At 48.2% G+C, this 87,337-nt stretch carries 66 protein-coding genes and 11 pseudogenes; 56 read left to right on the forward strand and 21 right to left on the reverse strand.

Annotated elements, in window-relative coordinates; genetic code table 11:
* Nucleotides 1–20: 20 nt before the first annotated feature.
* The gene (locus ACO0LE_RS16025) at nucleotides 21–1,814 is read left to right on the forward strand and encodes an Ig-like domain-containing protein (protein WP_422961412.1); all 1,794 of its coding nucleotides are present in this window, start codon (nucleotides 21–23) and stop codon (nucleotides 1,812–1,814) included.
* Nucleotides 1,815–1,868: 54 nt separating this feature from the next.
* Nucleotides 1,869–2,276 (forward strand): DUF4279 domain-containing protein, encoded by a 408-nt coding sequence (locus ACO0LE_RS16030; RefSeq protein WP_422961355.1) that lies wholly within the window; start codon nucleotides 1,869–1,871, stop codon nucleotides 2,274–2,276.
* 221 nt (nucleotides 2,277–2,497) lie between these two features.
* Here ACO0LE_RS16030 and ACO0LE_RS16035 read toward each other — a convergent pair whose 3' ends face one another.
* From ACO0LE_RS16035 to ACO0LE_RS16045, 3 genes are all read right to left on the reverse strand, one after another.
* Nucleotides 2,498–2,755 (reverse strand): hypothetical protein, encoded by a 258-nt coding sequence (locus ACO0LE_RS16035; protein WP_422961356.1) that lies wholly within the window; start codon nucleotides 2,753–2,755, stop codon nucleotides 2,498–2,500.
* Between the two features lie 93 nt (nucleotides 2,756–2,848).
* Nucleotides 2,849–3,475 (reverse strand): ORF6N domain-containing protein, encoded by a 627-nt coding sequence (locus ACO0LE_RS16040; protein WP_422961357.1) that lies wholly within the window; start codon nucleotides 3,473–3,475, stop codon nucleotides 2,849–2,851.
* The gene (locus tag ACO0LE_RS16045; protein WP_422961358.1) at nucleotides 3,472–3,903 is read right to left on the reverse strand and encodes a helix-turn-helix domain-containing protein; all 432 of its coding nucleotides are present in this window, start codon (nucleotides 3,901–3,903) and stop codon (nucleotides 3,472–3,474) included. The genes ACO0LE_RS16040 and ACO0LE_RS16045 overlap by 4 nt, the downstream gene beginning before the upstream one ends.
* 104 nt (nucleotides 3,904–4,007) lie before the next feature.
* On the opposite strand from ACO0LE_RS16045, the gene ACO0LE_RS16050 reads away from it, so the two are divergent.
* The 5 genes and pseudogenes from ACO0LE_RS16050 (at nucleotide 4,008) to ACO0LE_RS16070 (ending at nucleotide 10,363) form a co-directional block, all read left to right on the forward strand.
* Entirely contained in the window at nucleotides 4,008–7,091 is a 3,084-nt protein-coding gene (locus ACO0LE_RS16050) for a CHC2 zinc finger domain-containing protein (protein WP_422961359.1), read from the forward strand.
* Between the two features lie 4 nt (nucleotides 7,092–7,095).
* Nucleotides 7,096–8,238 carry a site-specific tyrosine recombinase XerC gene (xerC, locus tag ACO0LE_RS16055; RefSeq protein WP_422961360.1) on the forward strand — a complete coding sequence of 381 codons (1,143 nt, stop codon included), beginning with the start codon at nucleotides 7,096–7,098 and terminating at the stop codon, nucleotides 8,236–8,238.
* Entirely contained in the window at nucleotides 8,238–8,420 is a 183-nt protein-coding gene (locus tag ACO0LE_RS16060) for a DUF7706 family protein (protein ID WP_422961361.1), read from the forward strand. Before xerC (ACO0LE_RS16055) ends, ACO0LE_RS16060 begins: the two co-directional genes overlap by 1 nt.
* Before the next feature lie 921 nt (nucleotides 8,421–9,341).
* Nucleotides 9,342–9,872 (forward strand): annotated as a pseudogene (locus tag ACO0LE_RS16065) (RHS repeat-associated core domain-containing protein); the annotation flags it as partial.
* Between the two features lie 2 nt (nucleotides 9,873–9,874).
* Nucleotides 9,875–10,363: a hypothetical protein gene (locus ACO0LE_RS16070; protein ID WP_422961362.1), complete on the forward strand. Its 489-nt coding sequence runs from the start codon at nucleotides 9,875–9,877 to the stop codon at nucleotides 10,361–10,363.
* Nucleotides 10,364–10,586: 223 nt separating this feature from the next.
* Here the strand turns inward: ACO0LE_RS16070 and ACO0LE_RS16075 are convergent, their stop codons facing one another.
* The 3 genes from ACO0LE_RS16075 to ACO0LE_RS16085 form a co-directional block, all read right to left on the reverse strand.
* Entirely contained in the window at nucleotides 10,587–10,844 is a 258-nt protein-coding gene (locus tag ACO0LE_RS16075) for a hypothetical protein (protein WP_422961356.1), read from the reverse strand.
* A 93-nt stretch (nucleotides 10,845–10,937) separates the two neighbouring features.
* Nucleotides 10,938–11,564: an ORF6N domain-containing protein gene (locus ACO0LE_RS16080; protein ID WP_422961357.1), complete on the reverse strand. Its 627-nt coding sequence runs from the start codon at nucleotides 11,562–11,564 to the stop codon at nucleotides 10,938–10,940.
* Nucleotides 11,561–11,992 (reverse strand): helix-turn-helix domain-containing protein, encoded by a 432-nt coding sequence (locus ACO0LE_RS16085; protein WP_422961358.1) that lies wholly within the window; start codon nucleotides 11,990–11,992, stop codon nucleotides 11,561–11,563. The genes ACO0LE_RS16080 and ACO0LE_RS16085 overlap by 4 nt, the downstream gene beginning before the upstream one ends.
* A 104-nt stretch (nucleotides 11,993–12,096) precedes the next feature.
* On the opposite strand from ACO0LE_RS16085, the gene ACO0LE_RS16090 reads away from it, so the two are divergent.
* The 5 genes and pseudogenes from ACO0LE_RS16090 (at nucleotide 12,097) to ACO0LE_RS16110 (ending at nucleotide 18,414) form a co-directional block, all read left to right on the forward strand.
* Nucleotides 12,097–15,180, forward strand: a complete 3,084-nt coding sequence (locus tag ACO0LE_RS16090; RefSeq protein ID WP_422961359.1) for a CHC2 zinc finger domain-containing protein — start codon at nucleotides 12,097–12,099, stop codon at nucleotides 15,178–15,180.
* Nucleotides 15,181–15,184: 4 nt separating this feature from the next.
* Nucleotides 15,185–16,327: a site-specific tyrosine recombinase XerC gene (xerC, locus tag ACO0LE_RS16095; protein WP_422961360.1), complete on the forward strand. Its 1,143-nt coding sequence runs from the start codon at nucleotides 15,185–15,187 to the stop codon at nucleotides 16,325–16,327.
* The gene (locus ACO0LE_RS16100; RefSeq protein WP_422961361.1) at nucleotides 16,327–16,509 is read left to right on the forward strand and encodes a DUF7706 family protein; all 183 of its coding nucleotides are present in this window, start codon (nucleotides 16,327–16,329) and stop codon (nucleotides 16,507–16,509) included. Before xerC (ACO0LE_RS16095) ends, ACO0LE_RS16100 begins: the two co-directional genes overlap by 1 nt.
* 921 nt (nucleotides 16,510–17,430) lie before the next feature.
* Nucleotides 17,431–18,033, forward strand: a pseudogene (locus tag ACO0LE_RS16105) (RHS repeat-associated core domain-containing protein); the annotation flags it as partial.
* A 42-nt stretch (nucleotides 18,034–18,075) separates the two neighbouring features.
* Nucleotides 18,076–18,414: a hypothetical protein gene (locus ACO0LE_RS16110; protein WP_422961363.1), complete on the forward strand. Its 339-nt coding sequence runs from the start codon at nucleotides 18,076–18,078 to the stop codon at nucleotides 18,412–18,414.
* 288 nt (nucleotides 18,415–18,702) lie between these two features.
* Here ACO0LE_RS16110 and ACO0LE_RS16115 read toward each other — a convergent pair whose 3' ends face one another.
* Both ACO0LE_RS16115 and ACO0LE_RS16120 read right to left on the reverse strand, forming a co-directional pair.
* A complete protein-coding gene (locus tag ACO0LE_RS16115) occupies nucleotides 18,703–18,855 on the reverse strand; it encodes a hypothetical protein (protein ID WP_422961364.1) in 153 nt (50 codons plus the stop codon).
* Nucleotides 18,856–19,040: 185 nt separating this feature from the next.
* Nucleotides 19,041–19,199, reverse strand: coding sequence for a hypothetical protein (locus ACO0LE_RS16120; RefSeq protein ID WP_422961413.1), 159 nt, complete (start codon nucleotides 19,197–19,199; stop codon nucleotides 19,041–19,043).
* Nucleotides 19,200–19,448: 249 nt separating this feature from the next.
* On the opposite strand from ACO0LE_RS16120, the pseudogene ACO0LE_RS16125 reads away from it, so the two are divergent.
* The 7 genes and pseudogenes from ACO0LE_RS16125 to ACO0LE_RS16155 all read left to right on the forward strand — a co-directional run.
* A pseudogene (locus ACO0LE_RS16125) lies at nucleotides 19,449–19,517 on the forward strand (hypothetical protein); the annotation flags it as partial.
* A 237-nt stretch (nucleotides 19,518–19,754) separates the two neighbouring features.
* Nucleotides 19,755–20,528, forward strand: coding sequence for an RHS repeat-associated core domain-containing protein (locus tag ACO0LE_RS16130; RefSeq protein WP_422961365.1), 774 nt, complete (start codon nucleotides 19,755–19,757; stop codon nucleotides 20,526–20,528).
* Nucleotides 20,529–20,552: 24 nt separating this feature from the next.
* Nucleotides 20,553–21,092 carry a hypothetical protein gene (locus tag ACO0LE_RS16135; protein WP_422961366.1) on the forward strand — a complete coding sequence of 180 codons (540 nt, stop codon included), beginning with the start codon at nucleotides 20,553–20,555 and terminating at the stop codon, nucleotides 21,090–21,092.
* Between the two features lie 260 nt (nucleotides 21,093–21,352).
* Nucleotides 21,353–21,421, forward strand: a pseudogene (locus ACO0LE_RS16140) (hypothetical protein); the annotation flags it as partial.
* A 108-nt stretch (nucleotides 21,422–21,529) separates the two neighbouring features.
* A complete protein-coding gene (locus ACO0LE_RS16145) occupies nucleotides 21,530–22,255 on the forward strand; it encodes an RHS repeat domain-containing protein (protein WP_422961367.1) in 726 nt (241 codons plus the stop codon).
* 42 nt (nucleotides 22,256–22,297) lie between these two features.
* Nucleotides 22,298–22,831 (forward strand): hypothetical protein, encoded by a 534-nt coding sequence (locus tag ACO0LE_RS16150; protein WP_422961368.1) that lies wholly within the window; start codon nucleotides 22,298–22,300, stop codon nucleotides 22,829–22,831.
* A 13-nt stretch (nucleotides 22,832–22,844) separates the two neighbouring features.
* Nucleotides 22,845–22,952, forward strand: a pseudogene (locus tag ACO0LE_RS16155) (Ig-like domain-containing protein); the annotation flags it as partial.
* Nucleotides 22,953–22,954: 2 nt separating this feature from the next.
* Here the strand turns inward: ACO0LE_RS16155 and ACO0LE_RS16160 are convergent.
* Both ACO0LE_RS16160 and ACO0LE_RS16165 read right to left on the reverse strand, forming a co-directional pair.
* A complete protein-coding gene (locus tag ACO0LE_RS16160; protein ID WP_422961415.1) occupies nucleotides 22,955–23,257 on the reverse strand; it encodes a hypothetical protein in 303 nt (100 codons plus the stop codon).
* A gap of 660 nt (nucleotides 23,258–23,917) precedes the next feature.
* A pseudogene (locus tag ACO0LE_RS16165) lies at nucleotides 23,918–26,501 on the reverse strand (TrlF family AAA-like ATPase).
* Between the two features lie 66 nt (nucleotides 26,502–26,567).
* Between ACO0LE_RS16165 and ACO0LE_RS16170 the strand changes: the two are divergent.
* From ACO0LE_RS16170 to avs1c, 4 genes are all read left to right on the forward strand, one after another.
* Nucleotides 26,568–27,110 carry a hypothetical protein gene (locus tag ACO0LE_RS16170; RefSeq protein ID WP_422961369.1) on the forward strand — a complete coding sequence of 181 codons (543 nt, stop codon included), beginning with the start codon at nucleotides 26,568–26,570 and terminating at the stop codon, nucleotides 27,108–27,110.
* Between the two features lie 573 nt (nucleotides 27,111–27,683).
* Entirely contained in the window at nucleotides 27,684–28,859 is a 1,176-nt protein-coding gene (gene avs1a, locus ACO0LE_RS16175; RefSeq protein ID WP_422961414.1) for an AVAST type 1 anti-phage system MBL fold metallo-hydrolase Avs1a, read from the forward strand.
* 6 nt (nucleotides 28,860–28,865) lie between these two features.
* Nucleotides 28,866–34,706, forward strand: coding sequence for an AVAST type 1 anti-phage system protease Avs1b (avs1b, locus tag ACO0LE_RS16180; protein ID WP_422961370.1), 5,841 nt, complete (start codon nucleotides 28,866–28,868; stop codon nucleotides 34,704–34,706).
* 1 nt (nucleotide 34,707) lies between these two features.
* The gene (avs1c, locus tag ACO0LE_RS16185) at nucleotides 34,708–34,980 is read left to right on the forward strand and encodes an AVAST type 1 anti-phage system protein Avs1c (protein ID WP_422961371.1); all 273 of its coding nucleotides are present in this window, start codon (nucleotides 34,708–34,710) and stop codon (nucleotides 34,978–34,980) included.
* A 438-nt stretch (nucleotides 34,981–35,418) separates the two neighbouring features.
* Here the strand turns inward: avs1c and ACO0LE_RS16190 are convergent, their stop codons facing one another.
* Entirely contained in the window at nucleotides 35,419–36,615 is a 1,197-nt protein-coding gene (locus ACO0LE_RS16190; protein WP_422961372.1) for a tyrosine-type recombinase/integrase, read from the reverse strand.
* A gap of 140 nt (nucleotides 36,616–36,755) precedes the next feature.
* Between ACO0LE_RS16190 and ACO0LE_RS16195 the strand changes: the two genes are divergently transcribed.
* A complete protein-coding gene (locus ACO0LE_RS16195) occupies nucleotides 36,756–37,802 on the forward strand; it encodes a DNA-binding protein (RefSeq protein WP_422961373.1) in 1,047 nt (348 codons plus the stop codon).
* 650 nt (nucleotides 37,803–38,452) lie between these two features.
* Here the strand turns inward: ACO0LE_RS16195 and ACO0LE_RS16200 are convergent.
* The 3 genes and pseudogenes from ACO0LE_RS16200 to ACO0LE_RS16210 all read right to left on the reverse strand — a co-directional run.
* Nucleotides 38,453–38,884 (reverse strand): hypothetical protein, encoded by a 432-nt coding sequence (locus ACO0LE_RS16200; protein WP_422961374.1) that lies wholly within the window; start codon nucleotides 38,882–38,884, stop codon nucleotides 38,453–38,455.
* Between the two features lie 38 nt (nucleotides 38,885–38,922).
* Complete coding sequence (locus tag ACO0LE_RS16205) at nucleotides 38,923–39,771, reverse strand: methyltransferase family protein (RefSeq protein WP_422961375.1); 849 nt, start codon at nucleotides 39,769–39,771, stop codon at nucleotides 38,923–38,925.
* Nucleotides 39,772–39,787: 16 nt separating this feature from the next.
* Nucleotides 39,788–40,228, reverse strand: a pseudogene (locus tag ACO0LE_RS16210) (Tn3 family transposase); the annotation flags it as partial.
* A gap of 529 nt (nucleotides 40,229–40,757) precedes the next feature.
* Between ACO0LE_RS16210 and aspT the strand changes: the two are divergent.
* The 3 genes and pseudogenes from aspT to ACO0LE_RS16225 all read left to right on the forward strand — a co-directional run.
* Nucleotides 40,758–42,467 carry an aspartate-alanine antiporter gene (gene aspT, locus ACO0LE_RS16215; protein ID WP_422961376.1) on the forward strand — a complete coding sequence of 570 codons (1,710 nt, stop codon included), beginning with the start codon at nucleotides 40,758–40,760 and terminating at the stop codon, nucleotides 42,465–42,467.
* 19 nt (nucleotides 42,468–42,486) lie between these two features.
* On the forward strand, nucleotides 42,487–44,133 hold the full coding sequence (locus tag ACO0LE_RS16220; RefSeq protein ID WP_422961377.1) for a bifunctional aspartate transaminase/aspartate 4-decarboxylase: 1,647 nt from the start codon (nucleotides 42,487–42,489) through the stop codon (nucleotides 44,131–44,133).
* 226 nt (nucleotides 44,134–44,359) lie between these two features.
* Nucleotides 44,360–44,611 (forward strand): annotated as a pseudogene (locus ACO0LE_RS16225) (transposase); the annotation flags it as partial.
* A gap of 20 nt (nucleotides 44,612–44,631) precedes the next feature.
* Here the strand turns inward: ACO0LE_RS16225 and ACO0LE_RS16230 are convergent.
* A pseudogene (locus ACO0LE_RS16230) lies at nucleotides 44,632–45,045 on the reverse strand (IS30 family transposase); the annotation flags it as partial.
* Nucleotides 45,045–46,420, reverse strand: a pseudogene (locus ACO0LE_RS16235) (IS30 family transposase). The pseudogenes ACO0LE_RS16230 and ACO0LE_RS16235, both read right to left, overlap by 1 nt.
* 58 nt (nucleotides 46,421–46,478) lie before the next feature.
* Between ACO0LE_RS16235 and ACO0LE_RS16240 the strand changes: the two are divergent.
* Nucleotides 46,479–46,763: pseudogene (locus tag ACO0LE_RS16240) on the forward strand (IS3 family transposase); the annotation flags it as partial.
* A gap of 203 nt (nucleotides 46,764–46,966) precedes the next feature.
* On the opposite strand, the gene ACO0LE_RS16245 reads toward ACO0LE_RS16240, so the two are convergent.
* Nucleotides 46,967–49,654, reverse strand: coding sequence for a bifunctional diguanylate cyclase/phosphodiesterase (locus ACO0LE_RS16245; protein WP_422961378.1), 2,688 nt, complete (start codon nucleotides 49,652–49,654; stop codon nucleotides 46,967–46,969).
* A 35-nt stretch (nucleotides 49,655–49,689) separates the two neighbouring features.
* Between ACO0LE_RS16245 and ACO0LE_RS16250 the strand changes: the two genes are divergently transcribed.
* Nucleotides 49,690–49,986 (forward strand): hypothetical protein, encoded by a 297-nt coding sequence (locus tag ACO0LE_RS16250; RefSeq protein WP_422961379.1) that lies wholly within the window; start codon nucleotides 49,690–49,692, stop codon nucleotides 49,984–49,986.
* A 73-nt stretch (nucleotides 49,987–50,059) separates the two neighbouring features.
* Here ACO0LE_RS16250 and ACO0LE_RS16255 read toward each other — a convergent pair whose 3' ends face one another.
* On the reverse strand, nucleotides 50,060–50,485 hold the full coding sequence (locus tag ACO0LE_RS16255) for a PilZ domain-containing protein (protein ID WP_422961380.1): 426 nt from the start codon (nucleotides 50,483–50,485) through the stop codon (nucleotides 50,060–50,062).
* A 483-nt stretch (nucleotides 50,486–50,968) separates the two neighbouring features.
* Here ACO0LE_RS16255 and ACO0LE_RS16260 point away from each other — a divergent pair, with 483 nt between their 5' ends.
* The 24 genes from ACO0LE_RS16260 (at nucleotide 50,969) to ACO0LE_RS16375 (ending at nucleotide 83,565) form a co-directional block, all read left to right on the forward strand.
* Nucleotides 50,969–51,448 carry a hypothetical protein gene (locus ACO0LE_RS16260; RefSeq protein WP_422961381.1) on the forward strand — a complete coding sequence of 160 codons (480 nt, stop codon included), beginning with the start codon at nucleotides 50,969–50,971 and terminating at the stop codon, nucleotides 51,446–51,448.
* Between the two features lie 157 nt (nucleotides 51,449–51,605).
* Nucleotides 51,606–52,505, forward strand: a complete 900-nt coding sequence (locus tag ACO0LE_RS16265) for a hypothetical protein (RefSeq protein ID WP_422961382.1) — start codon at nucleotides 51,606–51,608, stop codon at nucleotides 52,503–52,505.
* Between the two features lie 605 nt (nucleotides 52,506–53,110).
* Complete coding sequence (locus ACO0LE_RS16270; RefSeq protein ID WP_422961383.1) at nucleotides 53,111–54,103, forward strand: sigma-54 interaction domain-containing protein; 993 nt, start codon at nucleotides 53,111–53,113, stop codon at nucleotides 54,101–54,103.
* A 51-nt stretch (nucleotides 54,104–54,154) separates the two neighbouring features.
* The gene (locus tag ACO0LE_RS16275) at nucleotides 54,155–54,403 is read left to right on the forward strand and encodes a hypothetical protein (protein ID WP_422961384.1); all 249 of its coding nucleotides are present in this window, start codon (nucleotides 54,155–54,157) and stop codon (nucleotides 54,401–54,403) included.
* A 784-nt stretch (nucleotides 54,404–55,187) separates the two neighbouring features.
* Nucleotides 55,188–57,935 (forward strand): type VI secretion system contractile sheath large subunit, encoded by a 2,748-nt coding sequence (gene tssC / locus ACO0LE_RS16280; RefSeq protein WP_422961385.1) that lies wholly within the window; start codon nucleotides 55,188–55,190, stop codon nucleotides 57,933–57,935.
* A 55-nt stretch (nucleotides 57,936–57,990) separates the two neighbouring features.
* A complete protein-coding gene (locus ACO0LE_RS16285; protein WP_422961386.1) occupies nucleotides 57,991–58,554 on the forward strand; it encodes an Hcp family type VI secretion system effector in 564 nt (187 codons plus the stop codon).
* Nucleotides 58,555–58,629: 75 nt separating this feature from the next.
* Nucleotides 58,630–59,013 (forward strand): type VI secretion system baseplate subunit TssE, encoded by a 384-nt coding sequence (locus ACO0LE_RS16290; protein ID WP_422961387.1) that lies wholly within the window; start codon nucleotides 58,630–58,632, stop codon nucleotides 59,011–59,013.
* Between the two features lie 12 nt (nucleotides 59,014–59,025).
* Nucleotides 59,026–60,882, forward strand: coding sequence for a type VI secretion system baseplate subunit TssF (gene tssF / locus ACO0LE_RS16295; RefSeq protein WP_422961388.1), 1,857 nt, complete (start codon nucleotides 59,026–59,028; stop codon nucleotides 60,880–60,882).
* On the forward strand, nucleotides 60,879–61,958 hold the full coding sequence (tssG, locus tag ACO0LE_RS16300; RefSeq protein WP_422961389.1) for a type VI secretion system baseplate subunit TssG: 1,080 nt from the start codon (nucleotides 60,879–60,881) through the stop codon (nucleotides 61,956–61,958). The genes tssF and tssG overlap by 4 nt, the downstream gene beginning before the upstream one ends.
* The gene (locus ACO0LE_RS16305; protein WP_422961390.1) at nucleotides 61,955–64,513 is read left to right on the forward strand and encodes a contractile injection system protein, VgrG/Pvc8 family; all 2,559 of its coding nucleotides are present in this window, start codon (nucleotides 61,955–61,957) and stop codon (nucleotides 64,511–64,513) included. The genes tssG and ACO0LE_RS16305 overlap by 4 nt, the downstream gene beginning before the upstream one ends.
* A 6-nt stretch (nucleotides 64,514–64,519) precedes the next feature.
* Nucleotides 64,520–67,186: a DUF2169 domain-containing protein gene (locus tag ACO0LE_RS16310; protein WP_422961391.1), complete on the forward strand. Its 2,667-nt coding sequence runs from the start codon at nucleotides 64,520–64,522 to the stop codon at nucleotides 67,184–67,186.
* Nucleotides 67,183–68,250, forward strand: a complete 1,068-nt coding sequence (locus ACO0LE_RS16315; protein WP_422961392.1) for a pentapeptide repeat-containing protein — start codon at nucleotides 67,183–67,185, stop codon at nucleotides 68,248–68,250. The genes ACO0LE_RS16310 and ACO0LE_RS16315 overlap by 4 nt, the downstream gene beginning before the upstream one ends.
* The gene (locus ACO0LE_RS16320; RefSeq protein ID WP_422961393.1) at nucleotides 68,247–68,810 is read left to right on the forward strand and encodes a DUF3540 domain-containing protein; all 564 of its coding nucleotides are present in this window, start codon (nucleotides 68,247–68,249) and stop codon (nucleotides 68,808–68,810) included. The genes ACO0LE_RS16315 and ACO0LE_RS16320 overlap by 4 nt, the downstream gene beginning before the upstream one ends.
* 49 nt (nucleotides 68,811–68,859) lie before the next feature.
* On the forward strand, nucleotides 68,860–69,258 hold the full coding sequence (locus ACO0LE_RS16325) for a DUF4150 domain-containing protein (protein ID WP_422961394.1): 399 nt from the start codon (nucleotides 68,860–68,862) through the stop codon (nucleotides 69,256–69,258).
* A gap of 2 nt (nucleotides 69,259–69,260) precedes the next feature.
* Nucleotides 69,261–69,725 (forward strand): hypothetical protein, encoded by a 465-nt coding sequence (locus ACO0LE_RS16330; RefSeq protein ID WP_422961395.1) that lies wholly within the window; start codon nucleotides 69,261–69,263, stop codon nucleotides 69,723–69,725.
* A gap of 54 nt (nucleotides 69,726–69,779) precedes the next feature.
* Nucleotides 69,780–71,246 carry a type VI secretion system baseplate subunit TssK gene (tssK, locus tag ACO0LE_RS16335; protein ID WP_422961396.1) on the forward strand — a complete coding sequence of 489 codons (1,467 nt, stop codon included), beginning with the start codon at nucleotides 69,780–69,782 and terminating at the stop codon, nucleotides 71,244–71,246.
* Complete coding sequence (locus ACO0LE_RS16340) at nucleotides 71,239–72,069, forward strand: DotU family type IV/VI secretion system protein (RefSeq protein ID WP_422961397.1); 831 nt, start codon at nucleotides 71,239–71,241, stop codon at nucleotides 72,067–72,069. The genes tssK and ACO0LE_RS16340 overlap by 8 nt, the downstream gene beginning before the upstream one ends.
* 209 nt (nucleotides 72,070–72,278) lie before the next feature.
* Complete coding sequence (locus ACO0LE_RS16345) at nucleotides 72,279–76,361, forward strand: type VI secretion protein IcmF/TssM N-terminal domain-containing protein (RefSeq protein WP_422961398.1); 4,083 nt, start codon at nucleotides 72,279–72,281, stop codon at nucleotides 76,359–76,361.
* A gap of 11 nt (nucleotides 76,362–76,372) precedes the next feature.
* Nucleotides 76,373–77,521, forward strand: a complete 1,149-nt coding sequence (gene tssA, locus ACO0LE_RS16350) for a type VI secretion system protein TssA (protein ID WP_422961399.1) — start codon at nucleotides 76,373–76,375, stop codon at nucleotides 77,519–77,521.
* 60 nt (nucleotides 77,522–77,581) lie between these two features.
* The gene (locus tag ACO0LE_RS16355) at nucleotides 77,582–78,604 is read left to right on the forward strand and encodes a hypothetical protein (protein ID WP_422961401.1); all 1,023 of its coding nucleotides are present in this window, start codon (nucleotides 77,582–77,584) and stop codon (nucleotides 78,602–78,604) included.
* 57 nt (nucleotides 78,605–78,661) lie between these two features.
* Nucleotides 78,662–80,770, forward strand: a complete 2,109-nt coding sequence (locus ACO0LE_RS16360; protein ID WP_422961402.1) for a GNAT family N-acetyltransferase — start codon at nucleotides 78,662–78,664, stop codon at nucleotides 80,768–80,770.
* Nucleotides 80,771–80,781: 11 nt separating this feature from the next.
* Nucleotides 80,782–81,846: a hypothetical protein gene (locus ACO0LE_RS16365; protein ID WP_422961403.1), complete on the forward strand. Its 1,065-nt coding sequence runs from the start codon at nucleotides 80,782–80,784 to the stop codon at nucleotides 81,844–81,846.
* Nucleotides 81,847–81,984: 138 nt separating this feature from the next.
* Nucleotides 81,985–82,536, forward strand: a complete 552-nt coding sequence (locus ACO0LE_RS16370) for a hypothetical protein (protein WP_422961404.1) — start codon at nucleotides 81,985–81,987, stop codon at nucleotides 82,534–82,536.
* Nucleotides 82,537–82,653: 117 nt separating this feature from the next.
* Nucleotides 82,654–83,565: a hypothetical protein gene (locus ACO0LE_RS16375; protein ID WP_422961405.1), complete on the forward strand. Its 912-nt coding sequence runs from the start codon at nucleotides 82,654–82,656 to the stop codon at nucleotides 83,563–83,565.
* Nucleotides 83,566–83,693: 128 nt separating this feature from the next.
* Here ACO0LE_RS16375 and ACO0LE_RS16380 read toward each other — a convergent pair whose 3' ends face one another.
* Nucleotides 83,694–84,113, reverse strand: a complete 420-nt coding sequence (locus tag ACO0LE_RS16380; RefSeq protein ID WP_422961406.1) for a hypothetical protein — start codon at nucleotides 84,111–84,113, stop codon at nucleotides 83,694–83,696.
* Between the two features lie 205 nt (nucleotides 84,114–84,318).
* Here ACO0LE_RS16380 and ACO0LE_RS16385 point away from each other — a divergent pair, with 205 nt between their 5' ends.
* Both ACO0LE_RS16385 and ACO0LE_RS16390 read left to right on the forward strand, forming a co-directional pair.
* On the forward strand, nucleotides 84,319–84,987 hold the full coding sequence (locus tag ACO0LE_RS16385; RefSeq protein ID WP_422961407.1) for a hypothetical protein: 669 nt from the start codon (nucleotides 84,319–84,321) through the stop codon (nucleotides 84,985–84,987).
* Between the two features lie 213 nt (nucleotides 84,988–85,200).
* Entirely contained in the window at nucleotides 85,201–86,034 is an 834-nt protein-coding gene (locus ACO0LE_RS16390; RefSeq protein ID WP_422961408.1) for a hypothetical protein, read from the forward strand.
* Nucleotides 86,035–86,213: 179 nt separating this feature from the next.
* Here the strand turns inward: ACO0LE_RS16390 and ACO0LE_RS16395 are convergent, their stop codons facing one another.
* Nucleotides 86,214–86,570, reverse strand: a complete 357-nt coding sequence (locus ACO0LE_RS16395) for a hypothetical protein (RefSeq protein WP_422961409.1) — start codon at nucleotides 86,568–86,570, stop codon at nucleotides 86,214–86,216.
* A gap of 85 nt (nucleotides 86,571–86,655) precedes the next feature.
* Here ACO0LE_RS16395 and ACO0LE_RS16400 point away from each other — a divergent pair, with 85 nt between their 5' ends.
* Nucleotides 86,656–86,934, forward strand: coding sequence for a DUF6150 family protein (locus ACO0LE_RS16400; protein WP_422961410.1), 279 nt, complete (start codon nucleotides 86,656–86,658; stop codon nucleotides 86,932–86,934).
* A gap of 222 nt (nucleotides 86,935–87,156) precedes the next feature.
* Here the strand turns inward: ACO0LE_RS16400 and ACO0LE_RS16405 are convergent.
* A partial coding sequence (locus ACO0LE_RS16405; RefSeq protein ID WP_422961411.1) for a hypothetical protein occupies nucleotides 87,157–87,337 on the reverse strand: 181 nt, incomplete at its 5' end.

Genomic DNA, 87,337 nt, shown 5'->3' on the forward strand with positions numbered 1-87,337 from the left:
TCATCGTCAACAACCCGCCCGTGGTCAGCCTCACCGCGCCGGCCGCCAACAGCAGTGTCGCCGGCAAAGCCACCGTCACCCTGAGCGCCAGCGCCAGTGACACCGGCGGCAGTATTAGCAAAGTCGAGTTCTACAACGGCACAACGCTCCTCAACAGCGACACCACCGCCCCCTACAGTTACAGCTGGGCCAATGTCGTACCAGGGACATACACGCTGACCGCCAAAGCCACCGACAATCTGGGCGGCGTCACCACCAGCAGTCCCGTCACACTCACCGTCAGCAACCCGCTCACCACCAGTCTGACCGCCCCGGCCAACAACAGTAGCATCACCGTGGGCAACCCGGTCACTCTCAGTGCCACCGCCAGCACCAGCAAATCCGGCACCACCCTGAGCAAAGTCGAGTTCTACAACGGCACCACCTTACTAGGCAGTGCCACCACCGCCCCCTATAGTTACAACTGGACCAATGCCGCCACTGGCGCCTACAGCCTGACCGCCAAAGTCACCGACAGCCAGGGACTCACCCAAACCAGCAGCCCCGTCAGTTTCCAGGTCAAAGCGAGTACCACACCCCCGACGGCCAGTCTCAGCACACCGCAAAACAACGCCAGCCTGATCGCCCCAGCCACCGTCAGCTTCACTGCCAATGCCGCTGCCGTGGGAACAGGTAACACCATCAGCAAAGTCCAGTACTACCAAGGCACCACCTTAGTCGCCACCGCCGCCGTCAACACCGCCCCTTACAGCGCCACCTGGAGCAATGTCACCGCCGGCATCTACAGCCTCACCGCCAAAGTTACTGACGCTCAAGGCAACATCACCACCAGCAGTCCCGTCAGCCTCAGCGTCATCAACAACAGCGCCCCCAGCATCAGCCTGACCGCCAATCCGGCCAATGCCGCCGCCCCCGCAACAATCCTGCTCGCCGCCACTGCCAGCGACAGTGATGGTAGCATTGCCAAAGTCGACTTCTACAGCAAAGACAACAGCAGCGGCACGACCCTCACCATCGCCACACTCACGCAAGCACCGTACAACACCAGCTGGAGCAATGTCGCCGCAGGCAGCTACAGCCTTAGTGCCAAAGCCACCGACAATCTGGGCGCCAGTACCACCTCCACCAGTGTGCCGGTGACGGTCACTGCGCATGTCCCGAAAGTGTATGATATCCAGAGTGACCATCTGAACACGCCCAGAGTGATTACAGACAGTACCGGCGCACAAGTATGGCGCTGGGACAGTGCGCCGTTTGGGGAGACGGTAGCCAATGAGAATCCGCAGAACACGGGGGTGGCGAATAACTTTAGTTTTAATCTGCGCTTCCCGGGGCAGTACTTTGATAAAGAGACTGGGCTGCACTATAACTACTTTAGGGATTATGATCCGGCGGCTGGTAGGTATGTGGAATCTGATCCTGTTGGATTAGAAGGCGGTATCAATACTTATGCCTATGTTGAGGGGAATCCAGTTTCTTTCTTTGATCCACGCGGTTTGCACAAAGGTGATAAGTGGTACGGTCGAAACAACCGTGAATTTCAGCGGTGGTTTCATAATCCTCAGTGCTGGAAACAACCGGGTAACGCAGATGCGGGCCAGGAAGAAATCGAGGAAGCCTATGCTGAATGGGTAAGCCGTGGCAGTCCGAAGGGAGGTAAATGCGATAACATGCCTCCGCCTCCGCCCGCTCCTGCTGCACCGATCTGCGGTGAAGATTGCAAACAAAAAGTTCTAAAGCCTGTCAAAAATCCTATGACTGGTTTAATGATTTTAACGTTAGTGTGTTTGTATTTTTTCACTCCTCAATGGTAGCTATGAACATAAAAAATAGTTAACTTTAGCGGCAAGAAAATCAGGATATGAAAAATGCATAAGTACACGATAGAGCTGAGCTTCTATGGGGACCAGTTGGATCCGTCTGAGATTTCAGCTTGCTTGAATTTGCAGCCAAGCGGTAGCCTGAGTCAATCGCAAATCCAGGCAATCAAAAGGAAGCGACGCCCGTATTGGGGATTCAACGGACAAGGGGAGGTTGGATTCCAGCCTGAGTGGACATGTCTGGAGGATGGCTTTGAATTTCTTCTAAAAATTCTGAATCCCAGAAAGTCTGAAATCGTTGCGCTTGCCCATCAGTTTGATGGCCTTTGGTGGTGCGGTCATTTCCAAGCCAGCTTTGATGGTGGCCCTACACTGTCTCCGGATTTACTGGTTGAGATAGGTAGCTACGGAATTCCCCTTACCATCGACAATTATTTTTCCGACGAACAGGCATAGCAAGCGTAACCCGGTAAGGCGCAATCTTCGCGTAAGGCGACAATGCGAAGCAATTGCGCCGTATGGAATGTTTCATATTTCAGCGATGCCAAATGACAGGCGTAAAGGATTACCTCGAACTCAGGTTTTAAAATACTTCTTCTTTTATAAAATAAAAAAGCCACTCCCTCCGATAACCCGGATGCGGGTGGCTTCTTTATTTAGCGGCTAAAAAAGGAGGTTTATTTTTTTGCTTTAGCCGCTCTCGGTTTGCCCGGTTGCTCGTCCTGCTCCACAAAACCAATCGAGCGTTTCTTCACCGGTGCTGGTTCCGGCGGTGTCATCAATTCACGGATCGCCTCGAACACCTGCTTCAACTGCACGCGGGTATTGTGCTCAAAGGTATCGTGTTTCAACTCCATCAAATCGGCCTTATTCTCCAGCTCATCGAGACGCTGCGCCAGGTCTTTGTTCGACAAAACTAGGGTCAGTTCTAACATTCCAACATTTCTTTATATTTAAAAACAAAAAAGCCACTCCCTCCGGTAACCCGGATGCGAGTGGCTTCTTTTTTTAGCAGCTAAAAAAGAGGTTTATTTTTTTGCTTTAGCCGCTTTAGGTTTGCCCCGCGTCTCGTCCTGCTCCACAAAACCAATCGAGCGTTTCTTCAGCGGTGCTGATTCCGGCGGCGTCATCAATTCGCGGATCGCCTCGAACACCTGCTTTAACTGCACACGGGTATTGTGCTCAAAGGTATCGTGTTTCAACTCCATCAAATCGGCCTTATTCTCCAGCTCATCGAGACGCTGCGCCAATTCCTTGTTCGAGACGATCACTTCCCGCAAGCGCACAAAGGCGCGCATGATCTCGATATTGACGGCAATCGCTTGCGGGCTATTCAATACAGAGGACAGCATCGCCACGCCTTGTTCGGTAAACGCATACGGCGCATAACGCCGACCACCACGCCCGGTGTTTGAGATCACAATTTGTGATCTCAAAGATTCCCATTCGGCAGCATCTAGCTGAAACATAAAATCTTCGGGAAACCGATCCAGATTACGTTTAACGGCTTGCCCCAGGCTACTGGTTGTTACGCCATACAGTGCTGCCAAATCGGTATCGAGTAACACCTTCTGATCGCGCAACACCACAATATGCTTGGCAATCGTTCCGGTCGACAAATTCTTTGTTTGCGTGACGCTGGTCTTACTGCTCATGCCTTCACCTGTTCGCGTGGTGGTTTCTTTGTTGAGCTTGCTATCTTAGTCGCTGGTTTCGCCATACGCGCCAGCGTCCCGGAAACTTGACTCTTGACGATCATGGCATCAAGTACCGCCATCGCCACATCCTGATCTTCGGCAGGCATGGCGGCAATCGCCTCAAAGCGCAACTTCAAATCGTCTTCAGGTTCGCGCTCGCCTTCCTCAAACAATAAAAAATCTGTGGTTACGTGCAGTGCCAACGCCAGCTTCTTAAGTGCATCGGCAGTAGGTTGCGATGTACCGGCCTCGTAGCGTTTGATTTGTTGCACATGCGTTCCCGTCGCATCCGACAAGCCTTGCTGCGTTAAGCTCTGTTGCTTGCGTAGGGAAACAATTCGTTCAGAGAAACTCATGGCAGATAACCAGTAATTTAAATAGGCCACGATGTTACCCCCTTGATTTCTTGCGTTTCGATATTGGTATAGTATAGTATACTAACAAAGTACACAATATTGATCTTGACAGGTTTTTAGCAAAAGGCGGATTTATGGCACGGATACCAGAAACAGAAATCGAGCGGCTAAAAAATGAAGTTTCGGTAGAACGCCTGGTCGAGTCCGCCGGCATCGCCCTCAAGAAGTCCGGCAAAGACAAGGTCGGCCTGTGCCCGTTCCATGACGATGCCACGGCCTCGCTGGTGGTCACGCCCGCCAAGAACCTGTGGCACTGCTTTGGCTGCGGTGCCGCTGGCGACCCGATTGCCTGGGTCATGCAACTGCGCGGCATCAGTTTTAGGCATGCGGTGGAACTGCTGCTTACCGATCCTGCTTTAGCTGCTGAATCCAAAGAGCCGGTCAAACGCACGACAGTGCGCAGCTTGCCCGCACCGGTCGCCTTTGATGCTGACGACTGCGCCTTACTCAATCAAACTGTGGGCTACTACCACCAGACCTTGCTGGCCTCACCCGAAGCGCTGACCTACCTGCAGGCACGTGGCTTACACCATCCCGAATTAATCGCGCATTTCCAGCTCGGCTACGCCAACCGCAGCCTGGGCTTACGCCTGCCCGCCAAAACCCGCATTGCCGGTGCCGAGATCCGCAGCCGATTAGAAAAGCTGGGCATCTATCGTGAAAGCGGCCACGAGCATTTCAACGGCTCGCTAGTGGTGCCGATCATCGATGCAACCGGCAAGGTCACAGAAATCTACGGACGCAAGATCCGCGACGACCTGCGCAAAGGCACGCCTGCACATTTGTATTTACCCGGTGCGCATCGCGGCGTATTCAATGTTCAGGCACTGGCGGCAAGTAAAGAAATCATCCTGTGCGAAGCCCTGATTGACGCCATGACGTTCTGGTGTGCCGGTTACCGCAACGTCACCGCCAGCTATGGCACCGAAGGTTTTACTGAAGATCACTTGGCCGCGTTTAAAGAAAATAATATCGAACGCATCTTGATTGCCTATGACCGCGACGAAGCGGGCGAGCGTGCGGCCACTAAATTGGCGGAACGCCTGCTGGCCGAGGGAATCGCCTGCTACCGCATCCACTTCCCCAAAGGCATGGACGCCAATGACTACGCCTTAAAGGTGCAGCCAGCGGCTAAGAGTTTAGGGAATTTAATTCGTCAGGCGGCGTGGCTCGGGAATGGTGTTGCGCCCGAACGTCTGGCTTCGTCGGTAGCAATAGAACCAACGGCCAGCGCAGCAGTCGCACCGCTTATTTCTTTAGCCGCTGAGCTAGTGCTTACGCCACCAGCCACAGCCTTACCCGCAGCGGCCTTGCCGCCAGCCCCCAGCGCCAATCTGGAGGCCGAAGTACGCGACAATGAAATCATCCTCGCCTTTGCGGAACGGCGTTACCGCGTGCGCGGCCTGGCTAAAAATCTCGCGCATGAGCTGCTTAAAATCAATCTGCTGACCTCCATCGGCGATGCCTTCCACGTCGATACGCTAGACCTGTACAACGCCCGCGCCAGACACAGCTACATCACGCAAGCGGCAATAGAATTGCGCGTACCAGAGAATACGATCAAGACCGATCTGGGGCGCGTACTGCTGACACTGGAAGCCCTGCAAGACCAGCAGATACAAGCAGCACTAAAACCCAAAGAGCCGGAAGCGGTGACGATGGACGCCGCAGAACGCGCCGCCGCACTGGCCTTACTCCGCGCCCCCGATCTGGTCACCCGCCTGCTAGCGGACTACGCCACCTGCGGTTTAATCGGCGAAGAAACCAACAAGCTAGTCGGCTATCTGGCCTGCATCTCGCGCAAGCTGGAGCGTCCTCTCGGTGTCGTGATTCAATCGTCGAGTGCGGCAGGGAAAACCAGCCTGATGGATACGGTCTTAGCCTTCGTGCCCAAGGAAGATAAAATCAAATACAGCGCCATGACCGGGCAGAGCCTGTTCTACATGGGCGAAACCAATCTCAAGCACAAGGTCTTAGCGATCGTCGAAGAGGAAGGCGCCAGCCGCGCCAGCTACGCCTTAAAGCTCTTGCAATCCGAAGGTGAGCTCACCATGGCCAGCACCGGCAAAGACCCGGTGACAGGCAACCTGGTGACGCAACCGTATCGCGTAGAAGGCCCGGTCGCCTTGCTGCTCACCACCACCGCACGCGACCTCGATGAAGAACTGCTCAATCGCTGTTTAGTCTTGGCCGTCGATGAAAGCCGCGACCAGACCCGCGCCATCCACCAGTTGCAACGACAAAAGCGCACGCTGGATGGCATGCTGGCCAAACGAGAAAAGGAAGCGCTGATCACCCTGCATCAGAACGCCCAGCGCCTATTGATACCGCTAGAAGTCCTCAATCCTTACGCCCAATTCCTCAGCTTCCCAGACCAGACCACACGCCTGCGGCGCGATCATGAAAAGTACCTGACCCTAATCGACACCATCAGCTTCCTGCACCAACACCAGCGCGAAGTGAAGACATCGACACGCAACGGCCAGGAGGTGGCCTACGTCGAAGTGAATTTAAGTGACATAGCCCTGGCCAACCAGATTGCGCATGAAGTGCTGGGCAGAAGCCTGGATGAATTACCGCCGCAGACCAGGCGTTTACTCAAACTGATCCACCAGTACGTCAGTGCCGAATGTGCAAGCAAGAGTCTGGCGCGTGCCGATCTGCGTTTCTCGCGCAAGGCAGCAAGGGACGCTACCGGCCTGTCGGATACGCAACTGCGCCTGCACTTAGAGCGCCTGGTGCAGATGGAATATCTACTGGTGCATCGCGGCCAGCGTGGACAAAGCTTTGAGTATGAACTGCTGTATGACGGCGCGGGCAGTGATGCGCAAGCCTTTGTGCCAGGCTTGATTGATATCGCCAGTCTGGAATTGGCGATCAGTGCAAGCACAAACACAAACGCAAGCACTGCATCTACGATGAACAGTTCGCGGGGTAAAACAAGGGAGTTCGCGCCCCCATCGCGGGGTCAACGCGCCCCTGATGCGGGGTGTTCGCGCAGTGACGAATCGGCGCAAGCGCTAGCAAGCATGCGGGCAAGCGAAGAAATGAAGGGTTCCAAGACAGAAATGCAGCTCCTATCAGCAAACGAACAAATCCCGTCGTACCAGCAGTCCGCAACGTTTCCCTTAGCTGCCAGTGCAGCACTAGCAGGCTAAGGTCATGGCACAGAAAGGCGAGCGCGGCATCCGCCAGAAACAGCGCGCATTGCGTAAAAAACCGCAATCGCCAGCACGTCCCCAGGCACCCGATCCAGCAAGCGCCAACCACTTGCGCGCCTACCAAAACGTCTTCCTCGAATGGACGCTGGTCACCGGCCTGTCAGAGCAAACCGCCAAGATCCGCAAGCAAGCCTTGGATGGTTTCATCCTCTGGTGTGATGAGCGCAGCCTGCAGCAACCGCAAGACATCACCCGGCCTATCCTGCAACGCTACCAAAGCCATCTGTATCACTACCGCAAGAGCAACGGCCAGCCGCTCTCATTCAATACCCAGGCCACCCGTTTGCATCCACTGGTCGCCTTCTTCAAATGGCTAGCCCGCGACAACCACATCCTGCACAATCCCGCGTCTGATCTGGTCTTGCCGAAACCACCACGCCAATTGCCCAAGCATTTAATGAGCGTGGCCGAGATCGACAGCATCCTCAATCAAGCCGACATCGAAACGCCTTCCGGCATCCGCAACCGGGCGATACTCGAAACCCTCTACAGCAGCGGCATCCGCCGTGCTGAACTGATCCATTTAAGTCTGTACGACATCGACACCGAACGCGGCACCCTGATGGTGCGGCAGGGTAAAGGGCGTAAAGACCGCCTCATCCCCATAGGTGCACGCGCCTGCGCCTGGGTCACACGCTATGTGCAGGAAGTGCGGCCGCAATTTGTACCAGCCCAAGAGCAGCAGCATCTGTTCATCACCGACTACGGTGAAGCCTTTGAAAAGAACCGCCTCTCCGACATGGTCAAGCTGCACATGAAATACGCCGGATTGAACAGCGGCGGCTGTCACGCCTTCCGGCATGCGTGCGCCACCCACATGCTGGAAAACGGAGCCGACATCCGCTACATCCAGGCCATCCTCGGACATGCCGAACTCTCGACGACGCAGATTTATACCCATGTCGCGATTGGCAAATTGAAAGCCGTGCATGCCTTAACCCATCCGGCGCGATTGCAGCGTCTTGGCGGCGATCAAAGTGGTGAGGTGGCGGGTAGTGAGGTGCACGATGAGAAAACGCTGCTAAGCGCACTAGAAGCGGAAGCAAATGAAGAAACAAGCGCAGAAACCAAAGGAGAAGCATGATGTTGCACATCGACGTAGACTTACCCAATGATTTGGCGTGGGCATTCGCGGAATTTTTAAAACGCGCCGGTTACGACGATTACCGGCAACGTGCCGCCAGTGAGCAAGAAGCGTATGACATGCAAAACGCCGCTGAAAAAATACGCGTCGCATTAGCAGAACAGGGCTATGCGCCGCGTTAAATAGCGATCGTTCATGCTCATGAATGCGCAATATTTAAAAACGGCCACGCAATGTCGATGCGCCTTCACAAGCATAAATGGCTTGTAGGGTGCATGGATAGTGCGTGTTCTCATTTGAATTTATGAAATCGGATACGCAAAACACCGCACGTAAACCGCTTGTCACACTCCTTGCAAGCCGTGCAGACGAGCTGAGCAGGTACACGGGGCAAGCACTGCGCCAAGCTAGCGCCAACCGTGATCGACGGTGACGGCTCCGGCGCACAAACAAGCTGGTCAGAATGAAGAAGCGCGCTCCTGCGTCGCTTGCGCCCGCGCTGCGCCGGCAGTCAGAAGACAGCTACGCAAAGGCACAGCCATTCCGGGGTAAATTGCTGCGCAATTCAACATAACGCGGCATTACGCAAAATCATCCCAGTCGTTACGCGTTGCTTCACTTGGTGTGACGACTTCGCGTAATGAGGCGTTATGTCTTACGCCCCTGCATGTCTGCCAGGCTATAGGTGTGCGCTTCGATGCGCAAGGAATTAGTCAGGGTTATTGGCGCGTGCTCGTGCCTCGCTTGCTGCTGTGCTTCGCCAGTAGTCAGGTGGCACGCAAGAACAAAACGCACGGCCACAACAGCCCGTCGCCGTGCTCACAACTCAGTCACTGTGCTCGCGTTCCGCCAGCACAGATCAACGGCAAACAAAAAACAGATCAGGGTTACGGTGCGTGCTCGTGCCTCGCATGCCGCCGCGCTTCGCCGGTAGTCAGGTGGGTAAAACTGCACGCTAAAAACCAACCCCAGCCAGCAGCGAAAGAAAAAACCCTTGCCATCACGCGTGCGCGCAAGCCAAAATACGTGTCTAGAAAAAATTTGCTTCAAAAGGGGAAACGGTCTTCTTACACGTCGCGCAAAGCCTTGATAGGTATAGAGAAAATGGTTGCACCTACGATAAAACTGTGTCGGGGCAAACACACTACAACTACTTTAGGGATTATGAGCCGACAACAGGGAGGTACATCGAGAGCGATCCGATTGGGTTGCGCGGGGGCTTGAACACATATGCCTATGTGGGTGGGAATCCAATTTTCAATATTGACCCGAACGGGTTGCAGGTCATTATTATTCCTGGCCCAAGAACACCTGGTCCTAGTATTGATCCATTTTGGCCGGCACCTCCATCACCTAGCCCATCATTACCGACCTGGACATTGCCGGACTGGATGTGGGATTTGATTAACCCTCCAAAAGACGCTCGATCACAAGGAACCGGTGCTGAAGGACGCCCAGCCGATCACAATCCTGGAAAGGACTGCGATGGAAAGTGCAATCCTTGTCCACCAAATCCTCCCCCTTTTATCCATCAGGGTGATGCACATGGTTCAACGGGCGGCTTTCACACGCATCAATGGCAATACCATCAGGCACCAGATTGCACTTGTAGAGCACGCAAAGAAAGCTGGTAAATATGAGAAATATCAAAACTGAAGTAGCCTCATATCGGGAGGCAGTTAGGCACCTTTGGAACTCGGCGTTCTCCTCACTTGATGAACCATTGCGCTTCGGCGTATGCCTGGAGTTGTTTGAGGAGATCGACGATTTAATTTTTAGGGCATTGGTGTGCGAACCGCTCGGAATTGAATTTGAGAAAAAGGCAACGAATGAGCCTTTTACTGATTTCAAAGTAGTTCCCATCAGCCTTCTTACAGAAGTGCCCGTCATGATTAATAGGTCAGTACCAGCCTGTGGATATTGGGATGATCCTATAAAAACTATACGCTTGTCCGATGTGGATTTTGCATTGATTGGGTTCTTTGATTGGGATGGCTACAATGTAAAAGATTGTGCTTATTACAGAGTGAGAATAATTGATTGTAAATCTCAGCCCAATTTAGCGGGTAGAGATGCACTTATCGAAACACTCAATGCAAACGTCTTTTTAATCGAACAAGACTAAGAAGAAGGCCAGGATCAGGTCTTTCAGCAAGCGTAGCCCGGACTAAAGTAGGTTGGCGCAGAGCGAAGCGAAGCCCAACATTTCAGGCCGTAAAATGACCGGCCTCAAGCTTCGCCGTGAACTCAGGTTTTAAAATACTTCTTCTTTTATAAAATAAAAAAGCCACTCCCTCCGATAACCCGGATGCGGGTGGCTTCTTTATTTAGCGGCTAAAAAAGGAGGTTTATTTTTTTGCTTTAGCCGCTCTCGGTTTGCCCGGTTGCTCGTCCTGCTCCACAAAACCAATCGAGCGTTTCTTCACCGGTGCTGGTTCCGGCGGTGTCATCAATTCACGGATCGCCTCGAACACCTGCTTCAACTGCACGCGGGTATTGTGCTCAAAGGTATCGTGTTTCAACTCCATCAAATCGGCCTTATTCTCCAGCTCATCGAGACGCTGCGCCAGGTCTTTGTTCGACAAAACTAGGGTCAGTTCTAACATTCCAACATTTCTTTATATTTAAAAACAAAAAAGCCACTCCCTCCGGTAACCCGGATGCGAGTGGCTTCTTTTTTTAGCAGCTAAAAAAGAGGTTTATTTTTTTGCTTTAGCCGCTTTAGGTTTGCCCCGCGTCTCGTCCTGCTCCACAAAACCAATCGAGCGTTTCTTCAGCGGTGCTGATTCCGGCGGCGTCATCAATTCGCGGATCGCCTCGAACACCTGCTTTAACTGCACACGGGTATTGTGCTCAAAGGTATCGTGTTTCAACTCCATCAAATCGGCCTTATTCTCCAGCTCATCGAGACGCTGCGCCAATTCCTTGTTCGAGACGATCACTTCCCGCAAGCGCACAAAGGCGCGCATGATCTCGATATTGACGGCAATCGCTTGCGGGCTATTCAATACAGAGGACAGCATCGCCACGCCTTGTTCGGTAAACGCATACGGCGCATAACGCCGACCACCACGCCCGGTGTTTGAGATCACAATTTGTGATCTCAAAGATTCCCATTCGGCAGCATCTAGCTGAAACATAAAATCTTCGGGAAACCGATCCAGATTACGTTTAACGGCTTGCCCCAGGCTACTGGTTGTTACGCCATACAGTGCTGCCAAATCGGTATCGAGTAACACCTTCTGATCGCGCAACACCACAATATGCTTGGCAATCGTTCCGGTCGACAAATTCTTTGTTTGCGTGACGCTGGTCTTACTGCTCATGCCTTCACCTGTTCGCGTGGTGGTTTCTTTGTTGAGCTTGCTATCTTAGTCGCTGGTTTCGCCATACGCGCCAGCGTCCCGGAAACTTGACTCTTGACGATCATGGCATCAAGTACCGCCATCGCCACATCCTGATCTTCGGCAGGCATGGCGGCAATCGCCTCAAAGCGCAACTTCAAATCGTCTTCAGGTTCGCGCTCGCCTTCCTCAAACAATAAAAAATCTGTGGTTACGTGCAGTGCCAACGCCAGCTTCTTAAGTGCATCGGCAGTAGGTTGCGATGTACCGGCCTCGTAGCGTTTGATTTGTTGCACATGCGTTCCCGTCGCATCCGACAAGCCTTGCTGCGTTAAGCTCTGTTGCTTGCGTAGGGAAACAATTCGTTCAGAGAAACTCATGGCAGATAACCAGTAATTTAAATAGGCCACGATGTTACCCCCTTGATTTCTTGCGTTTCGATATTGGTATAGTATAGTATACTAACAAAGTACACAATATTGATCTTGACAGGTTTTTAGCAAAAGGCGGATTTATGGCACGGATACCAGAAACAGAAATCGAGCGGCTAAAAAATGAAGTTTCGGTAGAACGCCTGGTCGAGTCCGCCGGCATCGCCCTCAAGAAGTCCGGCAAAGACAAGGTCGGCCTGTGCCCGTTCCATGACGATGCCACGGCCTCGCTGGTGGTCACGCCCGCCAAGAACCTGTGGCACTGCTTTGGCTGCGGTGCCGCTGGCGACCCGATTGCCTGGGTCATGCAACTGCGCGGCATCAGTTTTAGGCATGCGGTGGAACTGCTGCTTACCGATCCTGCTTTAGCTGCTGAATCCAAAGAGCCGGTCAAACGCACGACAGTGCGCAGCTTGCCCGCACCGGTCGCCTTTGATGCTGACGACTGCGCCTTACTCAATCAAACTGTGGGCTACTACCACCAGACCTTGCTGGCCTCACCCGAAGCGCTGACCTACCTGCAGGCACGTGGCTTACACCATCCCGAATTAATCGCGCATTTCCAGCTCGGCTACGCCAACCGCAGCCTGGGCTTACGCCTGCCCGCCAAAACCCGCATTGCCGGTGCCGAGATCCGCAGCCGATTAGAAAAGCTGGGCATCTATCGTGAAAGCGGCCACGAGCATTTCAACGGCTCGCTAGTGGTGCCGATCATCGATGCAACCGGCAAGGTCACAGAAATCTACGGACGCAAGATCCGCGACGACCTGCGCAAAGGCACGCCTGCACATTTGTATTTACCCGGTGCGCATCGCGGCGTATTCAATGTTCAGGCACTGGCGGCAAGTAAAGAAATCATCCTGTGCGAAGCCCTGATTGACGCCATGACGTTCTGGTGTGCCGGTTACCGCAACGTCACCGCCAGCTATGGCACCGAAGGTTTTACTGAAGATCACTTGGCCGCGTTTAAAGAAAATAATATCGAACGCATCTTGATTGCCTATGACCGCGACGAAGCGGGCGAGCGTGCGGCCACTAAATTGGCGGAACGCCTGCTGGCCGAGGGAATCGCCTGCTACCGCATCCACTTCCCCAAAGGCATGGACGCCAATGACTACGCCTTAAAGGTGCAGCCAGCGGCTAAGAGTTTAGGGAATTTAATTCGTCAGGCGGCGTGGCTCGGGAATGGTGTTGCGCCCGAACGTCTGGCTTCGTCGGTAGCAATAGAACCAACGGCCAGCGCAGCAGTCGCACCGCTTATTTCTTTAGCCGCTGAGCTAGTGCTTACGCCACCAGCCACAGCCTTACCCGCAGCGGCCTTGCCGCCAGCCCCCAGCGCCAATCTGGAGGCCGAAGTACGCGACAATGAAATCATCCTCGCCTTTGCGGAACGGCGTTACCGCGTGCGCGGCCTGGCTAAAAATCTCGCGCATGAGCTGCTTAAAATCAATCTGCTGACCTCCATCGGCGATGCCTTCCACGTCGATACGCTAGACCTGTACAACGCCCGCGCCAGACACAGCTACATCACGCAAGCGGCAATAGAATTGCGCGTACCAGAGAATACGATCAAGACCGATCTGGGGCGCGTACTGCTGACACTGGAAGCCCTGCAAGACCAGCAGATACAAGCAGCACTAAAACCCAAAGAGCCGGAAGCGGTGACGATGGACGCCGCAGAACGCGCCGCCGCACTGGCCTTACTCCGCGCCCCCGATCTGGTCACCCGCCTGCTAGCGGACTACGCCACCTGCGGTTTAATCGGCGAAGAAACCAACAAGCTAGTCGGCTATCTGGCCTGCATCTCGCGCAAGCTGGAGCGTCCTCTCGGTGTCGTGATTCAATCGTCGAGTGCGGCAGGGAAAACCAGCCTGATGGATACGGTCTTAGCCTTCGTGCCCAAGGAAGATAAAATCAAATACAGCGCCATGACCGGGCAGAGCCTGTTCTACATGGGCGAAACCAATCTCAAGCACAAGGTCTTAGCGATCGTCGAAGAGGAAGGCGCCAGCCGCGCCAGCTACGCCTTAAAGCTCTTGCAATCCGAAGGTGAGCTCACCATGGCCAGCACCGGCAAAGACCCGGTGACAGGCAACCTGGTGACGCAACCGTATCGCGTAGAAGGCCCGGTCGCCTTGCTGCTCACCACCACCGCACGCGACCTCGATGAAGAACTGCTCAATCGCTGTTTAGTCTTGGCCGTCGATGAAAGCCGCGACCAGACCCGCGCCATCCACCAGTTGCAACGACAAAAGCGCACGCTGGATGGCATGCTGGCCAAACGAGAAAAGGAAGCGCTGATCACCCTGCATCAGAACGCCCAGCGCCTATTGATACCGCTAGAAGTCCTCAATCCTTACGCCCAATTCCTCAGCTTCCCAGACCAGACCACACGCCTGCGGCGCGATCATGAAAAGTACCTGACCCTAATCGACACCATCAGCTTCCTGCACCAACACCAGCGCGAAGTGAAGACATCGACACGCAACGGCCAGGAGGTGGCCTACGTCGAAGTGAATTTAAGTGACATAGCCCTGGCCAACCAGATTGCGCATGAAGTGCTGGGCAGAAGCCTGGATGAATTACCGCCGCAGACCAGGCGTTTACTCAAACTGATCCACCAGTACGTCAGTGCCGAATGTGCAAGCAAGAGTCTGGCGCGTGCCGATCTGCGTTTCTCGCGCAAGGCAGCAAGGGACGCTACCGGCCTGTCGGATACGCAACTGCGCCTGCACTTAGAGCGCCTGGTGCAGATGGAATATCTACTGGTGCATCGCGGCCAGCGTGGACAAAGCTTTGAGTATGAACTGCTGTATGACGGCGCGGGCAGTGATGCGCAAGCCTTTGTGCCAGGCTTGATTGATATCGCCAGTCTGGAATTGGCGATCAGTGCAAGCACAAACACAAACGCAAGCACTGCATCTACGATGAACAGTTCGCGGGGTAAAACAAGGGAGTTCGCGCCCCCATCGCGGGGTCAACGCGCCCCTGATGCGGGGTGTTCGCGCAGTGACGAATCGGCGCAAGCGCTAGCAAGCATGCGGGCAAGCGAAGAAATGAAGGGTTCCAAGACAGAAATGCAGCTCCTATCAGCAAACGAACAAATCCCGTCGTACCAGCAGTCCGCAACGTTTCCCTTAGCTGCCAGTGCAGCACTAGCAGGCTAAGGTCATGGCACAGAAAGGCGAGCGCGGCATCCGCCAGAAACAGCGCGCATTGCGTAAAAAACCGCAATCGCCAGCACGTCCCCAGGCACCCGATCCAGCAAGCGCCAACCACTTGCGCGCCTACCAAAACGTCTTCCTCGAATGGACGCTGGTCACCGGCCTGTCAGAGCAAACCGCCAAGATCCGCAAGCAAGCCTTGGATGGTTTCATCCTCTGGTGTGATGAGCGCAGCCTGCAGCAACCGCAAGACATCACCCGGCCTATCCTGCAACGCTACCAAAGCCATCTGTATCACTACCGCAAGAGCAACGGCCAGCCGCTCTCATTCAATACCCAGGCCACCCGTTTGCATCCACTGGTCGCCTTCTTCAAATGGCTAGCCCGCGACAACCACATCCTGCACAATCCCGCGTCTGATCTGGTCTTGCCGAAACCACCACGCCAATTGCCCAAGCATTTAATGAGCGTGGCCGAGATCGACAGCATCCTCAATCAAGCCGACATCGAAACGCCTTCCGGCATCCGCAACCGGGCGATACTCGAAACCCTCTACAGCAGCGGCATCCGCCGTGCTGAACTGATCCATTTAAGTCTGTACGACATCGACACCGAACGCGGCACCCTGATGGTGCGGCAGGGTAAAGGGCGTAAAGACCGCCTCATCCCCATAGGTGCACGCGCCTGCGCCTGGGTCACACGCTATGTGCAGGAAGTGCGGCCGCAATTTGTACCAGCCCAAGAGCAGCAGCATCTGTTCATCACCGACTACGGTGAAGCCTTTGAAAAGAACCGCCTCTCCGACATGGTCAAGCTGCACATGAAATACGCCGGATTGAACAGCGGCGGCTGTCACGCCTTCCGGCATGCGTGCGCCACCCACATGCTGGAAAACGGAGCCGACATCCGCTACATCCAGGCCATCCTCGGACATGCCGAACTCTCGACGACGCAGATTTATACCCATGTCGCGATTGGCAAATTGAAAGCCGTGCATGCCTTAACCCATCCGGCGCGATTGCAGCGTCTTGGCGGCGATCAAAGTGGTGAGGTGGCGGGTAGTGAGGTGCACGATGAGAAAACGCTGCTAAGCGCACTAGAAGCGGAAGCAAATGAAGAAACAAGCGCAGAAACCAAAGGAGAAGCATGATGTTGCACATCGACGTAGACTTACCCAATGATTTGGCGTGGGCATTCGCGGAATTTTTAAAACGCGCCGGTTACGACGATTACCGGCAACGTGCCGCCAGTGAGCAAGAAGCGTATGACATGCAAAACGCCGCTGAAAAAATACGCGTCGCATTAGCAGAACAGGGCTATGCGCCGCGTTAAATAGCGATCGTTCATGCTCATGAATGCGCAATATTTAAAAACGGCCACGCAATGTCGATGCGCCTTCACAAGCATAAATGGCTTGTAGGGTGCATGGATAGTGCGTGTTCTCATTTGAATTTATGAAATCGGATACGCAAAACACCGCACGTAAACCGCTTGTCACACTCCTTGCAAGCCGTGCAGACGAGCTGAGCAGGTACACGGGGCAAGCACTGCGCCAAGCTAGCGCCAACCGTGATCGACGGTGACGGCTCCGGCGCACAAACAAGCTGGTCAGAATGAAGAAGCGCGCTCCTGCGTCGCTTGCGCCCGCGCTGCGCCGGCAGTCAGAAGACAGCTACGCAAAGGCACAGCCATTCCGGGGTAAATTGCTGCGCAATTCAACATAACGCGGCATTACGCAAAATCATCCCAGTCGTTACGCGTTGCTTCACTTGGTGTGACGACTTCGCGTAATGAGGCGTTATGTCTTACGCCCCTGCATGTCTGCCAGGCTATAGGTGTGCGCTTCGATGCGCAAGGAATTAGTCAGGGTTATTGGCGCGTGCTCGTGCCTCGCTTGCTGCTGTGCTTCGCCAGTAGTCAGGTGGCACGCAAGAACAAAACGCACGGCCACAACAGCCCGTCGCCGTGCTCACAACTCAGTCACTGTGCTCGCGTTCCGCCAGCACAGATCAACGGCAAACAAAAAACAGATCAGGGTTACGGTGCGTGCTCGTGCCTCGCATGCCGCCGCGCTTCGCCGGTAGTCAGGTGGGTAAAACTGCACGCTAAAAACCAACCCCAGCCAGCAGCGAAAGAAAAAACCCTTGCCATCACGCGTGCGCGCAAGCCAAAATACGTGTCTAGAAAAAATTTGCTTCAAAAGGGGAAACGGTCTTCTTACACGTCGCGCAAAGCCTTGATAGGTATAGAGAAAATGGTTGCACCTACGATAAAACTGTGTCGGGGCAAACACACTACAACTACTTTAGGGATTATGAGCCGACAACAGGGAGGTACGTACAAAGTGATCCGATTGGTTTGGGTGGCGGGATTAATACTTATGGGTATGTCGGGGGGAATCCAATCAGTAGCATTGATTCGTTTGGTTTAGCTAATGTTAATTTTGGAGGTGGATATACTGGTCGAGTTGATGCGGTTCCTAACACAGACATTTGGGAAATTCACGTGTTTGATCCAAAAGGAAATGAAGTTGGCATGTACAATCAAAATGAATGGTTTAATAAGCATGGACATGTCGGAGAGCCGGCTGGAATCCCAGATGAAGTAAGGAATCGTATTCGTGGTGAAGCATTAGATCAAATGAGGCGACGTGGCGCTGCACCTCCGAAAGGAAAAGCGAATATTAAAGGCATCTCATTATGTAAAATTCCCGGACTCAAAGTACTTGGCGTACTTGGGTGGGCTGGAACTTTTATGGATATTCATGAGATGGTTAAACAATATAATGAGCAAAATAAGCATGAAGATGAAATGGCTAAACAATGTGGAGCAAAGCCTGGATATGAATGTATTTAAAGTTTAAAAGTTGAATTTGAAAGCTATACGGAACGAAAAAATATGGAAATGAATTGGCATTGGTTTATGACTGTCGATTGCAACGGACGTTGGATTACAACAAATGGAAAAGCGCATCTTGAAACAACTAATGCAAATCTATTAGGATGCATGTGTTATCTAGATGAGTCCGACGGTACCGTTGAAATTTATGCGAAATTTACTGCTTATGTAAAAAATGATGGATCTATCGTTATGACCATTGAATCTGAAAAAGAGGACGTCCCATCATTTAACGTTTCTGGGGATTTTTTTAGTTCCGAAACAGATAATGGTCTTGCTTCTACCATTATTCTCACTGATGGAACAACGGTAATCGGATTTGCAAAACGTGAGAAATAAAGCAAGGTAACGTGGGCACAGCCTTTGTGCCCACGAGGATGATTAACGCGGTAGGCCGCAATCTTTGCGTAAGGCGTCAACGCGTAGCGATTGCACCATAAGAAATCTGTCTAGGCACCCCGCCAACACGCATATTCCATGCGCTTTTTGAAGCACACTGGCTCACGAGTCACATGGGATATGCGCCTTGGAAAGAGGTGTTTTGGATTTTTTATAACTGGGATCTGCAAGCAGCTCAGCAACAGCCCGCTACCGGCAAAAACCATGAGTTACAACCTGTCTAGTCTGCTAGCCGATGGCAAACTCAGCGCCACCTATACCGACTGTGGTCGTCTTAAAACCATCACCAACCCTGTCGGTAGCACCGATACTAACTCCGTAAGGTGCAATCTCTGCGTAGGGCGACAATGCGAAGCAATTGCGCCGTATGGAATGTGTCATATTCCAGCGATGCCAAATGACAAGCGTAAAGGTTTACCTCGAACTCAGCGTTTAAGATTACTCTCTCTTTTATAAAACAAAAAAGCCACTCCCTCCGGTAACCCGGATTCGGTTGGCATCGTGTTTCAGAATCAGGGATTCCAGCAGCACGCGCACAATGGCTTTCTCCTCTGGCGTGAACTGACTTAGCGCCTCAAACTGCAAGCGCAGCTCATCATCCGGGTCACGTTCGTGCTCCTCAAAGACAAGCGCATCTGCCTCACGCCTAACGCAACAGCGAGTTTGCGAATCACTTCCAAAGTGGGTTGTGTTTGGTCTGCCGCATAGCGACGAATCATCGTCACATGACAGCCGACCTGCTCAGGCAAAGCTGCCTGCGTCAATATGCGTTCCTTGCATAGCGCTGCCGCCGGTACCTACAGCCTCACCGCCAAAGTTACTGACGCTCAAGGCAACATCACCACCAGCAGTCCCGTCAGCCTCAGCGTCATCAACAACAGCGCCCCCAGCATCAGCCTGACCGCCAATCCGGCCAATGCCGCCGCCCCCGCACGATTCTGCTCGCCGCCACTGCCAGCGATAGTGACGGCAGCATTGCCAAAGTCGACTTCTACAGCAAAGACAACAGCAGCGGCACGACCCTCACCATCGCCACACTCACGCAAGCACCGTACAACACCAGCTGGAGCAATGTCGCCGCAGGCAGCTACAGCCTTAGTGCCAAAGCCACCGACAATCTGGGCGCCAGTACCACCTCCACCAGTGTGCCGGTGACGGTCACTGCGCATGTCCCGAAAGTGTATGATATCCAGAGTGACCATCTGAACACCCCTAGAGTGATTACAGACAGTACCGGCACGGAAGTATGGCGCTGGGATAGTGCGCCGTTTGGGGAGACGGTGGCCAATGAGAATCCGCAGAACACGGGGGTGGCGAATAACTTTAGTTTTAATCTGCGCTTCCCGGGGCAGTACTTTGATAAAGAGACTGGGCTGCACTATAACTACTTTAGGGATTATGAGCCGAGCACGGGGAGATACGTTGAAAGCGATCCTATTGGATTGGATGGGGGCATCAATACCTTTGGGTATGTGTTTGGAAATCCTGTAGCGCTGACAGATTCAATGGGGCTGCAATCTTACATGTGTAGCTCCGCAGGGCTATCTGCTTGGTGTGAACCTCCAAAGCCAAAATGTATTTCAAAAAAATGGGCGGATGGTATTTCTGGAGCTGCTGGCGGGGCTGTCGGTGGAGCCGTTGGTGGAGGCGGCTGGCCTGGATTTTTTGCTGGAGGAGTTATCGGCGGTATTGGATCATATTATGCATCAGGTAATGGAACTCCCTCTATATCTGCGGCTGGCGCTGGCGCTGGGGCAGGAGGTGCCATAGGATCAGGTTTGCCCGGAATCATTGGTGGAGTTATTAGTGGCGGGATGGGGAATTGGATGGGGGATGTTTCAAGTAGCAGCAATCCAAATACTGCTGGTGGAGCTGTTGGTGGAACTGTAGGCGGGATAGTCACCGGAATATTAACTAAAAAGGGTGGATTTAATTTTATCTTGAATGTCTATTCTGGGATTAAAGGTGGTGTTGTTGGTGGAATTACTCAAGATTTAGTAAATTTAATTTTATCAGGATATATATGTCCTCCTGAACCGGAGTGTAAAAAGTGAAACCATGAAAAAAACCGTATTTTTTTGTTTTTTGCCATATTGTATGGGAGTGTATTTGAAAATTATGTCAGAGATCCCATACAACGATTAGCTATTACTTATTCAGATTTTTTTTGGCAGTTGTGCTTTTACATTGGTTTCTCACCACTACTTATTTTATTGGCTTTAGCTGCAAACGCTTTTTTTGAAACAGTTGTCGATGAACCATTTAAATTTGGAGAAGGAAACACAAAAGCGCAAAATCTAATTGCGTTGTGGCGCGGAGAAAAAACTTTGCTAGAAGCATTCTGGAAATATCATGTTCCATATTTGTTTTTTAGTCTGTTCCTTGGGAGTTTTGCTTTTACAAGATGGCTAACAATGTCATTGTTAGAAAAAGCAATTCTGGGGTGTATTTTATTTATTGAGTCGCTAGTTTTTTTAACATTGTCTAGTGTAGGATCTTGGCGCAGTGCGGCCAATTATCGAGGGTCGAATAAATTTCAATCATTGGGGCGCTTTGGTATTGTATCAAGCGATATGTTGTTATGGTATTTGATTGCCAAATTGGCAATCATTATGTGATTAGCATAAATGGATCAAGTGAATTTTGCATTAGCAAGCGTAGGGTGCGTTCCATGCACCGATACAACTACGCAGAAATGATCCAACCCAGTAAGGTGTAATACTGATTGAAGTCAAGCGGATGCGGATTCTTTCATCGCCGGTTTCTGTTCCTGGGTAGCCATGAAGGGCGCGGGTAACCCGCGCTGCTAGTTCGTAATCGGGCCGCCGCCCCCGCAACAATCCTGCTCGCCGCCACTGCCAGCGATAGTGACGGCAGCATTGCCAAAGTCGACTTCTACAGCAAAGACAACAGCAGCGGCACAACCCTCCCCATCGCCACACTGACGCAAGCACCGTACAACACCAGCTGGAGCAATGTCGCCGCAGGCAGCTACAGCCTTAGTGCCAAAGCCACCGACAATCTGGGCGCCAGTACCACCTCCACCAGTGTGCCGGTGACGGTCACTGCGCATGTCCCGAAAGTGTATGATATCCAGAGTGACCATCTGAACACCCCTAGAGTGATTACAGACAGTACCGGCACGGAAGTATGGCGCTGGGATAGTGCGCCGTTTGGGGAGACGGTGGCCAATGAGAATCCGGCAGGCAAAGGAATATTCGCCTGTAATTTAAGATTTCCGGGGCAGTACTATGATAAAGAGACTGGGCTGCACTACAACTACTTCAGGGATTATGATCCGAGTACGGGTAGATACGTTGAATCTGATCCGATTAGATTAGAAGGCGGTATCAATACTTATGGCTATGTTGAGGGGAATCCTGTTTCGAATATTGATCCTCTTGGTCTTGCTACATATCTTTGCTTAGGTAAACCTGATAATTACGAACATGCGTGGGTGTGTGGGGATGACTATTGTAGTGGTTTCAATCCAGCACCTGAACCGTCCTCCTCAAATCTGGCGACAGCGATAGCTGCCGCTAGGGCAGTAACTACTGGAATACCTGGAAAATGGACTCCCGAAGAGCCTAGAAGTAAATATAAGACAGATCAATACTGTCAGGAAACGAAGCCACCAAAAACGTGTGATCAGAAAAAATTTGATCAATGCGTTAAGGATAAATCTAAGCCCGGTATTAAAGGACGTTATCACGTGGTAACGAATCAATGCATTGCTCAGGCAATGACGATTATTGGACAATGCATCTTAGAGTGCAAATAAGTATGTAATTTAAAAATAAATATTTGAATGATAAAGAGTGAAATGATTCGTCCAATAATTTACCTTACCCTTGCAATATTTATGATGGGCGATTTTCTCCGCGCGTCAGTTGGGGCATCAAGTTTCATTGCATTCACACATTTTGAATTGACCGCCGCTTGTGAGGTCTTAATGGTAGTCATTCTTCTGGTGATGACATATCAAAAGCTGCGTGCTGTGAAAGCGAAGAGTGTGCATTTCATCGTATTTTTTACAATTTGGGTTTTCATACTCGGGTTACTCATCAATTTTACGATGAGCTTAGAAAAGGAAATCGCACAGCATTGGGATAACCAAATTTTGCACCTTGTAAATGGCACTCGAGCAGACGATATCAATCAAGTAGATTGGAGTTCAAATACTCCTGCTTCTAGAAAGCTATGCGCAATAATTGGAAGGGAACAAATTAGACTATTTCCCGACATGCTCAGATACAATGTCAAATGTACACAACCAGACATATTATTAATTGTCACTCTATCTATAAGTACAGTTGAAGGCAAAGCTAACGCTTACGTTAAATTGCAAGATCAGTAAGACATACCCGCCCGTGGTCAGCCTCACCGCGCCGACCGCCAACAGCAGTGTCGCCGGCAAAGCCACCGTCACCCTGAGCGCCAGCGCCAGTGACACCGGCGGCAGTATTAGCAAAGTCGAGTTCTACAACGGCACAACACTCCTCAACAGCGACACCACCGCCCCCCCTACAGCTACAGCTGGGCCAATGCCGCCACTGGCACCTACAGCCTCACCGCCAAAGTCACCGACAGCCAGGGTCTCACCCAAACCAGCAGCCCGGTCAGTTTCCAGGTCAAAGCGATTACCACACCCCCGACGGCCAGTCTCAGCACACCGCAAAACAACGCTAGTCTGATCGCCCCAGCCACCGTCACCTTCAGCGCCAATGCCGCTGCCGTGGGAACAGGTATTCTCGGACGGCATAACGATTTGCCTTGGCATCATACAGCGCATGGTGATTTATCAAGTCCCCGAACAATGCGCGGCCTCTAAGTCATCGCTATAACGTTCTTGCTCCAAAGCTCAAGCGTGATCTAACGTTGTTCGAGCGGACATCGATAGAAGTCTAGACGATGCTAGAAGCAGACCTCGATGTCGATTTTTAATGCGAACGTCCGTTGGCACTTCTCGATACAAAACCTAAGAGAGTGATGATAACTACCGTAAAGAGGCTGAACGCCTTTTGTTATGTTCAACGATCCACTTGGAAGTATTAAGAAATATGGGTGACTAGGACTATAGTCGGCGATTATTCTAATCTACATTATGGCGATAATGTCACTTTTACGTAGCGGTAAATGCAGCAGAAACAGCTTCCCTGTTGCTGTCCTCGCCAGGTGCGTTGACTTCTATGAGGCCGCTGGCATGGCCGGCACTATGGCTATTCTAATTTGAGGAGTGGCTGCTGTCAGATCAATGGAAAGGGCATGAACCTTAAACAATCCTGCATCGGTAACATATACGACGCTCCGAGATGGTAGTTCAGGTGAAACGAAGTCTTCAGCTTCTGAGCGTTTGAGTACGCTTGGTGTTAAAGTATTAAGCCGACCTTGGCAAACCAAAATGGCATGCTAGGTTGAAGCGTAGGGGACTCTTTGCGGCTTGTCAGAGGACGCCATAAATGCGTGCACGCCGTGCGAAAGCTTCTTTTGCGCCTTCGAGAATTTTACAAGCTGCGTCTCGCGCAGTCGGGTCGTCAATGGAACCACGGGCGACGCTCTTTTGCTCTGCGCAGAACGGGGACGAAGGTATGGAAGATAAATTCGCTGTCGAGGTTATCCTCTGGTTGGTCAATGATCAACGGCCGCTTGCTGTCCGACGAAAGAATGAGCGCGAGCAGAACTGACTGTTGCTGACCTAGCGATAACTGCGAGAAGTCGCGCTTCACAACCGCGGTTCCGTCTGCCCCGCCTCCTTGGCGGGAAACCGTTAACCTTGGATAGTCGTCCACGTGACATTGCTCAAGTGAAGCTCGGACGGTAGCTTCACCTAGCTTGGCAATGATCTCTTCCGCCTCGGCTTTACCAAACTGTGGTGTGTCGTCGTCGGTGAGAATAGCAGTGACGTGCGCAACGCGCTTTTTCGCTACTGTTTCGAGTAAGCCTGGTACCGTCAAGCTTGAGATGAGCAGTTTCGCCTTTGCATGGCTTACAGTTCGCCAACCCAGTGCCGAAGCCACAATGCTAACCGCTTGTTCCGCGAAGCCGCTGTCAATATACTGCAGTTTCACGCGCAGGTCAGTCAATACTTCCCCCAATGCCTTCGTAGCCTTAGCGGCGTAACGTTGCCGAAGCTGTGCTACTTTTGCGCGTGCTGTCCAGCGCTGCGATAGCATAGTCGTGTATTCAGACTGCAAATGTTGCAGGTATGGTTCCCAGCTCTTTAATGTTGCCAAGGTTTGTTTTAGGGCGGCTTCGTCTGCTGTCAATTTGTTGATATGGGCCATATCTAACTTGACCCCTTGCTGCTCAAGCGCGCTGCGTTTCGCCTCGATCTCATCGCGAATCGGGCGTTCTTTCAATGCCCATGCCTCCATTTCGTGGACCGTCCTAATTTTAAAGGACTTGAACGATTCTTCCAGTTGATATTCAAGTTCCTCCGCTCGCGCCTTAAACGCGTCGACCAACTTCACGATGGTTTGCGTCTCAGTTATTCCTGTGTTGATATCATCCGCTGCTACGAAATCGCGTGCATCATCAATCAGTCCTACCACGGACTGGTTCATAATCATCTGACCAATTGCGGTGATACTCTTCACAAGTGAATCGCGCCGGCCCTTTTCATTCGCGAGGCTACGCTGTAACTGCATGATTTCGGCCCCTTTAGCAGCTTGGAAAGCCGTGAGTTGCTGCTGCACTGTAGCCAATGAGCGCTGTATTTGCGGGATCTGCGCAATCTGTTTTTCTGCCTTGAGAATTTCGTCGTACTTTTCGCTCAGGGATTGCACGGCCTCCGCTTCCTCAATCAAGGCATCATGCACACCCGTGAAGGTGTCAAGATATTTCATCAATGCGAGCGGATCTGTCTTCGCCTGCTCGCGGACGCGCGCTGCTTCGCCTTGGCTGAAACAATCAATGCCGAATACAACAGGACCGTCGAGGGCATCGTCGAGGTTTTCGATTTGGCCACCAATTGATCGGGATAGGCTATGCTCTTGACCAGCTTCGTCTTTCCAAAACAGATGCAGTTGGTTGGGCCATACCTCAGAGTCCACCATTTCGGCATTAGTCGGTGAGCCAACGAGACATCGTATAGCTTCGAAGGTTGTCGATTTTCCTGTTCCCCTACCGCCGATGATACAGTTTAGATTGCGGCTGAAATGAATTGCTTGTCGGTCCAAGAACCCGCCGCCGAATGCCGCGCCGAGCACAAACGGAGTCGTTTCGGGCACATCATCCTCCAACCGCACCCGCGAATCGTTTTCCTCCAAGGCATGTCGTAGACCGAGAAATGACGGTACAGTCATCTTGTAACGTGTGAGCTTTTGGTCGTTGCGCGCGTTCCGTCCCAATGCATTTGCGGTGTGAGAGTCGGAATTCAGGATACGAGCTAAATACTGACGCTCACCCAGTCCCAGCCTAGTGATGCGCTGCTTTCCGATTCCTACCCGCTTGGGCTCCACGTCGTCCTTTGTGTAGGAAACGGGGGATAGAGCAGAGTTCAATTCGATGCCAAGCAGCGCACGGTGACAAAGGATGTCGAGTTTGTGGGGCGACGCACCTGGATCGTTTGTTTCTAAGCCGTTTCCGCCGTCGATATGAGCCAAAACCCCAAACCCGTTTTGTTCCTCAATCAAATCCAGGCAACGGGTCATATTGGTTCTACAACGGCTATTCTGAGTACCTCGTTCAGATAAATCTAGTCGGCCATGGAACTGCTCAAGTGCCTCTATGGAAGGGAAGTAGCACAGTAAATGCCCTTCAGGTGTAGACAACTCGACTGCAGGAATTACAGACAAGCCGACAGTCGATCCTGCGGCCAAGGCGGCGCGCACGTTCGAGATTTCGTTATGGTCAGCTATCGCGATGATATCTAGCCTTTCCGCAGCAGCAGTGTCGATGATTGCTTGCACTGTCATTCCAGGATCCTTGACATCGTGAGACCCACCATAGGAATGAATATGCAAATCACCACGATAAAAGAGTGCTCCACAGGTGAGGGCGGAGCATTCAGTCAGTTTTTCCGTCATAACGCAGTCCAATGGGCGCCTATGGCGCAGGAAGATGAATGTTTCATAACAATACCATTGTTATGAATGATTATCGGATGGAATAGTTGGACATCAACAACAAATGTTGAGCGGACAAATTCGATTTTTTTGTTAGAAGGAAAAGGGACTGGCGTGCCGCGTAAATCAGGGAAAGAAAACTGGGTTCAGGCAGCAATAACAGGAGCATTGGAGGTTTACTGTAGTACAGGCGGACGGCCACAATTTCGCCAATTTCCGCCGTTTGCCAATCAACAAGGCGATCGCATGCGCCAGTATTGCGGTGATTTGATCGGCATCCTAGACAATGCTCGTACTATTTTGCTGGAGATTAAAGAGCGCGAGTGCCGATACAACATGCTCAATGAATTTAATCAGGAGCAACATGAGTACAATCTGCGGTTCGAAGACTTAGGCGTTCCGTTCGGGTACGCTTACAACCAAACACTAGAGTCTGACTTGGAGTACAACAAATTTCCGCGTGAGGTCAATTGGCCAGAGATCACGCTTAGTCAAATCAAGCGCGCCACGCCGCATGAGCTTCCTGGTAAATGCCCAAATGTTCATGAGCATAAAACACTCCTGGACTGACTGCAGAATGGTAGTGGCAGCGACATTACTGATCTCATTGGAAGAATGCAAGGCGCGATAAAGTGCCCAGGAGATCTCCGGAACGGCGTCTTAATCCTTTTGTACGGTGTTTCGGAAAATGTCGTCACGACTCTTAGTTCCTCGCAATTGCTGGAGGTTGTGAGCTGCGTCAGCAATAACAGCACGTTGAAACAGAAACATATAGTTAAGCTCCAACGCATTCTGGGCGCTCAGTCCATGCTATTCAACGGATTTCTTGCTTAACCGGCGAATCCGATTGTTTCGTCAACACCTGATCGCAATGACTACGACGATTTCTCCCCCTAGGAGAAACATGCCGTTAGTGCTGTTTATGTAGGAAGTGGGCCGGCTACCATCGACACAGTCTATTGGAAGCCAAGATGAGATGTTTCAAGCTGCTTGACTAACGGGTGATGGCGGGGCATTTTGCCTATCAGGTAGCTGAGTTGCAAGTGCGTAAAGCCATTACAGTACATAAAAGATGATTCAGTGAACGACTCGGGGAATCGCCGATGACGGAGGAAGGTTTGGTTTACGTTGGTCCAAATTAAAATGTATCCGGCTAGTAACGGTGACGCATTCCTTTTGCGTAGCACCGGCGCCGAAAAAACTGCGATTTTGATAGATGGCGGATTCGGTAAGACCTTCCATGAGTTCATCAAGCCAGACCTTTCGGATCTTGTGCGATCCGGCTATAGCCTCGACTTGGTCATTGCCTCGCACATTGACGAAGACCATGTGGTTGGTCTACTCGAATTCTTTAAGTTCAACGGTAATTCGGCCACGCCAGCATTGATACCTGTCGGCACGGTTTGGCATAACAGTGTCAGAGGACTTTCCGCGCCGGCCACCGTCACTGACAAAGGTGATCTCTCAATATTAACGACGGCGGCAGGTAGCGGCTATCCGGCGACTTCAGGAGCATCAGGCATCAAGGAAGTAAGCGCGGCACAAGGCAGCTCGCTTGCCGCGCTCCTACTGGCAGGGCAATACCATTGGAATGATGGAGATGGCTGTTCCTGTATTGTGACAGATGTCGCTGCAGCTAGTAGGAACTTTGGGGCGGCTAGGGTCGACTTACTGGGGCCGCAGAGAGTCCGATTGACTGAGTTAGAAAGTTGGTGGAAGTCGCAGCTCAGAAAGAAAGGCTTTTCTGGAAAGATTGGTGCGGGAAAGTTCTTTGATGATGCGTTCGAGTTCCTGTCCGCGCGAGCCGATCTGCTTACTCGAATGGCACCCAGAATTAAGGAAATTAGCTCCTCGACTGCACCAGTGGAACTTGCTGATTCCTACTCACCGGACAAATCGATTACGAATGCGAGTTCGATTTCAGTTTCCATAACAATGGATGAGAAGTCGATTTTGTTTTTGGGCGACTCGCTAGCCGAAGACCTAGTCGACGTTCTCAAGAGGCGAGCTGTGCCTGGAGAGAAACTCTGGTTCGACGCTGTTAAGATTTCTCATCATGGCAGCGTTCACAACACTAGCCCAGAGTTGCTAGCTCTAATCGATTCGGATACCTACTTCATTTCCGGCAATGGCGATAAGCACCATCATCCTGATTTCCCAGTACTTAAGGCTATCGTCGACCGTGCGGCGTCGTTTGAGCGCTCTCTCTACTTTAATTATTCCACTCCCGCTTCAAGACAACTACAAAATTACCGGTCTGAGGCCGGCGCAGGGTTCAAGGTTCACGAAGGTTCGACGGATTGGCTTACTCTTCTTTAAAATTTTATGCTCGAAAATTTGATCAAACTCGCAACTTGCAAAGTCAGGTGTGGTATTCAAGAAGGGACCGGCCAACTGGTCACTCCGACGTCTGTCTTAACAGCGCGTCATTGTGCACAGTCAGCCTTCGACACAGGCGAGTCGGTTACGCTCTCGTTTTTCATCGATGGTGAGCAGCGGGATGTCTTGGCGACCGTTATCGCTGACGCCCCCGAGTTCGACGCCTGTTTGTTGCAGCTAAGCGAGTCGATCGATATTCGTCCCATACCTTTGAGCGCAGACTTGCCAGATGAGGGTATCGCTTGGATGTCGTTTGGGTTTCCGAAACTAAAGAACAACATCGGCCATCGTGCAAATGGCACAGTGTCCCAAATGCTGCTCGCGCTAAACGAGAAAATGGATATCGACCTTTCGGTTGAATCCAGCGTCACTCTGTCCAACTATGAAGGCATGTCTGGTGCGGGAGTGTTCATCAATGGCGTGTGCAAAGGACTAGTTAGGCTCGAAGTTGACCTGGGCCTAGGGGCAATCTCTGTGTCCCAAATGCGGGATTTTTTAGTTGAGCACGATGTTCCCGTTCTCATTAGCGACAATCACGATGCCGGAGATGAACCTAGGTTGAAACTGGCCCCACGTACAGTATTCGCAACTGAGTTTGAGAGCGCATTGATAGCTGCAGCTGGTGGCTATATTTTCCTTGAGGGGGCACACGGGATTGGCAAAACAACGTTTTGCAGCACCTTCAAGCCGCAGTCTGAAAATCTAACCGTGCTAGGTGCATACAGCCTAACGGCTGAAGCAGAAAGTCTTGGAGCGGCGCAGAAAGCTCAGCCGGAGGTGTTCGTGCGCTGGCTTGAAACCGTAATCGCTGAACTTCTAACTAGCAAGCCTGAACGTAATAGTGAAAGGACCTACGCACAATTAATTGAGTTATGCTCTTCGATGCTTCGAGAGTTTGGTTCGTTCTGTGGGCAACAGGGGAAGCAAGGCATCTTGTTTATAGACGGTGTGAACGAGGCCCAAGCCGCAGGTGCGGATGCACTTGCACGGCTGATAGGTTTGCTTCCGACTAGCCTGCCAAGCACAGTGACGATTGTACTGACTGCTCCCAATTTCAGTGTCGTCGCGCCGGTACTTACTGGCCGGGTTCGAAGCGAAGCTGTAGTCGCCTTGCCGTTACTTACGGATGAAGTGGCGAGGGAATACTGTGTATCACATCCCGCTCTGAAAGGCGCGTCTTCAGCATTGGTGGCCGGTATTTGCGCCAAGGCCAAGGGGCATCCGCTGTACCTCCGTTATGTCATCGAATACGTTGCCGTCTCAGGTGAACACGAAACCCTAGACGATTTTCCAGATTTTTCGGGAATCATTGAGGACTATTACGAGGTACTGTGGTCGCGCCTGCAGTCAGATGCCGATGCAGTCGCTCTTCTCGCCACTATGGCTCGACTTCGCACCGGGATACCGCTCGAAGAATTCACGTTAATTTTGAGCCAGCCAGAAAAGAGCGCGTTCGTTAGTGTCATCTCTCGTATTTGGCATTTATTGTTGCGACCATCTGACTCGACGATCTACCACCCGTCTTTCGGAAATTTCCTGATATCGAAGACTATTTTTATTGAGGCGGCGACCCATGAAAGGGTAGGGGACTTCTGTAGCCGGCACCCTGAAAAAAAGTACTGCATCATCAATTTGGTCTTCCACCTTCTGCGCTCAAACGATGCTCATCGCGCATTAGCCATTTCAAGATGTACGCAGGAATGGGTGGACAGCTGCGTCACCTTTGGCGCTGAAGCCGACACTCTGCTTTACGATGTCGATGAGGTCATCGCAGTCGCGGCGGAAAGCGCACGTGCAGTTGATGTGGTTCGAGTATTGCTGCTTTCGCAGCGGATGAGATTTAGATACAACGTACTATTCGCCCAATCTGCTGCACAGGTAGCGGAAGCGCTGATTGCTCTTAACCGTCCAGACGATGCATACAGTCACGTGGTGCGTTTTGGGGTCCTGGCCTGTCCAGTCGACGTCGCCCTCCGCCTCGCCTATGATTTGATTCAGAGCGACTCCAAACAAGTTGCCCTTCGACTGTTGACGCTTACGTACGACAAGATCTCAGAATCGTATGAAGCTTCCGAGATCTCAATCATCGATTACTTCACTTTGGTGGAGCTTGATCTGCGTTGCTTATACCTCATGCATCGCGCGGATGGGATGCTGAGGGAGCAGCAATTGCATGTAACACTTCGTAATGCTATGCAGACCATAAAAGCAACATTTTCTGATAGCGAAAGTGCTGCGCAATCTGCGATGCGCGGTGTTCTTGCTTCACTGTTTAGTACGATCATTACACTTGGAGCGCAATACAGCAGCCTGCTCCGATTTTACCGGTCTCTAGGTGAAGCACCAGAAAAACTCCTAGACATATTTGCGGTTACAGTTCTTAAAACTGCAGACCTGAGCAAAGAATATCGCATACCCATTGCGAATTGCTGTCCACCCACGATTTTCAAAGAGATGGAGGTGTTGTCGACGGCAGGCATGGAGGTCCACAGTGAATACATTTTGAATCTTCTGGATGTGCTCATTCGATGCGGCGCGCCGGTTGATCTCATTGAAAAACTTGCAACAGGGCAATCAGCTATCGCGTCAGGGCATCTTGCGCTGAAAGATAAGGATGGAGTTAACTTTGACTTTGACGAATGGTTCCAAGCCACGCGTGAATGGAGAGTCTCGTCATTTCTGACGATTGACGATGAGTGCCCACAAGTAAAGGCTTTCACCAATAACGAGTGGGCTAGCACTTTCGACGGTTTAGTACGTGTACTGTCCTGGTGTGAGGGGAAAGCGATTCGCGCGATAGCGGACAAGGACGAGGTGCAGGCCCAATCTATCTTGGAATTAATTCGGGAGCGGGTGTTGAATCCCCTGGAATTTACGCTCGCACAGAGGGTTGAGTGGGAGCGTAGCTATTTTATTCCTGAAGACCTCGTCCCACTCATATATGAAAGGATAGTTGAAATCTATTTGGTCTGCTTCCCGGGCGAGCTCGGGAAGCTACTTCAGATACTCCGTGCGCGGATGCCGAGCCAATGCGGTGTCTACTCCGAAGGTTTTATAAGAATACTGGATTTGATTGTCGAATCGATCGCCGTGCATGGGGCGTCGGATGAGGTAGCCGACGGCGCATTTGAAATACTGAAATATCGGAAGGACTATGTCCTTCGGAATGTAAAGAACCGACATGAATTAGTTCCAGAACTCTTGCGAATCATTCCTGCGCTTGTCCACTGCGACGCCAATGAATTAGCAAGTTCAGTCTATCAACAAATGCTAAATGTCTCGATGGGGCCCTCTTGGTATAAGGAGGATCAATTTGGACTGCTGAATTCGGCTGTACGTAGCGCCCCGCCATCATCGGACCTCGTCAAGCTTCTGCCACAAGTGGCCGGATATCTTGAGGCGGCAAGTGGCGAGATGACGTTTCAGCGATTCGTACGTTATGACAAGTCCGCATTTTTGAAAGGGTTGTTCGAGCACGGATATTCAGTCAATGGCGCCAATTACTTCAAGCGGCAAACTTGCGGAGAAATAAAGGATCTGTTTGCTGAGGCCAGTCAAGGAGATATGGACAGAGCCGGCCCGTTCGCTGGCGGGCGATATCCGGGCATGGCTCTCGATGAGCAAGCCTCGATTCTCGATATGGTGAGCGGTGCTAGCTCTGCGGACTGGCGTATTCGTTGGGCGCTTTTAGAGGTCTATCAATATGGCGATGAGCGCCATGTTCCTACCTATGCGAATGAGTACGCGAAATTACTCAATACTCATGAGGCTAATACAGTTGATTTTGCAGACGCGCTGGAACGACTTAGCTTACTGATTACTGAGGAACTACCGCAGAAGGAGCAGTCGAATTTTGTGGCTGAGTTCATGGTAGCGCTGGCGCCTAAACATGCGCAAACGGTAGCTGCAGCGCTCGCAAAATTGGAAATTCCTACGGACCCCGCTGCGAAAAAAACTCAAACTCGCTCTGAGCACAAAGAACCAGTCACTAATGAAGGCATCACCGTAGGAAAGCCTGATCGTGACTTTGTTATTCCTGGTCGCGTCGGCACTAGCTCCTCGTATCGCGCCGCTGCTGCTCTATTGGCGCAAGCGCAATCCCAGCTGGGTCGTGGAAACGCGAGGAAGGCACAAGACCTGGCGGTTCAGGTATTGCGCCAAATCCAAATGGGGAGCGGTTCAATTTGGGCCGGAGAGTTCAACGATGGAGAGGTGAGGCGGGCACAAGAAATCCTGCTTTCAAACTCAAAGACCGCTGACGAGCTGGTTTCCCACTACGGCTCATTGATTCTAAGCGAAGATCACGTTGCTCGATGGCGTGTTGCAGAGCATCTGATAGAGGCAATTGCACCAATTGCTACTGCGGCTGAATCGATGAATGTGGTCCGGTGCGCGATTGAGCATGTGGCACTAATTGTCGGCGATGCCGCACCGCAAATCTCTGAATACGGATTCTTGTCGACCGAGACTAGAAGCGACGTATCCGATGTCTTGTTTGATTTGCTGCTTTGGCTCACTGACCATCCTACTTGGCTCCGTAGAGAGAAAGCTGGCGAGATGCTGTTCTGGATTCTTAATAGGTCCGATCAATATTTGAAGAAAGCCGTTGAGGCTGCATTTTCAATGACACCCGGATTCGCCGGCGATGTAGTTGGTGGAGTTCTGGACTGTATTTCTCGTAGGAAGCCAGTTCAATTCTGGGATGCTCTAACTTCGACTATAACAGTATCTGATGTGGTTACTAAGTTGAGGCACGTAGGTCGGATTTCAACGCTACTTAACTTTGCTGAGCATAGCGCGGAACGAGGTTCGACCAGCGCGATGGAAGCTTGCAAAGAAATCCATTCAATCTTAAATGCAGCGGAAAATTCGGAGGTGAAGAGCGTCGGCGGAGCGTTGAACTTACCGGAGTGGGCAGATAGTATTCGCGAGCCCTGGCAGAAATTGCAGAAAATGGGTGTTGTGGACGGGCTAACTCTATCCAGGTTAGTTGAAAGCATGGGGAGCATGTGCCTACCTCTTGATGTGCAAATCGCGTGGCTGCTCGAACGCCAAGTTTCTAAGAGCTTCGGCGTGCTCGACGAGGTGCCAATGAGTCGTTGGGGAGGGAAGGCTCGCTTCGCATTAGGCTTGGCCGTCTTGCCAAACGTGACTTCCAAAAACATCAATTCTGTCGCAGCTGTACTGAGGGTCTGCAACCCTTCATCAATGGCCGACACGCGTCAGGCGAGCAACACATTAAGATCATTGGCCATCCGCGTGGGGCTCGATGAGCGTACAACGGCAGCGATTACCGGTTTCGGCAGCGAATATTTTTTGCATTACCGTGAGATATTCCAGCACCAAGGCAGAATGCAAACCATCGAGATTACAGCCGTGATGACGTCAGATTACGACGGACACAATGTGAAACTACCAACCGATGCAGCGTTGTTTGACTCCTTCGAATTGGCTGCTGCCCACGTTGACTTGGGCACCCACGACACTTGCTATCGCGTTAGACCAAAGGCTGGCTTTTTAGGCACCTTCACCCCGGCATACCCCCAGCCCGGGTTCGTGAAGTTACTAGGCGCGGCGGAGGCGGATTTTTCAAGAGTGAACTGGAAACACGGTAGATCGGCCGAACGGGACACGCAGGGGCTGCCTATTTACGAGGGTAGTATGCTTACAATAAAACGCAGTGCTGTGCGGCGAATTCGACCTGGTTGGGGGCTCGCATGGATAATATCTTTGAACGGAAGGCACTTGGCGTCAATTAGAGATAATTTTAACGAGGGAAAAAGATAAGATGAACATTCGCCCTATAGACACCCCTGAGACTAGGGAAGAATTCGAGCGCCGTTTTCATTTAACCGCTGAGCGTTTGCTTACTGGTAAGTTGAAGGTGATGCGAGGCGTCGGAACCGGCCTAGAGCGAGTTCGATTTCTCCCGAATGGCCGCATTGATCTTCTAAGCATAGATGAGAGCGCTCGGGTAACAGCAAATACAATGGCAAATTTTACAGACGAATTTAAGGATATCATTCAGAAGGGCATGTTAGGTGATGATTCGGTTGAGTGATTGGAGTGCACCTGTGGCTATCCTTTGCTGCGACCGGAGGGAGGGCGGTAGTTGAGTGGGAGGTCCATATTGAATTGGCTTTAGAGCCGTGAAAGCTCATCTTTGAGTCTTCGACGATCCGAAAAACAGCTGGTCCTGCTTTGACAATGGATCTCGCAAATAAACGTTCCTTCAAAACGCGCTCATCGACAGAAAGTTGCCACTTTGCGGTCCTGAACAGGCGATTAGAGCCGACGTAGAGGTGCAGCACGAAGAACTCAGTTTCCAGGGCTCGCTGAGGCGCTGCGCTGACGGCAGTGCACTGCTCATTTGCAGCCGTACTATTCCCAAAGCTAGAGATTCTTTGCCGGCCAAGCACCAAGAGCAGTAATCTTCGGGAAAAGATTTGGCGCGAAATTGGATAGCGAGGATCGACGCCAAAAATCGGTGTCCGCGATTTCACCAATTTACCTTGTGGTTCTTCTCCGTCGCTGCGTGTCGCTCATCATCAACTGCATGCAAATAAATATCAGTGGTGCTAATCGATGAATGGCCTAAATTATCGCGAACGAATAATAAGTCAACATTGCCATTCGCCATATCTGTGGCCGCGGTATGTCGCAACCAGTGGGCGGAAGCCGCCATAATCCGGTCGGCATCAGCCTGAAAATCTTCACCCTTCATCCTTACCCGCGCCGCGGTTTGTTCGAACACCTTCTTGATAATCGCATGCAGGCCGCCGCGGGTAAGTTGACGCCGCCGGTCGCCAATTGGAAGCAGAAGAGGGGTTTCTTCGCCGGGAATCGGCGCCGCACTCAAGCCCTTTTCGCGGCGGTAGCGCGCAAGTTCCACCATCAATTCGCTGGTCGCTGGCACAATCCTCAGCACACCGCCTTTGCCCAGGATCTCCAGCCACCACTGATTGTCGCCGTCTTTATCTTGGCGACGCAAAAAGCTGCCCATCGAGTTTTCGACGATCTCACTGATACGCAAACCGCAGATATACATCAGTGAAAACAGCCAGCGCATTCGAAAATAGTGCTCCCGATGTCTGTCGGTCTCCTTGGGCATTTGCTCAATAGTCTGTTTCACTTCGCTCCACAATCTGTCTTCGAGAAACCTGGTTACACGACGATTACTCTTTTTGCTTCTCTGCCGCGAGAGCGATAGTGGGTTACCTGCCAAATAGCCGGCATTGACCAGCCAAGAGAATAAAGTATTCAAGATGATGAACGCCTGACGCCGGCTGGAGGAGGAGAGCGGTCCTGCAAATGGTCGCCATTCAGGATGGGCGCGCGCAAATTTTCGGCCGTCGCGCATGACCCAGCGAACTGCCGGCTGCGGGTTTTCCAGGAAAACTTGATACATCAACAAATCTTCGTGAGTCAGAGACGATAGTGCTTTGCCTAATTGGAGCGTCGACCATAACAGCAGACGCTCGGCTTCCTTGCGATAGTTATCAAAGGTCGTTTTCGTATCATGAAAGCGCGCGAGCCAAGCCTTGATCGCGTCGATGTCGTTGGTGGCGGCGATTTGGGGGCGATTGCCAGAGGCACGGTTGGACCCGTAGCTGCCGTCCAGTTCGACGGATAAGGCCACATATTCCAGTGGAGCGGGGCCGACGGCAGCCGGCAAGACGGCGTTTTGATCGTTCATTTTGGTAGCGACGCGCAAAGCATAGGATACCTTATTTTAATCGACATTATATAAATAATGTCATAATTTATAGAATAAAAACACGATACGCAACGTAATATGTTATATTACTGATTAACATTATTGCTTTAGGAGGTTTCATGGAAGATTTTATAAACGAAAACAAACTCATCGCTGAAATTGATCAATTGCGCACTCAGTTCCCTGATACGCAGGATTTATATCGTGAAGTCTGTACGCTATTATTTTTCCGCTACGGCATTACACCGACAGCCAATAAGCTGTATCAGCTAGTTCGTAAGGGAAGTATGTCGGCGCCAGCCGATGCACTTTCTAAGTTCTGGAGTAATCTAAGAGATAAAAGTCGAGTGCGCATTGAGCATCCTGATCTTCCTGAGACCTTAAAAATTGCAACGGCAGACTTGGTAGCAACAATATGGAACACGGCCCAAGAAGAAGCGCACGGCTCACTAGCGTCCTACCGAATTGTGTCCGACGAAGCCGTTTTAGCCGCACAAACAGCCCAAGATGGTGTGGTTAAATCGTTAGAAATTGCTGAGTTAGATAAGCAACATTTATCTGAAGAGTTAAGCCGTGCGCTGGAACTCAATCTCAACCTGCAACAACAATTGACAGCTGTAAATACTATAAAGGCCGGCTTAGAGTTGCAAATTCTCGATGTAAAGGCTGACGCCAGTTCACAACAAGTGCGACTCAAAGAGCTAACACAAGACTTTACCCAGGAATTGGAAAAACAGCGTCATGCATTGCAATTGGCTGAGGAACGGTTCCGGACATCAGAAACGCGTGCCTTATTGGAAATTGACCGGGAGCGTGTCCAGTCGTCCAAATTACAAAAAGAAATCGAACAAGCAAGGCTGTCAGCATTAGAGTTAAATAACCGACATCAGGACGAATTGCGTCGCTTGCAGTTAAGTATGGGCGAATATCGGCAACAGATTGGAAGCCTGCAAGGAAGTCTTGAGGTAATCACGCAAAGTAGAGATTCTAGTCACAAGGAACTAGTGGCCTTGCGCATAAGAATGGAGGAGCTCCAGGCATCCTTGGCTTTTGTTAAATCGGAATCCGACGGGCGGCTTCAGCAATTATCTGAAATACGTAACAGTGAAAAGAAGGTCGCTACAAAGCCAACTCGGAAAAATAGAAAATCTGACCTAGCTAGTTAGACACAGTTGAATAAAAGGCATATTTATTCAAAAAATGTTTGTAGTACTAAAAATTCCAATAAAATGCAGACTATATGATTTGGAACTTTTAGTACCAAAAAATTGGAATTTTTAGTTCCGAGTGCTGATATTTCGATCTTATACGCTTTAAAACTGACATCATTAATTTCGCATAATTTATATTATGTCAAATCGTCGAAGCGGTAAGAAGACTAAAAAAAGCGATCAGGAGCGCAATAAACGCAACCTTTTTTGCGGCAATTCCGCGATCGTACGCACGCTAAATAATCTAAAATCTCGCGCTTCTCGATGCCTCCAATTTGGAGGCATTTTTTTATCTTGGCAACTTCGCGATACGCTTTTCGGCGGCGTGCGCCACCGAATTTATCGCTTCGAGTATTCCGGACGATCCAGTAATAAGCGCGGATTTGATCGAGAAGAATTTTCTTTTCGGCATCAGAAATACGAATTTTGGGAAATAACTCTAACTGCGTAAAAAACAACAGAAACCTCGTTTTGCATGTGAGCGGCTATTGTAGTTTAAGCATTGCAGTAAAACAACATTGCCGGATGCCCGCTAAAAATCCTCTGATCGCGTTGAGACGCGTCAACCGCACATATTCTGCACAAAGTTCCCTGAACACTCAGTTTTAGCCATCGGATATTTTGTCTGCGACACGCTTGTACGCTTGGAGTCGCGACCTGGCGTAAACAAGCAAATATCCAAGTAAAAATAAGCCAGAAACAGCCAACACACCAAAACCGATATAGGAATATGGCGAAGAAATATGAACGTCAACACCCCAAATATTTAACGGCTGATCAACAACAGATGAACGCCTAGTCATGATAACTTTAGGATTCCAAGACAAAGGTTTGCCCTGATACACACTGGTTGATGAATTTGAAGTCGGAGTATTAGCTGGAATTGGATTTGAAGGATTGAGATACTTTAAGCCAATGGACTCGCAAGGCGCGTCAGACCATGTTTTTTTACCTTCAGAGTCGATGCAAACATTAACAGCGGCAAACGATTGAATCGATACAAAAAACAATAAGGATATGCAAGACTTAATTAACATAAGGGCAACCTTTGAAAGATTGCCCTAGGATAACAAAGTTATATGATTTTTGGAATAAATCGGTAAGTCACCATGCTGCAATAGCTTTGATACTCAGGATCAGATTCGCTCATGTGTCGTTCCTCTGTAATCGCCCTCGTGTAGTAAATCCACGACCAAACGGTAAAACAAAGTAAGTTAAACAAATAAGGCTGGTGAGCCTCATGCTGCTGATAAGCCCAAGATAAAGAGAAGACCCACCACGCAGCATTTTTACAGATGTAAGCAGGGTGACGAATCACCCCATATAAGCCGCTCGATACAACACCCCTACTCGTTAAATTAGACCCTTTGAATCCTAGTGATACTGAAGCAGATGCGTATAGAGCCAAGAGGACTGCGGCAACACCAGTCAGAACATAATGCAAGTTAGGAAGCTCTTTGAAAGGCTGGATCGTTTCAGGTATGACGCTGGGTAAAAACGACCCAAACGCAGTATTAAAAGGTGGATAGCAAATCAGGCAAAAGAACCATCCGGCGACCGTATATTCCACACTTTTTATCTTGTTATCGACTTTATCTGAATCGATCAAATGGCCGAATAAAAATGGCAAAACATCGATAGTAAAAATAACCGCGAAAATCAATTTGAATGCCAAGTCAAACACGTCTTTATAAAAAAATGGTCGCTCGTAAATATCCATTCCATAGTAAATAAAAGCGTCGACGATTTTGTAATTGACTTGGCTTAGATGCGCAATGCTGGCATTGACAATAAAAGGGACAAAAAAGAATTTAAGAGCAACTGATAAATAGACCTGATTTTGTTGGCTTGTCATTGACTGGCCAGATATCAGGGATGCAAATCCATCGATAAACAAACGCCCTTTTCTTTCTCCTTCTGCCATTTTTGATACCTTCATGATATGGAGCCAAGCCAGCAAGAACTTCCTCATTAATTGGCAATCCCTCCTCCTGCATCTCTTTCAAAACGCCTGTCATCGCTTCCACATTATGCAGAATTGTTAAATTGGCGACCAACTGGTTGTATTTGAGGACTTTGCGTTGCTCATGCCGTACATTTTCAGCAATGACACCTTGGTTGCCAAAAAATAGCAACTTCACAAACTGATTGAATTCTTCACTCTTATTTGTCGCTGCGTTAATGGTCTGACGGAGTTCTAAGTCACCAATATACTTAAGAAGAAATTCAGTGCGGACCACTCGGCGAAGTTCACGGAACGCAAAATACAGTTTATTTTTACGGCTAGCGGTGCCCAGGCGTCGCAATATCGTTGATGGCGTTATCTTGCCTGCTTTGATCGACAAGGCGATCCTCAACATATAAGGCAAGTGAGTTTCGATGGCGGAGCATGTATATGAAGGTCGATTAATCAGCGTCATGAGCGACTGGTGTGGAACGTTTCCTGGTCTTCATGCGTACTACCCCAGCCGTCGCCACGACTCAAGGGCGCTTCGGATCGTTATCGAGGCTATTCGTCACCATGATTAAGTGATAGCGCTGACGGCCAGATCAGGGATTGCCTAAATTGATGTAAGGCTTCAAGAGGGGTCGTCAAGGGTTGGGTAGTTTGATTACTTTAACACTTGAATTTATTAGCAGGGTACCGACTAGCCCGAAGGTCGTTATTTAATAAAGGGTCAATGTCGCACCTTGCGGACAGCCCAATAGCGCTTACCGGCATCCTATTATGAGCGATACCGAACACAGAAAAATCAGGTGGGCCAACTATACTCAACGCGCACTGGTCGCCGTCCCCCTTTCCGCGGTCTGACTAATCAAGCGTTCTACAATTCCGTTCCGCAGTATCGACTTGGATGCCCGAGCGCTCGTGCAAATTTTACTCTGGCGGAAATTCATCATGGAACTGCAATGGAATTGATCAAGCATCTGCTTACACGCGAGCCGTTACTGGCTCTGTTTGCGACGATTGCACTCGGCTATCTGGTCGGCAAAATCAAGGTTGGGCGTTTTGTTTTGGGAGGTATTGCCGGAACTCTGCTGGTGGGGGTTGTCATAGGCCAGCTCGGAATTGAGATCAATGGCGGCATAAAGGCGATTTTCTTCGCTCTATTTATTTACGCGGTCGGGTTCCAAGGTGGTCCGCAGTTTTTCCATGCGCTGAACCGACGCTCACTTAATCAACTGGTGTCAGCATTCGTGATGTGCGTCACGGGATTGTTATGCGTACTGCTCAGTGCCTGGATGTTCGACCTTGATCGCGGCATGGCTGCTGGCCTAGCCGCTGGCGGGCTGACACAGTCGGCCATCATTGGCACCGCCGGTGATGCCATCGCCAAGCTTGGTTTGGCCCCGGCCTTGATCAAGACGATGCAAACCAACGTCGCGGTTGGCTATGCGGTTTGTTATATTTTTGGGTCGCTCGGACCGATCATAATGGTCACGTGGTTCCTGCCGATGGTGATGCGCTGGGATATTCGTCAGGAAGCTATCAAGCTTTCTACTTCAATCTCCGGCGGCCACGCCGAACTCGACCCGGGACAGTTCAATGCAATGCGAACCGTTGCCACCCGTATGTATTTGGTTGCAGCCGATAGCGCGGCAGTCAACCAGACTGCCTTGGCGATCGACATCGCGCTATCGGATGCCTCGGTAGAGGCGATTTATCGGTCTGGACAACCGTTGGCGATCGCGGACACCACCGTCGTGCTGGCCGGAGATATGGTGGCGATTACTGGGTTGATTGCCGTCATGGAAGCTGTAGCCGATTACTTCGGTAAGGAAATCAGCGCACCGGCGGACATGTTGCTGGTGCAGGAGAGTCGTGAAATCATTTTGACCAATCGCGCGCTGAGCGGGCGTGAAATCGGCGAAATTCACGACCACGTAACGGCGGATACGCGTCACGGCGTATTTTTGACCCGGGTCTTGCGCATGGGCCGAACGCTTCCGCTGCTCAACAAGATCATCCTGAAAAGCGGTGATGAATTACACTTCACCGGCAGCCCCGTGGATCTCGACCGAGTGCAAACAAAAATTGGCTACAAGATCAATCCGGCAGCGGTCACTGATTTCATCTTCATGGGATTAGGCATGTTGATCGGCATTCTGATTGGCATGGTGCAGTTCCACATTATGGGTATCCCGATCTCGATCGGGAGTGGCGGTGGATGTTTACTCTCCGGCCTGATGTTCGGCTGGCTTCGCAGTGTCCATCCGGCTGTGTCGGCACTGCCCGTAGGCGCGTCCAACTTCTTGCGCGATTTTGGTCTGGCGGTCTTTGTTGGCATCGTCGGGATCTCGGCAGGGCCGCAGGCATTGGTCGCAATCCGGCAGCACGGCTTCACACTACTGTTGCTCGGCGTAGGTGTGACGCTGATACCCCAAGTCGTTACTTTCTTTTTTTCGTGGTACGTCCTGCGCATTCGCAATCCGATCGAAGCGCTCGCCTGTGTCGCCGGAGGACGCAGCGCCAACCCTGCGTTTGCAGCGTTGCTCGAGAAAGCAGGCAATGCAACCCCTGTAGTGTCCTTTACCGTTACTTACGCCGTTGCCAATGTGTTTTTAACCCTTTGGGGTCCAGTCATCATTGGAATCATCACCACAAATGCCGCCCCCTAAACTGCGATCGAGTCCTATCATGCCGCAACAAGATTTTCAACAATTTGCCAACCTCAGCCCGTTTGAACTCAAGGATCAGCTCATCGCCATTGCTTCCTCGGATGCGCAACGCATGATGCTCAATGCAGGTCGCGGCAATCCGAATTTTCTAGCGACATTGCCGCGCTGGGCGTTTCTGAGCCTGGGCGATTTTTCTATGCGCGAGGCCGAGCGGTCATATTCATATCTCGACAGCGGCTTTGGTGGACTGCCGGAGCGCAGCGGCATCGTGAACCGGTTCGATATCTATGCCACGGCTCATCGCAGCACGGATGGTGTACGCTTTCTGCGTGCAGCGATTTCCTATGTGAAGGATCAGCTCGGACTTGACCAAGAGACGTTTCTGTTCGAGATGGTGGCAGCATTTCTTGGATGTAATTACCCTACCCCGCCGCGTATGCTGGCGCACACTGAAGAAATCGTCAAAGCGTATCTGGCGCAGGAAATGTTCGGCCCGCTCGCCCATCAGGGATCGTTCTCGGTGTTTGCCACCGAGGGTGGCACGGCCGCGATGACGTATATTTTCCAAACATTGCGGGCCAACGGCTTGATCAAGCCGGGTGACAAGATCGCCATCAGCACGCCGATCTTTTCACCTTATTTAGAAATCCCGCTACTAGCCGAATACGGCCTCGAGGTGGTCGATATTCGCATGGACTGGCACGCTGACTGGCAGTTGCCGGCCAGTGAAATCGACAAGCTGCACGATCCGGCAGTAAAGCTGTTTTGTCTCGTCAATCCGAGTAATCCACCCTCGACCAAGTTATCAGATCAAGTTCTCGATCAACTGGCCGCGCTGGTAGCGCAACAACGCTCGGATCTGTTCATTGTCACCGATGATGTATACGGCACCTTTGCGGATAATTTTGTGTCGCTATTTGCAAAGTGCCCACGAAATACACTTTGCGTGTACTCATTCTCAAAGTTCTTTGGCGCAACGGGATGGCGCCTAGGTACCATTGCGCTACATGACGAAAATGTTTTTGACGCGGCGCTGGCAGCATTACCAGAGGCGGAAAAAGTGCTTCTCGACGCACGATACGCTTCACTCACCACCACGCCGCGCACGATTCGTTTCATCGATCGACTGGTCGCTGACAGCCGCGCCGTCGCGCTAAACCATACCGCCGGTTTGTCACTACCGCAGCAACTGCAAATGGCACTGTTCTCGCTCAATGGACTCATGGACCGAGAACACCGCTACAAGGAGTCGGCCAAACAGTTGCTGCGCAAGCGCTATGAGACCTTGTATCGCAATATGGGTGTCGAGGCGTTGCGCACGCCCAATGACGTGAACTATTACTCGTTGATCAATCTGCAAGAAATTGGCGGAGCGTTGTATGGGCCCGAATTTGAAGCATGGTTCGTCCGCAGCGATCTTGGTATCAGCTTTCTTTTCCGGCTTGCGCAAGAAACCGGTGTGGTTCTGCTGCCGGGTAACGGTTTTGATGTGATCGACACGTCGGCGCGGGTCTCGTTGGCCAACCTAACTGAGATCGAGTACGCGGCAATCGGCAAATTTACGCGCCATGTGCTCGATGAGTGTTATCAGGATTTTAGGGATAGCTTGCCAGCACCTGTAACCGACATTCAGCCCCCGCACGCAGTTTCACTGCATCCTGGCTGATCACAGAGTGATAAACCAAACGCTCGTGCGGCCTTGCCCACCTGGAGCAACCTCTAGCGAATCAAGCAGCTCGAAATTTATGGATGTTAAGTAATCATCTTTGATTGCAATTACAGGTCGACAACCGGAAATCACTGAACGCATCTTCCGCCCAATTTCGAGTGGGTGGACTTCCCCTAATTCAGTAGACATTTAATAATGTCAAAAACTGAGAAGGAAGTACATCATGAGAAAGAGTCGATTCACTGAAGAATTCAAAGCAGAAGCGATTAAACAAGTCACTGAACGTGGCCATAAGGTAGTCGATGTTTCGCAAAGACTAGGTGTATCAGACAAGAGTCTGTATCTGTGGATTCGGCAGAGCAGCGGCAAACAGTCTTCCGTGGCCAATGATAACGTTGCTGAGTTGAAGGCCGAAATGGCACGGCTAAAAGCAGAGCTGAAAAGAACAACTGAAGAACGAGATATCCTAAAAAAGGCCGCGGCAGGTTCAACCGGTCACTGCAACACTTGCGCCAGTTTAGCACCTGGCGTCATGTAAGCAAGGGTCTTGCGAGTACGCGAATTCAGCTTACGTGCAATTGCATTTAGATCTCCCTGTGAGTAGGCAGTTAGATTCGTACCATCTGGCAAATACTGACGAAGCAGCCTATTGGTGTTTTCATTGGTGCCGCGCTGCCATGGGCTTTGCGGATCGCAGAAGTACATCGCCACATCCGTGTGAACGATGAAGCGCTTGGGTTGCGCCATCTCACCTCCACGATCCCAGGTCAGCGACTCCATCAAACCATCAGGTAGTTTCTTGACTTCCCTGACAAGGCCATTGATGACGCTGTGTGTATCCTTCCCCGCGAGCTTAACCAACACGACGTAGCACGACTGCCTTTCGACCAAAGTAGCGATGGGCAGATTCAACCGGTCCTCGCAACACCAGATTGTTGAACAGATTTTAGATACTTGTCCAGCGCTTCAGCCGGAGTTTTCCAAACAAGTGTTTTTCGCGGCCTGGAATTCAGTACATTAGCAACGGCGTGGATTTCATGAGCGCTCCAACGAGATAGGTCTGTGCCCTTTGGGAAGTATTGCCGCAGGAGGCCATTCGTGTTTTCGTTTGTACCGCGTTGCCATGGACTATGCGGATCGGCGAAGAATACTTTCACCCCTGATTCGACTGTAAAGCGGGCATGGTCAGACAGTTCTTTACCGCGATCCCAAGTCAACGACTGCCACAAAAGGGCTGGCATGTCGATCACGGTATTTTTGAGCGCATTAGCCATCGTGACAGCTCCGTAGCCAGCTAGGGCGGGGCCATTCTTCGTCCTCGGTATCAATCCATAACCATCCTCACGAGGTAGGTGGACAAGCATCGTAAATCGGCTGGATCGCTCTACCAAGGTGCCGATCGCGGATCGGTTTAGTCCAATGATTAGGTCACCTTCCCAATGCCCCGGCACTGCACGACCTTCCGCTTCCGCAGGCCGGTTAGAGATCATCACATCCTCGCTGACGTGTGCCCAAGCCTTTGCTTGAGCCCTTGCCCTCGGCACGCGCAACGCTCTCCCAGTGCGCAGGCAACTAACCAACTCGCGCTTGAGGGATCCTCACCCATGGATATAGAGTGCTTGATAAATGGCTTCGTGAGAAATTCGCATGGATTCATCGTTAGGGAAATCGGTCTTCAGCCGGTGAGAAATCTGTTCGGGCGACCAACCATTGACCCATTTACGGTCACTGCGATGTGGCTTGTTTCTCCCAATGAATGGCACTTGCTGCGGCCCAGCAACTTGACGCCCATCGGCGTCTCGAACTCCACCTTCAAGACGGTCTTGAACATAGTCGTGCAAGCGTTTATTGGTCGCCAGTTTCGAAGGCTTAGGCCTCTTGGCAACTAGCTCCGCCTTCCACTGCGCAACCGAAGCTCTATACTCAAGTCTGCCACAGCGAGTTGCAGCATTACGCGTCAGCTCACGGGAAATAGTTGACGCGCTACGCCCGATACGACGCGCAATCTCTCGTACCCCAACGCCCTGGCACGAAAGATTCCTATCTCCTCTCGCTCAGCAAACGATCAGTACCTCCCAGATACGGGCTTCAATATAGAAAGTGGCATACCTCCATTATGACGAAACCAACGAGTCCCGACTGCCGGGGCCACACCAACTGCTTCAGCAGCTTTTTCACTTGTGATCCCCGTCGCTATTTGTTCCCAAAATCGCCGTTCGGTTTCCCGACGATGCGACGGCGCACCTGGTGAGCGCATCGGCCCTCGTCCCGTCAACTTGTTCATCCAGCCCGCTGGTCGCCCCATAAACAACTCCTCAATTAAAGGTGTTCGAGGACCGGTTGAATCCGCCCAGTTTGGCAGTGATGATTTCGCACGTTGGTGCAAAGAACATCAACTTGTGCCAAGCATGAGTAGACGTGGGAATTGTTACGATAATGCGGTAGCTGAATCATTCTTTAGCAATTTGAAGAAAGAGCGAGTCAGGCAGAAAATTTATGCGACAAGGGAAGAGGCGCGATCTGACATTTTTGATTACATCGAAGTGTTCTACGATCGCAAACGGCGACATAGTCATTTGAATCAGATGAGTCCCCTAGCTTTCGAGCAACAACAATTTGGAAGTTAAGAGTTGTCTACGAAATTAGGGGAAGTCCACAGTGCATTTTCAAAAGCCAACAGATTCTTGCAATAAAATACCTTGGTCAACAGCCTGTACAGTTTGTCGATCACAACGTGGCTGTGAATCTTGAAACACTCTTCGCGCAGTTTTTGGCAAGACTTCTAATTGACTTACTTACATGGCAACTCCTGGTTAATATAAAGTTGAACCTAAATTAAAAACTCCTGAGTCATCAACCCAGACAGTTCTTCAGCTGGAACAGGACGTGAAATAAGGTAACCTTGCACCTCATCACAAGATAAATCTCGAAGGAGATTAAGTTGCTCCGTTGTCTCTACCCCCTCGGCAACGACGGTCATATTTAAAGCGTGCGCCATAGAAACTATCGCTTTGAAAAAAATTCCGCCTTCTTTGGATCGTGTTAATTCATTAGTGAATACCCGATCAATTTTCAGAACGTCCATATCTAACCGCTGTAACTGGGACAATGAAGAATATCCGGTACCGAAATCATCAACGAGTAGTTGAATACCCAAGGAGCGAATCGCTGACAATTCCGCCATGATATTGCTGTCTTCGCCCATCATCGCTGATTCAGTAATTTCTACTTCAATTAGATGTGCCGGTAGATTATGTTTTTCTAAAAAATATACGAGCTTCTTTTGCAACCCGCCCGCATGGAATTGTTTTGCGGATACATTGATCGATACAGGAATAGACGGAAGGCCTATCAGTTTCCAATCACTAATTTGCTGACAGGCTTTATCCATTACCATTTCTCCAAGCTTTAGAATAAGGCCTGTTTCTTCGGCAATAGGGATGAATTCAACTGGAGGAATCATGCCTCTTTTGGGATGAATCCAACGAATCAACGCTTCCATACTGGTGAGTTTGCCTGAGATGACATTGACTCTTGGTTGATAGTGCAAAACAAATTGATCTAACTCAATTGCCTGAACGAGTGACTGCTCCATTTCAAATCTTGTCTTGATCTTTGCGTACAGTTCAGGCTTGTAGAAGTTGTAATGCCCCTTCCCAGAAGCTTTTACCGAATACATCGCAATATCTGCATTCTTCAATAACGTCTCTGTGTCCTCGCCATCATCAGGATATAAGCTAATACCAATCGATGCTCCTATGAGATGTTTTTGCCCTCCCCACCACAATGGCTGCTGAAATGCCTCGGTAATTCTTTCTGCCACTTTTGCGGGTTTATTTTCTCCGACAACTGGTTCTAATGCGACGACAAATTCATCACCACCTAATCTCACAACATTATCGGTAGGCCTCAAAACAGACTGCAATCTCGATGCGACTGATTTTAAAAGGTGATCTCCAGCGGCGTGTCCTTGTGTATCATTTACGTTCTTAAAGCCGTCTAAATCTATAAACAAAAGTGCAAGCCTTGTTTGATCATTTTTTGCCCTCTGTATTGCGTTGGGCAAATAAGAAAGAAACCAATTTCGGTTAAATAAACCAGTTAGACTATCTTGATTAGCCAAGGCCGATAATTGTTCCTCGGCTTCTTTTTTAGCACTAATGTCTTGAATGGTTACCGCTAGACCAGAACCTGATCGAGCTAGCCTGCGGCGTGCCCATAACATGTTAAGCGGGCTCTCGTCTGGAAGCTTATATTCATCTTCATAAAATCCTGTTTCCATCGCTTTAGAATAAATTTCCAACAAGGTATTGAAGTAGTTTTCACCTTGTAAGGAGGACATATTCACACCGATGAGCTCCTCTCGATTCAGCCCGAAAAAATTTGCACCGCGAGCGTTACAATCGGCAAACTGAAAATCGACAATTTTTCCTTTGATATCTCTTGTGGCGTTTAATATATAAAAACCCTCATCAGTCCCTTCTGTAGCTAAGCGGTATGTATCGCTCACTCCTCGAGCCTCGTGCTTTCGCCATGCAAGCCGCGTTGCCATCGTCGTAGAAATGATGCCAAACAACAGGATAAAAATAGTTCCTTGAATCGCCGATACTCGATGCCGTTTTAACAGATCGAGATGCGAGCTCATCAGCTCGCTTTCAGACAATCCGACAACTGCATAGAAAGGATACGACTCTAATTTCTGCCAACCTAAAAAACGAGGCTCATGATCAATAAATAGTTCTTCATTACTAATCAATTTCGTACCTTCAAACGTTCTTAAAGGAAGATCCTGACTAACGGCTTGAGTTAGCCCAAAAGGAATTTTGTTCCCGATACGAGAGGCCCCAATCCTCCCATCAGTGCTGAGCACCGCCAGCAGTCCGTTTAATCCTAAACTTTGAAAATCATAAAAGGAGGAGAGGTAATCTGGAGAAATAGATATAACAACCATTCCCGCAAATGAATCGTCAAGGTTGTCCAGGCGGCGAGTGAAGTGAATTACCGGTTTGCCCGAACTGTTGACGACAACGGGAAGGCTAATTTGCATTTCGCTAGAAATGTTATTTTTATGAAAATAAAATTGACCTCGAAGTGTTGTATCTTGCCATTTTTCAATGAGGGTTGTTGACGTTACCGGCTCTCCCAAATCATTTAAGATCGCAAGAACAGCAAATTGGGATGCTGTAAATAAGCCCTGTTTCTTTAACTTTTCGAGACTAAAATTCTTATTTGAGTTTTCCCAGTCATATTTAACATGCATACTAATCTGATCAATTTGCTCAAATGATCGATTAAGGTACTGGGCATAAGAGCGAGATAGCGATGCGACATCTTTTAACGCATCCGATTGGACTTGTTTTTTATCTTGAACAATTTGGGCGTTAGTCAGCGTCCATATGACAATAATGATGGCGATGGAAATGCATGGCCAGATAAAAATGGACGGGTAACTTTTCTTCAAAAGTAAAAATTCAGTTACCCACTTAGACCATACTGACGTGAATTTTGTTTGCTTCACAATGACATTTACAATTCTTTGAAAGAGATGTCTTAATGGAAGAAGATCGTTTTGGTGTACCTAGCTCTAATATACACGCTGCGGAAAAATGGATAAAACGGACAAAAAATGCTGAATTTACATGCTATGTCCCCACAAAAAGTGAAGTCCTTCACCTTAACTCAGACAAGCTCGTCAAAATTTTAATCGACTGGATGTGTAAAAGCCCAACCGAAATTATTCCTAGTAAAAGCCAAATTAGTGAAGTCAAAAATTTACTACTTCAGCGAGAAGATGTTCATCAGCTAAGTGGCATCATTACCATGTGCAACCACTATATTTCGGGTGACTAACTTACTGTCTGTTGTTTAACATCTACCGCACTTGCGCGGATATATCGATGAAAAAATTAAATTCATTAGCTAATTACATCAACTTATTTTGATTAGTTTCTCTCAAAATGCAGCGCATAAATTTGTTTTCTCCGTCAAATGTCTGGGCTATCAACATACTAATTTCATCACTCGAATATGAATTAAAAGTAAATCCACATTTGGTGTAGGTGCTACCAACTTCACTACTCCATACCAATTCAATAATACCTGGGGGTAATCGAATCTCATCGCCACCTATCTGATTAATCAATGACATTTCAAATTGTTGTCCTTCGACTAGCGAATTTTTTTGCATGAGGATTTGAAGCCCACCTTGACTAACATCGACTAAAACACCAAGCATGCCACTTGGATTATCTTCAGGCTTAAAGACCCAGATTGGCAAAAAGTCCTTGTCTTTTTGTACCAAAAAAAATTGGGAACGTTCGAATTTCCGATTCTCGACGTCATTGTTCATCATTTTCCTCAATCCAGTTTTACCGCGTCTGCAATTGGTTTAAATACTGATAATTTGTATGACTAACCGCTAACTATATTAGAAATTTGTGACATGCCAATTACGTTCATAAAAACTAGCAAGACATTCATAAACCAGCATAAAGAGATTGACTATTTATTTGAATGTTCAAAGCGAGGTTAGGGAACAGCGTTTTCTGAAAGATTAGTTATGTCAAAAGTGCAAATTCACCAATTTGTAATAAATAAATGCTACCGTAACATCTTGCCAAAAAGAATATCTTTGGTTTGCTCAATAAATTTACGAATATTTAGGTTCTCATCCCTAATTTCCCCTGCCAAAAAATAGCCTGTTTATGTTTGGCAACTTAGAGCAATGTATGTGTTGGTCTTCCATTTGTTCCCAAATCTCAGTCGTCTTTTTTGCAGATAAATCTTATTGATTTCATTTTCAGTAAGATATTTAACCTTAGGGAGAATTTAATTGAAAAATTTGTTGATTTCCTTCTTGTTGTTGAGTCATGCCGCTTTTGCTTTTGCCGATGGAAAGGCGGATTGCAAAGCAGCTGTCGGAAGTTTTCGTACTGGAACAGTTGTGAGCGCGCCTAAATTTGCGAGTGCGACTCAAACGCTCAAAGGCGTAGGCCTCTCACATACACACATACGTGTTCAAACTGATCAGGACGGTCAGGTCTACGACGTTGCCATGGATAACGTGTATGCGAATGATTACGTCAAAAACTCTAAGTCCATTCCTAAATCACTTGCTGCCATCAAACTGGGCGACAAAGTAGAGATGTGTGGTCAATTGTATTCAAGTGGGTATGGAATTCATTGGGTCCATGACAATTGCAATGTCACCCCTGACAGCGCTCATCCTGATGGCTTTATCAAAAAGCTTGCCGGTAATGTTGAGGGCAGTAATTTGGAGTCAAGCCAAGCATATTGCTACTTATGGAATTAACGTCTCTTTAACGTTTGCCAGCTGACTCTATGGTGTTGATATGCAAAAATATCAACACCAATTGCACCCAGCTATGTGAAGTTTGTAAAACGAGAACCTACCCGCAATTTTCAATATAACAAAGATTCAACCATTTCTTCTAAATCGAATATTCATTGTGAAACCATCATTTCGTTTTGTAGCGCTGCTTATTACGACTGGCATTTGTGCTGGCGTGTTTGTTTCGCTGCGAAATGGAGAAGAATGGTCTATCAAATCCACTGACAATAACGCTCCATTTGACTCAAAAGAAAAAACCTCACTTGGTGGGAATGGATCAAGTTCGTCGTTCGGTTTTGGCCGTGCACTCATTGTCCCTAGAGATGGTAACGAAGCGGAAACGAATCCGCTTCCTATCATCTATGGGCGAAATGGCCGTGCGGTCGATTTTGGTGGATTACGTGCAACTGACTACATTTCTAAATGGGCGGGATTAGCCAGAGCGGGAAATATTGACGCAGCTTATAAAGTCTATCAAGCGGAATCCGTTTGTGCCAATAGCGGTGCTCCTTTAGCCGACTACAATAGCGAAGCCGACCGCGAGCAATCAATCGCTGAACAAACGAGGCTCATGTCCCTATGTGCAGGTGTAACCCCTGCCCAAGTTCAAGAACGTCTAAATTTTTTAGGCTTAGCTGCACGTGCTGGCAAAGTTGATGCTCAAATTGATTATTTCATGGAAGGCCCTTATGGCCGCCCTATCGATTTGAAAGAAAGTCAGGACGATCCCATCGTAAAGAAATGGAAGGACGACGCTATCACGGGGTTAAAAGCTGCCGCTAGCCTCGGAGAACCATTTGCGTTAGCCTTACTTGCTCAAAGTTACGATGTTGGTGAAATTGTGCCACGCGATGCAAAACTTTCGATCGCCTATAAAGCAGCGGAAGCTGAAGTCAGAAACACACCGTTATCAGAAGTCCAGTTACGTCGGAAATTTGGTTCGCAAATGTCCGACGAAGATTTTGACGCAGCTCTACAATTAGGTAAAAAATTGGTGCAAGATTGCTGTAAAAAATAGCTTAAAACACTTTTTTATTCCCTCGGGTTTCTACTAAAAAGGTGTTGGTGGGCATATAAAAGTATTTAACAAAATCTATGCTTGCAGCGACCGTTTTGTTACATATATAAAGGTTTTACTTCACCATTGCGATCAAGCAAACATCAATGCTGCGGCACTGGCGATGGTAACTATAAGAGATGAACGTTGGTCAGTCACCTATGTCTATTCAATTTGTGTGACTGCAAGTGTTAGTCTAGCTCTCAACCTAGGATCAACACTTGGTTAATAAGCATATTTGAAATGAAAATACATACTATTGTTATATTAAAGACAATTAAATGTGTCCAGATAATGACTAATAATTTAATAAAATAGCACTGCATAAAATTCGCAAAATATCAAATAAATATTCCCAAAAAGAAATATTTATTTTCAAACAATTTCCAAATAAATGCTGTTATGATAATAAAATTAACTGGCAAAATTTATCAAATTCAATAGCTATAACCGCCTCAACACCTCGTTCCGCAAATAATTTCTGTTCTATTCAAAGTTTAATTTTTTTGAGTGGCCTATGCTACTCAGGACTATTGTTCACTACTCCGCATGTGAGGAAAGAATAAATGGACGACCTGCCGCGCTATAACCTTATAGGTTCATCAGCAACCTTTCAACAAACGTGCCGCCAAATTGAAAAAATTGCCAGCGTGGATGCGACTATCCTTATTGCTGGTGAAACTGGTACGGGAAAAGAGTTGGCTGCCCGTGCCATTCACTACCAAAGTGGTCGTAGCTGTAAACCTTTCATACCTATTAATTGTGGCGCACTTCCCGAAGCACTTATAGAAAGTGAATTGTTTGGACATGATCGTGGTGCCTTTACCGATGCTAAACTAGCGTCACCCGGGTTGGTAAGCGAGGCGGATGGCGGTAGTATGTTTTTAGATGAAGTTGATGCATTGAGTCTTAAAGCCCAAGCAGCTATTCTTCGGTTCTTGCAAGATAAAACGTATCGACGAGTTGGTAGCGGTATTCAACGCTATGCTGATGTCCGGTTTATCGTTGCAAGCAACGCAAATTTAGAGCAACTGGTAGAGACACGTCAATTTCGTCGCGATTTACTTTACCGTATTAATGTGTTGATGTTGCGTATGCCACCATTGCGCGACCGCGAAGGTGATGCACTTGAACTAGCAAATAATTTTTTAATTCGTTTCAGTCATCAATATCGTTTGCCCGCGAAAACATTGCATAGAAGTGCCCGGGAATTTCTTGACAACTATTCTTGGCCTGGAAATATCCGAGAATTAGAAAACGTAATACACAGAGAATTCCTGATGTCTGAAGGGACTGAAATACATTTAGATCAATCCATTAAGCAAACTGGTAACGAGGTAGTTGACGTGTCGTTCAAGACTGCTAAAGCAAGTGCTATTAGTACTTTCGAGAAAAACTATGTTCATGACTTACTCGATCAGACTGACGGTAATTTGTCTAGGGCTGCACGCATAGCCGGGCAGGACCGAAGTGCTTTTGGAAAGCTAGCTCGCAAATATGGTATTCATAGTACAGGCGTAGAACATATCCGTGGCCCAGAAGAAATTAACACCAAATAACGAATACAACTTGGCGGCGATATTCCAACGCCCCTTATGCGGTGCAAGGCAATGGAAGAGAAACTGAAACAGTTCGCATCTGATGCGATTACTTCTTATCTCATCTTGCATCCTGACGCTGCTGATACGATAGAAGGCATTCATCTATGGTGGATACGCTGGCCTACCATACCAGAATCAATTCTAGTTACTGCTTCTGCACTAGCAAAATTGGAAAAAGCGGGTCTAATTGAAAATCAAAGCGTTGGCAACCGCTATATCTGGCGCCGGCCACGCACAAACGAAAATTTGAACACATAAATAGACGTGATCAAAAAAACTTCAATCTGAAACGTCCATAAAATTAGTCCTGCACTGATTTCAGACAATGAAATGATTGCCGCAATCAACAACAGTAATTATATTTCGTCTGACTTCTAAGTCTGAGTTATTACAATGAATCGTCAATTCATTAAAAAATCTGATCAACATCATGATCGACTGGATCCCAAAAAGAATGATTTCGTTTCTATCTAAAATAGCGATGGCGATCGGTTCAACTACGTGTTCAGTTATTGTTTAAACCGAACATATCTTCTCGTGTAGATCATCTATTGTCGATTCGTGGATTGCAGCAAAATCAATTTTTTGATGGCACTTATTACGACTGTCGTCGGCATTCCATTCTGTCGCCTCTTTCAGTTTCCGTACTTAAGAGCGACCTAAAATAAACACCCTCCCCTGAGTTATTTTCTACCCAGTCAATTTTTCCTCCATATGGCAAGTCTGACGCAAGGTCAGATCTCACACCCCTTTGAGGAAAAAAATATCCTCACATATTTTTTATGAATTAAAAAATAACCAATTAAATCAATTGCTTATATATTTTTAATTTTTGGCACGTTAGTTGCTATTTCTATCTACATGTAAATCGTACTCAAATATATTTTGGTTCATATGAAGATGCGACCACTTTTCGGTTCCTCTGCACGAAGACAGTTGCCTTAGTGTTGGACTAGCGAAGGTGGTAATGGTAGAGATGGGAATGTACTGTGTTTAAAAATGGATGATTCACTTTTTTGAGACTTTTGATCGAGGCGATGAAATGACGGAAAGCATACAAAAAAAACTCTTACGGGTTAGAGCACCTAGGGTCAGGATTACCTATGACGTCGAAACGGGCGGCGCCATCGAGAAAAAAGAATTACCGTTTATCGTCGGTATTCTTGCCGACCTTAAAGGAGACAGAGATGCAGAACCACCATATGACCCACTGAAATTACGTAAGATGATCGATATCGACAGAGATAACTTCAATGACGTCATGCGTACAATCCAACCGCAGGTGAATCTCAAACCGGATGCAAAAAACTTGCTACCAATCACCCTTGGTATGAACGCAATACGTTTTTCAACGATTGAAGATTTTGAACCACTTAAAGTCGTCAAAGCGTTGCCAGGTCTAAAATGCTTATATATATCTCGTTGCCAGATCCGTAGCTTGCAAGCAAAAGCAGAAGGTGCCGATGATTTTGCTAAACTTTTGGCGGTACTGCTCCAAGCTGATAACGATAGTCCACCTAATATCGATCTCGTAGCACAAAAACAAAATTTGCTAAATTACGCAGTTGCATTTTCTGCGCTTGAAGGTACTGACAATCCGAAGAAGCGAGTCAGAGCAAAAATGTTGGTCGTTGATTTAAAAAAAGCGATCGTTTCACAAGTGGATGTCGATCACAATCTTAAAACATTAGGCGTCGCTGATGATCCATCAGCAAAATCAGAATTGTCTAAAATTTTAGACGCAATTGATGTCAGCAAATTAGAGCAATCCGTCGATACGCCAGCCGGCGATTTGGTGATTGACCAATTATGGTCTATGCCACTATTACTTTCGGCCTTGCTAAAGGATCCCAATCCGTCAGTAACGCCAACACCTAAGGAATTGCTTCAATTTGCGAAGGACAACCCTACACCAAGTCCAGTTAACACAGCAAAAGCCATACTTGCGCTTAAATGCTATATCGCTCAAATAACCGAAGTATTGCAGGCGCCAACGGTGCCCGAACTAGTGAAACCAGCTATACCCGCCTCCCCTACCGAACCTGTAAAACCAGTCGAACCAATTGCCCCGACACAGCCCGTAGCACCGGTTGAGCCAGTTGCCCCAGCGGCAGACGCTGCTACGGAGGTAAAAGAAAAATACACAAAAGATAAAGCTGACTACGATACCGCTAAAGCAACATACGATATAAGTGCAGCTGACTATCTTAAGCTCAAGACTACCTACGATACTGATAGTGCCACATACACTCAGAGCATCTCTGCCTATGCTCAGCTCAAAGCTGACTACGATATCAAGTTGAAAGCTTATACGGATCTAAAAGCGACATATGACATCAGTAAAAGTGACTACGACGCCAGCCAGAATAAATATGACATAAGTAAGAACACCTTTGACGCAAACGTCAAGAGAATCCGTCGAGCCAGTACCAAGGGAACTATTTCCGTAATGGACGAATTAGTCACGCTAATTGACGTCCATCTAAGTAAAACATTATCGACAATTATGCATTTGGACAGCTTCAAAAAAATGGAAGCGACTTGGCGTGGACTGCAACATTTTGTTTTCAACACAGAAACGAACAATATGCTCAAACTGCGTGTGTTCAACGCCCAGAAGGAGGAGCTGCTTGAAAACATGCAAAAGGCAGTTGAATTTGATCAAAGCGTACTATTCAAAATGGTATATGAAGCCGAGTACGGCACCTATGGTGGCTTCCCATACAGCCTGCTAGTTGGCGACTATGCAATTGGTTGCTCTGGTGACGATATAGATTTTTTAGGAAAAATGGCTGAAGTGGCTGCGGCCGCCCATGCACCCTTTTTGGCACAAGCGTCCGAAAAACTTTTTCGCTTGACTGGACTGGACAAACTAGACAAACCGCGTGATCTGGCGAAAATTTTTGAAAGCCAAGATTTGATTGGCTGGCGTGCGTTCCGTGAGTTGGAAGATGCTCGTTATGTGACGTTAGCTCTACCGCGTGCGTTATTACGACTACCGTATGGCATGCCAGAAAAACGCAATACCAAACTGTCCGAGGGACTTAATTTTAACGAACAAATTAGTGACGTCCCAGGTGAACATGAAAACGAGGAAGGAGATAAGAAGCGCTACGCCCCTCCCAACACAAATCACTTTTTGTGGGGGAATCCAGCTTATTTACTCGCTGAACGCATCACTAACGCATTTTCTCTTTACAACTGGACTGCTGCGATCCGGGGTGTAGAAGGCGGCGGTCTGGTCGAAGGCTTGCCGACTTACACGTACACCAGCGAGAAGGGGCACACTGAATTATTTTGCCCGATCGAAGTAGCGATTACCGATCGGCGAGAAAAGGAACTAAACGATCTCGGCTTCATTTCCTTATGCCATTGCAAGGGCACAGGAAAAGCGGCGTTCTTCGGTGGTCAAACTACAAACCTCCCGAAGAAATATTTTTCTGATGACGCCAACGCGAACGCAAAAATTTCAGCGATGCTGCCATACATGCTAGCGGCCTCCCGCTTCGCTCATTACATCAAAGTTATTATGCGCGAAAAAATTGGCAGCTTCTTAACTCGAGCCAATGTCGAATCCTACCTCAACACCTGGATCTCCAATTATGTGCTGCTGGATGATAACGCCACCCAAGAAGTTAAGTCCGCTTACCCATTACGGTCAGCCAGAGTCGTTGTAACCGACGTGCCGGGCGAGCCTGGTGCCTACCGAGCCACCGTCTTTTTGAAACCACACTTCCAACTAGAAGAGCTGACGACATCCATCCGGCTTGTGGCTAATTTACCTAAATAGTTTTGTGTCGATAACGGCGAGTTTGTATAAGTAAATTTTTATTTAAGGACACATTATGGATCTGATCTTGCTACAACCCGGTAATTCTGAAGTGTTTGGTGGTGCCAATAGCTGGGACAACGGCGGTAGTTTGATTGATAACGAGTGGCGCGATAAAGTTCTCGATCTTGGCCAATGTTTAGAATTGGTCTCGATGCACCAGGGAATGAAACAGCAAATCACTACCGATGTCAGTAATTCGGCACGTACATCTGGTCGACCTGTGATTACTGAATTCACTTTAGTCAAATATGTTGATAAAACTTCCGTTAAATTTTACGAGTATTGTCTGCGAGCAGAACCTCTTGGCAAAGGTAAGGATCAGCCTACCAAACTATATATTGCTCGCAATTCGGGGGACAAAACAGCAAACATCATTACGATTTCACTACGTGACGCCATCATAAGTGAAATCCAGTTGCAGTCTCATCCAGATGATATGCCGACCGAACAATTTAAACTCAACTTTACTGAAATTCTCTGGACTTACACGGTACAGAAAGCGGATACCGGCACAGCGGGTAATTTGTCGACTGGTTGGAGTATTGCTCGCAATCGGCCAATAGGACAATTTACCTAAGTCATTTGACATTAGCAGTGCATAACAAAGCAGTCGGTCACGTTGATACTTAACGATTGTGTGTCAGGAGACTATATGCAGTATTTGTTCGAGCGTTTGGCTTCTCCGAAATTTTCCTCTGGGGATCAATCCGAAGCTTTCAATGTGAAAACGGCGGTAGCGGCACAAATCCAACGGATAGTTAGCGCACGCATGATCGAATCTGGTGGCGAGCTGAATTTGCTCGAATTCGGCATGCCGAATGTAGTTGAATTGGCGATGAGTAGTAAGAACCAACTCAACCAATATGGTGCAAGGTTAGGCCGTTTGATTGGACGATATGAGCCGCGATTATTAAACCCAGTCGTACAAGTCGAATCCACCAGAGATCCTTTAATGCCATACCAAATATTGGTAACCGGTTCATTAGCTTCAAGTACTGAAGTGGAATTGTTTTATTTTAACTTACCGCTGCATTAGGGGACGACTGTCATGCAGATTGCCAATGCAAAACTACGGGATTATTTCCAGTCTGAATTGACAGCCCTGCGTACCGGAGCCGTTGATTTTGGTAATCAATATCCTGTTTTGGCGGAAAGTTTAGGCTTAAACATCCGCGGTGCGACAGACCCGCAGGTTGAATTGTTGATGCAATCCTTTGCGTTTCTGACGGGAAGACTGCAATTTCAAATCGAACAGGATAAAGCCGCACCACCAAACGCTTTGTTAGCATTTCTTTACCCGCATCTGGAAGCACCAACACCCTCTATGTTAGTTGCGCAATTAGCGGTTAAACCCGACTCAGCAAGTTTCGTCAAAGAGCAAGTTTTGAAACGTGGCCGTTATGTCAGTGCATCCGCCGAAAATAATCTAGGACTAAAAATAGAATGTCGTTTTCGTACCTGCTATGAAACTCCACTGTTGCCTTTGAGCGCAACGGAAATTGACCTGAGTTCGACAGCAGATTATCCATCATTAAAATCCTCTGAAATCGGTCAGTTAGCAAGCAAGTCAGTGTTGCGTGTGCGTCTACATACTGATGGCGAAAGTAAATTACCTACTAAAGGGGGCGGTCCACTGCGCCTACGTTTTTATATCAATAGTGCCGAACAAGACGCATTAGTCCTGTATGAAATGTTAGCACTATATTTGTCGGCTATTGTTATTCAAGTACCCGATACCAACCAAAGTATTGCGCTCTGTTCCGATATTGCATTGCGTTGGCTTGGTATGGAAGATAGCGAAGCAATGTTACAAGCCAATCCGCAAACTCAACCTGGTTATCGCTTATTGCAAGAATATTTTTCTTTTCCAGAGAAATTTATGTTTTTCGAAGTGAGTCTTGTCGATAATATTAATTTTAGTGGCGTACAAGATTTTTTCGATTTACTTTTCGTGCTTGATACGCCATTTGATGCAAAGCGCAGTTTTGATTCAAAGTCTCTGCTGCTCAATTGCGTCCCACTAGTTAACTTATTTTCGCAACGTTTGGATCCTATCTCAGTTAACCATACTGAATATGAATACCATTTAAAAGGTGATCTGAAAAATCACCGTTATTGCGAAATTATTGCAATTGAAGAGCTCGAATCGATTACTGCGAACGGCAGTCCTCGTCCAATTGCTCCCTATTTTGCATTAGATGATTTCCGTCGCTTGGAGCAACAAGATTATTTTTATGTTGCCCGACGTGAGCAAAGTCAGGTGGACAATATTGCTGGTACCGAAATATTTATTTCATTTCTGGATCAACAATACGACCTGACTCAATTAACTGACGAAGTGATTGGTGGGCGAGCACTATGTACAAACCGACGCCTGCCAGAACAACTCAAAAATGGTAGCCCGATGTATCTCGAGGGTAGTGGTCCAATTACTGGTATCACAGTACTTAGTAAGCCGACCCCTCACCATACGCCTGCGCAGATTGGCCGCCGGCCTTTGGCATTGGTATCCCAACTTTCGTTGAACCATCTATCACTCGCAAACAAGCCGGAAGCGTTGAGTGCGCTAAAAGATATTCTACGTCTTCATCTTGGATCCAACCCGAGGAATGGAAGCAAACAAATCGATGCTATTTCCAGTCTTGAAAATCGAAGTATTGTGCGACATTTAAGTCAGGATGGTTGGCGTGGTTTCGTACGTGGAAGTGAAATAAAGCTAGTCATGGATCAAAACCAATTCAAGAATGTTAATGCCAGCCCAGTCTTGTTTTGTTCCGTATTGCGAAACTTTTTTCGCCTGTACGCGAGCGTCAACAACATTGTTGAATTAAACCTGGAAACTCAACAAATCAAGGGCACGCAGAAGCAATGGGCGCCGCTAGCTGGCGCAAAGATTGTGTTATGAGACAGGAACTCATTCTTCAGCAATACAACAACTTTAACGTGTATCAGTTAATGCGTTTATTACTGGCCGAGCAACCTAATTCGCCGATAGAAAAGCGTTTTCGTTTTCGTGCTGATCTGTCACTGGCGTTCCCGGCACACGAATTCTCTTCGATCACGGTACATAAACCAAGGCGAACAAAAGACAAAACAACATCTCCAGGAATTCCCGGGGACGCTGAGATCATCGAAATTCAGACAGCAAACTATAGCTTAGCTGGCATATTAGGACCGTTACCGGAGCCATTCGCCGAATGGGTTCGCGACCTAAAGCAGGCAAGTGAACCAGCAATGGCCGATTTTTTGGATGTGTTCAATCAACGGCTCAACATTTTACGCTATCAGTTAAAGCGAGCGCAGACGATTGGTCTTAACAGCGTTGCACCGGAAATGACAGATCAAGCAAAAGCCTTATCTGCATTAGCCGGATTAGGTTTGCAACAAATTCAGCAACAGATCCCAATGGCGCCCCGTTCATGGCTTAGTCTGGCCGGCTTACTTGCGAACTGTCGTAAAAGTGCTGCAACGGTAGTGCATGTTCTTAATCTGTTATTAAACACAAAACAGGATCCCGAAAAAACGAAAGTAAGCTTAATCCCTTTGATTGGCGCTTGGAAATCAATCGAAACAGATGACCGCGTCATGCTTGGCCAGCGTAATCAGCAATTGGGGAAAAAAACTGTCTTGGGGCGAGCTATGTGGGATCAGCAGGCACGGGTACGTATAGTCATTGATCACATTGATTTCCCCGATTTTTGTAAATTATTACCCGGAAGTCGCATTCAGAATCTCCCTAATTCGGCAGGCGCTTACTATCAGCGATTCTCCGGCATTTTGTTGTTACTTCTCGACTGCCTTGTTGATTGCGAGATAGAGCTCAACGTCAATATTGCAACGATTCCTAGAGGGCGAAAATTACAGACGATGCGTTTAAGTCAGACTGCTTGGCTTAACAGTGATCCGCGTAAACCGAGATCGCCGCCAAAAGGTCGCGTTTGCTACCTAGTTCCTGCAAATGAGAGCTCAATATCAGCATGAATGACATACTCAATCCAGCTGCGCGTAGTGCCATTGCCGCGATCGAAAGGGAACGGCCTACCCTATTTTTGCATTGCGCGATTTTTTTGCGCGGTAATCGTATCGTGAGCGACGAAACTTTTCGGCTGGTGAATTTCCAAGGTCAAGAAAGTGTTTCAGAGCCGTTTGAATACCAACTGGAATTGCATGGCAATACTAGCCAGCATCATGGTGATCAGTTCAACTTCAATCAAGTCATCGGGCACCCCATCACTGTCGGTATTACCTACGCTTTTAATTTAAAACAAACTAAGGTCAGTGATTCGTCAGAACAATTTCAAAGAGTAATCCGGGGTGCTGAATGCAGCGACGAACTGGCAATTTTCAATGGAATCGTGACCTCTTTTTCGTTTGAAATCCAGGGAGTCTACAGGATCACAATGAAGCCCTCCTTGCATAGATTGACGCTGACCAATCACTATCGTGTGCACGCACAATGCAATATACGAGACGCCATCGGCAATTTGCTTGACGCACATCGCATTCCCTATTCTCTTGAGGCAGTTTCTGGAAAGGAAAATCCCGCAATTGCCCGCATCCAAGATTGGTTGCAAGCAGGTGAAACCGACTTTGACTTTCTTAAGCGGTTGATGGGCAAAGCGCACCTCTATTACTATTTCGTCCATGTAGGTAACAGCCATAAAATCGTATTTGGCAATCGCCCCTCTTATGAGCAAGTATTCAGTAATCCACATCCTCTGCGCTATACCTTTACGAGTATGGACGAACTAGGTATGGCTCAAAGTGATGTCATCTCTCAATATAGTTATCAATGTACGATGGCAAGTAGTGGCGTGCATGGTGTCTTCACACGACAAGAAGCCGCTTGGGAAGCAGATGCTGTCGCCACGTTTCAGTCGTTTCGTGCCGACGACTCGCCAGATATTGGGGAACTACCGTTCCGGCAATATAAAATTTACCAATATGGTTGTAGCAATGATGAAATTCGCCACTACACCGATACAACCAGCGACACTCTTCATTCTGCCGCAAGTCAGTTCAGCGGCAATAGTTTTTGCGCACATTTTCGCTGTGGACACCAATTCAGTCTCACGGGCAGCGATATCCATGAAAGCAGTCCCAACCCTGTGCGCCCAAGTTTGGAGGGGGAGCAATTTGTTCTTACGATGGTCAAGCATCAGGCAAGTGCAGACGGTACCTACAGTAACGAATTTCAATCTACCGAAGCTAATGGATTGATCAGCATTTTTTCCATACAAGAAACTCAGCAAGGAACTATCTTGGCGCAGGTTGTTGCGAAGAGTGGCTCTGCAACGCCATTAGATTGGCGCTACTACGCTCCGGTCTCGCCTTTCGATCCAGAAACGAGTACCGTGGTTGATACCCAAGGCACTGACCAAAAGCTGAATGCGATTGGCGTCTACGTACGTTTGTCTACCGATGACATTGATGCTGATCCAATCTGGATAAAGCTCTCACCGTCGATGCAAACCGTACCAGAGATCGGTACCACCGTCGTCGTTAGCCGGGCGCAGGACGAATCAGAATTACCTGAAATCCAAAGCATCATTCAATCAAATGCAAGCACCGTCGTTATGCCCTCGACATGGACTGCCAATACCCACGTTGGCAGCAGTTACTCAACTAGTTATGGCGATGGTAAAAGTATTCGTTATGGTAAATACTCAAGTCCGGCGTTATCGACCGCTATCAATATTGTCAGCGCACCGTATGATCGTGGGCACTATCGAGATACTAGCTTCTCACAAGGGGCGAGCTATAGCTATTCGACAGCTGAAACTGTGGCGAGTAATTTTTCACCTGATCCGGCTGAATTATATGGGCCTTATGCCGGTGCTGCAGATATTCTCTCTGCATCAGAATCGTTCGGCTCTAACTATAACCGTCAATACGCCACGATCACTTCGAGTTTTTCTAAAGTTGGAACCTCGTATAACAACAGTACGACGGGGTTGAGTGAGAACTATTCGACTACGACCACTCACCGTAGCACGTCGAAGACAGGTACTAGTATTACCAATGACACGACTGGCAGCAGCTCTAGTACCCAGAAGATCGGCACCTCATACAGCAAAACCACAACTGACTATAGCGAAAATTATTCTGATACGACTACCCACCACAGTACGTCGAAAACCGGAACAAGTATTACGAAAGATACGACTGACAGCACTGACAGTACGCAGAAAGTCGGTACCTCAAAGAGTTCGGTGACAACCGACAGTAGTAGTAGCAACTCAATTACTGGAAGCAGTATTAGTGCGTCGGTTATTGGTAGCAGCATTAATACCTCAACTACCGGTAGCAGTATTAGTAACGCAAACACAGGACTTAGTTTAAATAACTCAAATACGCTAGTCAGCGCTGTCGTCAACATTACCGGCAGTAGCACAGTTATGAACATCACAGGTAACAACAACACGATCGATGTTGTAGGGCCGGGGTTCAAATTTACAAATCAAGCGTTGCAGCCTCATATTGAAGATGTCGATTTGCGCTTAACCGTAATTACCATACTTCAAATTTTCATGTAACCAACGATGAAAATCATTAAGCCACTTACTCTCGGTGTTTTACATAAACCCTACCAAATGGGAGGACGTAATTTTTTTGTTGTCTCTGCCCTAGGGTTTTTCAGACTTGGCGCTGTAAATGAACGTTTCCTCAGCGAGAGTCTGCAATGGCCGTTTGTCACTTCGAGCCTTCCAAAGGGGCAACCGCTCGATGAAGTGATGCCGAAGCAACATGCGGAAGTGATTGTGCTAGGCAATGCATATACCCCCGGCGGTCAACCTTGCACAGAATTGTTAGTGCAATTATGTATGACAGACGTTTCTGGAACGCCCAGTATCAATAAATGTCTCCGAATAACAGGAAATCGTAATTGGAGCAGCAGCATCTTTTCCACTACGCATAGTTCTAGGGCCACACCGTTTAGTGCTATGCCACTCGATTACGAGCACGCGTTTGGAGGTTCTGGTCATCCTGAGAATCCGTTAGGTCGTGGTTATGCCGGTGGACGGTTAAGCGCACTTTTCAAACGTAAAAGCGGCGCAATGCCGAATATTTCCCATATCAATGAACCAGACTATTCACCATGGCAGCAAAGGACTCCGGCGGGACTTGGTCCACAAAATATTACATGGGCACCACGCAACAAAAAATTGGGTACATATAACCAAGCATGGCTTGATCATGATGCGCCGGGTTTGGCTAGAGACATAGATTGGAGCGTATTTAACCTTGCTCCTCCCGATCAACGGGCTAAGGGCTTTTTTCAAGGTGGCGAAAACTATTGCCTGCATCACCTTCATCCTAAAAAAACACAGATCGAGGGTAAACTTCCGCAATTCCAAGCGCGTGCCTTTATCCAAAAAATTGGACAATTCGGACAGACGGTTAGTGAGGTAGCCATGCAAATGGATACCGTTTGGTTTTTACCAGAATACGAATTAGGCATCGTTGTCTATCACGGGCAAGTTGAAGTTCAAGATAGTGACGCACTTGATGTGACTTCATTGATGGTCGCGTATGAACATAGCGACACCCCAAAATCTCTCGCCCATTACCAAATGGTAATGGCGCTTAGGCTTGATCCGGCTACCGCAGCATTACATGTTTTTAATGAATCACAATTGGCAGCAGATTATTCGCCAGAAGAAAAAGTCCGTAGGTGTGAGTCACAAAAACAGGCAGAAAATGTAGACCTTGCGAAACGACAAGAACAGCTCGATTTGGCAGATGCTCAATTCTGGCTTGACCAAGGTAGCGCGCCGCCGCCTGGATACGTCGTGCCCCGCGCGACGCCTCAAGAATTTGGACTGGTCACTACTGAATTAGTCACTGAGGGCGATTTCGATTTAGCGAAAACCTTAGAGCATGCAAACGAAATTTGTGTCAGTGCCGAACAACAAGGTCAAGCCGCTTTGCAAAAAGTAGCGCAAATAGAATTAGTCACCAGGTCAGCTGTCTCAACGAATGAATTAATCGCTGCCGCAATCGAAAGAGGCGCGCTACCAGCTTATGACCTACTTGTACCGGACGAAACTGGCTTTGATCCGCAAACAGCAACATTATCCAGTGCATTAGATGCGGCCCGAACGAAAGGTGCGTTTGACGATTCAGCTACGTATGCGGAAGCAATGGCGGCTGTAAAAAAAATGTCGGCACAGCGCCGTGAAGTGCGACGCGCATCGCCCACTGTAACTTGCCCAGACCTCCCCCTGCTACCAGAGGTAAGTCTAAAACTCGGCGTTCAAATACGTCAATGGAAGCAGGAAGGAATTTGTTTAGCTGGTCGGGACCTCGCTGGAGCGAACCTAGTTGGTATCGACTTTTCTGGTGCTGATTTGCGCCAAATTATGTTGGAAGAAGCAGATTTAAGGGATGCGAAATTTGTCGGGGCAAATTTGCAGGGAGCCGTCCTTACTGGGGCCACATTAGATAGTGCAGATTTTTCTCACGCCAATTTAGCCGATGCCAACCTTTCTGGAAGCCGTGGACTCTCTATTCGCTTTCAAAACACCGACCTAAGCCGCGCTCAAGCACTGTCAGCAAGTTGGCCCAAAGCCAATCTGCAAGCCGCAAATCTTGACAAATTACTTGCCGTTAAACTTGATTTATCTGGCTCGGTATTGAACGACGCCAGTGCAAACCAAGCGCTCCTCTTGGAGGCGAATGCCGATGATAGCCAATGGCTTCGCGCCACATTGAACCAGACGGTAATGTTGCGTGCCAGCCTTAAGCGTGCTGATTTCAGTTCTGCCTACCTCAATAAGACCGTCCTTATCGAAGCACAGATGCAAGCGAGTCTTTGGAATAATTCGCGTTGGGACAAACTACAAGCCACTGGCAATAAAACGAATTGGACCAACGCTATATTGCAAGGAGTCCAAGCCAAAGAGTGCGGACTACATAGTGCAATTTTTTCTCAAGCCGACCTGCGCGGAGCTCAATTTCTTCGGTGTGACTTTGGTCAGTGCGATATGCACGCGGCTAAAATGGATGATGGAATTTTTTCGTATTCACTTTTTCTACAAACAAATCTGCGTTGCGCCAGCATACAGAGGGCAGATTTTTTCCAAGCGCTATGTCGTAAGACGGACTTTTGTGGCGCCAACCTCAGCAATACGAGTTTCTCACAATGCGAGCTCACTGATTCTATCGGAACTGACGGAAAAACCGAACGAGTACGGAGGCAAGCATGAACCAAATGGATGCGATAGAAAAACTAATCAAGATAGGGCGACCTATTCATGAACAAGATTTGACTGGTCTAGACGCTAGAAAATATTCACTTGCTAACGCAGTATTCAATCAAGTCAAACTGGTGGGGGCTTGTTTCACATTTTGTGATCTGTCTCGTGTCAGCTTTATTGATTGTGATCTAAGTGATGCTGACTTCAATAACGCGCGCTTGAACCATACTTGCTTTACTAAATGTAATTTGAAACAAGCACAACTGAGCGCCCGGCAAATTGAACATTGTTGTTGGAGTGAGTGTGACTTGAGCGATAGTGATTGGACCAATAGTCATCTCCAGACGGGTGCCATTATTAATTGCATCCTTGATAGAGCACAGTTATGTAGTGTGTGGTTTGAACGTATGGCACTCCTAGGTAACAGACTCGACAATGTTAATCTAACCAAAGCCAAACTCGACCAAAGTACGATCCGTCCTGCTGACTTTCGCTTAGCAAATTTAAAGGATCTGACGGCAACTGGTGCAATTTTGATCGAAGCAAATTTCCAAAATCAGCGCATAGCAGGTATTCAGCTCCATCGATGCACGATGCAACAAGCTGACTTTAGTGACGCCGACCTCAGCCAAGCTGACTTGCGCGAATCAAACTGCCACCAAGCTAAATTGCATCGTACATGCATGAGCGGGGTTAACGCGCCCAACAGTTTATTTTTGGATGCAAAATTGGATCATGTCAATTTTTCTGACGCTAACCTCGAGGGCGCAATTTTCCAAAAGGCCAAGATAGCATGCTGTCACTTTGATCGCGCCAACCTACAAATGAGCATATGGAATAAAAGTACCACGTGCGCGGTGTCATTTAATGGGGCAGACATGCGCTATAGCCGTTTTGATTATGCGCAAGGAGAATCCGTCGATTTTTCAAACGCTAAGCTCGACTATAGTCAATTTCACCAAGCAAAATTTATTCGTACGTCGTTTATTAGTGCCAGTCGCTATCGCATGGTTGGCACTGACCCAGATCGTCTAGCCGCTGAAACTAGAACATTCACCTTGGAGATAACATGATGCATTTCGCAGAAAAAACGAACCAACTTCCTCCTCCAGCGCCTTCTCCACTCACTTTGTGTGAGGCACAAGTGGTCGTTGTTCTGGAAAATCATTGTTATCTGCTCAACGATGGTAGGGTCGCACGACAAGCGATAAGTTGCCTGATCACGCCGGACGTCGGTGATCGTGTGCTCTCCGCCGTTTGTCAGGATGAAACCCCTTACATCCTTCATATCTTGCAACGACTCAATTTGGAACAGGCACAAATGAGCGCACCTGGTATTCGAAAGCTCGCTCTAAGACAACAGGAAATCAGCGTTTCCGCTACGGATAAGATCGCACTTCAAGCACTGCATGACGTAGAGATCAGCGCTGCTGTTGGTGTCATGCATATGAATGCTCGCAATCTGTTTACGACTGTTAACGACAGCATGGTACAGAACGTACGTAATTACATTGGTAAAGCCGATCAATATTTACTTGAAGTTAAGCAGCTCTTGCGTCTGCACGGGCAACAAACACTGATCACCGCCGAAAAGGATGTGAAGGTAGACGGCGAGCGTATTAGCATGGGTTAACAGGCAATCGAGAATGACCGTTCATTAATACCAATACAAGAGATTAATCATGTTTGCTACCAATAGCCTGTCAGCAATGTCGATGTTCACGATACCGGACGTTTGTAAGACGCCCTTGTTGGTGCCGGTTCCCCTCCCCTATCCGAACATTACCTTCTCGTTTATGCACATCCCGTCCGTATTCAACCTGATGTTCGGAATCGGATTTGCAGAAAATTTATTGACCGCAGGCACCATTAGCCTGGGCGACCAACCTGGAGTATTGGGAGGCATTATTTCACAGATTTTTATGGGGCCGGATCGCTATATTCTGGGAAGTTTCAAAGTACTGGCAAATGGTATTTTTGCCACGAGAATGACTTCATTGGTTGGTATGAATGGTATGCCTTTTAACACTATTGGAATGTCTATTTTGCCAGCCCAATTTCGCGTTATTTTATTAAGCTGATCATGCCCATATTTCGCTATTTTTTGTTCTGTATAAAAGTCGTTTTAACGATGGCTGGTTTGTATTTTCTTTTATCGTGCAGTACTAGCCCACCGTTGACGAAAATAAAAAATGTCCAAATCTCAGCGATGATTAATTCGAATCAAAACACAGCAACTGCAATAGATCTTGTCTTCATTTATGACAGCAACGCGTTATTGCTGCTACCTAAAACTGGGCCTGAATGGTTTGAGAAAAAAAACGCAATCATCAATGGATTGGCCAACAGTGTCGATGTCGTTTCCTTACAAGTGCCACCCATCACTTTGATGGATGTAGTTTTACCGACACGCCATGGCAAGGCAATTGCTGTCTACAGTTTTGCAAACTATCTCAGCGTAGATGGCCAATCATTTGGGAACTTAACGCCTTATGTAACTGTTCAAATTGTACTTACGCCTACCAACGTATTGTACAAAGGTAGCTAAAACATCTTGAAATCACAAACCCGTTTAAGAAATCTACGACGAGAATAATCGATCATGATACCGACAACACACTTGCCAGACGCAGTCCAATGGTCCGAAGGAATGCTGCTGTCTCCACAGCATTTTCAGCAAAATGACATATATTGGCATCAGCATCTTCGTCATGCGATACAAGCTCAATCACCCCATTACTGGGGGGTGCTTAAACTCAGCTACAGTTTAACCAACAACATCATTAGCATCAGCGAGCTTGAATGTATATTGCCAGATGGTTTGGCCATTGAATTCCCCGGAAATTTTCCTCGTAATCCAATTGGCAATTTAGAAAAAGAAATAAAAAGTGAAGATTGCGTCCAGGGCGGTCCGCCTCTTTGTGTCTGGCTTCGCGTTCGGGAACGCCACGCTTATGCTGCTGTCCAAGGACATATCGAGCGTCGTTACGACTCGATAGGTAATATCTCCGTCGCTGATGAAAATACTGGCGAAGGGCAACTTCCCGTTGAACGCCTACAAACCCGCTTTGAACTTTATTTTGGGGGTACATCTCCCTCAATTGAGTGCGCTGTGCCGTTACTAAAGCTGGAGCGAGGAGAAAATAATGTCCTGGCAATCAGTAGATACCATCCTCCGATGTTGCACTTGGAGGCCTCTGATTTCCAGAGAGCTAATAGCCTCGCTGAACAACTCCGGCAACTCCACGACCTACTTTGGAGTAAAACAAAACAGCTAGCGGGAAACTCTGATGATGCTCTACCAGATCAGGAATATAGCCTTAGCCAAGAAAGCCTGCGGCATTTAGTGTCTGCTCGCAACCTGGCTAGTTGTTTGCCACAATTTTCGGTTAATTTACATCACCGATGCCATCCAAGTCTTGTCTATCAGTCGATTGCACAAATCGTTGGCCAGGTTGCTAGTTTTGGAGCAAATCCGTTACCGCTCAAAATGGAGCCGTACAACCATGAAGATTGTTTTCCGCAATTTCAGATTGCTATCGCTTATATAACTTCAAAACTCAAGTTAGTCGAAACTACCTATGAATTATTAAGATTTGCTCGAATTGGTAGAACGGATCCGGATTTGCCCTACGCTTGTTTCGCACGACGGTTGTTGCCCAATATGGATGACAACCTCATCATTGAACTCATACCAAAATCTGGACAAACCAAGACCCAGATGTTGAATTGGATTACGCAAGCAAAAATTGCCAGTGAGGCCAACATGCCACAACTGTTAATTGGCCGTTTACAAGGGGCGAACGTCAGAGCATTAAGTCCTGCGGAAATAAGCAGATATAAAAGACCCCCAGAGTCCTCTTTGTTTCTGATTAAAAATCAAGAAAATGATCCTAATAAAAAGGCTCGTTCCCCAAGTTTTTCTGCGGAACAATCTCTCTTAATACAAGGGCAAATAAATAACGATTTACCAGAAGCGATTATTCTTTATCACAATAAAACTTCAGGTTTAGGTAGTGATTCAGGCAAAGGTACATCACATTCTATTGGTGCTGTTCAATATGCCTGATTCTTTTGCCATTGCTCCGTGTCCCAATGTACGAAATGAATTTCGCTTATTGGATTGTTGCGCTGATTTTTATCAAGAAATCAGCAATATGAAGCGCGCGATGGAGACGAAAACACTAGCTAGTTACTTGTCATCTAACGGTGATCCAGCTCCAAGCAAACCTATTGAATTTGCAAGTTACGTCAGTCTTCGCTTACTCGACATCATCGCTCAACAAGAGCGAGAAGTAAGTCGCTTTGCAACGCTATACGAACTCAATATCTACAAGATTACACGTTACCTGATGGCAGCACTGGCAGACGAAATATTTATTTTAGAGCTAGAAGACCACAGTGTTTGGCCTGGTCGCAGCGCTTGGCCCTATGTATTAATTGAACAAAAACTCTTTTGCAGCAACATTGCCGGTGAGAAGTTTTTTTCTCTAGCAGAAAAATTATTACAAACCAAAAACCAAGATGCGATGCATGTTGATCTTGCAGGTGTTTTTTTGTTGACCTTAAAGCTGGGGTTTCGCGGGAAATATCGTGGAGAACAGGGTGAAGAGAAGTTAGCTGAGTTACGTAATAAGTTATTCCAATTTACCAAAAGAAAATCCCTTTTTTTGGCAAGCAATGGTGGTAATACAAGCCCGGTGAAAGAGCCCGCGTTTTCTCAAGCCTATTGCTATCGGCTTGCGGGAGATAGGTCGGAAAGAGGTCATAGATTGGATGCTGTCTCTCCTTGGAGGAACTTTGGACTTCTTGCTCTTATGATTTATTTGGTGTCGTCATGCCTTATTTGGATGTGGTTAGTTTTACCTTTTGAAACTTATATCAAGGGGTAATTACCCGATATAAAAAATTATAAGAGACAAACATAGCGGAAAGTTAATTCGGTAAGAGCGGTAATGTGAAAAGCTTTCTGCATGGCTGATTAGCATAGTCGCTGTAGCTGATGTGAACACGATAGTACCGACTTTGAGTATCAAATGAATCAATATGTTTGGTACAGCAACTAATCAGCAAAGATAAAAGTTAAATAAGGGAGTTAGGTGTGTCCTCGTTGTTCCCAATTTTCATAGCTTTAGCAGCTAGTGTCGGTGTGTTGTCTGCGCTGCTGATCTGGCGTACGCGTAAAGTATCCTCGCCACCAGCCTTGCCTTGCGGGTGCGATCCTGCAGAATTAAAGGATGAACCACAAGATGTACCTGCGCCAGGTTTGCTTGCGCGTTTTCTCGCCGTGATTGATTTTATTAGCACAAAAAAAGAATGGCGATATAGCAGTCCGTGGATATTGGTTTTAGGCCAAGAAGCATCTGGAAAGACCAGTTTGCTTGATTCTGTGTCCACTCAATTTCGACAAATGGCCCAGGGGCATCAACTAGAACTTGCCATAAAAGGGACAACTTGGTATTTCTTTGGAGAGGGTTTTTTAATTGATCCTATTGGAAAACTGCCGGTTGCCGCCGCAGAAGATACAAAAAATAACAATAACGACGAATGGAAGCGTGTACTTGATCAACTCGATGAACTGAGGCCTGAACGTGCTCTTGACGGAATATTGGTGGTTATTTCTGCTAAATCTTTACTTTTTTCAGATGCAGAACAACGGCTCAATATTGCAGAAAATACCCGCCAACAACTACGTATGATCGGCGAGCGTTTTGAATTTTCTTTGCCTGTCTACGTAGTCGTTACTGCTACGGATGCTGTAGAGGGATTCGCGGAATTTTGGCGTTCGCAACCAGAGTATCGTTGTAATGAAATGGTGGGATGGTCAGCCCCAACCCAGTTCACAGACGAGCTCCCAGAAAAATGGGCTGACACAGCATTTGATTACATTTCTCAACAGCTCAAAGCGTTGCAAGTTGATACTGCCGCACATGTTGTGGAAACGATGTCCCAGGATCTAGACGAGTTTTTCACGTTCCCTCGACACTTTAACCAGTTACATCAGCCATTTCAGCAATGGATAGCCGTCGTTTTTCAACGATCTGCGTGGAAAAATACCTCGTTTTGCAGGGGTATCTATTTCACCGGCAGTATTGCAGCATCTACGGCCACATCTAACGACACGCGGCAACCACGCTCAGACGTATCGTTCGTGAACGACTTACTGCTGAAAAAAGTACTCGCAGAACCTTTACTCGGTCGCCCTACTCGAGTTGGAATTTGGTCACGCAATAAAATAATTCGTTCACTTCAAATCGCGATTGTTGTGGCCCTAAGTAGTTTGGTATTGGCTCTCTGGTTTTCTGTCATTCAAGCGAATTCACAAATTGATCGCTTGATACAGTCAATAAAAACATTAGATCTAGCTCAAAAAACGCCGACAAATGATCCCGGTTGTATTAACAAAGATGTTGTATTTGAGATGATTAGACAAGTCTCGAAGGTTAATCCAGAGATACATTACTTATCCCTTCCCTTGTCGTATATCGACCCCCGCCTTAGCGAACAAAGTGCAACGAGAACTGCCGACACCGGATTTAGAAAATTTATATTACCTGGACTTGCCTGCCAGTTAAATTTAAAAGCCACTCAACTCGTCAGCGGCGGTAAGAAAGCTTACACAGCGCAAAGTGAATTAAATTATTTCCGTTCGAAAACGACGCTGTTTGGCTATGTTCAGGAAGTGACCGACTACGAAAAAAACAGTCAGTTTTTTGAACGCCTCATTGGAGCCAAACCGTCACAAGACCAAGAAGATTTGCTCAAAGAATTTTTAGCCTTAAGCGAGTATGCCTATGGCGCGTCAATCCCTGCAGACATCAAATCACAGAGCGGTGTCTTACCAAAGGCCTTAGCCATTCTTGGTAAGAGAAAATATAGTCAAGAATTATCTTTACAAAAAGACGTTAAGGATGCCGCCAGTAACGCGATCGTTCTTCACGCAAAACAACTACAGCCGCAACTGACTAATCCCTCAGACATGGGTAGAAGCACTTTGAAAAAAGTGCAAGATTTTGAGCGTCCACTTTCGACGAATGCGAAGGAATTTTCTCAATGGTTAAATTGGATGCGTGAGTCTTGGACATCTTCCAGCAGCTCCGCTAACCCAATTTTAGAAACTGAAAATGCCTTAGCTGAAAAATTAAAAGTGCTTACCGTCCAATATGGCTATTCAGGAAACTTACTTAACCAAGCAAGTCAGCAGTTTGACGCTAAGAAAAATTATCCTATAGCGATGAAGGCCTTGAGCACTTTGGAACTGCGTCCTTATGGTCGTCTATTTGTGCAAGAGAATCAGAAGATCACTCTCAACCAGAACCTTGTTAAGGAGTTAGACGGTTTAATTGCTCTAGGAGAGCTTAACTTTATGCAAATTCAAGAAACAGAAAAATTTGTCTGTCAAAGTGTTATCTCCGGATGGCTCCCACGCCAAATCGACAACGCTAATAATTACACACAGGAATACCAAAATTTTGTTCGTAATCAAGGGTTGTTGTCAAAAAACGATACCGAAATTAATTCTTCCAACCAAGCAGCCTTGTATGAACTTATTGCATTACATCAGTTGCAAGAGGTTTTAAATGACAGTGTACAAAAAGCGCAGATCGTATCTAGTACCACTCAAAAAAATTCTACCGAAATGACGGCGATTTCGCCTGAAAGTCAGCAGCAAAATCTGGCTAGTTCAGCGTTTTCTAAGATTGCGCCATCAATTCAAAAATTGCAGCAAGTCTATTCTCAATATAACTTCAACGATAACGTCGCCGCATTTCCCCAATGTGTGCAAAGTTATGCAGCTAAGAATCTGTTACACATTAAAAATTTAGCTAGTAAAGCTCAGCTATATCGACCAGCGCTGAATAATTCTACTGGTCAGGATGAGCTATTTTTCTCAATGGGAAGTAGCCAGGATATTAAGGATTATCTAGCTCTGCAATTCAGTCAAGTCCAAACTTTTGCCTCATATGCCACGCCTTTCCTTAGTTATCTACAAAATCAGAGGAATATAGCAAACCCCGCCTGTCCATCGAACAAGATTGCGTTATCAAGCAATGCTGCATGCAATATAGGTGTAGGTGAGCTGTACTGGAGCAGGACCATTGATGAGATTAATGCCTACCTTCCAACTAAGGATAGTAATGCGCAGGTGACTTTACTCGAAAACGTCTTTTTGACCGTCCTACCTAGATTAAGTAGCAAAACCTGTAGTGAAATTCTGGGTAGTTACAACTCTCCTGCAATCGGCAATGGTCTCTTCTCTTTTTCCAGACAAGATATCGAGTTGCAAGTGAATGACAGCTGCAAAAGTCAGAAAAACAAACAAGCCAATTCTTTATACGATAGTTGGGCAAAGCGCTTCAATGAGGAGCTGTCACACACCTATCCCTTTAGTGATGTAGACACAAAAATCGAAGCTTCACCGATTGTTGTACGAACCTTTTTTTCTGACTATGAAGCTAAAAGTGCTGATATTTCGCAATTGATTTCGAACTATGAAGCAAAAATTTCCGACTCTAAAAAAACTCTGACTGACGCGGAGAAAATCAGCTGGACCGGGAAGCTTGAATTTATTCAACAATTAAATAGCGTGGCAAAACTATTTCACGGAAATCTCGTCAATGATAACGGCGGTGGTTCATCTAATAATCCCACGTCCACGGAAAGCAGTAATTTGCCGATAAAACTGAATGTGAACTTCAACGCGCAAGCTACAGCGTCACCTGGTAGCGATCAAATTGTGAATTGGAGTCTTAGTTCAGGCGCAAAAACAATTTCTTATCCCAATAACGGCACCAGCTTGGACTGGCTCCAAGGTCAGGTTTTAACGTTTGATCTAGTTTGGGCAAATCAATCGAAATGGTCTCCTAGTAGCAACGGCGGCCAAAGCGACTTACAAATCGATGGTGCAACGGCCACCTTTTCCGCTAGCGGCGATTGGGCCATATTCCGGTTCATTGATCGCCATCGGCAGCCTTCAGGAGCCGCTACTACATCGCGAGATCCTTCCCGTGTAGTGTTGGAATTCGCTGTTCCGGTAGCGAGTACGCCTGGTGCAAATAGTAAGACTACCAATGCGACTGCAAAACTCTATCTTGCTCTTAATTTAAGCAGCAAAGACCCTAAAACCCAGGTACCGGTCAACCTCAAACTTCCCGCCATTTTTCCTCGGCAGGCTCCGCAATAACAGGAGGCATAATGAAAACGCTACTTCTACAAAATGCAGCAGAATATTTTGAGCGTCATCTTGGTGTGTCATTCGATGCTTTGATCGCACCGATTGATCCACAAGTACCAGCGGGAAAATCGGTGCGTAGTACAGGCGTTTACAGCGCAATTGAACAAGAACGTCGTCAAGACGATGCCAGTGTTCCAATGGGAGCGTGGGAGCGCGATCTGAAACGTGCAAACTGGGGTAACGTCAGCACACTCGCCAGCGGTGCGTTGCAACATCAGAGTAAAGATATGCAACTGGTTGCATGGTTGTTGGAAGCGCAAATAAAAATCAACGGCTTTGATGGTATTGCCGCTTGTCTGGTGCTAATGGATAAGCTCTGCAACCTCTATCAGGATCAACTCTATCCGCAAGTGCTAAACGGGGACTATGAGTATCGTGCAAATATCATTCATTGGATTAGTGAAAAGCTGCTTCCTGCATTACGTCTAGTCCCATTGGTTGGCGACAGCGACCAAAGTTTTTGTTGGTCTGACTGGGAGCATGTGCGTCGCAATGAACAAATTAAATCAAGTAAAGACCATGATAAAGCGACGCTAGAAGGCGTTACATGGCAAGAGCTGAATCATGGCATCTCGATGACCAGCGTTGATATCTACCTAGCTTTACAACAAACACTCAGCAGTGCCGTGTTATCCATCGATCTGCTAACAGCTACGCTTGACCAGCAGTATGGCGATCAAGCTCCGAGCATGAATAGTATGTGCGGACTGCTACAGCAAATTCTTTCATTTGTAGAAGCGGAGCTGCACAAACGCGGGGTTCGATCTACTACTTTGCCAAAACTAGAGGATCAACAGATTCAGTCCTTGAGCACGCAAAATGCTAACTCCCAAAGCAATATCGCATTGAGAGCAAGTCGGGATGACAACGCTGGTGAGGCTATACGCGACCGAGCCGACGCTTATGCACGACTAGCAGAAACAGCAGAATTTTTGATGCGACTTGAGCCTCATAGTCCGGTGCCGTATCTGGTCAGGCGCGCAACGGAATGGGGGCAATTAAATACTGTCGATTTGTATCAAGAACTATTTTTACGCCTAGGCGGGCAATTAAATATTTTTGAAATGCTCGGGTTGCATTCAGAAAATGTTGGCGATCAAAAAGTTTAATGATTTGGAATTTAATAGTCTGCTAAATAGTGAATAAATTTTAGAACGGCTCGTCAAAAAATGTCATCTCCGCCAAAGTCAACATCAGACAATATACAACCGGTTCAAAATAGAATTAGTTTTTCTTTAGCTCTCCCCAAAAAGGAGACGCCAAAATTAACACCGTTCTCTTTTTTTTCTGAAAATGAAAGCCGAAGCCCCTCACCTATAAAAATAGAGCCAAAACCAAAAATCCCAATGTGGATACCGGAGCCAAAAAGGGATTTTCCTCTAGGATTCAAAGATAAAAAAGAGTTTCGTGATGTAACAAGGTCAGTTGCGCAGGAGCATCGTGACGACAAAATCATCGTTCGTGGCAGCTCTGTTACCGGAGAAAAATATACTAATCCAGAGAAAAAATTCGACAAGTACAGCGATATTGATCTGGGAATCGTATCCCTAAAACTTCGTCAAGATCGTAGTCAGGTACAGGAAAATGGCTTTCCTACATTCAATTCAAAGCTAGAGCGAACTTCAGAGTATTTTTCTAGATCAATTAAAGAAATTAGGCCGCTCGGAAAAAAAAGTGGAATAAAAGTGTTCGATAGAACACCACCCGGGGTTCTAATAGAACGTCCACACACGCCGGAGCGTGAACGACAAGAGATTCGTGACGAGACCCCGGTAAGGAAATCAGTTCGCGACGATAGAAATTGGTCATCGAGCAGAAGAGAACATCAAGAATTTTATCGCGATCGTTCACCGTCCCGATACGACGATAGAGACAGTGAACGCAGATATTCAAAACCAGAAATTCGCTCAGATTCTCGTCGGTCATTTCGTGATAGCGAAGACGACTGGGGGCGAAGAAGAGACTCTGAAAAAGTTCGTGACAGAGCTATCGATAAACGTGATGAATATTCACGTTCTTCACCCAGAAGGAGTGAGAAGAAACGGGATTATGACAAGTATGAACTTGATAGTTCTCATTCACGTACATCATCGAGTAATCGTTCCTTTAATGAACTTACTACACATAATCCAGCGCAAAGAGATTCGGTTCAAATTCAAAAAAAATTCAAACATGACGAGACAAAAAAATAGGTCACAAATGACGAAATCAACATAATTTTAACAAACCTCTAACTGACGAAAAATACGATGGCAGCGCAAACTCCCCTTTCTCGGTCTGATACATGGTCGACAAACGAAAACGAATTCATTTCTTTTTCCGATCTCCCCCTACTCATCGATGACCAAAGAACAGCACAAGTCACCACGCCAGCGCTGGCAATGTCGTGGGCAGATGCCATCGTCACTTATTGGAAACGTGGGATAAGCACGTCAGTGATCCGAGATGATCAACCTTTGTACCTGCTGGATTTACAGCCACGTCAAGGGCGGTTCGTGTGGTTGTTGCTCAATGCGTTGAGCAACAAGCTCAGAGGTAGCACATTGAAATCATGTTATTTGGCTTGCAGTACTCGAATTGAAGCACTCAAACCGTTCTCACAACACCCCGATTTGCACTATGCCATCACCGATGGCAGCTTCGACACTGCACTCCTTTCTCCGTCTTTTGATTCACTACACTTGCAGCATCAAAATCATTCTTTATTACGGACCGATAACCCAATTGTGGTAATCGGCCTAGGTCACTTTCAAACCTTGCCGTCGGAACTTTACGGTGTACATCACGGCACGGTGATAAAAGGTCGAGTTACTGTGAATCACAATCAGATCGAAGAATTCAGCCGCCTCACCTATCAGTGGCGGGAAGCCACAGCACCTGCATTCGCAAAATCTCTATTAGATATATATTTAGCTCGGTGCAGCAGCGCCTCAGTAACTTTACCAAAAACAGCCTGCTCGCAACTCGATGGCTTGAGCAGGATTTCTTCTGGTCGGTATTTCCTGCTCTCAGCCGATGTTGGCGTCTGCTCGGAACAGGCTATTCGCTTGGGTGCCCTTCGGCCACCCGCCGAAATGGCCGAGGGTGGAATCGTCATTCCTGTCAACACGCATGCCCTACAATTGCACCAGCAACTGCGTGGTGCGCTCACTTGGCATCAACAACTGTGCGATGACGGTTGCGCTATTTTTCTTACCAGTAAAAATGGCGACATTGGGGATAACGGAGCTGCACATGCCCAAACTTTTGAGTACATTACGTATCAATTGTCGGAAGCAAATCCTGATGACTTTTGTTGTGATTCAAGCTCTTTGCTCGATTCAAGCAATCCAGCAGGCACTGCACTTACTCTCCATGCGATACGCCGATCTCACTACGACCCGCAACTGCTAAAAACAATCATCCAAGGGTTAATTGACCGACCTGAAATGATGGAAGTTAGTCTACGCCGAAGCTGGCAAGAAGCGCTAGTGCGCACCATGGAAAATTATTTTCCGAATGCAATCAATGACCGTCTGTATTACCAGGCCGGCCTATGTGCAACACAACTGGGCGATTTCGGCGCAGCCAGACACTATTTTCAACGCAGTATGGATTGGTATGGAGAGGACGCGACTGAGCTCTACCTGTTGGCCTATTGCGAAGCGGCCAGCGGCGGCGTAATGCTCGCGCATCAACTTTTACAACGCGCTTTATACCTCGATCCACAGCACAGCCACTGTTTGCATTTTCTGTCTCAAATTGATGCACGCCTGACTCGCTGGCAAAGTAATCGATGGTACTTGCCACAGGTTTCCCAGGAAGGTGAATTGCGACTAGAACCCTTAGGCGCAGAACATGCAGCGAGCTTTCTTTACCAATACCGCGATGAACAAATCGGCATCATGACGCGCCTGCCGGATTTGACGACCATAGATCAGGTGCAAGACTGGGTCGTCGAACAAGCACAAGATGAGGGTCGCGCCAGCTTCGCTGTGATGCATGAGAACTGGGGACTGGTCGGCGTAGTAAGCATACAGGTAGCTGGCGCAGCGGGTTATTTCTATTTCTGGATTGGCAGCGATTTTCAAGATCAAGGCTTGGGTCAACAAGCAGCACCACTGTTGTTCGACATGATGACAAGGCATGGCGTCACCGACATCTTTACCTCCGCCTATGACGACAATATACGCTCAATTCATGCATTGAAAAAATTAGGCTTTGACAGTCTGGCAGTGCTGGCGAAAGAGCCGGATGACAAACTGGCATTTTTTCATTTGAATCGATGCGTGAATCACTCTGAGGACGCGCCAACGATCAAATTGGCATTGCGCGAACTTTGTCGTGCGATCGATAGTTCTTTACAATTTTCAGGCTAAAGGCCTCAGATATGTCGGCACCGCCTAAGGGAACTCCCGCCAAAGCAAGCACGCCCGCACCGTCTTCCGGCGGCGGTAGCGGTGGATTTGCGCCGCCACTGGCCAGCACACCACCGCGCACTGCCAGCAGTGCACCCACACTGGCAGCACTCAGCCATCCTGTATCCACCAGCGCTTCAACACCATTGGCGGCGCTTGTTTCTCACGTCCCGGCTCCGGCCAGCGCCTCTGCGTCGTCCCCGCCACCATCATTACCACCACCAAGCAGTCCAAGAATCGTCTCAACCAGATCGACGCCTGGACCTCGGCCTGCATCACCGCCGCCATCACCTTCACTATCTGGTTCTGCCTCCGCCTCCGCCTCTGCCTCTGCGCCACCGGCCATCATATCCAGGCAAGTCGGTGCTGTGACCATGTATGCCAGCGCCGCTCCCAGCGGAACCCCAAATACCGTATTTAGTCCGCGAGATCCCGACGGCCACCAACCCAAATATCCGCATTTAACTGTCAACAATACCACTGGTGCAAGTCACGTGATGGACGTGGCGACCGTGACCGGAGCAAGCGGAGCGCCGGAGCTTCGGTTGCACCGTTTCGAGCAAACATCGCCTGGCGTATTTGGCGCTGCAAAACCCGTTTCTGGAAAAGCTGGACTCCTGGTGCCGCAGGGTGGCGGCGTCTTTGTACGTGCAGAAAACGTAAGAGCAAGCAAGCCGACCGCAGACCATTTCAAAGAACCAATTTCACCGCGGTCACAACGTCGTAGCACGGCTGATCACCCTTGGGCCTCCCCTTCTCCCTCAGCATCGGCATCCAGCCCCGCGCCAGTACCGGTAACTCCAAGCCTGTCAGCCATGTCTACCAGTGGTGGGGGAGGTGGATCTGCACCGGCGCGAATAGCACCGCCGTCTATGACGCCGCCAAGTTTGGCATCGGCTTCTGCAAGTGGCGGCAGCGGCCGTGGCAGTGTGGTCGCGTCAACCCCACCGCCGTCACACAGCAGCACTCCACCTGCCGGTGCCGGTCCCGGAGGTGGTAGTGGCGGACGAAGCGGAAATCGGGGCGGCGGATGGTAATCAAATCTATTTCGGAAAATTTGGTGCAACCTTTACATCCGGAATGCTTCTCGCTGCACCCTCAGCCACCACCGTCAAGGCCAGCGTATTTATAGAAAATTTTGATCGATTTCAAGCTACATTTTAAGGAAAAGAGAAATGTCTTCACTCCCCAATAAAGGACGCAAAGGCCAGGGATCATCGGGTAATTCCGGGCGTTCAACCAGCTCCATCGCCTTTGAAGATCGCGATCCGGTCGTCGGAGAAATTTTCAACAGCGTATTGTCAGAATTGCGGGATGTTAATGGCGAGCCAAAAGAAAGTAGTTATCCGCATTTAACCCATGAGCCTGAACGAAAAAAGAAATCCGACCCACCGGGTCGGCCTGCACATGTGACCAGTTCAAGGGTATTTGACGTGGTCGGTCAATTCGTTATTCATCAGCGTTTTCATCAAAATGAAGACAGACAGTCTGCGCCTACCCATGATCGCTTTTTTGCAGTAGACAGCGAGACCGGCAACGTCCACGATGTTACTGCGACGCTAGCTGATGTGCACCAGAAAAAAAACGCTAAATTACCGCGCAGAGGCCAAACGCTTGAAGACACTACCATACCAAAATTATCTTTTACAGTGAATGAACCTAATGAAAGTCATCCGCCACTCAGCCCGCGCAGTATCGGCCGTAAGGTCCGTAACAGCGGCTATTAAAACTTCACGTCATCGTGTGACCAATTTGCCATGATGAGAATGTCATTTAGCGAGCGTATGACAAATTGCCAGACATAGATACACAGATAACCTGCTTCTAAAACAAACAAAATAAAAATGCTCAGCAAATCCCCCTCACCTGCCAAAACCACAGCAACGCTTGGGCCATCGCAGGCCACGTTTGATCGTGCCGTCAGCATGGCGCAGGGTCTGCAAAAAATGGTGAGCATGAGCCCCATTGCCAGCAACATGAGCGGCGCTGCCAAAAACAAACAGCAATCCCCTTCACTGTTTCAAGCGATCAAACTGGGGTCTGCACTCAGCAAACAATTGAACCCGGCGCTACCGCATACCGCTGCATCCGAGAAATCAGGCACAGGTGGATCTTGCAAGCCAGAAGCTGCTATACACCAACCCGGCAAAGAGCAGCTCATGCACTTCGCAGAACAGCTGAAGGAATTGCCGGGTCCTGACCAGGGCGACGGCAACATCCTGAAAGAAACCGTGCAGTACGGCCAAAAAGTGCAGGCACTGTCGCAATCATTAATGACGCCGCCAGCAACCAAAGGCCGGCCCGAGGGCGCAGAAAAAAACCACCCTGCGACTGCGTCGAAAGCTGCAGCATCGGAAGCCCATTCTTTTAAGACCATGGGTAAGGAAGCGGCCGTGCAGCGGATGCAAACCATCATGCAAACCATGCATGGCCCGGCACATCCGGTACACAAGGTGATGGACGTCTTGAGCGATTTTTCAAAAGGAAAAATCGACAAAGATGGTCTTCGCAACGGCTTCTCCGGCATTGGCGCGCAATTGTCGCGAAAAGGTTCAGGACACGGTCACGGCACACTGCCCGGCAGCGACACCAAAACTCTACAAAAACAAGCACATGGCTTTGCGCAAATTGGCGGCGACAACAACGCCTCGCTGATCATCGTCGTTAATCAGGCAATGAGTGAAAAGATCGCTGCAAAGCTGAAAGAGTCACAAATGCCAGCCACAAAGCCAGCACCAAAGCAGCCTAGAAAATGAACAGACAACTGCGATTTACTCTATTCATAGACGACGGTATTGCCGACTGCAATTTCAACCTCCACCAAACACATCATGTCCGACAATGCGCCCAATAAAAGACTAAGGACCAGCTCGCTATCCTCGAGTCAGTCCAGCTCGCCGAGGTCATCGTTTTCGTCAACACCACTATTAGATTCGCCTGCGTTTTTTCTGCCGCATTCGCCAGTGCCGCCCACGACTTTGCCGAGTCCGATGAGTTCATCCAGTTCGTCGTCGCCGCCTAGTTTGCCAAGTACGATGAGCCAGTTCATGTCTCCGCCACCCCGCTCCCAGTCATCCATATCGACAACGTCGAGGCCGGTTTTTTTGCCGAGTCCATTCAGTGCATTCAATCCATTGAGTCCTTCATTACCAACTGGCTCTCCGAGCTCTTCCAGTCCTTCAACACTGCGAACACCGAGTCTAAGTGCAAGTCCTAGCCTGCTTTCCAGTTCCAGCACCAGCCCAAGTTTGAGTTCGAGCCGTGTAAAAAAGAGTACCGTTCCATCACAGGTACCTTCCCGCACTTCTGCCAGAGTAAGTGAAAATAAAAAACGCGCTTATGATGAGTTGCTAAGTGCCTCCAAAAGTCAGGGGGGAATAACACTTGATAACCATTCGAGCAATAACGTCACGCCTTTGTTTGCCCTTCCTTTAGATCCCGGCAATGATGGCCGAGGCTATCCATCGAGTCACGCACGCATCGAAATAAATAGGCAGATCTCGTCGTCGATGAAGAAATTTCCAGATCTGGAGTCGTCCAACATACCGCTAATAGCACTGACGATGCGCGACATTGCAGAAAAGAGAAATGGCGTCCATCGGGTAGTTACGCGCGATCGTTCAGACGGCTATCGTAACGGTGAAGATTTGTCACTCACCATTAACAGGGGGCACGCGCCGAGTAAAAGGGTGGCGTCCGACACCCCGCGTCCTTCCAGTCCAAATCCTTACGACACTGGCGAATCGATGCAAAATACCCGGTATGAACAAAGTCATCAGGAGCCGTTTCAATTCACCGGCAACCCAGGCCACACCGTATGGGGTCCGGTGCAAGCGAACCAGGTCGTCGATACCCACCATGAAAAATTTGTCAGCGATGGCGGCCCCGGATCGTTTAGTTTTCGACGCGACACTTACGAAGGTTCGAGTACGTTCTCGGCACGTCGCCGTAACTCAGGCACATGGGAAACTATTGAGAGCTCAAACCAACGGCGCGTAAGTACTACGCTGAGCACTACCGCGGGTACGCCATTGTCGCCTAACCTACCTCTAGGTTCCAGTACTAGTTCTCCACCGCCAATGAGTCCTGGCGGACATTCCAGTTCTAGCAATAGTGTGAAGAGCCCGTCAAGTTTAAGCAGCAGTTCCGTCTTTAATACGAATCGCAAATCATATTGACGTTTAAGACAACCAAATTTAGAACCAGACATGAGTGCGCCACCAACAAAGAAGCTACGATCCGAATCCACCGGACTACGCACCGTCGACACCGATCTGATTGCGCTTCGCAATCACTCAGCCGTCGGCCCGCACACAGGCGCGCTGTCGCAAGATCAATATCGAAAAAAAGAAGTTAGTGGCTATTCAGGTCAGTCGACTGCGCATGACACAATGCGTGAGTCATTCTCGTCCTTCGCTTCGCAGGCAACACCAACATCACCGCTGCACCCGCTCGAAACTTCGATGCATATGGCCGCTGCTCACTTACATGCTACTTTGCCTGGTCATGATCTCAAAAAAGGCCTCAAGCATGGTTATTCTCAGTTCAAAAGTGGCGGAAGTTTGAAGCTGGAAGAAAACAAAGAAATTTTGGCGACTAATATTCACGAACGTCGAGAGCAAAGTAAATCGAACTGGTGGGATACTGCTGAGTACTTACCTAAGGAATCGCGTGCTCGTATTTCAATGCCATCCCCTGAACGCGAGCCAATGTCCCACGGCGGTGGCTACATACCAACAACATCAACGCGCCGCGCCCTTTTTGATACCACCGATGGATCTAGGGTAATGCCTGATGAGGCTGAACAAAGGAAACTAGGGCGAAAATTATTACAACCACTGTTCGAGCCGTCGTGGACACCAAATTCAAGAAAAAAGAGTGAAATTCCACCGCCGTATCATGGTGGCTCCATCACTGAAGTTCGTGATCTTTTTACGCAACAGGATCCACATAAAGGCGAAATTGGCAAGAGCGCCACTGAAAACTATCGGAAGCGCCAAAGACCGTCTGATGACGAAGTGCGTGTCAAAGCTGTGACGTCCGATGTATTTTTTAGAACGAAAAAAAAAGAAAGCGGTACTGGCTTACATGAAGTTGGACCCACAGACACCGCCGACAAAATTTCAAAGCTACCGGATGAGTCGCGCATGCCGATGGCATTTGGTCAAGCTGATGTGCGAACAAACACCGCACTTACTTTTTTTAGGGCGATTAAAAAAAGTTAAAGTAATTAAATTATTTTTTATTTGTATTGACTGGCTAAATCAAAATAGTCTGATGCAATATCGGATAGGTTAGTAAATTTTATTAGCCTAAATTTGTCGATTTCTCTTGGGCTGTGGAAAATGCAAATTAATAATATTTGTAAATTATGCGATCTGAAAGCCGGAAAAATATCTAACAATTAATCCGTCTCTTCGGTTTTAGTTTGTATGGGTGTCCGTGCTTCAGTTGAGCCCTTTTGATTATGGCGTCGAGAATCGGCGAGTTTGCCATGACCGCCGTTGAGTTGCTGACGCATGGTCGCGCTGACCTGATACGACAAAATAGTTTGGCTGCGTTGATCAAGGGGCTGATCGATTGTGGAAAGGCTCGGCTGGCGTGGTGCCTCGACCCTTACATCCCATTGCTTGGCGGCATTCAAACGTCGGTTTGTTTCTTCGGGGCTTCGCTTGCCAATCACGGGACGCGTTTCATCATTAGGCTGTATTACCTCAACCTTGTGAGCGTTATTTCGCAGACCGAGTAGAATTTTAAGCATAAAACAATCCCCCAAAAAGTACCACGTATCTTAATAACAGTGATTTAAGACAATATCATCTTAGGACAAATGGCGGAGGAAAACCTTGGCACGAATTTATCAAACGCATTTGATGGGTGAGGCACATGTCCGAGTTGCTGTGGTTTCCTCGCGGGGAGATGCCGATTTATTGGTGCACCGAGTCAGTAGTTGGGGATTAGCCGTTGGTGATGCTCGATGGTTTATTACACGAGACAAACAAGATGCAACAGTTTGGATTTACATCGGCAGTCGTGGATTTTCACAAGTTAAAATTTGCTTTGTTGATACCTATGGTGAAGCGGGTTGGCAAGTCCCTAATCAATATCGTGGCCGATTTGGTTAAATACTTTAAGAAAATTTAAGACTCTTCAGGATTTTATGGGTTTTGATGTAACTGTGGAGTGCCATTCAACTCAGCCTCGCTAGCTAGGTCAAATTTCCCATTTTTTTCGAGTCGGTTTTGTAGCGGCCGTCTTTTCACTGCTACGTATTTCAGATAATTGCTGCTGCCGTCCGTCGGATTCCGATTTCACAAAAACTATGGATGCCTGGAGCTCTTCCATTCTTATGCGCAAGGTCTCAAGTTCCTTATGACTAGAATCTCGACTTTGAGTGATTGGGTAATCCCCCCTGCAAACAAGCGTTGAAATGAGTAGAATTTTCTAAATATGATTTTTGAAAGTTCTGCATGAAGCCTTCCCGTTACACCGACAGTCAGATCATCGCCATCCTCAAGCAGGCCGAGG

The sequence above is a fragment of the Undibacterium sp. Xuan67W genome (assembly GCF_049340165.1).
In the GTDB taxonomy this organism is placed as follows: domain Bacteria; phylum Pseudomonadota; class Gammaproteobacteria; order Burkholderiales; family Burkholderiaceae_D; genus Undibacterium.

Bases quoted from the DNA above. Each gene is read 5' to 3' on its own strand.
- ACO0LE_RS16330 (WP_422961395.1), top strand. From the start codon at position 69,261: ATGCCCATATTTCGCTATTTTTTGTTCTGTATAAAAGTCGTTTTAACG.
- ACO0LE_RS16060 (WP_422961361.1), top strand. From the start codon at position 8,238: ATGTTGCACATCGACGTAGACTTACCCAATGATTTGGCGTGGGCATTC.
- avs1a (WP_422961414.1), top strand. From the start codon at position 27,684: ATGTATCCGGCTAGTAACGGTGACGCATTCCTTTTGCGTAGCACCGGC.
- ACO0LE_RS16195 (WP_422961373.1), top strand. From the start codon at position 36,756: ATGGAAGATTTTATAAACGAAAACAAACTCATCGCTGAAATTGATCAA.
- ACO0LE_RS16355 (WP_422961401.1), top strand. From the start codon at position 77,582: ATGTCATCTCCGCCAAAGTCAACATCAGACAATATACAACCGGTTCAA.
- tssF (WP_422961388.1), top strand. From the start codon at position 59,026: ATGCAGATTGCCAATGCAAAACTACGGGATTATTTCCAGTCTGAATTG.
- ACO0LE_RS16320 (WP_422961393.1), top strand. From the start codon at position 68,247: ATGATGCATTTCGCAGAAAAAACGAACCAACTTCCTCCTCCAGCGCCT.
- ACO0LE_RS16305 (WP_422961390.1), top strand. From the start codon at position 61,955: ATGAATGACATACTCAATCCAGCTGCGCGTAGTGCCATTGCCGCGATC.
- tssG (WP_422961389.1), top strand. From the start codon at position 60,879: ATGAGACAGGAACTCATTCTTCAGCAATACAACAACTTTAACGTGTAT.
- ACO0LE_RS16325 (WP_422961394.1), top strand. From the start codon at position 68,860: ATGTTTGCTACCAATAGCCTGTCAGCAATGTCGATGTTCACGATACCG.
- ACO0LE_RS16150 (WP_422961368.1), top strand. From the start codon at position 22,298: ATGATTCGTCCAATAATTTACCTTACCCTTGCAATATTTATGATGGGC.
- ACO0LE_RS16360 (WP_422961402.1), top strand. From the start codon at position 78,662: ATGGCAGCGCAAACTCCCCTTTCTCGGTCTGATACATGGTCGACAAAC.
- ACO0LE_RS16255 (WP_422961380.1), bottom strand. From the start codon at position 50,485: ATGAACAATGACGTCGAGAATCGGAAATTCGAACGTTCCCAATTTTTT.
- ACO0LE_RS16220 (WP_422961377.1), top strand. From the start codon at position 42,487: ATGCCGCAACAAGATTTTCAACAATTTGCCAACCTCAGCCCGTTTGAA.
- ACO0LE_RS16035 (WP_422961356.1), bottom strand. From the start codon at position 2,755: ATGTTAGAACTGACCCTAGTTTTGTCGAACAAAGACCTGGCGCAGCGT.
- xerC (WP_422961360.1), top strand. From the start codon at position 7,096: ATGGCACAGAAAGGCGAGCGCGGCATCCGCCAGAAACAGCGCGCATTG.
- ACO0LE_RS16310 (WP_422961391.1), top strand. From the start codon at position 64,520: ATGAAAATCATTAAGCCACTTACTCTCGGTGTTTTACATAAACCCTAC.
- ACO0LE_RS16200 (WP_422961374.1), bottom strand. From the start codon at position 38,884: ATGTTAATTAAGTCTTGCATATCCTTATTGTTTTTTGTATCGATTCAA.
- ACO0LE_RS16395 (WP_422961409.1), bottom strand. From the start codon at position 86,570: ATGCTTAAAATTCTACTCGGTCTGCGAAATAACGCTCACAAGGTTGAG.
- ACO0LE_RS16340 (WP_422961397.1), top strand. From the start codon at position 71,239: ATGCCTGATTCTTTTGCCATTGCTCCGTGTCCCAATGTACGAAATGAA.
- ACO0LE_RS16390 (WP_422961408.1), top strand. From the start codon at position 85,201: ATGCGTGAGTCATTCTCGTCCTTCGCTTCGCAGGCAACACCAACATCA.
- tssC (WP_422961385.1), top strand. From the start codon at position 55,188: ATGACGGAAAGCATACAAAAAAAACTCTTACGGGTTAGAGCACCTAGG.
- ACO0LE_RS16070 (WP_422961362.1), top strand. From the start codon at position 9,875: ATGAGAAATATCAAAACTGAAGTAGCCTCATATCGGGAGGCAGTTAGG.
- ACO0LE_RS16040 (WP_422961357.1), bottom strand. From the start codon at position 3,475: ATGAGCAGTAAGACCAGCGTCACGCAAACAAAGAATTTGTCGACCGGA.
- ACO0LE_RS16385 (WP_422961407.1), top strand. From the start codon at position 84,319: ATGAAGAAATTTCCAGATCTGGAGTCGTCCAACATACCGCTAATAGCA.
- avs1c (WP_422961371.1), top strand. From the start codon at position 34,708: ATGAACATTCGCCCTATAGACACCCCTGAGACTAGGGAAGAATTCGAG.
- ACO0LE_RS16115 (WP_422961364.1), bottom strand. From the start codon at position 18,855: ATGACACATTCCATACGGCGCAATTGCTTCGCATTGTCGCCCTACGCA.
- ACO0LE_RS16160 (WP_422961415.1), bottom strand. From the start codon at position 23,257: ATGATGCCAAGGCAAATCGTTATGCCGTCCGAGAATACCTGTTCCCAC.
- ACO0LE_RS16050 (WP_422961359.1), top strand. From the start codon at position 4,008: ATGGCACGGATACCAGAAACAGAAATCGAGCGGCTAAAAAATGAAGTT.
- ACO0LE_RS16375 (WP_422961405.1), top strand. From the start codon at position 82,654: ATGCTCAGCAAATCCCCCTCACCTGCCAAAACCACAGCAACGCTTGGG.
- ACO0LE_RS16315 (WP_422961392.1), top strand. From the start codon at position 67,183: ATGAACCAAATGGATGCGATAGAAAAACTAATCAAGATAGGGCGACCT.
- xerC (WP_422961360.1), top strand. From the start codon at position 15,185: ATGGCACAGAAAGGCGAGCGCGGCATCCGCCAGAAACAGCGCGCATTG.
- tssA (WP_422961399.1), top strand. From the start codon at position 76,373: ATGAAAACGCTACTTCTACAAAATGCAGCAGAATATTTTGAGCGTCAT.
- ACO0LE_RS16250 (WP_422961379.1), top strand. From the start codon at position 49,690: ATGGAAGAAGATCGTTTTGGTGTACCTAGCTCTAATATACACGCTGCG.
- ACO0LE_RS16075 (WP_422961356.1), bottom strand. From the start codon at position 10,844: ATGTTAGAACTGACCCTAGTTTTGTCGAACAAAGACCTGGCGCAGCGT.
- ACO0LE_RS16365 (WP_422961403.1), top strand. From the start codon at position 80,782: ATGTCGGCACCGCCTAAGGGAACTCCCGCCAAAGCAAGCACGCCCGCA.
- aspT (WP_422961376.1), top strand. From the start codon at position 40,758: ATGGAATTGATCAAGCATCTGCTTACACGCGAGCCGTTACTGGCTCTG.
- tssK (WP_422961396.1), top strand. From the start codon at position 69,780: ATGATACCGACAACACACTTGCCAGACGCAGTCCAATGGTCCGAAGGA.
- ACO0LE_RS16100 (WP_422961361.1), top strand. From the start codon at position 16,327: ATGTTGCACATCGACGTAGACTTACCCAATGATTTGGCGTGGGCATTC.
- avs1b (WP_422961370.1), top strand. From the start codon at position 28,866: ATGCTCGAAAATTTGATCAAACTCGCAACTTGCAAAGTCAGGTGTGGT.
- ACO0LE_RS16110 (WP_422961363.1), top strand. From the start codon at position 18,076: ATGGAAATGAATTGGCATTGGTTTATGACTGTCGATTGCAACGGACGT.
- ACO0LE_RS16370 (WP_422961404.1), top strand. From the start codon at position 81,985: ATGTCTTCACTCCCCAATAAAGGACGCAAAGGCCAGGGATCATCGGGT.
- ACO0LE_RS16275 (WP_422961384.1), top strand. From the start codon at position 54,155: ATGGAAGAGAAACTGAAACAGTTCGCATCTGATGCGATTACTTCTTAT.
- ACO0LE_RS16190 (WP_422961372.1), bottom strand. From the start codon at position 36,615: ATGAACGATCAAAACGCCGTCTTGCCGGCTGCCGTCGGCCCCGCTCCA.
- ACO0LE_RS16090 (WP_422961359.1), top strand. From the start codon at position 12,097: ATGGCACGGATACCAGAAACAGAAATCGAGCGGCTAAAAAATGAAGTT.
- ACO0LE_RS16080 (WP_422961357.1), bottom strand. From the start codon at position 11,564: ATGAGCAGTAAGACCAGCGTCACGCAAACAAAGAATTTGTCGACCGGA.
- ACO0LE_RS16170 (WP_422961369.1), top strand. From the start codon at position 26,568: ATGATTATCGGATGGAATAGTTGGACATCAACAACAAATGTTGAGCGG.
- ACO0LE_RS16205 (WP_422961375.1), bottom strand. From the start codon at position 39,771: ATGGCAGAAGGAGAAAGAAAAGGGCGTTTGTTTATCGATGGATTTGCA.
- ACO0LE_RS16030 (WP_422961355.1), top strand. From the start codon at position 1,869: ATGCATAAGTACACGATAGAGCTGAGCTTCTATGGGGACCAGTTGGAT.
- ACO0LE_RS16285 (WP_422961386.1), top strand. From the start codon at position 57,991: ATGGATCTGATCTTGCTACAACCCGGTAATTCTGAAGTGTTTGGTGGT.
- ACO0LE_RS16270 (WP_422961383.1), top strand. From the start codon at position 53,111: ATGGACGACCTGCCGCGCTATAACCTTATAGGTTCATCAGCAACCTTT.
- ACO0LE_RS16290 (WP_422961387.1), top strand. From the start codon at position 58,630: ATGCAGTATTTGTTCGAGCGTTTGGCTTCTCCGAAATTTTCCTCTGGG.